Source organism: Pseudomonas sp. BF-B-30, assembly GCF_019956305.1.
Classification (GTDB): Bacteria; Pseudomonadota; Gammaproteobacteria; order Pseudomonadales; family Pseudomonadaceae; genus Aquipseudomonas; species Aquipseudomonas jessenii.
Genome location: NZ_JAHBDG010000011.1, coordinates 1 through 115,343 on the forward strand (window position 1 = coordinate 1; position 115,343 = coordinate 115,343).

At 56.5% G+C, this 115,343-nt stretch carries 95 protein-coding genes and 3 pseudogenes (1 of these 98 running past the window's edge); 45 read left to right on the forward strand and 53 right to left on the reverse strand.

Going from position 1 to position 115,343, the window contains the following annotated elements:
* From KGB29_RS06550 to KGB29_RS06575, 6 genes and pseudogenes are all read right to left on the reverse strand, one after another.
* Nucleotides 1–260: pseudogene (locus KGB29_RS06550) on the reverse strand (hypothetical protein); the annotation flags it as partial.
* The gene (locus KGB29_RS06555) at nucleotides 257–1,066 is read right to left on the reverse strand and encodes an SDR family oxidoreductase (protein ID WP_150813188.1); all 810 of its coding nucleotides are present in this window, start codon (nucleotides 1,064–1,066) and stop codon (nucleotides 257–259) included. The gene KGB29_RS06555 and the pseudogene KGB29_RS06550, both read right to left, overlap by 4 nt.
* Entirely contained in the window at nucleotides 1,053–1,727 is a 675-nt protein-coding gene (locus KGB29_RS06560; RefSeq protein WP_090455124.1) for a TenA family transcriptional regulator, read from the reverse strand. The genes KGB29_RS06555 and KGB29_RS06560 overlap by 14 nt, the downstream gene beginning before the upstream one ends.
* Nucleotides 1,724–3,205 (reverse strand): AMP-binding protein, encoded by a 1,482-nt coding sequence (locus KGB29_RS06565; RefSeq protein WP_150813189.1) that lies wholly within the window; start codon nucleotides 3,203–3,205, stop codon nucleotides 1,724–1,726. Before KGB29_RS06565 ends, KGB29_RS06560 begins: the two co-directional genes overlap by 4 nt.
* Nucleotides 3,195–3,872 (reverse strand): thermostable hemolysin, encoded by a 678-nt coding sequence (locus tag KGB29_RS06570; RefSeq protein WP_150813190.1) that lies wholly within the window; start codon nucleotides 3,870–3,872, stop codon nucleotides 3,195–3,197. Before KGB29_RS06570 ends, KGB29_RS06565 begins: the two co-directional genes overlap by 11 nt.
* Nucleotides 3,873–4,077: 205 nt before the next feature.
* A pseudogene (locus KGB29_RS06575) lies at nucleotides 4,078–4,269 on the reverse strand (LysR substrate-binding domain-containing protein); the annotation flags it as partial.
* Between the two features lie 386 nt (nucleotides 4,270–4,655).
* Here KGB29_RS06575 and KGB29_RS06580 point away from each other — a divergent pair.
* Nucleotides 4,656–7,580: a multicopper oxidase domain-containing protein gene (locus KGB29_RS06580; protein ID WP_223616258.1), complete on the forward strand. Its 2,925-nt coding sequence runs from the start codon at nucleotides 4,656–4,658 to the stop codon at nucleotides 7,578–7,580.
* A gap of 268 nt (nucleotides 7,581–7,848) precedes the next feature.
* On the opposite strand, the gene KGB29_RS06585 is transcribed toward KGB29_RS06580, so the two are convergent.
* The 8 genes from KGB29_RS06585 to KGB29_RS06620 all read right to left on the reverse strand — a co-directional run bounded on the left by KGB29_RS06585 (nucleotide 7,849) and on the right by KGB29_RS06620 (nucleotide 14,954).
* Entirely contained in the window at nucleotides 7,849–9,354 is a 1,506-nt protein-coding gene (locus tag KGB29_RS06585) for a multiheme c-type cytochrome (RefSeq protein ID WP_057714892.1), read from the reverse strand.
* Nucleotides 9,355–9,765: 411 nt separating this feature from the next.
* Complete coding sequence (locus KGB29_RS06590; RefSeq protein WP_057714893.1) at nucleotides 9,766–10,224, reverse strand: MarR family winged helix-turn-helix transcriptional regulator; 459 nt, start codon at nucleotides 10,222–10,224, stop codon at nucleotides 9,766–9,768.
* A gap of 127 nt (nucleotides 10,225–10,351) precedes the next feature.
* Nucleotides 10,352–10,804, reverse strand: coding sequence for an Ohr family peroxiredoxin (locus tag KGB29_RS06595; protein ID WP_057714894.1), 453 nt, complete (start codon nucleotides 10,802–10,804; stop codon nucleotides 10,352–10,354).
* Between the two features lie 78 nt (nucleotides 10,805–10,882).
* Nucleotides 10,883–11,323, reverse strand: a complete 441-nt coding sequence (locus tag KGB29_RS06600; protein ID WP_150813192.1) for an Ohr family peroxiredoxin — start codon at nucleotides 11,321–11,323, stop codon at nucleotides 10,883–10,885.
* 271 nt (nucleotides 11,324–11,594) lie between these two features.
* The gene (locus KGB29_RS06605) at nucleotides 11,595–11,801 is read right to left on the reverse strand and encodes a hypothetical protein (protein ID WP_150813193.1); all 207 of its coding nucleotides are present in this window, start codon (nucleotides 11,799–11,801) and stop codon (nucleotides 11,595–11,597) included.
* 118 nt (nucleotides 11,802–11,919) lie between these two features.
* Nucleotides 11,920–12,540, reverse strand: a complete 621-nt coding sequence (locus KGB29_RS06610; protein ID WP_150813255.1) for a hypothetical protein — start codon at nucleotides 12,538–12,540, stop codon at nucleotides 11,920–11,922.
* A 650-nt stretch (nucleotides 12,541–13,190) separates the two neighbouring features.
* A complete protein-coding gene (locus KGB29_RS06615; protein WP_305734407.1) occupies nucleotides 13,191–13,886 on the reverse strand; it encodes a tRNA (adenine(22)-N(1))-methyltransferase in 696 nt (231 codons plus the stop codon).
* 111 nt (nucleotides 13,887–13,997) lie between these two features.
* Nucleotides 13,998–14,954: a threonine dehydratase gene (locus KGB29_RS06620; protein WP_150813194.1), complete on the reverse strand. Its 957-nt coding sequence runs from the start codon at nucleotides 14,952–14,954 to the stop codon at nucleotides 13,998–14,000.
* A gap of 96 nt (nucleotides 14,955–15,050) precedes the next feature.
* On the opposite strand from KGB29_RS06620, the gene KGB29_RS06625 reads away from it, so the two are divergent.
* Together KGB29_RS06625 and KGB29_RS06630 are read left to right on the forward strand one after the other, a co-directional pair.
* Nucleotides 15,051–15,929, forward strand: a complete 879-nt coding sequence (locus KGB29_RS06625) for a helix-turn-helix transcriptional regulator (RefSeq protein WP_223508009.1) — start codon at nucleotides 15,051–15,053, stop codon at nucleotides 15,927–15,929.
* 119 nt (nucleotides 15,930–16,048) lie between these two features.
* Nucleotides 16,049–16,663 (forward strand): DUF4157 domain-containing protein, encoded by a 615-nt coding sequence (locus KGB29_RS06630; RefSeq protein ID WP_371319466.1) that lies wholly within the window; start codon nucleotides 16,049–16,051, stop codon nucleotides 16,661–16,663.
* Between the two features lie 51 nt (nucleotides 16,664–16,714).
* Here the strand turns inward: KGB29_RS06630 and KGB29_RS06635 are convergent, their stop codons facing one another.
* A complete protein-coding gene (locus KGB29_RS06635) occupies nucleotides 16,715–17,671 on the reverse strand; it encodes an AraC family transcriptional regulator (RefSeq protein ID WP_057714899.1) in 957 nt (318 codons plus the stop codon).
* A gap of 198 nt (nucleotides 17,672–17,869) precedes the next feature.
* Here KGB29_RS06635 and KGB29_RS06640 point away from each other — a divergent pair, with 198 nt between their 5' ends.
* A complete protein-coding gene (locus KGB29_RS06640) occupies nucleotides 17,870–18,823 on the forward strand; it encodes a diiron oxygenase (RefSeq protein ID WP_150813195.1) in 954 nt (317 codons plus the stop codon).
* A 78-nt stretch (nucleotides 18,824–18,901) separates the two neighbouring features.
* Nucleotides 18,902–19,324, forward strand: a complete 423-nt coding sequence (locus KGB29_RS06645) for an MAPEG family protein (protein WP_057716609.1) — start codon at nucleotides 18,902–18,904, stop codon at nucleotides 19,322–19,324.
* Nucleotides 19,325–19,335: 11 nt separating this feature from the next.
* On the opposite strand, the gene KGB29_RS06650 is transcribed toward KGB29_RS06645, so the two are convergent.
* The gene (locus KGB29_RS06650; RefSeq protein ID WP_057714901.1) at nucleotides 19,336–19,728 is read right to left on the reverse strand and encodes a GFA family protein; all 393 of its coding nucleotides are present in this window, start codon (nucleotides 19,726–19,728) and stop codon (nucleotides 19,336–19,338) included.
* A 333-nt stretch (nucleotides 19,729–20,061) separates the two neighbouring features.
* Between KGB29_RS06650 and KGB29_RS06655 the strand changes: the two genes are divergently transcribed.
* The 8 genes from KGB29_RS06655 (at nucleotide 20,062) to KGB29_RS06690 (ending at nucleotide 27,835) form a co-directional block, all read left to right on the forward strand.
* Complete coding sequence (locus KGB29_RS06655; RefSeq protein ID WP_057714902.1) at nucleotides 20,062–20,742, forward strand: DUF3313 domain-containing protein; 681 nt, start codon at nucleotides 20,062–20,064, stop codon at nucleotides 20,740–20,742.
* Between the two features lie 159 nt (nucleotides 20,743–20,901).
* The gene (locus KGB29_RS06660) at nucleotides 20,902–21,363 is read left to right on the forward strand and encodes a hypothetical protein (protein WP_150813256.1); all 462 of its coding nucleotides are present in this window, start codon (nucleotides 20,902–20,904) and stop codon (nucleotides 21,361–21,363) included.
* A gap of 622 nt (nucleotides 21,364–21,985) precedes the next feature.
* Nucleotides 21,986–22,807, forward strand: coding sequence for a transcriptional regulator (locus KGB29_RS06665; protein WP_150813196.1), 822 nt, complete (start codon nucleotides 21,986–21,988; stop codon nucleotides 22,805–22,807).
* Nucleotides 22,804–23,286 carry a hypothetical protein gene (locus KGB29_RS06670; RefSeq protein WP_057714905.1) on the forward strand — a complete coding sequence of 161 codons (483 nt, stop codon included), beginning with the start codon at nucleotides 22,804–22,806 and terminating at the stop codon, nucleotides 23,284–23,286. The genes KGB29_RS06665 and KGB29_RS06670 overlap by 4 nt, the downstream gene beginning before the upstream one ends.
* 645 nt (nucleotides 23,287–23,931) lie before the next feature.
* A complete protein-coding gene (locus KGB29_RS06675) occupies nucleotides 23,932–24,264 on the forward strand; it encodes a hypothetical protein (RefSeq protein ID WP_150813197.1) in 333 nt (110 codons plus the stop codon).
* 127 nt (nucleotides 24,265–24,391) lie between these two features.
* Complete coding sequence (locus KGB29_RS06680) at nucleotides 24,392–25,378, forward strand: helix-turn-helix domain-containing protein (protein ID WP_150813198.1); 987 nt, start codon at nucleotides 24,392–24,394, stop codon at nucleotides 25,376–25,378.
* A gap of 290 nt (nucleotides 25,379–25,668) precedes the next feature.
* Entirely contained in the window at nucleotides 25,669–27,264 is a 1,596-nt protein-coding gene (locus KGB29_RS06685) for an EAL domain-containing protein (RefSeq protein WP_150813199.1), read from the forward strand.
* Nucleotides 27,265–27,334: 70 nt separating this feature from the next.
* On the forward strand, nucleotides 27,335–27,835 hold the full coding sequence (locus tag KGB29_RS06690) for an outer membrane beta-barrel protein (RefSeq protein WP_057714909.1): 501 nt from the start codon (nucleotides 27,335–27,337) through the stop codon (nucleotides 27,833–27,835).
* Between the two features lie 86 nt (nucleotides 27,836–27,921).
* Here KGB29_RS06690 and KGB29_RS06695 read toward each other — a convergent pair whose 3' ends face one another.
* The 20 genes from KGB29_RS06695 to KGB29_RS06790 form a co-directional block, all read right to left on the reverse strand.
* Nucleotides 27,922–29,538 (reverse strand): mechanosensitive ion channel family protein, encoded by a 1,617-nt coding sequence (locus tag KGB29_RS06695; RefSeq protein WP_150813200.1) that lies wholly within the window; start codon nucleotides 29,536–29,538, stop codon nucleotides 27,922–27,924.
* 288 nt (nucleotides 29,539–29,826) lie between these two features.
* On the reverse strand, nucleotides 29,827–30,282 hold the full coding sequence (locus KGB29_RS06700) for a YMGG-like glycine zipper-containing protein (RefSeq protein WP_150813201.1): 456 nt from the start codon (nucleotides 30,280–30,282) through the stop codon (nucleotides 29,827–29,829).
* A gap of 767 nt (nucleotides 30,283–31,049) precedes the next feature.
* A complete protein-coding gene (locus KGB29_RS06705; RefSeq protein ID WP_057714912.1) occupies nucleotides 31,050–31,760 on the reverse strand; it encodes an NAD(P)H-dependent oxidoreductase in 711 nt (236 codons plus the stop codon).
* Nucleotides 31,761–31,769: 9 nt separating this feature from the next.
* Complete coding sequence (locus KGB29_RS06710; RefSeq protein WP_150813202.1) at nucleotides 31,770–33,416, reverse strand: ABC transporter ATP-binding protein; 1,647 nt, start codon at nucleotides 33,414–33,416, stop codon at nucleotides 31,770–31,772.
* A 2-nt stretch (nucleotides 33,417–33,418) separates the two neighbouring features.
* A complete protein-coding gene (locus KGB29_RS06715; protein WP_057714914.1) occupies nucleotides 33,419–34,246 on the reverse strand; it encodes an ABC transporter permease in 828 nt (275 codons plus the stop codon).
* A gap of 3 nt (nucleotides 34,247–34,249) precedes the next feature.
* Nucleotides 34,250–35,209, reverse strand: a complete 960-nt coding sequence (locus tag KGB29_RS06720; protein ID WP_057714915.1) for an ABC transporter permease — start codon at nucleotides 35,207–35,209, stop codon at nucleotides 34,250–34,252.
* Nucleotides 35,210–35,378: 169 nt separating this feature from the next.
* Nucleotides 35,379–36,980 carry an ABC transporter substrate-binding protein gene (locus KGB29_RS06725; protein WP_150813203.1) on the reverse strand — a complete coding sequence of 534 codons (1,602 nt, stop codon included), beginning with the start codon at nucleotides 36,978–36,980 and terminating at the stop codon, nucleotides 35,379–35,381.
* A 99-nt stretch (nucleotides 36,981–37,079) separates the two neighbouring features.
* Nucleotides 37,080–38,495, reverse strand: a complete 1,416-nt coding sequence (locus tag KGB29_RS06730) for an aldehyde dehydrogenase family protein (RefSeq protein ID WP_150813204.1) — start codon at nucleotides 38,493–38,495, stop codon at nucleotides 37,080–37,082.
* Nucleotides 38,488–39,678: a pyridoxal phosphate-dependent aminotransferase gene (locus tag KGB29_RS06735; protein WP_150813205.1), complete on the reverse strand. Its 1,191-nt coding sequence runs from the start codon at nucleotides 39,676–39,678 to the stop codon at nucleotides 38,488–38,490. Before KGB29_RS06735 ends, KGB29_RS06730 begins: the two co-directional genes overlap by 8 nt.
* 24 nt (nucleotides 39,679–39,702) lie before the next feature.
* Nucleotides 39,703–41,310, reverse strand: coding sequence for a 5-guanidino-2-oxopentanoate decarboxylase (locus KGB29_RS06740; RefSeq protein WP_150813206.1), 1,608 nt, complete (start codon nucleotides 41,308–41,310; stop codon nucleotides 39,703–39,705).
* Between the two features lie 10 nt (nucleotides 41,311–41,320).
* Complete coding sequence (locus KGB29_RS06745) at nucleotides 41,321–43,420, reverse strand: acetate--CoA ligase family protein (RefSeq protein ID WP_223616259.1); 2,100 nt, start codon at nucleotides 43,418–43,420, stop codon at nucleotides 41,321–41,323.
* A gap of 18 nt (nucleotides 43,421–43,438) precedes the next feature.
* Nucleotides 43,439–44,599: an acyl-CoA dehydrogenase family protein gene (locus KGB29_RS06750; protein ID WP_008021395.1), complete on the reverse strand. Its 1,161-nt coding sequence runs from the start codon at nucleotides 44,597–44,599 to the stop codon at nucleotides 43,439–43,441.
* Between the two features lie 40 nt (nucleotides 44,600–44,639).
* The gene (locus tag KGB29_RS06755; protein WP_150813208.1) at nucleotides 44,640–45,431 is read right to left on the reverse strand and encodes an enoyl-CoA hydratase/isomerase family protein; all 792 of its coding nucleotides are present in this window, start codon (nucleotides 45,429–45,431) and stop codon (nucleotides 44,640–44,642) included.
* A 356-nt stretch (nucleotides 45,432–45,787) separates the two neighbouring features.
* Entirely contained in the window at nucleotides 45,788–47,224 is a 1,437-nt protein-coding gene (locus tag KGB29_RS06760; RefSeq protein ID WP_150813210.1) for an amino acid permease, read from the reverse strand.
* A 208-nt stretch (nucleotides 47,225–47,432) separates the two neighbouring features.
* A complete protein-coding gene (locus KGB29_RS06765) occupies nucleotides 47,433–49,688 on the reverse strand; it encodes an ATP-binding protein (protein ID WP_150813211.1) in 2,256 nt (751 codons plus the stop codon).
* Entirely contained in the window at nucleotides 49,685–50,458 is a 774-nt protein-coding gene (locus tag KGB29_RS06770) for a substrate-binding periplasmic protein (RefSeq protein WP_150813212.1), read from the reverse strand. Before KGB29_RS06770 ends, KGB29_RS06765 begins: the two co-directional genes overlap by 4 nt.
* Before the next feature lie 5 nt (nucleotides 50,459–50,463).
* Nucleotides 50,464–51,180, reverse strand: a complete 717-nt coding sequence (locus KGB29_RS06775) for a response regulator (protein WP_150813213.1) — start codon at nucleotides 51,178–51,180, stop codon at nucleotides 50,464–50,466.
* A 92-nt stretch (nucleotides 51,181–51,272) separates the two neighbouring features.
* A complete protein-coding gene (locus KGB29_RS06780) occupies nucleotides 51,273–51,920 on the reverse strand; it encodes a TetR family transcriptional regulator C-terminal domain-containing protein (RefSeq protein ID WP_007981565.1) in 648 nt (215 codons plus the stop codon).
* Between the two features lie 240 nt (nucleotides 51,921–52,160).
* Nucleotides 52,161–52,949, reverse strand: coding sequence for a class II aldolase/adducin family protein (locus tag KGB29_RS06785; RefSeq protein WP_150813214.1), 789 nt, complete (start codon nucleotides 52,947–52,949; stop codon nucleotides 52,161–52,163).
* 75 nt (nucleotides 52,950–53,024) lie between these two features.
* Entirely contained in the window at nucleotides 53,025–54,074 is a 1,050-nt protein-coding gene (locus tag KGB29_RS06790; protein WP_057714928.1) for an ABC transporter substrate-binding protein, read from the reverse strand.
* A 314-nt stretch (nucleotides 54,075–54,388) separates the two neighbouring features.
* On the opposite strand from KGB29_RS06790, the gene KGB29_RS06795 reads away from it, so the two are divergent.
* Both KGB29_RS06795 and KGB29_RS06800 read left to right on the forward strand, forming a co-directional pair.
* Nucleotides 54,389–56,350, forward strand: a complete 1,962-nt coding sequence (locus KGB29_RS06795; protein ID WP_150813215.1) for an FAD-dependent oxidoreductase — start codon at nucleotides 54,389–54,391, stop codon at nucleotides 56,348–56,350.
* 178 nt (nucleotides 56,351–56,528) lie between these two features.
* Nucleotides 56,529–57,125, forward strand: coding sequence for a cupin domain-containing protein (locus KGB29_RS06800; protein WP_090455087.1), 597 nt, complete (start codon nucleotides 56,529–56,531; stop codon nucleotides 57,123–57,125).
* Here the strand turns inward: KGB29_RS06800 and KGB29_RS06805 are convergent.
* Complete coding sequence (locus KGB29_RS06805; protein ID WP_057714931.1) at nucleotides 57,122–58,054, reverse strand: helix-turn-helix domain-containing protein; 933 nt, start codon at nucleotides 58,052–58,054, stop codon at nucleotides 57,122–57,124. The genes KGB29_RS06800 and KGB29_RS06805 overlap by 4 nt on opposite strands.
* Nucleotides 58,055–58,216: 162 nt before the next feature.
* Between KGB29_RS06805 and KGB29_RS06810 the strand changes: the two genes are divergently transcribed.
* From KGB29_RS06810 to KGB29_RS06830, 5 genes are all read left to right on the forward strand, one after another.
* Nucleotides 58,217–59,575: a glutamine synthetase family protein gene (locus KGB29_RS06810; protein WP_150813217.1), complete on the forward strand. Its 1,359-nt coding sequence runs from the start codon at nucleotides 58,217–58,219 to the stop codon at nucleotides 59,573–59,575.
* A gap of 337 nt (nucleotides 59,576–59,912) precedes the next feature.
* The gene (locus tag KGB29_RS06815; RefSeq protein WP_223616260.1) at nucleotides 59,913–62,000 is read left to right on the forward strand and encodes a hypothetical protein; all 2,088 of its coding nucleotides are present in this window, start codon (nucleotides 59,913–59,915) and stop codon (nucleotides 61,998–62,000) included.
* A 1-nt stretch (nucleotide 62,001) separates the two neighbouring features.
* Nucleotides 62,002–64,179 (forward strand): hypothetical protein, encoded by a 2,178-nt coding sequence (locus KGB29_RS06820; protein WP_223616261.1) that lies wholly within the window; start codon nucleotides 62,002–62,004, stop codon nucleotides 64,177–64,179.
* Nucleotides 64,157–64,717 carry a hypothetical protein gene (locus KGB29_RS06825; RefSeq protein WP_223616262.1) on the forward strand — a complete coding sequence of 187 codons (561 nt, stop codon included), beginning with the start codon at nucleotides 64,157–64,159 and terminating at the stop codon, nucleotides 64,715–64,717. The genes KGB29_RS06820 and KGB29_RS06825 overlap by 23 nt, the downstream gene beginning before the upstream one ends.
* On the forward strand, nucleotides 64,707–66,194 hold the full coding sequence (locus tag KGB29_RS06830) for a hypothetical protein (RefSeq protein ID WP_223616263.1): 1,488 nt from the start codon (nucleotides 64,707–64,709) through the stop codon (nucleotides 66,192–66,194). The genes KGB29_RS06825 and KGB29_RS06830 overlap by 11 nt, the downstream gene beginning before the upstream one ends.
* A gap of 523 nt (nucleotides 66,195–66,717) precedes the next feature.
* On the opposite strand, the gene KGB29_RS06835 is transcribed toward KGB29_RS06830, so the two are convergent.
* The 4 genes from KGB29_RS06835 to KGB29_RS06850 form a co-directional block, all read right to left on the reverse strand.
* Nucleotides 66,718–68,010: an NAD(P)/FAD-dependent oxidoreductase gene (locus KGB29_RS06835; protein ID WP_223616264.1), complete on the reverse strand. Its 1,293-nt coding sequence runs from the start codon at nucleotides 68,008–68,010 to the stop codon at nucleotides 66,718–66,720.
* Nucleotides 68,011–68,019: 9 nt separating this feature from the next.
* Entirely contained in the window at nucleotides 68,020–69,108 is a 1,089-nt protein-coding gene (locus KGB29_RS06840) for a polyamine ABC transporter substrate-binding protein (protein ID WP_223616265.1), read from the reverse strand.
* 782 nt (nucleotides 69,109–69,890) lie between these two features.
* Entirely contained in the window at nucleotides 69,891–71,150 is a 1,260-nt protein-coding gene (locus KGB29_RS06845) for a DUF4427 domain-containing protein (RefSeq protein WP_223616266.1), read from the reverse strand.
* A gap of 327 nt (nucleotides 71,151–71,477) precedes the next feature.
* Complete coding sequence (locus KGB29_RS06850) at nucleotides 71,478–71,696, reverse strand: toll/interleukin-1 receptor domain-containing protein (protein ID WP_223616267.1); 219 nt, start codon at nucleotides 71,694–71,696, stop codon at nucleotides 71,478–71,480.
* 312 nt (nucleotides 71,697–72,008) lie between these two features.
* Here KGB29_RS06850 and KGB29_RS06855 point away from each other — a divergent pair, with 312 nt between their 5' ends.
* Both KGB29_RS06855 and KGB29_RS06860 read left to right on the forward strand, forming a co-directional pair.
* Nucleotides 72,009–75,971 (forward strand): DUF4365 domain-containing protein, encoded by a 3,963-nt coding sequence (locus KGB29_RS06855; RefSeq protein ID WP_223616268.1) that lies wholly within the window; start codon nucleotides 72,009–72,011, stop codon nucleotides 75,969–75,971.
* Nucleotides 75,972–76,178: 207 nt separating this feature from the next.
* Nucleotides 76,179–77,306 carry a DUF3800 domain-containing protein gene (locus KGB29_RS06860; protein ID WP_223616269.1) on the forward strand — a complete coding sequence of 376 codons (1,128 nt, stop codon included), beginning with the start codon at nucleotides 76,179–76,181 and terminating at the stop codon, nucleotides 77,304–77,306.
* 308 nt (nucleotides 77,307–77,614) lie between these two features.
* On the opposite strand, the gene KGB29_RS06865 is transcribed toward KGB29_RS06860, so the two are convergent.
* On the reverse strand, nucleotides 77,615–78,265 hold the full coding sequence (locus KGB29_RS06865) for a hypothetical protein (protein ID WP_223616270.1): 651 nt from the start codon (nucleotides 78,263–78,265) through the stop codon (nucleotides 77,615–77,617).
* 368 nt (nucleotides 78,266–78,633) lie between these two features.
* On the opposite strand from KGB29_RS06865, the gene KGB29_RS06870 reads away from it, so the two are divergent.
* The 8 genes from KGB29_RS06870 (at nucleotide 78,634) to KGB29_RS06905 (ending at nucleotide 85,839) form a co-directional block, all read left to right on the forward strand.
* On the forward strand, nucleotides 78,634–80,265 hold the full coding sequence (locus KGB29_RS06870) for a dsDNA nuclease domain-containing protein (protein ID WP_223616271.1): 1,632 nt from the start codon (nucleotides 78,634–78,636) through the stop codon (nucleotides 80,263–80,265).
* Nucleotides 80,266–80,366: 101 nt separating this feature from the next.
* Nucleotides 80,367–82,508 (forward strand): DEAD/DEAH box helicase, encoded by a 2,142-nt coding sequence (locus KGB29_RS06875; RefSeq protein WP_223616272.1) that lies wholly within the window; start codon nucleotides 80,367–80,369, stop codon nucleotides 82,506–82,508.
* An 88-nt stretch (nucleotides 82,509–82,596) separates the two neighbouring features.
* Nucleotides 82,597–82,932, forward strand: a complete 336-nt coding sequence (locus tag KGB29_RS06880; protein ID WP_223616273.1) for a hypothetical protein — start codon at nucleotides 82,597–82,599, stop codon at nucleotides 82,930–82,932.
* 248 nt (nucleotides 82,933–83,180) lie between these two features.
* Nucleotides 83,181–83,636, forward strand: a complete 456-nt coding sequence (locus KGB29_RS06885) for a VOC family protein (RefSeq protein ID WP_223616274.1) — start codon at nucleotides 83,181–83,183, stop codon at nucleotides 83,634–83,636.
* Nucleotides 83,637–83,702: 66 nt separating this feature from the next.
* Nucleotides 83,703–84,671: an endonuclease gene (locus KGB29_RS06890; protein WP_223616275.1), complete on the forward strand. Its 969-nt coding sequence runs from the start codon at nucleotides 83,703–83,705 to the stop codon at nucleotides 84,669–84,671.
* Nucleotides 84,672–84,863: 192 nt separating this feature from the next.
* Nucleotides 84,864–85,145 (forward strand): hypothetical protein, encoded by a 282-nt coding sequence (locus tag KGB29_RS06895; protein WP_223616276.1) that lies wholly within the window; start codon nucleotides 84,864–84,866, stop codon nucleotides 85,143–85,145.
* Between the two features lie 80 nt (nucleotides 85,146–85,225).
* Nucleotides 85,226–85,438: an AbrB/MazE/SpoVT family DNA-binding domain-containing protein gene (locus tag KGB29_RS06900; RefSeq protein WP_223616277.1), complete on the forward strand. Its 213-nt coding sequence runs from the start codon at nucleotides 85,226–85,228 to the stop codon at nucleotides 85,436–85,438.
* Nucleotides 85,435–85,839, forward strand: a complete 405-nt coding sequence (locus KGB29_RS06905) for a hypothetical protein (RefSeq protein ID WP_223616278.1) — start codon at nucleotides 85,435–85,437, stop codon at nucleotides 85,837–85,839. Before KGB29_RS06900 ends, KGB29_RS06905 begins: the two co-directional genes overlap by 4 nt.
* An 84-nt stretch (nucleotides 85,840–85,923) precedes the next feature.
* Here the strand turns inward: KGB29_RS06905 and KGB29_RS06910 are convergent, their stop codons facing one another.
* Together KGB29_RS06910 and KGB29_RS06915 are read right to left on the reverse strand one after the other, a co-directional pair.
* The gene (locus tag KGB29_RS06910; RefSeq protein ID WP_223616279.1) at nucleotides 85,924–86,385 is read right to left on the reverse strand and encodes an antitoxin Xre-like helix-turn-helix domain-containing protein; all 462 of its coding nucleotides are present in this window, start codon (nucleotides 86,383–86,385) and stop codon (nucleotides 85,924–85,926) included.
* An 870-nt stretch (nucleotides 86,386–87,255) separates the two neighbouring features.
* On the reverse strand, nucleotides 87,256–87,624 hold the full coding sequence (locus KGB29_RS06915) for a hypothetical protein (RefSeq protein ID WP_223616280.1): 369 nt from the start codon (nucleotides 87,622–87,624) through the stop codon (nucleotides 87,256–87,258).
* A gap of 201 nt (nucleotides 87,625–87,825) precedes the next feature.
* On the opposite strand from KGB29_RS06915, the gene KGB29_RS06920 reads away from it, so the two are divergent.
* Together KGB29_RS06920 and KGB29_RS06925 are read left to right on the forward strand one after the other, a co-directional pair.
* On the forward strand, nucleotides 87,826–89,397 hold the full coding sequence (locus KGB29_RS06920) for a hypothetical protein (RefSeq protein WP_223616281.1): 1,572 nt from the start codon (nucleotides 87,826–87,828) through the stop codon (nucleotides 89,395–89,397).
* A gap of 445 nt (nucleotides 89,398–89,842) precedes the next feature.
* Complete coding sequence (locus KGB29_RS06925; RefSeq protein WP_223616282.1) at nucleotides 89,843–90,733, forward strand: hypothetical protein; 891 nt, start codon at nucleotides 89,843–89,845, stop codon at nucleotides 90,731–90,733.
* A gap of 167 nt (nucleotides 90,734–90,900) precedes the next feature.
* On the opposite strand, the gene KGB29_RS06930 is transcribed toward KGB29_RS06925, so the two are convergent.
* Nucleotides 90,901–91,524 carry a hypothetical protein gene (locus KGB29_RS06930; RefSeq protein ID WP_223616283.1) on the reverse strand — a complete coding sequence of 208 codons (624 nt, stop codon included), beginning with the start codon at nucleotides 91,522–91,524 and terminating at the stop codon, nucleotides 90,901–90,903.
* 222 nt (nucleotides 91,525–91,746) lie between these two features.
* On the opposite strand from KGB29_RS06930, the gene KGB29_RS28715 reads away from it, so the two are divergent.
* Both KGB29_RS28715 and KGB29_RS06935 read left to right on the forward strand, forming a co-directional pair.
* A complete protein-coding gene (locus KGB29_RS28715) occupies nucleotides 91,747–91,950 on the forward strand; it encodes a hypothetical protein (RefSeq protein WP_317851344.1) in 204 nt (67 codons plus the stop codon).
* A 251-nt stretch (nucleotides 91,951–92,201) separates the two neighbouring features.
* On the forward strand, nucleotides 92,202–92,411 hold the full coding sequence (locus tag KGB29_RS06935) for a hypothetical protein (RefSeq protein WP_223616284.1): 210 nt from the start codon (nucleotides 92,202–92,204) through the stop codon (nucleotides 92,409–92,411).
* Nucleotides 92,412–93,166: 755 nt separating this feature from the next.
* Here the strand turns inward: KGB29_RS06935 and KGB29_RS06940 are convergent.
* From KGB29_RS06940 to glnT, 5 genes are all read right to left on the reverse strand, one after another.
* A complete protein-coding gene (locus tag KGB29_RS06940; RefSeq protein WP_223616285.1) occupies nucleotides 93,167–94,495 on the reverse strand; it encodes an ammonium transporter in 1,329 nt (442 codons plus the stop codon).
* A 201-nt stretch (nucleotides 94,496–94,696) separates the two neighbouring features.
* On the reverse strand, nucleotides 94,697–96,031 hold the full coding sequence (locus KGB29_RS06945; RefSeq protein ID WP_223616286.1) for an FMN-binding glutamate synthase family protein: 1,335 nt from the start codon (nucleotides 96,029–96,031) through the stop codon (nucleotides 94,697–94,699).
* 15 nt (nucleotides 96,032–96,046) lie between these two features.
* Nucleotides 96,047–96,730, reverse strand: a complete 684-nt coding sequence (locus tag KGB29_RS06950; RefSeq protein WP_223616287.1) for a protein glxC — start codon at nucleotides 96,728–96,730, stop codon at nucleotides 96,047–96,049.
* 11 nt (nucleotides 96,731–96,741) lie between these two features.
* Nucleotides 96,742–97,647 carry a class II glutamine amidotransferase gene (locus KGB29_RS06955; protein ID WP_223616288.1) on the reverse strand — a complete coding sequence of 302 codons (906 nt, stop codon included), beginning with the start codon at nucleotides 97,645–97,647 and terminating at the stop codon, nucleotides 96,742–96,744.
* A 72-nt stretch (nucleotides 97,648–97,719) separates the two neighbouring features.
* Complete coding sequence (gene glnT, locus KGB29_RS06960; protein WP_223616289.1) at nucleotides 97,720–99,054, reverse strand: type III glutamate--ammonia ligase; 1,335 nt, start codon at nucleotides 99,052–99,054, stop codon at nucleotides 97,720–97,722.
* Nucleotides 99,055–99,289: 235 nt separating this feature from the next.
* Between glnT and KGB29_RS06965 the strand changes: the two genes are divergently transcribed.
* The 9 genes from KGB29_RS06965 (at nucleotide 99,290) to KGB29_RS07005 (ending at nucleotide 109,730) form a co-directional block, all read left to right on the forward strand.
* Nucleotides 99,290–99,895 carry a helix-turn-helix domain-containing protein gene (locus KGB29_RS06965; protein WP_223616290.1) on the forward strand — a complete coding sequence of 202 codons (606 nt, stop codon included), beginning with the start codon at nucleotides 99,290–99,292 and terminating at the stop codon, nucleotides 99,893–99,895.
* 308 nt (nucleotides 99,896–100,203) lie between these two features.
* Nucleotides 100,204–101,070, forward strand: a complete 867-nt coding sequence (gene purU / locus KGB29_RS06970) for a formyltetrahydrofolate deformylase (RefSeq protein WP_223616291.1) — start codon at nucleotides 100,204–100,206, stop codon at nucleotides 101,068–101,070.
* Entirely contained in the window at nucleotides 101,067–101,972 is a 906-nt protein-coding gene (gene folD / locus KGB29_RS06975) for a bifunctional methylenetetrahydrofolate dehydrogenase/methenyltetrahydrofolate cyclohydrolase FolD (protein WP_223616292.1), read from the forward strand. The genes purU and folD overlap by 4 nt, the downstream gene beginning before the upstream one ends.
* Nucleotides 101,954–103,195, forward strand: coding sequence for an FAD-dependent oxidoreductase (locus tag KGB29_RS06980; protein WP_223616293.1), 1,242 nt, complete (start codon nucleotides 101,954–101,956; stop codon nucleotides 103,193–103,195). The genes folD and KGB29_RS06980 overlap by 19 nt, the downstream gene beginning before the upstream one ends.
* 13 nt (nucleotides 103,196–103,208) lie before the next feature.
* Complete coding sequence (locus tag KGB29_RS06985) at nucleotides 103,209–103,514, forward strand: sarcosine oxidase subunit delta (RefSeq protein WP_223616294.1); 306 nt, start codon at nucleotides 103,209–103,211, stop codon at nucleotides 103,512–103,514.
* The gene (locus tag KGB29_RS06990; protein WP_223616295.1) at nucleotides 103,511–106,408 is read left to right on the forward strand and encodes a 2Fe-2S iron-sulfur cluster-binding protein; all 2,898 of its coding nucleotides are present in this window, start codon (nucleotides 103,511–103,513) and stop codon (nucleotides 106,406–106,408) included. Before KGB29_RS06985 ends, KGB29_RS06990 begins: the two co-directional genes overlap by 4 nt.
* Nucleotide 106,409: 1 nt before the next feature.
* The gene (locus tag KGB29_RS06995; protein ID WP_223616296.1) at nucleotides 106,410–107,000 is read left to right on the forward strand and encodes a sarcosine oxidase subunit gamma; all 591 of its coding nucleotides are present in this window, start codon (nucleotides 106,410–106,412) and stop codon (nucleotides 106,998–107,000) included.
* Between the two features lie 106 nt (nucleotides 107,001–107,106).
* Nucleotides 107,107–107,886 (forward strand): IclR family transcriptional regulator, encoded by a 780-nt coding sequence (locus tag KGB29_RS07000; protein ID WP_223616297.1) that lies wholly within the window; start codon nucleotides 107,107–107,109, stop codon nucleotides 107,884–107,886.
* 455 nt (nucleotides 107,887–108,341) lie between these two features.
* Nucleotides 108,342–109,730 (forward strand): aldehyde dehydrogenase family protein, encoded by a 1,389-nt coding sequence (locus tag KGB29_RS07005; protein ID WP_223616298.1) that lies wholly within the window; start codon nucleotides 108,342–108,344, stop codon nucleotides 109,728–109,730.
* A 166-nt stretch (nucleotides 109,731–109,896) separates the two neighbouring features.
* On the opposite strand, the gene KGB29_RS28820 is transcribed toward KGB29_RS07005, so the two are convergent.
* Nucleotides 109,897–110,010, reverse strand: coding sequence for a hypothetical protein (locus tag KGB29_RS28820; protein ID WP_411740510.1), 114 nt, complete (start codon nucleotides 110,008–110,010; stop codon nucleotides 109,897–109,899).
* A 146-nt stretch (nucleotides 110,011–110,156) separates the two neighbouring features.
* Between KGB29_RS28820 and KGB29_RS07010 the strand changes: the two genes are divergently transcribed.
* Both KGB29_RS07010 and KGB29_RS07015 read left to right on the forward strand, forming a co-directional pair.
* On the forward strand, nucleotides 110,157–113,603 hold the full coding sequence (locus KGB29_RS07010) for an adenylate/guanylate cyclase domain-containing protein (RefSeq protein ID WP_223616299.1): 3,447 nt from the start codon (nucleotides 110,157–110,159) through the stop codon (nucleotides 113,601–113,603).
* Nucleotides 113,604–113,720: 117 nt separating this feature from the next.
* On the forward strand, nucleotides 113,721–114,770 hold the full coding sequence (locus KGB29_RS07015) for a patatin-like phospholipase family protein (protein WP_223616300.1): 1,050 nt from the start codon (nucleotides 113,721–113,723) through the stop codon (nucleotides 114,768–114,770).
* A gap of 174 nt (nucleotides 114,771–114,944) precedes the next feature.
* On the opposite strand, the pseudogene KGB29_RS07020 reads toward KGB29_RS07015, so the two are convergent.
* Together KGB29_RS07020 and KGB29_RS07025 are read right to left on the reverse strand one after the other, a co-directional pair.
* Nucleotides 114,945–115,193: pseudogene (locus KGB29_RS07020) on the reverse strand (histone-like nucleoid-structuring protein, MvaT/MvaU family); the annotation flags it as partial.
* Nucleotides 115,194–115,306: 113 nt separating this feature from the next.
* Nucleotides 115,307–115,343 carry the end of a hydroxypyruvate isomerase family protein gene (locus KGB29_RS07025; RefSeq protein WP_223616301.1) on the reverse strand. The gene runs 728 nt beyond the window's last position, so only the last 37 of its 765 coding nucleotides appear in the window; its start codon lies off the right edge, out of view — the gene reads right to left on this strand; its stop codon occupies nucleotides 115,307–115,309.

A 115,343-nucleotide genomic window follows, 5' to 3' on the forward strand; every position in this document is an offset into this window, starting at 1 on the left:
CCCTGTGCGCCCGCCCAGCTACTGGTGACGATGCCAGACCAGATCCAGGCCTCAGCCACCGTTGGGCGCTCCTGCTTGAAACTCGAAGCCTGAGCGGCCAGCTTTTCAAAAGCCGCGGTCCGTTGCCCCTCGGGCAACTCGTATTGAATGTGCGCCCAGCTTTGCTGGATACCGTTGAGGCGCTGCTGGTCGGCGGGGTCCAGCGCCCAGACGCTCTGGCTCATTGCGCCAAGCAGTAGGCAAGCGATGATCTTTCTCATGGTTTGACATTCTCCTGGTCGGGTTTCTGGCTCAGGCGGCGGATCAGGGGCAATTGTTTGCGCAACCCACGGTCCACCAGATGGGGCAAAAAGCTGTTCAGGCGTACAAAAAAACGTTCGGGCCAGCCCAGGTACAAGTCGCGACGGTCACCGGCAATGGCGTGAATCACTGCGGCCGCCACGGCTTGCGGATCGTCGACATTGGTCTTGAGCGCATCATTCAGCGCCTGGGCCGCCGGGCTGTTCATGCTGGTACGGGTCGCTCGCGGGGCGACGTAAAGCACACTGACCCGAGTGTCGGCCAGCTCCCGGCGCAGGGCCTCAGAGAACCCGCGCAGGGCAAACTTGGTGGCGCAGTAACTGGCGTAGCCGGGGTAGCCGATGGAGCCATAGGTCGAGCCGACGTTTACCACCATGGCACTGGCGGCTTGCTTTAGCTGCGGCAACAAAAGTTTTGTCAGGCACATGGGCGCACTGATGTTCACCGCGAGCATCGAATTGATCTCGCTGTCGTCCAGCTGTTCGAGCATGGCGAAATGATTGACCCCGGCGGCATTGATCAGCAGGTTGATGCCACCGATGCCCTGGGCCTGCGCCAACACCTGACGGCGGTCGGAGAGCAACGTCAGGTCCGCACGGACCCAACTCAGGTTACCGGGATAACGCTCAAGCAGCGGCACCAACGGTTCCCGATGCCGAGCCACGGCCAGCACCTGGGCACCACTGGCGCACAGTGCGGTGGCAATGGCCAGGCCGATGCCGCCGCTGGCACCGGTCAACACGACGCGAGCTTCAGACAGGCGCATGCAGATTCTCCCCGTTACGCGGCAAGCCACGAAACATATCGGTGTAGAGCCGGTACACCACTTTGGAGGCGTGAATGACGGCGGCCTGGTCGCCCGGGTCATCCAGACGGTTCATCAGTCGACGGTAGGTCTGCATATGTTCGATATCCAGTGAGCCGTGGGAACTGAGGTAGCTGAAGGCGCTTTCCGGCAAGTCCAGGCGCCGGCGAATGCTGCCGGCGGCGTGTGTGGCCAAGGCGATGCTCGTGCCTTCAAGTACGTTGACCATGCCGAACAGACCCACCGGATTGTCCCTGGCAATCAGATCGTAAAGGAAGCTGACCATCAATTCGATCGGCAATGACGGGCGTCCATCCCGTACAGCGGCTCTGTCACCGCCGCAGGCTTCAATATCATTGAGTACCCATTGTTCGTGGCCGTATTCGTCCTCGATGTATTCACATACCGCTTCGCGCAGCCATTCCAGACGTGATGCCAACCGCGCACCACAGGCCATCATCAACGGCACGGTATGGCGCACGTGGTAATAGGCCTGAGCCAGAAAGGCCCGGTAACTTTCCAGGCTGACGTCGCCCTCCAGCGCATCACGGATGATCGGCAGGTTGAACAACTCAATGCGTTCTTGCTCAGTGGCTTTTTGCAACGTGTCAAAAAAACTCATGGTGCGGATTCCTCGGAAAATGCAGATTCGCTCAATTGCCCCCGGTAGCGTTCGACGATGGCGTCACGGCGGGGCCGGCCATTGGCGGTGAGCAAGCCGTTGGTGGCAGTGAAGGGTTGGTCGAGCCGGCTCCAGTGGTGGACCTGGGCGTACTCGGGCAAAGCCTCGTTGGCCTGGGCCACGGCGGCGGCCAGTTGTTCGTCGGTGCAGTCCGGGCGATGGGGCCAGAGCAGTGCATGGTTATGGGGCATGGCCTCGCCATAGACGAAGGCCTGGGCGACAGGCCCGCGCTGGGTCAATTCGGCTTCCACCCACTCGGGGTTCACGTTGCGCCCGAAACTGGTGACGAACTGATGTTTCTTGCGTCCCTTGAGGTAGAGAAAACCCTCGGCGTCGAACTCGCCGAGATCACCGCTGGGCCACCACTGGGCGGTGTGCGGTGCCTCTCCCAGATAGCCCAGCAAGGTTGAACCCTTGATCAGCACTTCGCCGTCCTCCGCCAGGCGAATCTCCACATGGGGCAATGGCCGTCCGACACTGCCGGGGCGCCGTGCTTGCGGGCGATTGAGGCACACGACCGACGCGCACTCCGACAGCCCGTAACCTTCATAGACGGGTATGCGCACGCGTTGGGCACGATGCAGTAGATCCTCGCTGACCCGGGCACCACCCACGGCGGTGAAACGCAGGTGCTGTGGGTCGAAAGCCTTTTGCTCGGCAGCGTTGACCAGCATCAGCAACAACTGCGGTACCAGAACCAGACTCTGGGGCGATCGGCTGGCCAGGCAACTCAACAATGTCGGCACATCCACACCGCTGGCGCCTTCAATTCCCAGGGTTTTCGGGTCGGGCAGGCTCAAGGTAGCGCCGGCATACAGTGCGGCGTAACAACCGATGTTCTCCAGCAAAATGGCCAGCGGCAGCAGCGCCATGTGGTGTTGCGGATCGGTGGGCTTGCTGGCCAGGTGCAACTCGTGAGCGACCCGCAGAATGCTGTCGGCACTCAAGCACACGCCCTTGGGTGTACCTGTGGTGCCCGAGGTGAAGGTCAACTTGGCAGTGCCTTCAAGCATCCGGTTCGGGCCATTGAACGTGCGGTGCCAGAACTCGCCGCACTTCTGATACCCGGTCGCCAGCAGTTCGTCGTGCAATTGCGGCTCGGCAATGACGAGCTCGGCCTGGCTTTGCTCCAGGCAATGCCTGCGTTGCGCCGGACTGAAAAAAGGCGGCAAGGCTACACAGGTCAAACCCTCGAACAACGCGGCCAGGTCCCAAAGCAGAGCTTCGACGCCATTGTCCAGCGCTAGGGCGACCACCCTGACCCGTTCATCGCGCAGGCGCTGCTGGCGAAAAATGACCTCGGCATACAGCGTGGCGTAGTCCAGCTTCAGATGATCGCCCCACAACGCAATGGCGTTGGTTTTTTGCTCAGCATGATTACGCAGGGTCTGTTTGAAACGCTCCATTTCAGGCGACATGGCAGGCCCCTTCAATAGAGGTCGGCAAGCCCAGGCGACTGAACAGGCCAATGTTGCGCAAATGAATGAAACCGGAGCGAACATTGCCGAAATGAACCCACGGTTTGCTTTCGTAGTAACTGCCCCAGGCGTGGCGGTCCTCGCCCAGACGCGCCGGGTCGGCAGCACACAGGGTCACGGGCTTCAAGCCAAGGCGGTGAAAGCTATTGACCAGCCCCAGGTTCCCGGTGAAGGCAACCCATTCCAGCCCCCCCATGGCCAGCAGGTAGGTCATCGCGATGATGCTCATCCGTGCGCTGCCGGTGTCGCTGGCAGCCAGATTGCCTACCTCTACGATGGCTGAGCGGCTTACGGTCTGGTCGGCCGCGGCACTGATCAGCGGATCGATCGCATCGTCCAGGTAACCTTCCAGGAACAGCGGTCCGCTGCGCGCCAGACGCACGCCAATCACCGCGCAAAGCGCGCCGGACGCCTCGCTCATGCCAAACAGCTCCGGCATGAAGTGGCGAATATCGGCACCGTGGGCCTTACGAAAGCGTTGCTGGATAAAGGCTTCGAAGGCGCTTCGTTGCGGAGCGTCCGGCAAGGCCCTGACGAGATACATCTGCTGCGCTTCGGTCAGGCCAAAGTGCAGCGGCAACTGAACGTTCCAGTTGAAATCGGACATTGAAAACATCTCCCCCGGATCAATTGGGGAGAAGTATCAAAGGCATTTCTTAACGAAGTCTGAAGGTGAAAAAACGATTGTCGCCTTGGGTAACAGTCCGTGATGACATGCCATGGCCTGCTTCAGGAACGGACTTAGGCCAACAAATACGGGGTTTAACCGGAGCCCCCGACTGGCTGGCCACAGTTACTCATGGCGCGGACGCTTATGCGCCTTCCAGTTGATCGCGCAAAAACTCGATGAACCGCTGGGTTTTCGCCGGCAACAGGCGCGTCTCGGTCAGCGCATACACTGAAACCGAAGTGGCGTGCCATTGAGGCAAGACCTTAAGCAGCTTTCCATTGATCAGGTCTTGCTCAGCGATGCCCTCAGGCAGCAAAACGATACCCAGGTCCAGTGGTCAGTATCCCTGCCCTCACGCACTAGTCACTTCTGCCAACAGCGGCCGCCGATGAAGTCGGGACGAATGAAAGCAGCCGGTCATCGATACATTCAGAAAACAGCCACTTCTCCTGGCCCAGACGCCCCGCACAATCGCACCCTTTATTGGGGGATATTCCCCGTCATCGGGGTATTCATCCTGGCTGCTCATACGCCAGTTTGAAGCCCGCGGACAAGGGGAGCGTGGCGTAGAGCCATTAGTCACCTCCTGTCACTTTCGGCGGGAAATTTGCATCGTTCCCATCCCGGCTCGAAATCAAACGTTTCGCCAGCCGGGCCAGGAGCCGTGGCTCGTTGCTCATCTATTGCCACGCTCCGAGGAACCCGTCAGAGGTGTTTGCGATGAAACAGGACACCGGAAGGTTGAATCCTAGTCTTTTGTCCAAAACCAGGCTGGCGCTGAGTATCTCTGCTGCCGCGATCATGTTGGGGCTGGGCTTGTCCCAGACCCAGGCAGTCCCCCTCGACAACACCGATCCCCCGCCTCCTACCGACCCATCGGCGTTCACCAATCCGCCCGCCGACCCCAATGCCGCATTGAGGGACTTGCTCAAGCAGCCTCCCGCAAACGTCGGCGCCTTCGACTTACCCAATGGTGTGGCCGGTAACCGCCAGACCCCCTTGGTCGACAATGTGCTGCCACCCGATCTGCAACCCAGCTTCAATATCCCCACCAACGGTAATGCCAGCCCGGTGTTCGGGGTTCAACCGTTCACACAGAAGCTTGAGCTTTTCGAGGACTTCGGCTCGAACAAACTGGATGCGGCCGACCCTCCATCACCTGTTCCGTTTCCGGTTCCGACGCTGGGGCCCGCACCGGCGCAGGATCCCTTGAAGGTGGCGCGTAGCGGCCCGTCGCCGGCTGCGCTGGATGCCTTTCTCAGGCAGCCAGCTTTGACGCCCTTCCCGACAGAGTTCTCCAATGTACTGGACCGCAACCCGTGGAAGGCGCAGATCGAGGATTTCCTCAATCGCCGAGTCGATTCGCCCGCAGAAGGCCGGCCACCGGGAAAAGGTTGGTCGCACCAGCGTTTCAATGAGTTTTTCCCGCGCAACGCCTTCAAGACTGTGCAAGCAGGCGCGCACGTCAACAGCGGCTTACGAGATCGTATGCAACGGCATAACTACGCCGTGGGGGAATTTGCGCCAGGCGGGCTCTATCACAACACCAGCGGCAACCCGGCCAACGAGGGCACAACCAAGGGCATACAAGTGCAATTTCACGACAACTTCCCTGTCCAGGACCATAATGCGCTGTGGACATTCGACGGCACCTTTCCGCCCAAACTGCTGCAAGTACGCTATGGCCAGGCGATGCTGATGCGTCATTACGATGCCTTGCCCATTGACCCATCGGCCAACCGGGGCTTTGGCCTGCACACCATCTCCACCCACGAGCATAACGGCCACTCGCCCGCGGAAAGCGATGGCTTTGCCAACGCGTTCTTCTTCCCGGGCCAGTACTACGACTACCGTTGGCCGATCCAGTTGGCCGGTTACGACAGCATCAATACCAGCGCTCAGGATCCGCGTGCGGCGTTCCCGTGCGACCCCGGTGAAAAGCTTTTCGTCAACGACGCCAACCCCGGCTTCAAGACTTGCGACCGCGGCACCATCAAGATCCGTGGCGACTGGCGCGAAACCATGAGCACCCACTGGTTCCACGACCACATGCTCGATTTCACCGCGCAGAATGTCTACAAGGGCAATGCCACGATGATGAACTACTACAGCGCCGTGGATCGTGGCAACGAGTCGGTCGACGACGGGGTCAACCTGCGCCTGCCCAGCGGTTCGGGGCTGGGGTGGGGTAACCGCGACTATGACGTCAACCTGACGATCGCCGACAAGGCCTGGGACAAGGCCGGCCAGTTGTGGTTCAACCCCTTCAATACCGACGGTTTTCTCGGTGATCAGGTCCTGACCAACTGGGAGTACAAGCCCTTCCTGGACGTGCGTGCCCGCCGCTACCGTTTGCGCATTCTCAACGGATCGGTTTCTCGCTACTTCAAGCTGGCGTTGGTGCGTCAGGTCAATGGTAATGGTGGCGAGTTTCCTGGCCCGAAAAGCTCCGGGGTTTCATACAACCGGGTGCCGTTCCACATGATTGCCAACGACGGCAATATCATGGAGCACGCGGTGCCGTTCGATGGCAGCCTGGACCTCGATGGCGACGGCGACACACAGGACCACAATGCCATTTTGCCGATACAGGGCATTGCCGAACGCTATGACATCGTCGTCGACTTCGCGAAAAACGGCATCAAGCCAGGCGACAGGATTTTCTTCGTCAACATCGAGGAGCATGAAAACGGCAAGCGTCCCGAACGTGACATTCCATTGGCGGATGTACTCTCCGGGAAGTACCTGCCCGTTGTCAGGCAAACCAGCCACGGGCCACAGTGGGTCAACGGTGACCCGGGCGTGGGCGTGTTCATGCAACTGAACGTCCAGCCTTACACCGGCCAGGATGTCAGCATGAATCCGGTCGACTTCGAGCCCGCCAAGCCTGGCAAGCCCGAGGGCAAGTTCATGATCCCCCTGCCCTTGCACCGTGATGACCCTGCCGATATCGCCCGGCTTGCCCAGGCGCGGCACCGCACCTTTATCTTTGGCCGCTCCAACGGCACGGATTTCAAGCCCTGGACAATCAAGACCGATGGCGGCGAAGGTTTCAACATGGACCCGCGCCGGATTTCAGCCGCGCCACAACTGGCCACTGGCCCGACACCGGCAGGGTTCAAGGGTGAAGGCACGCTGGAAATCTGGAAGATCGAAAACGGCGGCAACGGCTGGAGTCACCCGGTGCATGTGCACTTCGAGGAAGGGATCATTCTCACTCGAGGTGGCAAGACTCCACCCGAATGGGAAAAAGGGGCGCGCAAAGATATCTACAATATAGGTCGTCATCCTGAGAGCCTCGACAATGTCGAAATGGCCATCCGCATCCGTGAGTTTGCCGGTACCTACATGGAGCACTGCCACAACACACAGCATGAGGACACGTCGATGCTGCTGCGCTGGGACTCTGAGCACCCGGGCCAGTTCCAATTGATGCCCACTCCATTGCCAAGCTGGGACGGCGTGAGATTCGTGGCCTCGGTTGCGTTACCGACATTCCGTACGGGAGATGGTGTGGGGCCACAGGTCGAGGTCGACAATAACCAGGAAGATGGCAGCGGTAGCGGTAGCAGCGGCAGCGGTAGTAGCGGCAGCAGTAGCGGTAGCGGTAGTAGCGGCAGCGGTGTTAGCGGAGGCAAAGGCTAGCGTCGTCTCTGCTCAACTACCTGAGCAATGCGGTGAAGTTGACCGAGCGTGGGCACATCCTGGTTAAGGTGTGCCTGCGTCAGGCCCGCTTGAAAGTCGACGGTGTGGACATGGTTGGCAGACTCCGACGGGTACTGGGCCGGCACAGTCTGCATGTTGATTTGCTGCACAGTTACCAGCCCCACAAGAGCCACTTGCTACAACGCGAGTTACTGGATGCAGTAGCTGTCCGTGACGCGATACCTGTTCGACGATGGTAATGACATGTTCATTCTTTGTAGTAAGCGCTAGCGTCGTCGAGTTTCAACTTCGCGGGTACCACTCGCTTCGCCGTATCGGATCCGGTCGACAGGGGTACGCTCTGCGTGACATTGGCCATCCGGGTGATTTCCACCTGCAGCTTATCCTTGCCGAGCAGGTAGTCGGCCAGCTTCTGGGAAAACGGCCAGTAGTTCAGATCGGCTGTCAGGGTCAGCGGTCCGACGGCGTCGGCCGGCACCAGGAAGGAGAACTCCCCGATATTGTAGCCCTTGGGCAGAATGCGATTGTCCGAGAGTATCTGCGTGGCATTCCAGACCTCGACGTCCAACGGATTGCCGTTCTTGTCGCCTATGTGCACTTTGAAATTTCGCGTGTTGACTTCAGTCTTGCCGTCCTTGATCGAACCCAGGCGATAGAGCTCGCGACCACTGGCATCCTGCACCCGAAAATCGATCCACATCTCCCGCCCCTCGGGAAAGCCGGTTGGCAGCTTGTGCCCTGCGCCGACGTTGGTCACTTTGACGGCTACCGAGGCGTATTGTCCGGGAATGATGGCGGCCGGCAGTTGCTGGAACGTTATTTGCGCCGCGCGCGCGAGCATGTCGCGTGCGCGTTGCGCGCCCTCCTCCTGACCAAGGTGCTTGAGCATCGTCGCGTTGGCTCCGCTGAACCAATGCGAGGCGACCTCCTTACGGTCCGGCCCCATGATCGCGGCCTTGCCCGCAAAGCCCGGCATGTGGCAACTCTGGCAGGTCACATTGTTAAGGCTGTAGGTGCTCTCCTGCCATTCGTCATAAGTGCGCTCCACCGCCACGCTGCTGAACGGGTGCGTGACGTTGTGGCAGGTGCCGCAAAAGTCCGAGCGCGTGTGCAGAGCGGAATACACGGTGTCGTGATAAGGCGAAACGGCATCCTTGCGCGGGCCGAACTTGGTCGGTTTGCCGTGCGCTCGCGGGCTCAGAACATAGGCGCCGTTATCGAGGCCCGTGCGGGCACTGATGTTGTGGCAGGTGTCGCAATCGACCCCGGGCATCGGATGATTCTTCGCACTGTCTTCAATCGAGGAGCGGTTGACTTGCGAAGTGATCTGCCCGGTGGTGAGACCGATCGGGGTATGGCAGCCGGTGCAGAAGTTATCGACCTTGCCCTCGGTGGCCGCACTCGCACGCTTGAGCAAGGCCCGATAGATGGGCTCATCCCAGGCCTGGGACATCATCGACGAGCGCCACTGCCTGTAGATCTCCGTATGGCAAGCGCCACAGACCTGGGCATTGTCGAAGTCCTTCACATTCAAGACCAGGTTGCCGGTGGTATTGGCCCGATGCGGAAAGAACGGCATCGCGCCAATCACATGCATGAGCCTGGAGCGTGCCGGCTCCAGCCACTTCTCATTGTTTTGATTGTCATCGCCCTGAAGTTCGTCAGCCGCCACCAGCGTTACCGTCAGCAGGCAGGTTAGAAAGCACAACCGGTGCAGTGCTACCTGCGCACACGTATGTCTGGAGTGGCTCATAAGCATTTCCCCTGGACGGTTGCAGAGGATGACTGCAGTACTTCTATTGAGTAAGCCCGGTATTGAGAAGCCAGGGCTACTTCGTGATGCAAACCGATGGCTACAGGCAATCACTCAATGGAGTACTGACAGCTCCACAGCATCCCGGCCCTGCACCTTGCATGAACGGGACAAGCTCACTCAGCAATTACTCTGCCAGCGTTGTATAAAATAGGCGCGGTGACCTGAAAGATCCGCAAACATTGGCCAGCGATTGAAGTAACCGGTTAATGAACATGCGAATACCGCTGAGCAATAGCCCCCATTAGTGGGGGGCTCACTCCGAATCGGGGGGTGTCAGACGGGAGGGCCAGGGTTTCTCTGCGGGGTGCGCCTCGCAAATCCGGGGCCACTCACTTTACTCGATACGACTTACTCTCTGTCCTTGGTCGATCGAATGAGATTGCCCCGTAACTTCACAATGGCCTTCTGCATCTGCACGAAGTCGTCGGGATCAAGACCGGTTTGCGGGAAGCCGTCTTCGGTGAGACCTTCGCGCAGTTTTCGCCCCTCTTTGGTCAGACTGATCCGCACCTGGCGTTCGTCTTCCGGGTCGCGCTGGCGCATTAAATAACCCATCGCTTCCAACTTCTTCAGGATCGGCGTGAGGGTATTGGATTCGAGAAACAGCTTTTCGCCGAGGCTGCCAACGGTCTGGTTGTCTTCCTCCCACAGCGCAACGAGGGTGATGTATTGCGTATAGGTCAGGCCGAGCCGTTCGAGCATCGGCTTGTAGGCCTTGCCGAAGGCCAGGTTGGTGGAATAGACCGCAAAACACAGGAAGTCGGTGAGTTTGAGATCCAGGGCGGATGTCTTGTCGGTGTTTTTCATGGGCGTTCTCCTGGCTCAATCTTGCGAGACCGAAACTATACGTCGTACGCGATGGTATCGGAAGTGCGTATAAACGCCGACGGCCAGCTCACCGGGGAAATCCCCAGTGAGCTGGCCGTGCAGTGGGTTAAGCCGTCAGGACGTTGATGTCGACATCAATGTTGCCGCGTGTGGCCTTGGAGTAAGGGCAGATCGCATCGGCGTTGTGGGCCAACTCGGTCGCCACCCCCTGGTCCAGCCCCGGCACCCGCAAGGTCAGTCGGGCCTGGAGGAAGTAAGCCGCGCCGGTCTGGCCCAGGTCCACTTCAATGTCGACGGCGGTGTCGGTCGGCAGTGTCACCTTCATCTGTTGGGCGGCCAGCCCCACCGCTGCGATGTAGCAGGCCGACCACGCTCCGGCGAACAGTTGCTCGGCTTTCGGGTGCGGCTGGACGGCGGTGAGCACGTGTGCCGGTGTATCGCTGCCGGGGGACGACAGCACGATATCGAGGTTGCCGTTATGACCGCGCGAGGTGTTGCCCGCGCTGTTATGAGTGGTGTGGGTTTTGCCGCTGGCCAGTACTTTTTCGATCTTGCTCATGATGATTCCCTCAGGATTACAGTGAGTTATGTTCGTGCGCGCTTTTATCGCATGCGATGTTAGTGACGCATCCAGGCATCACGCCGTAATCACGTTCAGGGCAACGTCGATATTGCCGCGTGTGGCTTTGGAGTAAGGGCAGATGGAGTCGGCAATGTGCGCCAGTTCGGTCGCGACATCGTGTGCCAGCCCTGGCACTCGCAGGGTCAGTCGGGCCTGAAGGAAATAGGCCAGACCAGTCTGGCCCAGGTCCACTTCGATGTCGACGGCCATATCCGTCGGCAACACGATATTGCGCTCCTGGGCCACCAGCCCCACTGCCGCGGTGTAGCAGGCAGACCAGGCACCGGCAAACAGTTGCTCGGCTTTCGGGTGCGGCTGTGTAGCGGTAAAGACGTGGGCCGGCTGGGCGGAACCCGGTGACGACAGTTCGATATCGAGGTTGCCGTTGTGACCGCCGACACCGCTGTGGGTGGTGTGGGTTTTGCCGGTTGCCAGTACTTTTTCGATCTTGCTCATGGGGACTTCCTCAGGACTTGATATTTCGTGCGATTATATCGCATGCGATATCAGTGATATTTAAAAAGACAACGTTCATCAATTGGCGTGTGCAATGATCCAGTTGTTGCCGTTTTGGCCATGGGAAGCGTGAGCGGTTGAGATAAACATTGTGCGGCGGCTTCCGGTGTTCATGGCTGAGTCTCCAAACGGCAGGGGGTGTCATTACTTTTAATCGCTACCGATTAGATCGTATGCGATGGATGAATATTCAACCAAAGCCCCAATGATGTCAAAGTTTATTTTGTGCCTTGCCGATGAGCGGTAGACGCGAGATCAACCTCGCTACCCTCTCCCTTGCGGAAAGGATGATGGGCTTCTCACCGTCCGGCCCTCCGGAGCCCCCGGTTACGCACATCGGATCGCTTTCACCCATGACGATCAACGCTTTGGCGCTGAAGTGAAATGGACGTTTTTCACTCGAAAAAAAACCGGCCATTCGAGCCGGTTCTTTGATTTCCTGAGACCCACACACAAAAAACCCCCTCACAAGGAGGGGGTCTGATGTTTGAAAGGTTCAGACAGGTTCACCCGTCTTTTCCTGGAGCCTCGTCAGTTCAGCGCAGCGCAGGAATACCCGCAAACAACCACGAAGTTTCTTGAACCGGAGTTGCTTCGTTGCGCTTACGCGCCCACTGGGTCAGCGCCACCATCATCGCAAAGCCGAGCACGATCAACACCGGATAGGCCATCAGCAACTCGGTGAGCGAATACTTCCAGGCCAGCGGTCGACCGACACCGAGCATGGCGGCATACAACCAGGACACGCCCGACAGTGCGCCAGAGAACAGGGCAAACATTCGCACATTGATCTGTAGATCAAGCAGCGAACCGGCCTTCAGCATTGCCGGCAATACATAGCGGTGCAACAACATGCCGTTGAACGTCAGCAACAATACAATAATAACTTTTGCTTGAAGTTTCGGATTGGCAAAATAGGTCATGCCTTTTTCAAGGTAATCAATACCTATAATCGCAGCTCCGGTGAACCACAAGAAGATCAACGCATTGGAAACAGACTTCTGAAGACTGGCCATATGTTCATTATCGTGCCCCGACGACACGCGACCTTTCAATAAGTCCTTTACCATTGCCGCGTCGCTGGCAAACACCAGGCCAATAGCTACGCAGCAAGCCAACAGGTGAACGTACACAACGCCTAAACGCAAAAACTCCATGGATTCTTTCTGGCCGATCAGGCCGATAATTGTACTAATATCCAAGATTACATCTCCACTTATTGCGGCAGTGCAAATTGACCATGCCCCAGGCATGCGAATTAATTAATTAATTGCGCCTGCACGATCAAGTTCGCATTGATTGAATCAACTAAATAATTTGGTATTACAAGAGAGAGCGACTCGCCCAGCAAGTCAGTGATGACGACATACTATCACTCCAGGTCTCAGGTAAAAAAAATCCCCATGCGCATTCCATTCAATGCAGATGAGGTATACGTCCATTTTATTAGTGAGTGCAGCGCGAACTATCAAAGGATCCGCCTGCCGGTAAATCAGAGCGAAGCATATCAAAATCGTTCACTTTTTGAGCAGTACGCTCGACAAACGGTACTAAATTCAACACCTGGAGGTACCTGTTTTCCTGGCTGAAACCTGCATAGCTACGGTGCTGAATCGATTCTCTTAGCATACCGAAAAAAAACCCGCTATTGCGCTGAACTTTCGTCGCCAGCCCCGACCAATGGCGAAAATTGCCTACTGGTCACCGGCAAATTCGAGTCGCCTGAAGGGGCCGTCGACGCGTCTCGCTCGACTCAGCCACACCCACGCTGAATCGAGGTTCTTTTTGGGCGGTGCCCCAGGCTTGCTCAAGCCAGCAATTGGGTGATCCACCGGGCCTGCCGAGCGATGTCCTGCACCGTCTCCTCGGGCACGGCCTGCTGCGCCAGGGCAAAGTGGCTCAGGGTCTTCTGTTTCTGGCGCAACTTGCGCTGCCACTTGACCAGGAACGCCGGGCTGCGGGTCTGCATCTGCAACGGGCCAAAGTACAGCTCCTGGGCGGTGTAGATCACCGGCCCTGCGCGTTCGGCGACGATGATTTCGTAGTCGAAACGATTTTCCCGCAGCACTTCTTCGCAGAGGATGCGATAGCCATTGTCCATCAGCCATTGGCGCAGTGGCTGCTCGCCGCCATTGGGCTGCAGGATCAGGCGCTCCTGACCGCTCAGGTACGCCTTGCCACTGTCGAGGATGTCACGGATGGTTTCGCCGCCCATGCCGCAGATGCTGACCGCTGTAATTCCGTCTCCCGGCTCGATCGCCGCCAGGCCGTTGGCCAGGCGCACGGTGACTTGCGAGTCCAGGCCGTTCTCGCGCACGGTGCGGTTGGCCGCGTGGAACGGCGTCAAGGCCACCTCGCCGGCCACTGCCGCCGCGATGGCGCCACGGCGCATCAAGGCCACCGGCAGGTAGCCGTGATCCGAGCCGATATCGGCCAGGCGCGCACCGGCTGGCACATAGGCGGCAACGCGCTCCAGGCGCATGGACAATGTCTGTTCGTTCAACTGCGGCCCCTTTTCACCACTAACGTCCGGCGACTTGGGCCGGATCGGGGCGTGATTCTGTCGAGCAATGCCGTGCATTTCAAATTTATGTGACCAGGGTCATGGCCCTTTTCACGCAATCACTTGCGCATACACCGATCTGTCGACGTTGCCACCGGAGAGAATCACCCCCACCCTTCTTCCCGACATGGCTTCACGCTCCGAGATAAGCGCTGCCAACGCCGACGCACCGGCCCCTTCGGCAAGGTTATGGGTATCGGTGTAATACACGCGCATGGCTTCGGCGATCTGGTCATCGCTGACCGATACGATCCGCGCAGCACCTGCCGCGTAGACGGCAAAGGCTTCAGGAATCGGCTTGCGCACGGCAAGGCCGTCGGCAAAGGTGTTGGCCGAGGCGGTTTCGCAGATTGCGCCAGCGTCAAACGATAACTGTGCAGCCGCCGCCTGCGTGGAAACCACGCCAACCACTTCGGTTTCCAGACCCAGCGCATCGCGGGCGGCGATCACCCCGCAAATCCCCGATCCACAGCCAATCGGTACATAAACGGTATCCAGGTCCGGTGCTGCGTTGAACAGCTCCAGCGCATAAGTGGCGACGCCTTTGACCAGCTCGGTGTGAAACGGCGGAACCAGGAACAGGTCATGCGCGTGGGCCAGGCGGGCCGCCTCTTCACGGGCATCATCGAAATCGCGGCCATACTCGACCACTTCAGCGCCAAAGCCGCGCATGGCGTTGTTCTTTTCTACCGAGTTACCTTCCGGCACGACGATCAACGCCTGCAAACCCAGTGTGCGAGCCGCCAGTGCCAAGCTCTGGCCATGGTTGCCGCGGGTAGCGCTGACAATGCCCTTCGCGCCCGGGTGCTCGCGCTTGAGCCAGTGCATGAACGTGATACCGCCGCGCACTTTGAAGGCACCGGTAGGCGTGTGATTTTCGTGCTTGACCCACACCGTGCAACCCAACCGCTGAGCCAGCAAGGGCCAAGGGTACTGGGCTGTGGCGGGCATGACCTGGTAAACGTGGCGAGCGGCCTGTTCGATATCGTCGCGAGTCAGTGTGTGCATGAGAGGTCCCCCTGAGGTTTTGCCCAGTCTGAACAACGGCGCAGTACTCCGGCTTTCAAAAAACTGACCTGACTTTTGTCCCCCCTCTTCACTACTATGGTGTCCATGAGTCATCGAAATCGCCCGCCGCCACCACGCTTGTCCGAACCGGTCCGTCGTATCGAGGCCGGCCCTTGGGCGATCGAATTGCTCCCCGGCTGCGCCTACGCGACCCGCTATGTCGCGACCCAGGCGGGAATCGGCTTCGCCTTCGACAGCCAGCGAGGCCTGCACGCCATCGGCAGCGACCGAATACGCCCCTTCGATGCCGTGCCCAACGGCCTGGCGTTCGTCCCCGCCGGGTGTGACGTGTTGTCCGAATCCCCCCAGGGCGGCGAATACTTGCGGGTGATTCGCACCGATGGCATGGCGTTGATGGGGGATCGTGCCTTCAACAATCGCATCGACCGGCAGGCCACCGCTCTCGCGTGGCGTATGCGCGCCGCGCTGTTGCTGTCCTCTGTGGAGGACGATTGGGAGGCCTGGGCACTGGCATTGTCCGAACGGGCGACCGGTAGCGAAGCGGTGTCGACAACACCCCATGGCTCGATAACCGGCAGCCGGATGCGCTTGCTCGATGAGTTCATCGATGCAGGCCTCGAAGACCCGTTGAGCGTGCCGGCGATGGCGGGCCTGCTTGGATTGTCCGAAGGGTATTTCATGCGGGCCTTCAAAAACGCCACCGGCAAAAGCCCGCACAGCTACCTGATCGACCGACGCCTCGCCAAGGCCCGTGCCCTGATGCGCGATTCGACCGCCACCCTGACGGAAATCGCCTACGCCTGCGGTTTCAATTCCCAGGCGCACATGGCGACCACCTTCAAGCAACGCCTTGGAGTGAGTCCGGCGCAGTTGCGTCAGTCTTTGGGGTTAGAGCAGATTGAAAGCGAATCCCACGCCAAAGCTGACCTGCTCGGCGTGGCCAAAAGAAACTGAGGAACCCAGGGAATCGAACGGTGTCGCAGCGGTCCAACACGCGGCAGCACAATGGGCGCGAGACGCCCAACGTATTGCCTGCCGACCGCCTTTGCCCATGGGAGGACCCATTGCCAGCTATTTTTTTGCGTCAAGTTTTCCGGTTAGCGATCGTGCTCTTTTGCGCTGGCACCTCGTCCTCGGTTTTCGCCTGCCCGGCCGGGCAGTATCAGGTCTGCATGGTCGCTTGTTTTTGTGCTCCAGGTTCCGAAGAGGAAGCTGGAACGATCTTCGACGACATGAACCAGATGGCGGCCTCTGGATTGCAGAACTGGATTGTGCAATCGCGCAACACCGCGGCAACCGGCGATATCCAGCCAATCCCGCTGAATATCCGGGCCCAGCTCGAACCCTACTATGACATTCAAGTGCTCGATTCGGTTCGCTACAAGGTAGGCGATGATGTGGAGCTGAACGCCGCACACACCATGCTGCAGAATCCCGATGTACGTGCGGTCACCCTTATCGACATCATCGTCTTTCGAAATCCCGAAGATGCACTTAACGATGTCGCGCTGTGGGCGCATGAGTTGAAGCACGTGCAGCAGTACCAGCAATGGGGCGATCGCGAGTTCGCCACTCGTTATACCCGTGATTACGAAGCCGTCGAGGCGCCTGCCTACGAGATTCAAGCCCAGGTAGCCAGAGCGCTACGAACCAGCCAGGCTCGGGCAGAATCGCCTCGATATCCTTGAGCAAGGGTCAAGCCTGGTCAGGTAACCATGAAGAGGTGGTACCGCCCCTTCTCATGCGGATTGTCTGCGCCAGGTGCCGGGGGATGTGCCGAATTGGCGTTTGAATGCGCGACTGAACGCGGCTTCGGAGTCGTAGCCAACGGCAAAGCCGATTTGCGCCACATTGCCGCGACCTTCGCGCAACTGTTGAGCCGCCACGTGCATGCGCCACAGCGTCAGGTATTGCATCGGTGGCTGTCCGACCAACGCCGTGAAGCGCTCGGCGAACACCGAGCGCGACATGCCCACCTCAAGCGCCAGGGCTTCTGCCGTCCAGCCTTCGGTTGGACGGGCATGCAATAGCGCCAGTGCGCGCCCGATATGCGGATCCCGCAACCCCGCCAGCCACCCACGCCGCTCAGCGGGAAGGCTGGCGACATACTGGCCGACGGCTTCGACGAATAGCAGCTCCGATAGCTTGGCGATGACCGTTGTCGAGCCGACGCGGCCCGCCGCGATTTCACTGACAGCAAAACGAAAGGAGCTTTCGATCCAGGTGCCCGAAGCCGTCGCGCGCAAATCCAGTTTCAATAAGGAAGGCAACGACGAAAGCAACGGACTGAAGGGTGTTTCTGAACCGAGGAATCCGCACAGCAACTGCGTGGCCTCGCCGCCCCCGCCGTACTTGATCCGTGATATGCCGCCGACTTCTGGCGGCTGGATGACTTCTCTGGCCGGCATGGGCGCAATGCTCAGGTCGCTGCCAAAAGAATGTGCGTCGTTGCGAGGAAGCAAAACGAGTTCGCCTGCCCCTACCTCGATGGCGGCGCCACCGTCGATTTGAATTTGCATGCGCCCCGCGGCGACAAAGTGCGACGCAATGATGTGTCGAGGTGCCACCAGGAACGGCTTGCAATCATCTGCCGAGATTCTGCCGTTGATGCACCAGGGCGCAGTGAGCTCCGCCTCGAGGAAGACCCCTCCAGACAGCCGAATCACACGCAACACATCAGAAAGCGCATCCAACACTTGACCGCCCTCCTTTCCGGAGTCCGGAGCAGGTTTTCAGGCGCACCGGTCATTCACCGCCTGAACTGCGACGCCTAGATTAGCACCAACGCGGAATCAGCGATCGAAACTGCCCCAGAGGCTTCACCCAGGGTCATTGGCTCCGACGTCAACCGAAATTGCCCCATTCCAACGCCACCAGGGCAGCAGGAGATCCATATGAACAGCGTCGTTACCCTACCCGGTTCAGCGTCAGGCAACACCGCCCGTTATGCGCAAATGGTCAGGTCATCGAAAAAGTCCGAATGGCAGATCGATCGCGATCTGCTCCAGGACCGCAGTTTCGACTTCTCGCGCAAATTTCTCCCCGACGGACTGTCGCAGGTCGACCGACTGACCTTTCTCGATACGGCCCAGGCGCGCCTGCTCAGTCAGATCCAGGGCCGGACCTATGCGTACATCTTTGGCCTGGTCGAGCGTTTTATCAGTGCCAAGATGCTCGATCAGGGTCGGGCCCATGTATTTGACAATCAACTGGCCCTTGAAGCGCTGGTGCGTTTTTCCAACGACGAGATCAAGCACCAGGAGTTGTTTCGGCGCATGGAGACGATGATGAGTTCGAAATTGCCAGCGGGATATCGTCAGGTTGCCGATCCAAACGAGGTGGCGCGCGCGGTACTGGCGGCCAGTACCTGGTCGGTGCTGGCGCTGACCTGTCACATCGAGCTGTTTGTTCAGGCGCACTACGTGCAAAGCATCGCCCCGCGCGAGGAGCTGTGCCCGTTGTTCAAGGATGTCTTCAAATTCCACTGGAAGGATGAAAGCCGGCACGTCGTACTCGATGAACTGGAATGGCAGGACGAGCACGCGAAACTCTCGTCGACCGAGCACGACCAGGCAGTGAATGACCTGATTGCGCTGGTAGCGGCCGTCGACGCGATCCTGCAGGCACAATCGGCAGCCGATGCAGACTACTTCATCAGTCATGCTTCACGATCGTTCAGTGTCGATGAGACCGCGCAAATCAAGACCTGCGTGCTGAGCGCCTACCGCTGGCAATACATTATCTCGGGCGTACGGCATCCACACTTCGGTCGACTGCTGACGCAGATGACAACGCCGGCACAGATGTCCAGGATTCAGACCGCTCTGGCCCCCGTCATGAGCAATTGACCGACAGCGCGCGACTGACTGCTCGTCGGTCGTGCTGCGGGACGACGTGCTGATAATGAACCATCGAGGATGGCGGCCATGACGATACCGATGTGGATGCTGCTTGGGTTTGCGACCTGGACCTTGCTGCTATTGATGGCAACCGTCGGGGTTTATCGCTGGGTCGCAATCCTGTTCTCGAGTGTTCCGATCGCCTCTTTCCGAAGCGATCGGCTCGAAGGCGAAGATTGGTATCGCCGCGGGACAAGGGCCCACGCCAACTGTGTGGAAAACCTGCCTGTGTTTGGTGTCATCGTGTTCGTGATTACAGCCCTTGATGTCAACGGCGCCGCAGTGAACTACTTGTCCACACTCGTCCTGATCGCTCGCGTGTGCCAGTCATTGGTTCACGTCTCCCATGAGCAAACCAATGCGTTCGTGGCAGTTCGGTTTGCCTTCTTTAGCGTTCAGTTGGTGTGTTTTCTCGCGCTCATTGTCATAGCCGCTTGTTATGGCATATGAATAGGTGCCCGCTAATCCTCAAATCGCCCCGTGCCGTCTCGATCGCGCTCGTAGTGTCGGGTGAGTGCAAACGCCGGCAACCAGGCCTCGCGCCGCACAGTCCAGCTCTCGTAGGTTGGCGTCAACTGGTCAGGGGCATCCAGAGATCCAAGGTTCACCTCGACTTCGTCTGCGCTGCGTGAGAACACCGACGAACCGCACTGCGGACAGAAGTGCCGCCCGGCGTAGTCACGCGTTTCGCCCTCGATTGTCACGGCATCCTGATGAAATATCGCGGATGCGTGGAACAGCGCCCCATGGTGCTTGCGGCAGTCGAGACAGTGACAAACACCAACCCGGAACGGGCGCCCCGACGCGACAAGACGCACTTTGCCGCACAAACAACCGCCGGTGAATCGGTCCATGCGGTGCCTCCTTCAGGCCGTCCGAAACGGCGTATCAGCGTGGGAACAGGAACGTCACGGCGATGCCAAAACCGGCGTTGCAAAGGGTTAGCGTAGGCAACTGTGATCGATGTGCAATTTGTCCTGACCGTGTGTTTAACAGTTTTTGAGAGTTATTGATTCGGATTATCCCGCCGCTACGGGCAGCATTCGGCCCGCATTGACCGGCGTGCAAGCACCTGCTTTGCGTAACCGACTGGCAAATACCAGTGCCTGAAAACAAGGCGCCCGGACCAATGCCCGGGGCCAGGTCGGAACCCGAATGACAACTTTCATCACTTGAGAACCAAACATATGGGCATGTCGAATAAATGGATTGCGGGTATTGCTTTGAGCTGTGTATTTCAGGTCGGCTGCGTCTCGCAAGTCGCGCAGCAAGAGCAATACTCGGGCTTCCTGGGCAATTACCAGGGCCTGGAGGAGCAAACTACGCCGAGTGAGCAGAAAGTATTGCGCTGGGTATCGCCAGGGTTCGATCCACGCGCGTATTCCACAGTGGTGTTCAGGCAGATGGAACTGTATCCATCGCCGCAGCCGACCGCGCGCGTCAGCCTGAAAACCCTGCAAGACCTGCAATTGATGGCCAGCAACAGCGTCAAGACCGCCTTTGCCCGCCGCTATGCGATCGTCCCTTATCCACAGTTGGCGCCAACCAATTCACGGTCGCTGATCCTGCAGGCGGCGATCACTCACGTCAGCGCCAACAACGAAGGTATGCACTGGTATGAAGTCGTACCAATCGGGGCCATTGTCGGGGCGACACAAGCAGCCACCGGGCACCGGGACCAGACCGCCGAGATGTACATCGAAGCCAACCTGATCGACGCCAAAACCGGTTTGCCCGTAGCGAAGATCGTGCGCAAGGTGTTCGGCGAGACCATCAAGAATGCCAAGCAGCCGATTGTTGCCAATGACTTCAAGGTTGCACTCAAAGGCATGTCAGACGATATGCAGGCCCTGCTCCTCAAGCATTGACGTTCAAGCAAACCCCATCGCAAGCGTGAAAGTGCCTGCCGTCCACCGGCATTGGATGGCATCGCGAGCAGACCGGCATGGGGTTTCAACGTGGCGCCACGCCGCGTTTTCCCTCTGACAAACCGTTAGCCGTGCCGACGCCTGACGCGAGACTCGATGATGAAAATTCTGGCCCATACCCTGGCGATCCTGATGCTGTTGATGAGCACCAGCGCCCTGGCGGCAACCGTGATTCCCCTCAAAGGTCAGACCTCCCAGACCATCCAGCAGGACACCAGTGCCTGCCAATCCCAGGCCAACGCGCAGCATCCGGTACAAAGCACCGTGCCCTCCGGTGGTCGGGTCAAGGGCGCCGCAACCGCCGCGGTAGCCGGTGCGACGGCGGCGGAAGTTCGGGGCCGCCAACATGAAAACGTCTATGACCAGATCGACGACGATACCCGCCAAGACTATCGCCAGAACCACGCACGCAGTGCCGCGGCTGCCGGCGTCGTCGTGGGGGGCGCCAGGCAACGTCAGGCGCGCCGGGAGAATCTGAGTGAGAGCGAACAAAGCATCACCGCCAACAACTCCGTCTACAGCAGCTGCCTGCAACAACGTGGCTACGATGTTTTGCCTTGATCGATGACGACAACGGCGTGAAGAACCAAAAAAAGCCCCGGGCCCTTCATGAAAGGACTCGGGGCAAAGTCGTAGAACGAGAGGTGAGGATCGTTGACGCCGCGACAAACAAACCGTGAACACGCAACGTTCCTCGAGATCCATTTAAATCGGTAACGTCCCTGGTTAAAAGCTAATAAGAATCAAAAATAATCTTTCACAAGCCAAGTGCACAAGAACACCATCATTGATTTGTATCCTGATAGTTCAGGCTGATACAGAAACCTGGCGCAACAGCGAGGTTAGTTCATTGAGGTGTGGCCGCGCCCCCCCCCTCCTGCCCGAGCTTGCAGTTTTCGGATAGCGCAGTTAATCCATTCCAAGCATTATTCATGGTGTCCAAATCGAAAACCATGGGTCATCCAGCGATGCTTTTCCTTTGTATGATTGAACGGATACCTCTGACAGACAGGGCTGTTTGCCGAACTGCACGCCTCTGAAACGAGCCAATCCAGCATCGTAAATGCAACACACAGTGCACCTTCCGCTGGGCCCTCATCTTCGTTCACTTCCCAGACCAGAATGTACCGAGCCAAATCCGGCCCCTATACTCAGGCCAGCACCGCCTGAACGGAAGATTTCTATGAGCTACACCTTCAAATTGAAAAATGGCGCCGTCGCGGTATTCGACCCGGACAGCGCCATGCTTTCCATTACAACACCCCATGGAGATGTACAGAATTCCACGCTAGGTAGAGCTGAGTCGCGCCTGTTGGACCTGCTGCTCATGGAGCCAGGTGTCACTAAAAGCCGCGATGAAATCATCGACTACACCTGGAATGACCGCGTGGTTGCCTCCGGCAGTTTGAATCAAACGGTTTTCTCACTACGCAATATTCTCAATGACAGCCGGGATCACGAGATCTTGATGACTGTTCCTCGACGAGGATATTGCTTCAACCGGCAATGTGTCGTCGATGCACAAGCAGATGTACCGGCACCCCGGGAGGAAACAACGCAGCCCCCCGCCCCCATCGCTGAGCAACTACCACCGGCTGGTAGTGATGGGCTGCTTGCACCCTCAGGTAAAACCAATGAATCCGCGCGCATTACAAAAGCCCAGCTGATCGCTTATATCGTTACGCTGGCAGTCGTTGCCTTTACTGTTTTTCAATTCGACTTCGACGCGCCAAAAATTGAAATTTCCAGTGCCGACAAGAATGGACTGGTCATACACGCCGTGGGCAGTGATCTTGCCGAGGCGCAAGCGCTGATGGAGTTGTCGGCCAAACAAACCGAACAGCTGCCACCAAACCTGAAGGGCCAGGTCTGGATCAACCTGTATAAAGCCAATTATTCCGTTTCGTGCATCCGCCAGGATCTAAGCACTGCAAATCTACAATTGAACAGCAGCGAAAGGGACCTCGCCTTGATGATTCGTCAATGTCTGGAAGTCACTTTATGAAATTTGAAATTTCGCAAGCGGTTCACTGGCCTCTTATAGGCTTGATCAATGCACTGTGCATTTTCTCTTTCGTTTACTCACCTTCGCACTACATGGAAAATATCAGTTACCAGACAAAATCCCGACAATGGCTGGAAGATCTCAACCAACTCAACACCGAAGAGTACCTCACTATCGGGCATGGCAGGCTCACGGGGACCACGCTGGAAAGCCTGAATGGGAAAATCCGCAACGCGACCATCTCAGCGAACATAATCGGAGAAACCAATAAACACGTCGAGATCAAAGTCAGCAACATCAAGCTCAGCCAGGATAATGAACTTTTTGCCATTGAAAAGACCCCTGACTTGTTCTTTAGACGTCAATACGTCTTGCAAGAAGGCGCCATTCTAAACTACGAGTTGATCCCGACCCAGGATAAAAACGCGGTGTGTTTTTACATCCATGAACTTGGCCGTTTGCGCTGCATGAACCATTAATCGGCCTCCCGAACGGGCTCGACACCCGCCTGGCAAAGGTTCACATCAAAGAATTTCAAACAAAAATAATACTTATTGATTTGAATCAAACGTCTCCCCCGCCAAAAATCCCTCCTCGATAATCCTTGGAATCGAGCCCGCTTGATTCTCGTCCGGGACAATGCCCTACAGGGGGAATCAAGTGAACGCCATGCATTACCTGCGAGCCCATAAATCGCCGACTTTCAGATTCCTGGGGGTCTTGTTTCTGTCTGCCATTCCACTTTATTCGTTGGCACACGACGAGCACTCCGTCGAAAGCACGACCATTGAGTATTATGAAGTTGAAACAAGCCCGGATGACAGCCAGAAACTATCGCATCTGAAAATACACAGTGAGAATGAGTATCATACAGACGAGCAGAGCAGTGATTCTACTCTCCCCGCCCCACCACAAAGTGACACAGGCATGAGCTACGCCAGTTCGCTCATACTTCTATGAGGGGCAGGCAAATGCTGACTGGCCTCTTCTGACGACCTGACAAATATGAGTTATTGACTTTGGCAGGCACCATCGAAGTGAGATTATTTGCAGCCCAAGTCGTGGCAGAGATGCAGCTGACATTCTGCGCTGCCTGAATAAACTGTTAATAAGGAATCGCCTCGATGCTACTGAAAAACTTCGTCACCGTGTCGTTTGGTTTATTGCTTTCTCTCAAGGCCATGGCCGACGACAAGGGCGTCTACAGTGCCAAGTTGACGAGTATCGAAACCAACAAAAAGGCCCCAACTACTGTGAAAACTGGCTATCAGGTAAAAAACGGTTATCGTATTGACGACTTTTACGCCTTTACAGCAGCAGCCATTGACCCAATGAAACCCCAATCGCAGATCTTCAGTTCGAAAATCGATCCGCGCAACGTTCAACACATGGACGACTCACCGTTGGACAGCAAGTACGCATTTTCGGCGGAACTGGAACTGATCCGGGGAATCTGACAACCCGTTCAAAGCCAATGGCAATGGGGTCGATCTCACCGACAGCAAGAACGCCCAATCGCGAATCTTCTCCATGACTGCCCGTCAGGCTTGACCCTTATCATTTAACAGATGAGCCTTCAATTTCATGAGTATCGCACCGCCCGACGAGATCTTTCATTTGTCTTCTGCCTTGCCGAGCCAACTGAATAGAACAATAGGCAAATGGGAAATGAGCCTTATTCCGACCGAGCATGAAGCGCGCATTCGGCAACACAAACTCTTTCACAGTCCGCAACTGCAGTGCAGTCGCCTTGAGTTCGACTCATCCGTGACGCTGGTCAGTTCTGTCCCTGCCGGATTCGTGACATTCGCCATCTCCCAGGCACCGATTGGCCGCCCCGTCGTAAACAATCAAAAACTACGGCCTGACGAAGTCATCGTACTGCACAGTGATGAATCGGTGCAGTACACCTGCGAACCGAATGAAACACTTTTCACCATCACCACGACACTGGAAAACTATGAGCGGTGCCGCCAACATCACTCTGTCATAGATATCCTTGCAAACAGAACACAACACAGTTTCCAGGCTGAAAACTTTCAATTCATACAATCGGCCATTCAAGCCATCAGCGCGTGCTGTGTCGACATCAACGACGCTGCTTCAGCACAGCGCAGCGAAACAGAAGGTTCGACGATTGAAAGTGCGGTACTCGCTTCTCTGTTGCAATCGTTGACGCCCGCTGGCCGCTTCATCCGCAAAGTCCCGACAAGAAGAAAGGTGGCGATACAAGCCATACAGTACATCCATGAAAACACAAAAAAAACGCTCACTATAAAATCGCTGGTAAGGCAACTGGAAACCACCACTCGCACTTTGCATTTTGGCTTTATTGAAACGTTCGGGATATCGCCAATCGCTTATATCAGAAACTTGAGGCTCGCAAGCGCCCGTCGCGACCTGATCAATAAAACGTGGCCTACCGTCACAGAAACCGCGATGTTTTGGAACTTTCACCATCTGGGCCGGTTTTCCAAGGCGTATCAGCTGGCTTACGGAGAGACGCCGTCGGAAACGGCCAAGCGCAACTCGGCCAGGCCAAGGAACACGACCTCATCTGTTTACAACTAGGTCGTCGGGGAGAGAAATTATCGTTAACAGGCGTTTATCAAAGCCGCAAAAATGATGATTAATGATTTTCCTTGATTAACCACAAGTTTCCACAATTGCTTATTTGCCTACTCAAGGAGATAAGCATGCATCATCGAATAAACACACTGCCACTCAAGCAGAAAATCGCACTGTGTATTACCGTCTATGCCAGCGGCATCTTGTTGGCTTGGGTAATTGACTGGTACTGAAGTCGCTTAATTCGTGACGACAGAAAGCACAGTGAATTAATGATACCTCGGAGCTTTTCGATGGTTGCCGCATATAAAGCGTTACTTGGAAGGCACGCAGTCACTGTATGTCTGATTGCTGCAGCAGGTTGGGCCGCATGGTTCTGTGCTGGAGGGCTGGCGGATCAATTCGTTGCACGGAAGTTGAATAACGTTTATGCCGATCTGCGTGCTGCTCAAGTGGAGCCCAATGCGCAGATCGACAAAGTACTGGAAACCCTCGGCGATCTCGATCGCTCGGGTCAGGAATGCTCCATAGAGCAATACTCACAACTGGCTGACCTGGTCAAAAACCTGCGATTTGTTGATCAAGCGGCAATCCAGTTGCCCAATGGCAAGATCTGTTCCTCCTACGGACAAGCACCTCCCTCGATACTGGCCGATAGCGACAAGCGCAAGTTTTCCGTTGGAAAGCGAACCTACTGGGTGGATGCTGGCCACACGGTTTCTGCGGACTCCGATTTTATCATTGTGTCGGAACAGTCAACCTACGTCTGGGCAAACAAGAAGCTCCTGCTCGACAACTTGAAGTTTCCCAGGGACCTGCAACTGGACCTCATCGGCCCCGGCGGCGCAGTGCCCATTGCCTCTACGGGCCACAAACCGCTGGCGATGCAGAAACCGTTCCACCTGGAAGAACTGGTTACCTCTGCAGACAAGGTCCTCATCGCCTTTGCCGGCAACCGAAATGAACTGATCTCGGTCATTTCTCTTCCGTTGAGCTACCTGACGAGTCTCAAATTCAAATTATTCATTGGCCTTGTGTGCGTGTTCGCAGCGCTGTTTTTGCTCGCATGGTGTGTCAAACGGCATTACACCTCTACCGCCGTACGGCTTCGCAATGCCCTGAAAGCCAACAGGCTGGATGTTCACTACCAGCCTATCGTCAACCTGACGACGGGCTATCTGGTGGGCGCTGAATCACTTTCTCGCTGGAACGACAACGGCACCCAAGTGCCTGCGGATGTTTTCATTGCGGTGGCGGAAAAATCCGACTTGATCCGCATACTTACGCGTTCGGTGATTCGACAAGTGGCGGAGGATTACAGCACCTACCTTTGGGCGTGCAAGGACTTCTACATTACGGTCAATCTTTGCGCTCAGGATATTCAGGACCCAAGTTTTCCAGACTATGTGGCCAGCGTACTGGCAACCTACAACATGCCAGTGTCCGCCATGGCTTTTGAAATCACCGAAAGGACCCTGATCGATCAGAAGCCAGCCGCCCTGCAATTGCGACGGCTTCGTGCGTGCGGACATCGCATTGCCGTGGACGACTTCGGTATCGGCTATTCCAACCTCTCGCTCCTCGATTCAGTGCCTTTCGACATTCTGAAATTAGATCGCTCATTCATCGCCGACGACAAGATCGCGGCCAAGGATGCCTTGTGGCGCCATATTGCCCAGTTGGCCAGGTCGCTGAGACTCAAGGTCGTGGCCGAAGGTGTCGAGACTCAGGAGCAACTGCCGCATCTGGTCTCGGAGGGGGTTCTATTGGCGCAAGGCTGGTTGTTCTCCAAAGCGCTGCCAATTCAAGCATTGGCAAGACGCTACTTTCAATGTCCGGAAAACATCCCGCCTTACGACTCAAAAATATCAATCAATGATTTTTATTAACCCTTCATGGCCCCTCAAATGCTCGCCGAACCCTAACACCAGACAAACCTGAACAAGGACTCCACCACCCATGCTACTTCGAAACCTTGGCTTCGCTTCACTGCTATCGCTGCTGTCTTTTCAGGCGCTCGCTGATGACAAAGGTTTATATCTTGGAGCTGGCGTAAGCAGCATACAGACCGACGAATCCAGATTGGACGACGACGACACCAGCTACAAGGTTTATGCCGGGTATCGCGTCAATAGCTACCTGGCCTTCGAGGGGGCCTACGTCGACCTGGGTCAATTCAAGGACAAGAATGTCGATTTCGATGGTAAATCGGCTCAGGCTGCCGCCCATGTCGGCTTTCCGCTGGGCGATCGGTTGCGGGTATTCGGCAGTGTCGGTGCTCACGCCTGGGACGCCGACGGCAATGCCACCGACGACGATACCGGGGTTGACCTGACCTATGGTGTCGGCGTCGAGTTCGATGTCTTTCGCAACATCGGCCTGCGCGCTGAATACGAAGTTCTGGAGGTCGGAGAGATCGACCTGAATCAGACGACTGCATCCGCCTATATGCTTTTCTGACACCGCTACAACTGAGCGGCCTCCCCCGGGTCGCTCATCGCACTCTGCACAATGTTCGTCTTCGCCCTACCTACCCCACCCTGCCATTACTTCAACGTCTCCTTCGATTCCTGCGCAGGTGCCATGTACCACTTGTCCCTGGGCACCCATTTCTCCTGTGGCGGATCGCCCAGATAGTGCGGCGACATGATCTGCACACCGTACTCGTTGAACACGTCCTGGATGTTGGCGTGCAGCATGCTTAACAGCACGGCGCGCGGTCGAGGCTGGCTGGGTATGGCCTGGGCCACCAGCCGGTATTCCGGGTAGAAGTCCGACAATGCCGTCTGGAACACCTGCGGCGGTGGGGTTTCGAGGACGCCGGGCGTGCGTCTGGCGGCTTCCAGCAACATCCCTTCGACCTGCCGCCAGGGGGTGTCATAACCGATGGTGACTACGGTATCGACCACATAACCGGGGCCTTGTACGACCCGTGAGTAGTTCTTGGTGACCGTGCCGGTGATCATCGAGTTGGGCAGGGTCAGCACTTCGCCCAGGCCGGTACGAATGCTCGTGGTGAACATGCCTAGTTCAGTGACCGTCCCTTCGTGCTCGCCAATGCGCACGAACTCACCGGGACGCAGGGTTCGGGTGTACGTCAGGATCAATCCGGCCGCCGCCTGCCCGACGACGCTGGAAGCACCCAGGGAGATCATCAGGCCGACCAGCACCGACAAGCCTTTGAACGCATCGGTACCGGCACCCGGCAAGTAGGGATAAGCCATGGCCAGGGCAAACAACCAGATCGCCAGCGAAGTCAGGCGCTGAGTCGGTTTCAGGGTTTCGTGGTTCAGCCAGTTGAAGGTGCCGGGCGTGGCCATGCGCCGCAGTATCCGGCGAGAGAACGCTGTCGCGCCACGGGCAATGAAAAAGATCGCCAGCGCCACGCCGAGCCCGGGGATGGCCCCTAGAATCCCTTGCAGCAAATAGTCGGCGACTTCCAGCAGATAGTTGTTAAGGCTTTCACCCCAAGGCCGGGTATAGGGAAACCGCGACAGGACAAACCCCAACCACTCGTAAGAGAGCAGCAGCACGATGACCCAGCGCAGCAATTCCAGTACGCGGCTGACCAATGGATAAAGGAAGTTGGCATCGATCAGCGGAACCTTTCCGACTTTCAGCGCCTGGGTGTGCCGATGCATCAGTTCAGGCAGTTTCTGCAGCACTCTGCGCCGCAGGTACGACATGCCGAACAGCAGCGCGATGTAAATGCCGGTGGCCAGCAACGCGGCGACGACGGAACGCAGGATCAACTGCAGGCTACGGGCTTCCCGGGTTTCAGCCACGACCTGGCGCAGCCTGTCGGCCGCGGCTTCGGCGGCCAGTTGCACCGAGTCGAATTCGGTCTCGTCGACATCTGTGGGCGAAACGATAAAAGCACGGCGAGACCCCAGCAGCACCATGTAGCTTTTCATGATCGGGTCGAGGGTGACATTGAGGTCGTCGGCCTCATCCAGCGCCTCACCGATCACCGCTTTCGCCCGTTTGACCCGCGAGGCCGGGGCTTCACCGAGGATGGTCGCGCGAAACACCATGATGCTGCGGTTGGCCACTTTCAATTCAACGGGAGCATCGACCACTTTCGGTGCGTCTTCGGCCCACAGTTGCACCGACCAAAACATCCCGAAAACAGTAAACATTACAGCGAGCAGCCTGCTCCGCATGTGTCAGATCCTTACGTCACGAAATTCAAATCCAGAGTACGTATCGCAGCGTAGTTCACCGATGAACGGTTGTCAGATTGGAGCTACAGACCGTTTCCTTATCCGTCTGTTTTCTTGAAACAGCGAGCTCAAGCCCCGGACATTGTGCTCTTGACCGAATTCTCGAAACACTGAAGATCCCTCTGGAAGCGAGCCTGTTCGCGATAGCGGTGGGTCAGACACCTGGATGTCGAATGTGCCGCCGCCATCGCGAGCAAGCTCGCTCCCACAATGTGTTCCATACCTGATTCAAGGATTGACCTGATAACCCTTGCCCTGCAAACAGCTGGTGTAAGCCGTCGTGGTGTTCGCCTGGGTGGTTTTCGATTGCTCCCGGCGTTCCTGGCGCTGACGTGAAGCACCGACCACGGCGCCGGCCGCCGCCGTCTCCTTGGCGCGGTTCTGGCGATAGTCCTGTTTCCTGTCATCGTCGACACGATCATAAGCTTCGTCATGCTGATTGCCCCGCACCTGGGCCCCGACCGCGCCGGCGGCGGCCCCGGCAGCAGCACCCTTGATCCTCCCGCCGGAAGGCGTGGAAGCCGTCGAGGCGCTCTGGCTGGTGGCGATGCTGTTGCATTCGTTGATGTCGGCCTGGGTTTGTTGCGAACTTTGCCCTTTCATCGGCACCACCGATTGCGCCCAACCCGGGGCACTCAAAATCGACAATGCGATACATAGGCTGACCGGTGAAAATCGTTTCATGATGACCTCCGACAGGCTTGCCACATCGGGCAAGCCTTTGGGTCGACTGGCGGGCGGCAAGCGGCGCCATGCGTCGCCTGCCGATCGGGTGGAGCAACTGAAAAGTGTAGTTCAACGGCCCCGCACAGAAGGACTTCCGAACAAGCGGTGGACGTTGTGCAGGAGCGAGCCTGCTCGCGATTGCGGTGTATCAGGCACATAAATGTCGAATGTACGGCCGATATCGCGAGCAGGCTCGCTCCTGCAGGTCTATTGGTGAACTGCGGATGTGCGGTTACTCAGCCGGATCGAGCCGATCCAGTGCCCGATTCACTGCCAATACCAAACGAGGGGTGGTGGCCATACGCAGGTTGGTAGACCGGCCCAGGAACCCGGCGCATCCGAAGACGCCCTACGCATGACCACCATTAAGCAGAGACAAAATACTCTGCAAAGCGTGGTGCTCTGCGCCTGGATAACCGGGCTAGCAAACCCCATCGCTGTTGTTTTCCAGCGACCGGCAAACGATAGAACCCGGCTCCAAGACGCACAAACCGGCGGGTTCTGGCGTAGCTGTAGGCAATGACGCAAGCCGTCGTAGCTTGCTGGAAGTAACGCTGACAGCCGTTAAACAGATCCGGAACAGCAGGCTGCAGAATACCTGGCACACACCAAAAACCTGTGGGAGCGAGCTTGCTCGCGATGGCGGTGGCTCAGTCAACATGGATGTTGAAGCTGATGTCCTCATCGCGAGCAAGCTCGCTCCCACAGGGGGTATGTGGTGTTGGTCAGGCATTGGTTGTCAGCGGATAGAGCTTGTCATCAAACTCCGCCAACTTCGGAAACACCAGCGGCTGATCATCGCTCAGATGCTGCAGTCGCTGCCCGTAATCCACCAGAAACTGCTGGCGCGCCTCGTCACTGATGTACGGCACATGCCAGGCCACGAACGGCTCCAGCACATCAAAACCAACATAAGCCAGGGTGCCACGCAGGATCGGCCGCAGCATGTCCTCCAGCGGACCGTGAATCGCACCTTCGCCGAACATGTGCTCACGCCCGCCCAGGGTCACGGTCACCAGCGCTTTCTTGCCGGCCAGGCCGCCCTGATCGTAAAAACGCTTGCCGCCATAGCAGATGCCCGACACCAGCACCCGGTCGATCCAGCCCTTGAGCATGGCCGGGGTGGAGAACCAGAAGATCGGGAAGTTGAGGATCAGCAGGTCGGCCCACAGCAGTTTGTCCAGCTCAGCCTGGATGTCCGCCGCCAGCGACTGGCTCTTCACGCCCAGGCGTTGTTCCAGGGCATAGACCAGGTATTCGGGGTTTTCCCGATTCGAGAAGTCCGCGTCGCTGGCCACCGGGTTCCAGTTCATTTTGTACAGGTCGCTGACCTGCACTTCGTGGCCCTGGGCTTCAAGCGTGGCGACAGCCTGGTCCCGCAGGGCGGCGGTGAAGGATTGTGGCTCCGGGTGAGCGTGGACGATCAGTACTTTCATGGTGGTTCCTTAGACTTGTTCCAGCGTATCGGTTGAAGGTGTGGAAGCGCGCGTGGCCAGCAACCGGTCGAGCCAGTCGGGGTCCATTTGCGGTTCGGAAGAAAACAGCAGCCCGGTGTAGTCCTGGTGCGGCGGGGTGAAGATCTGGCTGCGCGAGCCGTGGTCCACCACCCTGCCCCGTTGCATCACCAATACCTCATCGGCGATCGCCCGCACAGTAGCAACATCATGGGTGATGAACAGATAGCCGACACCCAGTTGCTGCTGGATGCGGTTGAGCAATTTCAGTACGCCTTCAGCCACCAGTTGGTCGAGGGCCGAGGTCACTTCATCGCAGATGATCAGTTGCGGCTCGGCCGCCAGGGCCCTGGCGATGCAGATGCGTTGCTTCTGCCCGCCGGACAGCTCCCGGGGCTGACGATCCATGAAGGTCGCAGGGTCGAGTTCGATCATCTCCAGCAGTTCGGCAACCCGGGCGCGCATGGCTTTACCCTTGAGGCCCAGATAAAACGTCAGCGGCCGGCCGATAATGTCGACGATGCGCTGGCGCGGATTCAGCGCGGTGTCGGGGATCTGGTAGATCATCTGGATGCGCCGCAGTTGCTCCTTGCTGCGTTGGCGAAAGTCTGCCGGCAAGGGTTCGCCGTCGTACAGCACCTGGCCGTAGGTCGGTGGCAGCAAACCGGTGATCAACCGCGCGGTGGAGCTTTTGCCACTGCCAGACTCACCGATCACCGCCAGGGTCTGACCACGGTAGAGCTTGAGGGAAACGTCGTGCAGCACCGGTTGCTGGCCATAATTGGCGCAACTGTTGCGCAGTTCCAGCAGCGGTTGTTCCTGCTGCGGACAGGCCTTGGGTTCGGTGCGGAAACTGCGCACCGCCCACAGCGACTTGGTGTAGTCCTCCTGCGGGTCACCGAGCATCTGCCGGGTTTCGGCTTCTTCCACCAGCTTGCCGTGGCGCAGCACCATGATGCGGTCGGCCATCTGCGCCACCACCGCCAGGTCGTGGCTGATGTAGATCGCCGCGCTGCCATAGGTCGCGACCGCGTCACGAATGGCTGCCAGCACCTCGATCTGGGTGGTGACGTCCAGCGCGGTGGTCGGTTCGTCGAAGATGATCAGGTCCGGATGGCAGGCCATCGCCATGGCGGTCATGACCCGCTGCAACTGGCCGCCGGAGACCTGATGCGGATAGCGCTGGCCGATGGTTTCGGGATTGGGCAAGCGCAGCACCCGGTACAACTCCACCGCCTCGCGCATGGCCTGCTCGCGGCTCATGCCGCCGTTTTTCACAGCGGTTTCGACGTGCTGGTCGATCAGGCGATGGGCCGGGTTGAACGAGGCTGCCGCGCTCTGTGCCACATAGGCAATACGCAGCCCCCGCAGTTTACGCAGGGCTTCAGGCTTGGCGTTGAGCAAGTCGATACCGTCGAAGTGCACCGAGCCGCCGGTGATCCGGCAGCCGTCGCGGGTGTAGCCCATGGCCGACAGGCCGAGGGTCGACTTGCCCGCGCCGGACTCGCCGATCAGGCCCAGCACCTCGCCCCGTTGCAGGGTCAGGTCGATGCCCTTGATCAGCGGATGCCAGGCATCTTCGTAATGGCCTTCGATGTGCAGGTTGCGGATTTCCAGCAAAGGTTTTGAGGTCGTCATGTTCAGCATTCCTTGAGGCCGCTGGATTTGTGCAGCATCCAGTCGACGACGAAATTGACGCTGACTGTGATCAAGGCCACGGCCAGGGCGGGCAGCAACGGGCTGATGTCGCCAAAGGTGATCAGCACCGCGTTGTCGCGCACCATGCTGCCCCAGTCGGCGGTGGGCGGCTGGATGCCCAGGCCGAGGAACGACAGCGCACTGATGAACAGGAACACGAAGCAGAAACGCAGGCCGAACTCGGCAATCAGCGGTGCCGCCGCGTTCGGCAACACCTCGCGGGTCACCAGCCACCACAGGCCTTCACCGCGCAGGCGTGCGGCTTCGACGAAATCCTGCACCACCACGTTCATCGCCACAGCACGAGACAGCCGAAACACCCGGGTCGCATCCAGTAGCGCAATCACCAGCACCAGCGACGTCGCCGTGGTGCCGACCACGCTGAGGATCAGCAAGGCGAAGATCAGTTGCGGAATGGCCATCAGGATGTCCACCACCCGGGACAATCCCTGGTCGACCCAACCGCCCTTGATCGCTGCGATCAGGCCGCTCAAGCCACCGAGCAGGAACGCCAGGACGGTGGTGAGGAAGGCAATGCCCAGGGTGTTGCGCGCGCCATAGACCAGGCGGCTGAACATGTCACGCCCCAGGTTATCGGTGCCCAACAGGAACTGCCCGCCCCAGGGGGCGAAGCCCTCGCCCACCACCTGGGTTTCGCCGAACGGTGCCAATACCGGCGCGAACACCGCCACCAGCACGTACAGCAGGATCATCAACAAACCGAACTTGGCGCTCAGGGGCGCCTGCCACACTTGTTTTAACAGGCTCATGGTCTACCCCTTCGGATGCATCAGGCGTGGGTTGCTGGCAATCGACAGCACATCGGCACTGGTGTTGAGCAGGATGTAGGTCGCGGCGAAGATCAGGCTGCAGGCCTGCACCACCGGGATGTCACGCTTGGCCACCGAGTCCACCAGCAACTGGCCGAGCCCCGGATAGACAAACACCACTTCGACCACCACCACGCCAACCACCAGGTACGCGAGGTTCAGCGCCACCACGTTGACGATGGGGGCCAGGGCATTGGGCAAGGCGTGACGGAAGATGATCCGCGACTGGCTGATGCCCTTGAGCCGGGCCATTTCGATGTAGGGGCTGGCCAGCAGGTTGATCAAGGATGCGCGGGTCATGCGCATCATCTGCGCGATGACCACCAGGCTCAGGGTCGCCACCGGCAACACCGAACGCTCCAGTACCGTGCCCAACGAGGCGTCCGGCGCCAGGTTGGAAATGCTAGGAAACCAGTTGAGCTTCACCGCGAACACCAGGATCAGGATGTAGGCGACGAAAAACTCGGGGAACGACACCGCGCTCAGCGCCGAGGTGTTGAGCAAACGGTCGAACCAGCTGTTGCGGTACAGCGCCGCGAGCATCCCCAGCAGCAAAGCCAGCGGCACCGACACCAGCGCTGCCAGCAATGCGAGGCTGAAGGTGTTGCCCAAACGCGTACCCACCAGTTCGGCGATCGGCCGCTGGTTGGCCAGCGACACACCGAGATCACCGTGCAGCAACTGCCAGATCCAGTGGCCAAAGCGGGACAATGGCGGCAGGTCCAGCCCCAGTTGCGCGCGGTAGGCGGCCACGGTTTCCGGAGTGGCCGACTGGCCCAGCATGGCCTGGGCGATATCGCCCGGGAGCATGCCGACGGCGAGGAAAATGATCACTGAGACGGCGAACAGCGAGAGCAGGCCTAGCGCCAGACGCTGTCCCAACAGCTTGAAAATACTTCTCATCGTGCAGTTCCTTGAAATTGGCACGCCTTTGAAGACTGCGATTTCCCCTGTGGGAGCGGGCTTGCTCGCGAAGAGGTTCTGTCAGCTGACATATGTGGCGACTGACACACCGCTTTCGCGAGCAAGCCCGCTCCCACAGTTGATCGTCATTGTTTGATCGATCCCGGCATCACGCCTGCCACCACCGCTCGATCACCCGCAGGCCATCCAGCTCGCCATAGGGCGCGGTCTGTGCGCCGTGAGCAACCTTGTTCGAGCGCGCCGCCACCGAACTGGCGAACAACGGCACGATCGCCCCGCCCTCGTCCCGGCACAGCGTCTGCATTTCGTTGTACATCTCGCGGCGCAGCGGGTCGTTCATTTCGCCGCGAGCGGCGTTGAGCAGTTGATTGAAGCGCGGGTTGTCCCAGTGGGTTTCGTTCCACGCCGCGCCCTTGGCGTAACCGATGCTGAACATGCGGTCGGCGGTCAGGCTGCTGTACCAGAACGAAGTGGTGAACGGTTGCTTCATCCACACGTTGGAGAAGAAGCCGTCCGCCGGTTCGCGCACCACGTCGATGTCGATCCCGGCGGCGCGAGCCTGTTCCTTGAACAGCACCGAAGCATCCACGGCGCCGGTATAGGCAGCGTCGGAGGCTTGCAGGCGAACTTTGAGCGAATCCAGACCGGCCTTTTTCAGGTAGAAGCGCGACTTGTCCGGGTCGTAGGTGCGCTGCTCCAGCGCAGTGTTGATGAAGCGGCTGCCAGGCTGGATCGGATGGTCGTTACCCACCAGGCCATAGCCATGCAGCACCGAAGCCAGCAGGGTTTCGCGGTTGATCGCATGCTTCATCGCCAGGCGCACGTCGTTGTTCTGAAACACCTGACTGTCGGTGAGCATCGGGAAGGTGTAGTGCTGGGCGCCTTTGGTTTCTTCGATGACCAGATTCGGGTTGCGCTTGAGCAGCGCGACGGTTTTCAGGTCGACCTTGTTGATCACATCCACTTGCCCGGTGACCAGCGCATTGACCCGCGCCGCGCCGTCGGCAATGGCAATCAGCTCGGCACTGGCGAAGTGTGCCCGGCCCGGTTTCCAGTAATCGGGGCTGCGTTCCAGGGTCATGCGCACGCCCGGCTCGAAGTCCTTGAGGCGATAGCCACCGGTGCCGGCGCCGGCCTGCCAGTCCGCCGCGCCATCCTTGCTCGGCATGATCGCCAGGTGGTAATCGGCGACCACATACGAGAAGTCGGCGTTGCCCGAGTGCAGTTCGAACACCACGCTGTCGCTGCCGTTGGCGCTGACCTTGGCCACGTCACCCAGCACGGTCTTGGCCGCCGAGGTGGATTTCTCGCCGAGGTGGTGCTGGATCGAAGCGACCACGTCGTCGGCGGTCAGGGTCTTGCCGTTGTGGAAGGTCACGCCCTGACGGATTTTGAAGGTCCAGATGCGCGCGTCCGGGGTCGAGATCCAGCTTTGCGCCAGTTCGGGGATCGCGGTGCCGTCGACGGCAATTTCGGTCAGGGTGTTATAGACCGCCGAGAAACCGACGAAGGTGAAGGTGTCCGCCCAGGAGCCCGGATCCTTAGAGTCCGTGGTGCTGCCTCCGGCCAGGCCCAGACGCAGTACGCCGCCGGGTTTTGGCGTGGCGTCTTCGGCGAAGGCACCGAACGGCAGGCCCATGGAGAACGCCCCGGCCACCGCTGCGGCAGCGGCGCTGTACTTGAGGAAGTCTCTACGCGGAAAACTGAATTCATGGTTCGCTTGAGTAATCTTGTTTTTGTTATCGCTCATTGCATTGCCCCTGATCAAAAAGCTAATGAATTACCGGTTCAAAACCACGCAAGACACCGGGCCATGGCCCGGTGCATACAACGTTTGAATCGCCAACCGTCACACCTGGATCGCCTTCACTTCGACGAACTCGTTCAGCCCCTCCTCACCCCATTCGCGACCGTTACCCGACTGTTTGTAGCCACCGAACGGCGCCTGATAATTGAACGCCGCACCGTTGAGGAAGCACTGACCGGCGCGCAGCTGACGCCCCAGTTGCAAGGCACGCTCGGCACTGCCAGCCCAGACGCCGCTGGACAGGCCGAACGGCGAGTCGTTGGCGATCTGGATCGCTTGCGCCTCATCGGCGTAGGGAATCAGGCACAGCACCGGGCCGAAGATTTCTTCCTGGGCAATGCGCATGCGGTTGTCGACATCGGCGAACAGTGTCGGGCTGACATAGAACCCGCGCTCGAACGTCGATGGCGTGTCACCGCCGCACAGCAGTCGTGCGCCTTCCTGTTGGCCGACCTTGATGTAATCGAGCACGGTGCGTTTTTGCCCGGCCGAACACATCGGGCCGAGGAAGCTTTGCGGGTCGAGGGGATCGCCCATGCGCAGACTCAACGTTTCCGCCAGCGCCAGTTCCACGGCTTCGGCGTAACGGCTGGCCGGCAGCAGCATGCGGGTCAGCGCGGTGCAGGTCTGGCCGGAGTTGATCATCACGTCCTGCACGCCGTAGCGCACCGCCGCTGCCAGGTCGGCATCCTCGGCGATCAGCAACGGCGACTTGCCGCCCAGTTCCAGGCACACGCGCTTGACTGAAGGTGCCGCCGCTTGCGCGACCCGCACCCCGGCACCGGTGGAGCCGGTAAACGACACCATGTCCACGTCCGGGTGTTTGGCCAGCGCTTCGCCGACTTTCGAGCCCGGACCGCTGACCAGGTTGAACACCCCGGCAGGCAGGCCGATGTCCTCGATCATCTGCGCCAGCAGGAAGGCATGCAGCGGGGTTTCCTGACTCGGCTTGACCACCACCGTGCAACCGGCGGCCAGCGCCGGGGCCAGTTTGCCGATCAACTGGTGCAGCGGGTAATTCCACGGATTGATGAACGCGCAGACACCCACGGCCTCGCGGATCACCAGCGAGTTGCCGACTTCGCGCACCTCGTCCATGAGATGCGCCAGTTCGACGTACTGCTCAAGGCCAGTGATCGGCCCGTCGACCTGCACCGAGCGGCACCATTGCACCGGCATGCCCAGTTCCGTTGTGATGACCGCGGCCATCTCATCGGCACGATTGCGCAGTTGATCGGCCAGTGCACGGATATAACCGGCACGCACGCTGGACGGCGTGCGCGACCATGAAGCGAAGGCCCGGCGAGACGACGCCACGGCGTTTTCAACATCGAGTTCATCACCCAGCGGAACGCTGCCGCAGACTTCCTCGGTGGCCGGGTTGATCACCTCGGCGATGCCCCGCCCCGACGGGGTTTGCCAGCGGCCATCAATGAACAGTGTCTTGTGATTAAGCATGAACCTGGGCCTCCATCAATTCCTGGGCACAACGGGCAATGCGCTGGCAGGCATCGCGCAGCGGTTCGGCACCGACCACCAGACCGAGGCGAATGTGCCCCGCCGCGCTCGGACCAAAGGCCTCGCCCGCCAGGACCGACACGCCGTGGCGATCCAGCAACCGGTCGGCAAACGCCTGGGCGCTGAGCCCGGTCTGGCGGATATCGAGCATCACGAACATCCCGCCATCGGGTTTCAACGCCCGCACGCCGGGGCAATCGGCCAGGCTGTCGCACACCAGATCGCGACGCTGGCGATAGGCTTCGCGCATGGCTTCGAGTTCCGGCAGGTTGCTTTCCAGGGCCACCACGGCGGCGTCCTGAATGAAATCCGGCGAGCCGTAGAGCATGCACAACGCGAGGTTTTCCAGGTGCGCGGCCAAAGATGGCGGCGCCACCACCCAGCCGACGCGCCAACCGGTCATGGCGTGGGATTTCGACAGACTGTTGAGGGTCGCGGTGCGCTCGGCCATGCCCGGCAGACTCGCCGGGCTGACGTGTTCGCCTTCGAACAGCAGTTCGCTGTAGACCTCATCGGAAATCAGCCACAGGTCATGGCCGATGCACAACTCAGCCAAGGCGGCCCAGGTGCTGCGCGGCAGGCTCGCGCCCGACGGGTTGTGCGGGCTGTTCAGTGCCAGTGCCCGGGTGCGTGGCGTGATGCGCGCGGCGACATCTTCGGGCAACACGCGAAAGCCGTTTTCCGAGCGTACGGGCACCGGCACCACCACGGCACCGCAAGCACCGAATACCGCTTCGTAGGTGACGTACATGGGCTCGGCGACGATCACTTCGTCACCCGGATTGAGTACGCATTGGGCCACGCTGAACAGCGCACATTGCGCCCCGGCCAGTACGGTGACCTGATCGGCCGAAACGCTTTGGCCGCTGCGTTGTTGATGACGCCTGGCAATGGCCTCGCGCAGGGCACGCTTGCCGCGCACCTCGGCATAGTGCGTGTTGCCGTTCAGCAGGCTGTCGATCGCACCCTGCACGATGGGCTGTGGCGTGTCGAAATCCGGATCGCCCACGGACAACAGCAGAATGTCTTCGCCTTGCTCGCGCAGTGCCAAGGCCCGGTAGTGAATGTCCCACGCGGCGGCGCCGTCACCGGCGATACGTTGAGTCAGATCGGAAAAGCGCATGGCTTCATCCCCTTAAAATGCAGATCAATGCGCACAGGCATGCTTGAGTTCGATCAGGGTCACGCCGTTGCGCTTGAAGCCATGGCGCAAGTCGGTCTGCAACTCGGCGAGGCTTTGCGGCTGGGTCACGGTGCAGCCGAAGGCACGCGCAAGGGCGGCGAAATCCGGGTTGCGCGGCAATACGCCGATGGGCTCGATGTCCAGGCCGAGCATGTCGTCGCGGATCTGCCCCAGCGCATCGTTGTTCCACAGCAGCACCACCAGCGGGCTGTCCAGTTCTTCCACGGCGGTGGCCAGTTCCTGGGCGGTGTAGAGGAAACCACCGTCGCCCACCAGCACCAGCCCAGGCCGCTGCGGCGCACCGAATTTGGCGCCGATCCCGGCCGGCAGGCCATATCCCAAGGTGCCGTAGCCGGTCGGGTGCAACCAACTGCGAATGGCGAGGCTGTCGAAGGCATAGTTGCCGGTATAGGCCAGTTGGGTCATGTCGGTGCTGATGAAAGCGTTTTCCGGCAGCTCCGCCGCAATGCGATCCAGGATCGACTGATGAATCGATTGCAACGGGCCATGGCTGGCCTTGACCGCTTTACGCAGTGCGGCGACCGAGGCAATCGCAGCGCTGGCCTCGCGCACGTCGGTTGGCAGGCGCTCAAGCAAGCCACTGAGGGTTTGTTGCGCATCGCCATGCAACGCCACCGCGCAGGGGTAGAAGTCGTTGAATTTGCGTGGGTCGATGTCGACGCGCAGCAGTTCGCCATTGAGTGGCAGGCGTACGCGCCAGAAGTCGGTGTCGGCCATTTCGGTGCCGACCGCCAGCACCACGTCGGCCTCGGCGATCAGGTTCCAGCCCGGCTCCACACACAGGGATGAGCCGGCGTTGAGCGGCGCGTCCGGCGGCAGCAGGCCTTTACCGGCGACGCTGGTGAACAGTGGCGCGGTCAGCCGGGTGCTGATTTCTTGCAGTTCAGAGGTGGCATTGAGGGCGCCACCACCGGCGATGATCATCGGCCGCTTGGCAGCCTTGAGTTTGGCCACGGCTTGATCAATTGCGGTGGTCGACGCCGGGCCACGCCCCGGACGACGCACTACCTCATTGCTCCAGTCACGGGCAATCGGCGCCGACAACACATCCAGCGGCACTGAGATGTGCACCGGGCGCGGGCGTTCGCTGTCGAACACCGCGTAGGCACGGGCGATCAGTTCCGGCAGGTCTTCGGCAGTCAGTGCCACGGCCGAGAACGCAGTGATCGGCGCGGTCATTGCGCGCTGGTCCTGGCACTCGTGCAGGCTGCCCCAGCCCTTGCCCAGGCTGGCGCTGTGGTTGACGCTGGAAATCACCAGCATCGGAATCGAGTCGGCGTAGGCCTGGCCGATGCCGGTGGCGGCGTTGGTCACGCCGGGGCCGGTGATGACGAAGCACACGCCGGGTTTGCCGCTGACCCGGGCGTAGCCGTCGGCCATGAAACTGGCGCCCTGCTCATGACGAGTCAGCACATGACGGATGCCGCTGCCGGGCAAGCCGCGATACAGCTCCAGGGTGTGTACGCCGGGAATGCCGAACACGGTATCGACGCCGTAGTTGGCCAACAGGCGCACCAGGGCCTGGCCACCGGTCAATGTTTTGCTTTGCATGTTCATGTCCTCACTCGTGGCCGAGGCGAATCAACGCATCGACCGCAGTCGTGCCTTGGGCACTGACCAACAATGGGTTCACATCGAGTTCCAGCAACTGCGCGGCGTTTTCGCAGGCGTAATCGGCCACGGCGCGGATCGCGGCCACCAGGGTGTCGAGATCTGCGGACTCACGACCACGGAAACCTTGCAGTAGCGGTGCGCTGCGCAGACTGAGCAAGGCATTGCGGATCGCGCCGTCGGTGGTCGGCAGCAACAGACTGCGACTGTCCTTGAGCAACTCCACCAGAATGCCGCCGGCACCGATCACCAGGGCGAGGCCGAAATCGTTTTCGCGCTTGATGCCGACAATCAGCTCAGTCAGTGGCGGCTTGGCCATGGGTTCGAGCAACAGCTGATCGAACACGACGCCCGGGGCGTAAGCGGCAATGCTGGTGCGCATCTTCTCCAGTGCAGCGCTCAATGCCGCGCCGTCCTTGAGGTTCAGCGCCACGGCACCGGCCTCGGTCTTGTGTGGCAGTTGAGCGCTGACCGCTTTGAGTACCAGCGGATAGCCCAGGGTTTCTGCTGCCTTCAGGGCCTTGTCCGGCGTGGTCAATACGCCGTTGGGCGTCGGCAGGCCAAAGGCTTTTAACGCCTGTTTGGAATCCCATTCATTGAGCAAGCGTCCCTCGCCTTCCAGCGCCTGCGGGCACAACGGTACCAGCGCCGATTCCCCCAGCGCCAGCAAGGCATGGCGATTGCGCTGATAACCGGCGATGCGGCCCCACGCGGCCAACCCGTCTTCAACGCCCTGCAAGGCTGCGACGCCTTGGGCGTGCAGACGTTCACGGGCATGGGCCGGCAGCAATTCAGGGAAGGCCGAGGTGACAAAGCCGGTCTTGCCGTGACGTTGCAGTGCCGCGCAGTACAACTCCAGCAGCAGGTCGCATTCCTTGCGCTCGCCGGTGAACTCCGACGGATAGTCGAGCACCAGCATCGCCGCGTCGGCTTCGGTGCGCAGCGCGCTGTCGAGCATGCGGTTCAAGGCTTCGCCGTCACCCCAGATCGCCGTGGTGAAATCCAGCGGGTTGACCAGGTTGGCATAGGTCGGCAGCACTTGCGCGAGTTCGCCGACCTGCCCTTGATCGAGTTTCGGCAGGCCCAGGCCGTTGCGTTCGGCGTAGTCGGCAATCAGCCCGGCGTCGCCACCGGAACAGGCCAACGCAATCAGGCTGTTGCCCGCCGGCAGATTGCCGCAGGCCGCGGCTTTGAGGGTTTCGACAAAACTCACCGGGCCGCTGACGCGAATCACCCCGAGACGGTCGAACAGCGCGTCATACAGCGCATCGGAGCCGGACAGCGAACTGGTGTGAGTCAAGGCCAGTTCGGCACCGATCTGCGACACGCCGGTTTTCAGGGCGATGATCGGAATGCCCTTCTCCAGTGCCTTGTGCGCAGCGCGGGCAAAACCCGGCACATTCTTCAGGCCTTCCAGATGCAGGCCGATGGCGGTGACCCGAGTTTCGTCGAGCAACACGTCCATCAGTTCAGCCACGCCCAGTTGCGCCTGATTGCCCACCGAGGCCATGTAGGCCACCGGCAGCGAGCGGTCGCTCATGGACAGGTTGTAGGCGAAGTTGCCGCTCTGGGTCAGCACCGCCACGCCCTTCTCGACTGCCTTGCCGCCGTGGGCCACCGGCCACAGAGCGGAGCTGTGCAGGTAGTCGAGCAGGCCGTAGCAGTTGGGGCCGAGCAAGGCCATGTCGCCAGCGGCCTTGAGCAGTTGCTGTTGCAGGGCCTGGCCTTCGGCACCGGTCTCGGCGAAGCCGGAGGCGTAGCAGATCGCGCCGCCTGCGCCGATGGCGGCCAGTTCGGCCACGCAAGTCAGGGTCAACTCACGGTTGGTCGCAATAAATACCGCGTCCGGGCCGCAAGGCAGCTCGGCAACGCTGCGCACGCAAGGAACGCCTTCGAGGCTGTCGTGCTGCGGATTGACCAGCCACATTTGCCCTTGGTAGCCGCCTTCGGCACAGCGCTTGAGGGCGCGGGCCATGCTGCGGCCGCCGACGAACGCCACGTGTTGCGGCGCGAGCATGCGTTTGAGGTTGTCACGAATGGTTTGGGACATGGGAGTTCTCCGGGCCGATCAGCGCAGCAGCGGCCGCAGCAGCTCGCGGGAAATGATGTGGCGCTGGATTTCCGAAGTGCCTTCCCAGATCCGTTCGATCCGCGCGTTACGCCAGATGCGCTCCACCGGACCTTCGTCCATCAGGCCCATGCCGCCGAAGATCTGCACCGCTTCGTCGGCGGTACGGCCGAGCACTTCACTGGCGAACAGTTTGGCCATGCCGGCCTCGCCATCGGTCATGGTGCCCTGGTCCATTTTCCAGGCGGTGTGCAGGGTCAGCAGTTCCGCGGCGCGGATTTGCGTGGCCATGTCCGCCAGCTTGAAAGACACGCCTTGATAGGTGCCGATCGGCTGGCCGAATTGCTTGCGGTCCGCCGCCCATTGCAAGGACACGTCCAGTGCGCGCTGGGCCTGACCGACACAGTTGGCCGCGACCATCACCCGGCCGGCGGTCAGCCAGGCGTTGGCAACGTCCCAGCCCTTGCCGACTTCGCCCAGCACTTTGCTGGCCGGCACGCGGCAATCGTCGAAGAACATTTCGAAGGTGTGATAGCCGCGGTTGCTCACGCACTTCGGCCCACGGCGGATGGTCATGCCCGGGGTGTTGCGGTCGACCAGGAACGAAGTCACGGCGTTGCGCTTCTTGCCGTTGTGTTCGTAGGTGTCGGTGACGGCGAAGACGATGGCGAAATCGGCGTGGCCGGCGTGGCTGATGAAGTGCTTGCTGCCGTTGAGAATGAAGTCGTCGCCTTCACGCACCGCGCGGGTCTTGATCGCATTGGCATCGGAGCCGGCACCCGGTTCGGTCAAGGCGAAGCAGTCGATTTTTTCGCCCTGGATACACGGCAACAGGTAGTCGTTGATCTGTTCGCCCTTGCAAGCCATGAGGATTTTCGACGGCCGTGCGACAAACACGTGCAGCGCCCAGGACACCTTGGACAGCTCGCGCTCGATCAGCGCCTGGGACAGGTAATCCAGGCCACCGCCACCCACTTCTTCGGGCATGTTGAAGGCGTAGAAACCTGCCGCGATGGCCTTGCCGCGAATCTGCGCTGCCAGTTCCGGGGAAACCTCGTCGGCGCGGTCGACTTGCTCTTCATAGGGCAGCAGTTCCTTCTCGACGAAGCTGCGTACCGAGTCCACCAACATTTCTTGTTCTTGGGTCAGTTGGAAATTCATGGTGCTACCTGTTGTTCGTGTTCTGGGAGATGGAGAGGTATCAACGACCGATGAAGCGTGCCGGGCGTTTTTCCATGGCGGCGCGCAGGGCTTCGTTGCCGTCTTCGCTGCGACCACACAACAGGCCGGCGGCCAGTTCGGCCTGCAGTTGTTCGGCCAGGCTGCGTTCGGCGCCTTCACGCATGAGTTTCTTCGTCTGGGCGAAGGCAAAGGTCGGGCCAGCGGCCAGGCGTGCGGCCAGTTCGCTGGTAACCGTCAGCAATTGATCGTCGGCACAGACATCGCCGACCAGACCGGCGTCGAGGGCCCGGTCGGCGCCCCACAATTCGTCCAGGAACAGCAGACGCTTGGCCTGTTCGCTGCCGATCAGGCGCGGCAAGTGCCAACTGGCGCCGGCGTCCGGCGAGTACGCCATGCTGGTGTAGCCGGCCTTGAAGCGTGCCGATTGCCCGGCGATGCGCAGGTCGCAGCACAGGGTCAGGTCCATCCCGGCGCCGACGGCGGTGCCGTTGATGGCGGCGATGGTCGGTTTTTCCAGGCTGTGCAGGCGGGTCATCAAGGCGTGGGCGGTTTCGGTCCAGCCGTAGGTTTCCAACGCCCCCCGGGCTTCGGCATCGGCCCATTCATCAAGGTCCGCGCCGGCGCAGAAACTGCGGCCGCTACCGGTGAGCACCACCACGCGCACCGCTGGATCGGCGTTGAAACCGTCGAGCAAGCCGTGCAGGTTTTTCAGCGTCGGAATATCCAGCGCATTGCGCTGGGCCGTGCGATTGAGGGTGATCCAGGCAACGCCTGCTTCGACCTGACTGAGCAGCGACGATTGAGTGGTCATGGGAATCCTCGAATTATTGTGTTTGGTCTGAGGTGATGCGACTTGAGGCCATACTAAACGAGTGTTCAGTAAGGCGGCAATTGGGAAGGAAATGGGCTGTAACAAGCCGCCACTGTCGCCAAGTCATTGGTTTTATTAGGTATTATTCGGATTGCGAGGGATGTGCCGATGGTGCTGTTACAACTTCGAACAACTGATCACAGAGGACTAAGTCGCAGATCGACTGCCCACCACAAAACCAATGTGGGAGCGGGCTTGCTCGCGAAGGCGGCATCACATTCAACATCTCTGTCGACTGATCTACCGCTTTCGCGAGCAAGCCCGCTCCCACAGAGGGATGTGCTTGCTTCAAGGAATCAGGCAGTCGGCAAGCTCGGCGCCAATACCCCCTGACGCTTGCGATGGATCAGGAAGTACGCGCCATAGCACAGCGCAATGAATCCAAAGCCCCAATACAGCGACGGACGCTGGGTTTCATCCAGGGCCAGGAACACGAACAGCGAGCAGCACAATGTGATGCACATCAGCGGCAGCACCGGGAACCACGGCGCGCGGTATTTCAGGTCGCTGAGTTTGCCGCCGTCACGCAAATACGCCTTGCGGAACTTGTACTGCGCCAGCGCGATGACAATCCAGGTCACGGTGCCGGACATGCCGCTCACCGCCATCAACACCATGAACAAGGTGTCGGCGGCGACGAAGCTGGTCATCAGCGACACCAACGCGAAGCACAAAGTGATGCTCAAGGCACGCAGCGGCACGCCACGCTTGCTCAAGGGCGACAGGCTTTTGGGCGCCATGCCGGTTTTCGACATTGCCCACAGGATGCGCGTCGAGGCATACAGGCCGGAGTTGCCCACCGACAGGATCGCGGTAAGGATCACGAAGTTCATCAGGTCCGCCGCATAGGGAATGCCGACCATGTCGAACACCTGCACGAACGGGCTTTCCATCAGACCGGCCTGCTGCCACGGCACGATGGCCGACAGCACGATGATCGCCAGCACGTAGAAGATCAGCACGCGGAACACCACGTTGCGCACGGCGCGGGGAATGCTTTTTTCCGGCTGGTCGGTTTCACCGGCGGCCACGCCCATGATCTCGCAACCCTGGAACGCGTAGACCACGGTCATCATCACCGCGAACACGGCTGACAGGCCGTTGGGGAACAGCGAATCGCCGATCAGGTTGGTCGCCATCGGCGCCGGTGCGCCGCTGCTCAGGGGCATCACGCCGAAGATCACCAGCACACCGACCACGATGAAACCGAGAATCGCCGCAACCTTGATCCCCGAAAACCAGTATTCGGCTTCACCAAAGGCGCGGGTCGCCATGGCATTGATACCGAACAGCACCACCACGAACAGCGCCGACCAGTACCAGATTGGCACCTCCGGGAACCAACGGGTCATCAGCATGCCGGCGGCGGTGAACTCCAGACCCACGGTGGTGGCCCAGCTCATCCAGTACACCCAGCCGATCATGAACCCGGTGGCCGGGCCGATGTATTTTGTGGCGTGGGTCTGGAACGAACCGGACACCGGCATCTGCACCGACAGTTCCCCCAGGCAGACCATCACCAGGTACATCAGGAAACCCGCGACCAGGTAAGCCAGGATCGCCCCCACCGGGCCGCCCTGGTTGATGGTCACGCCAGAGCCCATGAACAACCCGGTGCCGATGACGCCGCCCAACGACAGCATGAAAATGTGCCGGCTCTTGAGGGCCCGGGTCAGCTGGATGCCTTTATGATCAGTGCTGCGATCAGTGCTGCGATCAGTGTTTTCGTTCATGTCGGCACCTCAGCAGTCAGAGAGGTGCGCAGCGCGCGACAGGACGTCACGGCGCAGGGACGGATCAGCTTTACGGCAATTCATTATTATTATCTCCAATAAGCTTCGAAGACCGCGCTGCGGCGGTTGCGTCGATTATTGGAAAGCCATGTAAGTTCGCGTTGACCGTAAAGATCGAAGTTGTACAAAGTCGTAACAAACCTGTACGTCAGCTCTGCAACAGGCCTTTGAGGGTATCGAGCGAATGCTGCAATTGCTCATCGAGCGTGAGGCTCATGCGGCGGATCGCCGATTCATCGTTTGCCAGCGCCAAGGTCTCCAGCGCCCTTAACGTGCTGGCCAAGCCCCGAAAACCCAGGGAATCGCAGCTACCGGCCAAGCGGTGAGCCAGTTGCGCGACCTCTGTGCAGTCATCGGCGGCCATGGCTTCATTCAGCGCGTCGCGGTGCTGCAGGATCGAGTCACGCAGAACCGCCAGCAGACCCTGAACCTTTTGCGCACCGAGCAGGCTGCGATGGGTCTGTAACAGCGGCCAGTCCATTGCCTCATCGCTGAGCAGCGATTCGGCCACAGGCACATGCCCTTCCAGCACCTGGCGCAGGTTTTCCAGTTTCAGGGGCTTGGCCAGGACACCGTCCATGCCGGCCTCCAGATAACCGCGCACCAGTGCCGGTTGCACGCTGGCGGTCAGGGCGAAAATGCGGGTATGGCGGTTCGGCCCGTCGCTGTGGCGGATCTGGCGGCATAACTCGACACCACTAATGCCCGGCAGATGCACATCCAGCAGCATCAGGTCGAACACCTGCGCCGCGCAGTGTTGCAGCGCCTGATCCGCTTCTTCGGCGAGCCACACCCGGTGGCCGTCCCGTTGCAGCAAGCCCTGGACCACTTCGCGGTTGAGCGCCACGTCTTCGACCACCAAGATGTTCAGTGCCGGCCCCGCCGCCCGAACCGGCGGGGCCTCAGCCACGCCGCTGGCCGGCTGCAAGGGCAACTCGAACCAGAAGCAACTGCCGCGCCCCTCTTCACTGTCCACGCCGATGCAACCCCCCATCTGCTCCACCAGGTGTTTGCAGATCGCCAACCCCAACCCCGTGCCCCCAAAACGTTGCGCGACTTCTTCGCTGGCCTGGGTGAAACGCTCGAAAATCTTTTCCTGCATCTGCGGGGCAATGCCGATGCCGTCGTCCGTGACACTGACCCGCAGCCGCTGCCCTGTTTGTTCGCCGGTTTCGCTGAGCAGCGCCACCTCGACGCTGACTTCGCCGCCTTCGGTGAACTTGATCGCGTTGGCCAGCAGGTTGCTCAGCACTTGGCGCAGGAACTGCTCGGCGCCGTGGTGATGCTCGGCAATCCGCCGGTCGACGCGGCAACTGAGGATCGTGTCGTTGTTCAGCGCTCGCGGTTCCAACAGAGTCAGTACTTCGTCGAGCAACTGGCGCAGCGAGAAATCCACCGGTTCGGGATGGCTGACGCCCTCCTCCAGCTTGGCGAAATACAGCACTTCGTTGAGGATTGTCAGCAAGCCTTCGCCGGCCTTGTGCAAGGCATCCAGGCGTTTGCCGTCCTGGGCATCCAGCCGAGCGCCGCGCAGCAATTCGGCCATGCCGAGAATGCCATTGAGGGGTGTGCGCAGTTCGTGGCTCATGGTCGCCAGGAACCGCGACTTGGCAAGGTTGGCCGCTTCCGCTTCGTCCTTGGCGCGCATCAGGCTGGCGGTGCGGCGCTCGACCATTTTCAGCAGCTCGTCACGGTTGTCCTGCAAGGCCAGCCGATCGGTTTCCCGGCGCTCGATGTCCCGCAGGATCGCCCGGCGCATGTCGTCCAGCGCATGGGCCACGGTGTCGATTTCGTCACTGCCGCGGCGCTTGTCCAGGTGCAAGGGTTCCTGCCATTCACCGGCGGCGATACGCCGGGCAAACTCGGCCATGACTTTCAGGTGTCGGGTCACCAGTCGATAAAACAAGCCCGACAGGGCAACGGCCAGACCGCAGAGAAACACCGCCATCCACAACAGGCTGGTCAAACCGGTGGCGTAGAGTCGCTGGTACACCGCCCCCAGATCGGTGCTGACTTCCAGTTCACCCAAGTTGCGTAAAGGGCCGGACGGCGGCTGATAGTCCAGGGCAAAGCGCTCGATGCGCAGCGGTCCCGCAGGGGCCGGATTGCCCTGTACCAGGTCGAAATCGGCGCTGGTCAAGTGCACCCGCGCGACGTCGGAGAAGTCCACCAGCCCGCGCAACTGCACATTCAACTGCTCCTGGTTCAAGTCCCAGAGGCTGCGTTCCAGGCTGGCCAGGTACCCGGCGCGGATCAGTTCCATGCGCGAATCGATGTCGCGCATTTCCCGTCGATACTCGATATACAGTTGCACACTGCTGGCCAGCACGGTGAAGCACAGGCTGAACAACAGAATGAACAGCAACAGGCGTCGCAACAGTCCACCGGGACGGGCGCGAATCATTGCGCATCCGCCGGCAGGTTGATCATGTCGCGGTAGGTCACTTCGCTTTCGTTGAGCCAGCGCTCGATGTCACCGGCATCGATCATGCGCTGCAACTGCGCATTGATCTCGGGCATGCGAGTGGCCAAGGGCGAGCGCCGCGACACGGCAACCCGCAGGTAGTCCACGTTCAACGCCTTGGGCAAGGCGACGATGTCCTGGCCGCCGGGCAGGTTTTCCACGTACAGCTGGCCGGTGCGCCGCTCCTGAGTGATGAAGTCGATGCGCCCGCGAATCAGCTTGCCGAAGTTCTGGTGGCTGTCGGAAACCCATTCGATATTGTTGTTGCGCGCAACCATGCGATCGAACTCCACGCCGTAGCTCTCACCGAACAACAGGCCACCGCGGTAACGGGCCAGGTCGTCCAGTTGTTCGAATTTCACCGGATGCTGGCGGTTGACGAACAACGCCACTTCTTCACGCAATACCGGCACCGTCGAGAACAGCATGCTCTGCTCCCGTTGCGCGGTGCTGTAGGCCAGCACCACATCGACCCGACCTTCGGCGGCGTCCAGCAGGCAGCGTTTCCAGTTGCCCAGCACGACCATCTCGACTTCATACCCCAGTTGACCGAACAAGTGCTTCACCACGCTGGGCGCCAGGCCGCGCACCTGCTTGCCATCACTCCAGGAGATCGGCGGGTACACCGGGTAATCGCAGTAACGCACCTTGTCCGCCGCGACGGCATGGCCGGCCACCAGTATCGCCAGCAGGCAAAGCCATCGCGCCATCAACTTCAGGCCGCCACGCTGGCGGTGAACAGGTAACCGGCGCCGTGAATGGTAATGATCAACTGGGGTTCGGCCGGATCGTCATGCAACTTGCGGCGCAGGCGCCCGACCAGCACGTCGATGGAACGGTCGTTGGGCACCCATTCGCGGTTGCGGATCTGGTCCATCAATTGATCGCGGCTGAGGGTGTGGCCGCTGTTGCGCAGGAACACGCTGAGCAACTGGTATTCGCCGTGGGTCAGCAGGGTTTCGCTGCCGGAAGGATCGATCAGGCGACGACGGTCGGTGTCCAGCGCCCAGTCGGCAAACTGCTTGACCGGTTTGGCCGCCGCGATGGCGGGCGCTGGCGTTTGCGCATGACGTACCCGGCGAATCAGGTTTTTCGCCCGGGACACCAGCTCCCTTGGATTGAGGGGTTTGATCACGTAGTCATCGGCGCCGCATTCGAGGCCGACGATGCGGTCGATTTCATCGTTGCGCCCGGTGATCAGGATGATCCCGACCTCCGAACGTACCCGCAACTCGCGGGTCAGGGTCAGGCCGTCCTTGCCCGGCAGGCGGATGTCGAGCATCACCAGGTCGACGCTCTGGCTGGCCAGGAAGGTTTCCGCCAGTTCCGCCGTGGCGGCGCAATGGACGTCGTAACCTTCCTGGGACAGGTAGGCGTGCAGCACATCGCGAATCAGCGGATCGTCATCGACGATCAATACCCGAGGAGTCATCGCTTGGTGTCCGGCATAGGCCCGAGGGCCAGTTTCTTATTAGAGTGTTTTCCTGCGTCGGCGCCAGAGAGTATCGATTGCTGAACGACTGATCAACAGTCGCTCGTCTGCACGCAGAAGCGCTGTCGTCCGCCGGCCTGCAAACCATCGACCCAGGCCTCGCAAATCTGGATGCCCTGCTCCGGGGTGAAGGTGCCGGGGTTCAGCCCGGACTCCAGCCACAAGCCGTCGAGCAAGGCGCTGAGGCTGATGGCGGCGAGGTCGGCATCGAAGTTTTCCCAGCCTTCCTCCTGGGCCAGTTCCGCCAGCACCTTGCGCAGGATGCCGCGATACTCGCCATAGGAATGATCGTGGGCCTGGTTGATGGCCTCGGCGGTTTTCACTGCGCCCCAGAACGCCAGCCACGCATCGATCAGTTGCGGATCGAGCAGCTCGGCGGAGAACGATCCGCGAAAAAACGCCGACAAGCGTTCCCGGGCATTCGGCGCGGCTTGCTCCATGGCGTCACGCAGCAAGGTCATGACCCGCCCGGTGATCGCCATATAAGCCTCGGCCACCAGTTCATCCTTGCCGGAATAGTGATGGCTGATCAGCCCCACCGAGACCCCGGCCTCGGCGGAAATCTTGCGGATCGACGCGCCCTGGAAGCCATGACGCTTGAGGCACACCAGCGTCGCCTCGATCAGGTTGGCTTTACGCAACTCCGGTTCCATGCGGGAAAAACGGGCTTCCTGATTCATGGGCGACACGCTCCTTGGTTCAATCGTTTAGGCCCGCGCGGGGTAGCGGCGGGCTGAACGAATGTACAGCAAGAGCGGGCTATTTCTCCAGTCAGTTGCCACTCTGCTAGAACGTGGCGCCTGCTTCGCGAGCAAGCCCGCTCCCACAGGGTTTTGTGTTGGTCACAGATTTTGCGTACCCCCCCCTGTGGGAGCGGGCTTGCTCGCGAAGGGGCCAGCTCAAACAACACAGAACCCGGATCAGTCGCGGTAACCCGGCGCCACTCGATCCAGCATTCTCAACAACGCAGCCCAGGCCAGTTGCATGGCATCCGGATCAGCCAGCTGACCCTCCTCCAACGGCCGCCCCGGATCATTGAACTGCCGCTCGGTATGCGCGCAGACCTCGTCCGACGGCAGTACAACCTCACCGGCGGCCTGGGCGGCCAACTGGATTTCACAGGCCTTTTCCAGGTAGTACATGCGCAGGAACGCCTGGCTCACCGTCTCACCGACGGTCAGCAAACCATGGTTGCGCAGCATCAGTACCGATTTGTCGCCCAGGTCCGCCACCAGCCTTTTTTGCTCGCTCAAATCCAGCGCCACGCCCTCGTAGTCGTGGTAGGCAACACGGCCATAGAACTCCATGGAAATCTGGTTCACCGGCAACAGCCCGCACTTCAACGCCGCCACCGCGCAACCGGATTTGGTGTGGGTGTGCAGCACGCATTGCGCATCTTCGCGGGCGCCATGAATAGCGCTGTGGATCACGAAGCCAGCCGGATTGACCGGGTACGGCGACGGTTCCACAGCGTGGCCATCAAGGTTGATCTTCACCAGATTGGACGCGGTGATTTCATCGAACATCAACCCGTAAGGGTTGATCAGAAAGTGATGCTCCGGCCCCGGAATGCGCACCGAGATGTGGGTGAAGATCAAATCGGTCATGCGAAAGTGCGCAACCAGGCGGTAACAGGCCGCCAGTTCCTCACGCAGGCGCTGCTCTGTGGCGCTGCGTTCGGGTGCCAGGTGGGTGGCGATGTTGTTCATTCTTGTGGTTCTCCAGGCTGATCGGCTGGGGCAGACAGTAAGGCTGGACGCTCGGACACGTCCAGCCATCGGCAGTTATTTACTGGCCCAGGCGTTGAAGCGCTCTTCGAGCTCTTCGCCATGATCGACCCAGAAACCGACGTTCATCGACAGTGCGCCCTTGAGGTTCTGCGGCGCGGTGGGCACCCATTGCGCCAGTTTGTCGTCCAGCCGTGCGGCGGCCTGGGTATTGGTCGGGCCGTAGGGGATCTGTTGCACGTAGTTGACCTGGGCGTCCGGTTGATTGGCGAAGGCAATGAATCGCTTGGCCTGATCCACATGTTTGGACCCTTTGATGATCGCCCAGTAATCCATGCCGTACAGGCTGCCGGGCCAGACCAGACCCAGGTGGCTGCCTTTCTGCGCGGCGTCGGCGATGCGCCCGCTGTAGGTCGAGGTCATTACCACATCGCCGGCGGTCAGCCATTGCGGCGGTTGCGCGCCCGCCTCCCACCACTGGATGTAAGGCTTGAGTTCAGTGAGTTTGGCGAATGCCCGGTCCACGCCCTGCGGGGTGCTGAGTACCTTGTAGACGTCTTCGGTCTTGACCCCGTCCGCCAGCAAGGCGAATTCGAGGTTGTACACCGCGCGTTTACGCAGCCCACGCTTGCCGGGGGTTTTCTTCACGTCCCAAAAGTCTGCCCACGAGGTCGGGGCCTGGGCCAGTTTGTCGGTGTCGTAGGCAATGGCCACGCTCCACACCAGCGCAGCGGAGCCGCATTCCTGTGCCGCTTCGGGGATCAACTGGTCGGCATGGCCCAGGCGGGTCCAGTCCAGGCGCTCGTACATGCCTTCCTCGCAACCGCGCATCAGGTCCGGGCCTTCGATCTGCACTACGTCCCAGTCGACGTTGCCGGTATCGACCATCACTTTGATTTTGGCCATTTCGCCGTTGTATTCGCTCTGGATCACTTTGCTTTGATCCACGGCGGCGAAGGGTTGAAAGAACGCCACGTCCTGGGCTTTTTGTCCGGCTCCGCCGTATCCGACCACCACCATGTCCGATGCTGCCTGAGCGCTGCCCAGGCCCATGGCCACGGACAACACCAAAGGATAAAAACCGTGCTTTAGCGTGTGCGATTTCATCAGTGGTTCCTCTTGCAGGTGCCACGGGACCCAAGGCCCGCGCAGCCCTTTTTTATTGTTGTGAGGTTTGGCCCTGGAGCGGGCTCGATACGAAACTACTGCAAGGCATAGTAAAAAAACAAGTTGATTTTTTACTGAAGGTAAATTTCTATAGATAAAAATAACAACACCGAAAACCTTATGCCTCTGTAGGAGCGAGCTTGCTCGCGATGGACCTGAGGGCGACGCGTTCATCCGGACAACACGCGTTATCGTTAACGACCATCGCGAGCAAGCTCGCTCCTACAGGTCAGCCTGCCAGGAGTACCCGCCACATGACGACCTCGACACCCGCCTTCGCGCACCTGTTCGAACCCCTGGAGATCCGTGGCAAGCGCCTGAAGAACCGCATCATGTCCAGTGGTCACGACAGCTCGATGCCCACCGACAACCTGGTCAATGAACAATTGATCGCCTATCACCGGGCACGGGCCGAAGGCGGAGCCGGGCTGATCGTGCTGCAAGTGGCCGGGGTACATGACAGTGCGCGCTACACCTCCCACGTGCTGATGGCCACCGACGATGCGTGCATCGAGGGCTACCGCAAACTGGCGCAAACCTGCCATGCCCACGGCACCCTGGTGTTGTCCCAGGTGTTCCATCCGGGGCGGGAGATCATGGAGTCCAGCGATGGCCTGCTGGCGGTGGCCTACTCCGCATCGTCGGTGCCCAACGAACGTTTCCGGGTGATGCCCCGCGCGCTGGACCAGGCAATGATCGACGAGATCGTCGCCGGTTATGCCGCTGCCGCCCGCCGCCTGCATCAGGCAGGCATTGATGGCGTCGAGGTCGTGGCCAGCCACGGTTACCTGCCGGCACAGTTCATCAATCCGCGGGTCAACCGGCGTACCGATGGCTACAACGGTGAGCTGGACCAGCGTTTGCGTTTTCTGCGCGAGGTCATCGCCGCCGTGCGCGCGGCGACCGACCAGCAGTTCATCATCGGCCTGCGCATTTCCGCCGACGAGCGCGACCCGGAAGGCCTGACCGAGGACGAATCCCTGGCCGCCGTGCAGTCACTGCAAGCGCAGCTCGATTACGTGCATATCGTCGCCGGCACCTCGGCTTCCCTTGGCGGCGCGGTGCATATCGTGCCGCCCATGGCGATCGAAGCCGCGTACCTGGCCAGGGAAGCCGGGACGTTCAAGGCCAGTTTGAACATTCCGTTGTTCGTCACCGGGCGCATCAACCAACCCCAGGAAGCCGAGCTGATCCTGGCTCGTGGCCAGGCCGATGTGTGCGGCATGACCCGGGCACTGATCTGCGATCCGCAAATGCCCAATAAGACCGACACCGGCCGCGTCGAAGACGTGCGGGCGTGCATTGCCTGCAATCAGGCGTGCATCGGCCACTTCCACAAGGGCTTGCCGATTTCCTGTATCCAGCACCCGGAAACCGGTCGCGAACTGATCTTCGGCGAACGGCGACAAGCGCCACAGCGCAAACGCATCATGATCGCCGGCGGTGGCCCGGCCGGGATGAAAGCCGCCACCGTCGCAGCCCAGCGCGGCCATGAGGTGACGTTGTACGAATCCAGTTCGCAACTGGGCGGTCAGGTGCTGCTCGCGCAATTGCTGCCCCGGCGCAGCGAGTTCGGCGGTGCCAGCACCAACCTGCAGCGGGAAATGGAACTGGCCGGCGTGCGCGTAGTGCGCAATACCCGAGTCGACCGGGCACTGGTGGAGCAGGAAAAACCGGACATGGTGATCGTCGCTACCGGTGCCGAGCCCTACTGGCCACCCTTCGAGCGCGGTGGTGAGTTGCAGGTGGTGGACGCCTGGCAGGTATTGCGCGATGAAGTACGGATCGGCCGTTCGGTGGTGGTGGTCGACTGGCGCTGCGACTGGATCGGCCCCGGCATCGCCGAACGCCTGGTTCGCGCCGGGCACCAGGTACAGCTTGCGGTCAACGGCACCCATTGCGGGGAAAACCTGCCGCTGTACGTGCGCGATCAACTGGCCGGCGAGCTGCATAAACTGGGGGTGCCGATCACGCCGTACGCGCGGCTGTATGGCTGCGATGACAACACGGTCTACCTGCAACACACCGCCAGTGGCGAACCGATGCTGATGGAGAACATCGACACCCTGGTGCTGTGCCAGGGGCATCAGCCGGTCGATACCCTGGGCGCGGAGTTGCAAGGGCTGGTGGAGTTTCGCCGGATCGGCGACTGCCTGGCGCCGCGCACCGCCGAAGAAGCGATTTATGAAGGCCTTAAAGTCGCGTGGGAGCTTTAAGGCTGTTTATACTCCGGGGCTTAGACGGCTAACACCAACCCTGTAGGAGCGAGCTCTGCTCGCGATGGACCCGAGAACACCGCTGGGTGTCAGGCTTCCAGCGTTATTGTTGGCGACCATCGCGAGCAAGCTCGCTCCTACAGGGATTTGTGCCACTCCTCCCGGTTCGGATTTGACCATGAGCAACAGCAGCACCACACAGCCCGCACCCGGCAACGCCGAACCGCATTTTCTCGGCACGCGCATTCGCGGCCTGCGCAAGCGTCGGGGCATGACCCTGACAGAACTGGCGCAACAGAGCGAACTCACCGCCGGCTACATCAGCCAGCTGGAACGCAACCTCGCCTACCCGTCGATTCCGGCGCTGTTCAACATTGCCCGCAGCCTCGGCGTCACCATCCAGTGGTTCTTCGCCAGTGAAGCGGTCACCGCGCCCGAAGACGATGGCATCGTGGTGCGCAAGAACAGCCGCCTGAACGTGCATTACGAAGACGGCATCGTCGACCAGTTGCTGACACCGCAAGCCAACCGCCAACTGGAAATGCTCCACTCGCGTTTCCCGCCCGGCACCTACAGCCAGCAAAGCTACAGCCACGACGGTGAAGAAGCCGGCTACTTGCTCTCGGGGAGTTTCGAGTTGTGGGTGGGCGAGCGCCATTTCCAGCTCAATGAAGGTGACAGCTTCAGCTTTTCCAGCCAGGAACCGCACCGCTATGGCAACCCTGGCGATGTCGATGCGGTGGTGATCTGGGTGATTACACCGCCGACGTTCTAACGTCGGCCGCGACCAGGGGACGGCGTGACACTCGCACGCTTGAGGGTGTCGCTCGGCAATTCCTTGAACAGCGCACGATAGCTGCTGGAAAACCGCCCCAGATGCCAGAACGACCAACGCATCGCCACTTCAGCCACGGTGGTTTGCGTCGGCGTGCGACTCAGCAATTCGCGGTGGGCGCTGTTGAGTCGGCGCAGGCGCAGCCACTGGGTCGGCGACATGCCGGTGTAGGTCTTGAACGCATGCTGCAACTGACGCAGTGAAAACCCCGCGATCTGGGACAATTCCAGCAGATTGAGATGTTCTTCCGGGGTGTCCGCGGCCCATTCCCCTACCCGTTTCATGATCGAGCGCTCCCCGGCCCGACGCTGCAAGGCGCCCTGGTCGAGGCCGACACACGCGTTGTCGAGGATGAACAGGCAATCTTCCAGCAGTTGCTGGGTCAGCGCTTCGCGGCTCGGTGGATCGAAGGTCTGCGACAGCCGCGTCAAGGTTCCGCTGAGCCAACGGCAAAACAGCGCGTTCTGCTGGGCGTTGAGCGGTGCCATGAACAACCCTTCAAGCCTGGCGATGTCCAGGCTGTGGCGCTTTACAAACTCCGGCCCGAACACCACGGCGATTTCCTGGTAGTTCTCCGGGGTGATCCAGATGTTGCGGCTTTCGCCATTCAACACGTACAGCGCGTTGTCACCGCGATCGAAACAGAACGATAACGAACCCTGGGGCGCGCTGAAATTCTGCTCGACCCGGGTGTTCATCGACTCTTCGTAAATCTCCACGCCCTGCAGATCCAGATAACGCACCCGACCCGCGAAGTGCCCCGGCGACATCTGCTGGTATTGCTGCACCCAGCCCGGCGTGGCGCGGATTTGCTCGGCGACATCGGCGGTGTTGAACGCTTGGACCTGGAGGGAACTGGAACCTGTCATGGGGCGACCTTACGCACTCTTTTGGTGCGTTTTGTGCTGCTTAAAGTGGATAGATGGAACCGCAAGGCTCGCACAAGATAGTCGTCAACGCGCTACAGGGGAAGTGTCCGGCGGATGAAACCGGTCTCTCCTGGCGTTAATAAAACCAATAACGAGGTCTTTATGAATGTCCCTTTCGATCAGCTGTTCACTTGGCTGAAAGATCACAAGATTACCGAAGTCGAGTGCGTCGTCAGCGATCTGACCGGCATTGCACGCGGCAAAATTGCACCGACCAACAAGTTCCTGCATGAGCGAGGCATGCGCCTGCCGGAAAGTGTCCTTCTGCAAACGGTAACCGGGGACTTTGTCGACGACGACATCTACTACGACCTGCTCGACCCGGCCGATATCGACATGGTCTGCAAGCCGGACGCCGACGCCGTCTACGTGGTGCCATGGGCCATCGAGCCGACCGCCATCGTGATCCACGACACCTTCGACAAGTTCGGCAACCCGATCGAACTGTCGCCGCGCAATGTGTTGAAAAAAGTCCTGCAGTTGTACACCGATAAAGGCTGGCGGCCGATTGTCGCGCCGGAAATGGAGTTTTACCTGACCCAGCGCTGCGAAGACCCGGACCTGCCGCTCAAGGCGCCGATGGGCCGTTCGGGCCGCGCCGAAAGCGGTCGTCAGTCGTTCTCCATCGACGCGGCCAACGAATTCGACCCGCTGTTCGAAGACGTCTACGACTGGTGCGAACTGCAAGGTCTGGACCTCGACACGCTGATCCACGAAGACGGCCCGGCGCAGATGGAAATCAACTTCCGTCATGGCAACGCCCTGGACCTGGCCGACCAGATCACCGTGTTCAAGCGCACCATGCGTGAAGCGGCGCTCAAGCACAACGTGGCGGCAACCTTCATGGCCAAGCCGGTCGGCGACGAGCCTGGCAGCGCCATGCACCTTCACCAGAGCGTGGTGGACATTGCCACCGGCCAGCCGATCTTCGCCGATGCCGATGGCAACATGAGCGAGCTGTTCCTGCATCACATTGGCGGCCTGCAGAAGTACATCCCGAAAGTGCTGCCGATGTTCGCGCCGAACGTCAACTCCTTCCGCCGCTTCCTGCCGGACACCTCGGCACCGGTGAACGTCGAGTGGGGCGAAGAAAACCGCACTGTCGGCCTGCGCGTGCCGACCTCCAGCCCCGACGCCATGCGTGTCGAGAACCGCCTGCCGGGCGCTGACGCCAACCCGTACCTGGCCATCGCCGCCAGCCTGCTGTGCGGTTACCTGGGCATGGTCGAACGCATCGAGCCAAGCGCTGCGGTACAGGGCCGCGCCTATGAGCGCCGCAACCTGCGACTGCCGATCACCATCGAGGACGCCCTGACCCAGATGGAAGAGTGCGACACCATTGGCCGTTACCTGGGCAGCAAGTTCGTGCGGGGCTATGTCGCGGTCAAACGCGCCGAGCACGAGAACTTCAAACGGGTGATCAGCTCCTGGGAGCGTGAGTTCCTGATGCTCAGCGTCTAAAAACCTCGCTCCCACAGGAGGCACGTGAATACCAAGCAAATCACCTGAAGAATCCAATAATTCCAAGAAGGTATCGATATGCGTCTATTGAAATCCATGGTCCCGGCCGCACTCGCGGTCTTGTTCAGCGCCGTTGCCCAGGCTCAGCCACAGGTCAGCGTATGTTGTTTTCTAGACACCCAAAAAGCTAAAACGCATTTTATTAATTAATATCAGTATCTTACATTGATTAATGACATAGCCATTTGACACCTGTTGACTGTCTACTATTCTGAGATGATCCCGCCTCCAAGGCCGCGATCACATGCTTAGACATAGGGTTGTAAGCCCAAGTAAGGTGCACTTCGAATCCCCTGACCGAGACAAAATAGACGGCTGGCGTTACACGTCCGCCAGAATCCCGCCTGGTGTCCCTCAACGCTTTCTTAAAGCAATCATCGAAGCTGTCGAAAAACTGGGCGGACGCCTCGCATGCGAGTCCGTGCCAAAACTTGCTGCAGCGATGAGTGAGATTCTTGCGTTTCTCACGAGGAATGATGTGTTTGTTGATTCGAGTTTGAGTTGGGACGACATTCTCTATCTCCATCTCTTTGAGAAACTTCGGGACAAAAAAATCAAGCATCGAACAAGGGTTATGCAATGGCAGACCATTGAAAAAATATACATAGAGCTTGCACGTTTCAATGCAATTCCTTTTGACGCCATTGTTCCTTCGGGCACAGTTAGGAGTGGATGCGCAGAAGATGCACTGGCACCAATTGGACATAAACGCAAAGATGTAGATGTTCCAATAACCATGGCAGATTTGCTTCCAAAACACGCCTTGATAGCTCAAGGACTTGAGCTTGATGATGATGAGTTTATAGAAAAACTAATAAACAGGCTCCAAAATGGAGTTGACGTACAAATAGAGCTTTTGACAGACTATTGGAATAAGGTTATTAGCTGCTGGCAGATCGGTAAATCTCTTCTTTCGAAGGTTTCGACCTCCGCACTAGAAGATCGACTGGCTAACAAAGATTTTCATAAGGATGGACAACATATTGCTCACCCCGCTGCACCCGACGGAATGGCGTGGTTCCTTCGTGGAGTTCAGCATTACGCGCTCACCACTTACGAACTCGATAAACTCAACTTCAATCAGCTTTGCAAGCTGCCCTTCTTTAAAGATTTGTTTGAAATAGAAGGCATCGAAAATTCGATCCTTCAACAATTAAATGATGTTTCGGGGGTATCAGCGCCACCAGCATGTAGGGCCAACAGACAACCCACCGAGCTTATATCCCGCCTGCTTGGGCTTCTGTCAAAACGGGACTGTGCTGCAGCATGCTGCATTTTGACACTTGAAAACCCATCATTCAATGCCGATTCAATCGCGAACGCAGACCTATATACTCAAAACGGCAAGCTCTACATAAAAGCTCAAACAATACATCAGAGACTCATCTTTAGTATTAGCAAGCCAAGAGCAAGAACGCGTAAAGTTTCCGTACTTTCACCGCTTAGTGCTCGTATAATAATGAATGTCGTCCAAGCGACATCGGACATCCGAGAGCGTCAGAAATTCTTTCACAAACGGAACTGGCGCAAACTTTTTTTGATTTCGACTCGGAAGCAGATCGGCTCTATTTCACGTCCGTCTTCAATCATATCCACCGGTAACGGAATTACGCTACATTCGCTTTTTGAAGCTCGACTCAAACAAGTTGAGATTGACCAGTTTAGCTTCAACTTAAGCACGATGAGATCGACCCAGGCCATTTTGTGCTTCCTGAAACACGGCAGCATAAAAATGGTCGCCGACTTGCTTAATAATTCTGTTCAGGTGGTTAAAAAGCATTACATTCCGCTCTGGATGATGATCTATTGGGGCAATCGAATCCTCCGAACAATCCAACAAAAAATCATAGTTGTATCTACAGAGGGAAGCGCTTGGCAACTTGAAGCCAGTGACTTTCTCGACGCTGCTTCGCTGCGGAAATTCATCACCAAAATCCTCCGTGATCTCAAAAACGGGGACGCATTCAGCGAAATGATTCGCGAGCGACTCGGGAAGTATTCATCCGAACCTTTAGACCAACCCTACCGAGAAACGGAACTTCTGATCCTGACGGGCGTCAAGGAGCTCGCCTTCCTCTATGCATACTCCGATGTAGTACAGGCTAGTAACATCAAGCCGGTTACATCCGACGATAGCGAGCTTTCTGATGAGCAGATTCGTTCGGTTGTAGAACTTTTTCGTCAATGCGATCGGATTCTTGATGACGAGTTAACTGATGCAGACTATGCGGTGCTTGCCAAGGTTTCGGGAGATTCACTGATGCAGTTTCAGCGAATACATGTTGCAGCAACTAATAGTGCTGAAACACTGAAGCCAATCTTCCGAGAAAAGCTCCCGAACATTGAACAGCGTGGAGATTCTTGAAATGGCCGGACGTCGAGGTTCTCGAAAATGCTATCCAGCAGATGATCATATAGAGATTCTTATTTCGCAGGCAAAATCGGATATAGATTTGCGTAAAGGCAATAGATCTTTGTATCACACGCCTTGGCTTTTGAATGGAGGACTTGGAAGTCCAGAATGGACGTCGCTGGAGCCTAACAACGATCACACTCTTAAGCATAGTTTTGATCGTAGCTTGGCGGACGGATCAAATCTTCTAGATGAACAAAATAATCTTTTGCTTGAAGCTATTCAAAAGTCGGCAATCTTAGCTAGAAATGGTGTCACCACCGAAGGTCACATGACACCAAAGCGATGGAACGCGGGGTTATTAATTACAATAAATTTTTCGAGCTGGGTGACTATGAATCGTAGTAGGTTTCAACCTGAGCTCTATGGTTTTGCACAAGTAACCTTCGATGATTACGACGCGTTTCTCGGCGAGTTTGCTCGCGGGGGCTGGACAGAGGCACTCAAATGCCGCGAGCGGATCATATCTCACTTCCACAGTAGAATTGAATATTCAGAGTCTATTGAGTCAATTCTTGCAAGCCCCGAAAACCTTGACGTGCAGTTCGTCAGAAAGGTTTGCGACTGGTTAGCTGAAAACAATTTATATTCCATGGACGGAAACAAACCTGCTTGCGTATCAAGAACATATTTGAACCTACATGTTGGTTTGCCTGGCACTGCAGGCAACAAGGAGCTTACCGCTTTCCTGCGTCAATTCGAGCCTCATATTCAAGGAGATTTTTTGACCGCCTCTGTGCAGCGAGGCCTTCCCTCTCACAAATCAGAGATTCTTTCATCAAATAGCATGATCGAAGGGGGCGTAAATCAACGTAGCTTCACCGAGTTAAATTCCGCCCTCAACGACCTATTCAAATGCCAGCCTCATCTCCCAGGACTAATTCCGGAAATAAGCTACGGCCGAAAGGAGGCATTGTCGAAATATGGAAATCTCCTAGAAAGAGGGAATCATACAAGGCTAATTCCACTCACCATTGGCATGCATGCCCTGAACCTGGCATCCAGGTGGGTTCTCGAGTTTGGCCCCGCCCTTGTAGAGGCAACGACTTACTATGCCGAACGCTTTAATGAAATTCCAGAGACGGGAACAGACCCCTGTAAAAAACGGAACGACATCTTCAGCTGCACTGTTGAAAGCTGGTCATATTACGACCACGAAAAAAAACGCGACTGTAGATTGGTAGACGCGTTTAACATCACCAGCTTATCAAGCAGGAGTTATTATGTATGCAGTCCATCCTCAACTGACTTCTATCGATGCCTCAAGTCACTCATTGGTGCCTGTGTTGTAGTGATTGGGCTTTTGAAGCCTATGAGGGATCAGGAAATTCTAAATTTACCTCGCGACTGCCTTAGCTATTCTCTTAATGGAGGAAGCGAATTGACCCATGAGCAACTGAAGGCCGGTTTGTTCGGCATAAATCCGGTTATTACACGGGCGATACCTAGTTTGACTGCTCGCGCGATCCAACTATTACAAGTCCTAGGGTCAAATCTTAAGGTCATTTACCAAGACGATGCGGAGCACAGTGATTTACTATTCTACTTTCCGACGAGAGGCCTAAAAAGACCTAAAACAGCAGCAGGTCTTCGAGATCGAATCAACGACTGTCTAGATGAATTTTGCAACATGATCGAAATTCCATTAGACAAAGAAGGACGCCGGTGGTACATCAGAATCCATGAAATGCGAAAATTTTTTATCCTGGTGTCTCATCGACACGGCGGTGAAAAGCTCTCTCAACTGCTGAGATATCAAGCGGGTCATAAAGATAAAAACCACCTTGATAATTATATCGCACCAGAGGCATCAGATGACGACTACGTCAGATATGAGTCCGAATGCATCGACGACAAAATCATTGCCTTGGAGAGCGGACACCTATCACCAGAAAATAACGATGGCCTTGTCGCGCTGTATAAAGCGGCATGCAAGGCTCTCAAGGTGACCAGCATATCGTCCATACCGCCCGACGAAGCCGTTAGAGTCCTCTCAAACATGCGCACCCGAGGCGACTATACTGTTAACACTTACTCTGTCACTCTCGATATCTTTGATGGAAAAATCGAGACGATAGATTTCGCGATTAAATTTGGCGAAAAATCAGATGCGAAATTCAACAAAAACTAATGTCGAACAACGTATTGACTGGCTGAGCGGTGTAGCATCGCGACGAATCAAAATCCCCAAACAGGTTTATCGTTCCCTGCTTAATCTCAGAGAATTCTGCAAGTTAACAATCGCCAATAGCTTCGATCAAATATCATACAACACTCTTAAACAATCGTCCTCAGCCCTATTTCCTCGTGATAATCCTCTCATCCGCGAGAATGGCTGGACAACACTCAAAGACTTACTTGAGCAGGCAAGACGCGTGTGCGCTCCCGACCCCACGCCATCACCTAAAGACCCGCTACCTCCAGCTAAAGAGATCCTGGATCGGACACTGCTTGATGCCCATATTTGCTCCATGGCCTATATTGAGCTTTATAATTTCCTGAAGATGCTGAGCAGACAAGATATTCCACCCGGCATGAAAAAGACTATTGATCGTCAACTTGAGATTACAACCGCCAGGTTCAAACTTATTATTTCACACTCAGACAATTTCGCGCCACCTAATAAACCGCTGAGAGCTGTTGCCACTGGTGAGCACAATGAAAGTTGAACTCTATACTGAGTATCCTATAGCGGCTTTGCCGCTAGGCGTTGTACTCAAAGGCGAAGATAAATACGCCGGCTTGTCGAGAACTGTTAGAAACTTAGTACTCATGCGATGGCCAGATGGTCGCCCCTGCCATCTTGTCAATCAATGGTTGATGCAAAAGGCTTTAAGTACCGAGGCTCAAGATACGGTCAAGGTTTATGCGGCCCAATTGACGCATACAGTACGTTACTGTTACGAAAGCAAAATTGATTTCTTTGATTTCACAGATGATCATTTCTATAGGTTTTCTACAAAACTAGAGGTAGTAAAGAAGAGCAACAGTTCACACAGTGAAGAGTTTATCGGTGGCAACCACGTTAGAGCCATCCAACAGAGAACCCTGCATTTCTTGCTCTGGATAGCAACTAAGCATCCAGAACTATCCGCAAGCCCCCTAATAGGTGAAAGTGAAGCATGCCAAGTTGTTATTGAATATAGAGTCAATCCACGCAATGGCCACAGAGAAATTTACCATCGATACCTCAAACCGCCAGAACCGGACAAGGACGACAAAAACGTAATCACTGAGGAAATGATTAGAAAACTGCTAGATTCTATATTTATCGCGCACGACATTGAGAATCTGCCAGTAAAATCTCGCACTAAATTGGTCGCCGACCCAGTATTATTCACTGCCACGAACAACTACTTATATGAAAGAAGGATTTTCACGATCAGGATGATGAAGCTAACTGGACTACGCCCGGAGGAACTGCTTGAAATACCATTGAACTTAAATGACGATGTTCAGAAATCCCGATACATTGCCATACCAACAAAAAAACAGGGCTTCCCACCTCCCATTCGAAAATTCAACATTAGTATCCAGGCAGCCTTGAATTTTAGTAGATATTTACACCATCGCGAAGACTACCTAGAATTATTAATCCAGCGAAAAATTATTTCAACCCCACCCAGCAGCATTCTAGTTGGAGAGCGCGGCAAACCCATCAAAAAGTCAAGCATAACCAAGGAGTTTAGTCGGCTATGCAAATCTGCAGCATTTGGCGAAGTCAGATGTTGTCTTTCCATGTTTCGCCATCGTTTCATCACTAGAGAAATGCACGGCTTGTTATTGGAGCGCTTCGAACTGGATCCAGAACTCAAAGTCCAATGGACAGATGCGCTTCGCGAGGATATTTGCAGCAAAGTCAAATCAAAGACTGGCCATCGGCAATCAAAATCTCTTTACCACTACTTCCACGAAGAATACCGAATGATTACCAAAGATAAAGAGCGGGGTACTAATCTCAATATCTTAGATGAACTTTCGGACAACCAAGATCTCGTGATTGAGTTGAAGTACCTAACTCGACTTCGGCATGACCCTGAAGCTGCCGCCCTTGTCGACAGGATACAAAATGATATCGATTCTCTTTACAAAAAGCTTTATGGCGGCGAAGTTGTTGAGGTAATTGGCGATGATGACCTGGTCTAATTTTGTTACCCTGCGCACACAAATCAAACCATGATTGGAGTGCCTGTTCCCCTCTTGGGGCCAGGCTGACGTGAACCGAGCCTTTGGCGGAGTCTCGGGCCTACGGGCTCTCCTCTCTAGCGTATGTGCGCTTCGCTTGCTATTAATGCGACTGCAATTGATAACCCAAACCCATCTAGCCCCCCACCTACCTTCACCGAAGCTAGTGCGGAGCGTCTCATTGGTCAAACAAATGACAACATCATGTGGCTCATTGAGAAAGCGCGGCCGTGCCAGATCGGCTACTTGGTTGGGGAACACCTTTGTTGCCATCTTCTGGGCACAGAGGCAGCGCTAAATTATGTTGAAAGCTTTCTCGAAGTAACCCAGCGGGAAATCTCTCATTGTATGGGCGTTAGCAGGAAGAGCAAGCAAAGCAGGCATCCATTTGAGATGTCCACCGACGTGCGAGCAGAAGGCGGTAAACTTCACGTTGCCCTTACCGACCGAACGCCATTTGGTTCTCACCTTTGGTTCAACCCGTTCAGCCTAGGGTCTCGCGCAACCTGTGCCAAAGCATGCCCAACGCAAGTAGTGGCGAGCGTAAAGCCTTACCACCAGGGAAAGTGATGTGGGGCACCGCTTTGAACACTTCAAAGCCTTTAGTGGAATCATGCGAGATCACCTCTGCCAGTAATTTAGCAGTCCAGTGGGTCACGTTTAAGCCATGGCCCGAGTAGCCTTGTGCGTAGAAAACATTAGGATGCTCCTGCAAACAACCTACTTGGGGGAAGCGATTTGAAGTAATCCCAATCATCCCTCCCCACTCATAGTCAATGTGCACATTGCTTAGCTGGGGGAACACTTTCAGCATTTTAGGACGCATGTAAGCAGAGATATCCTTCGGGTCGCGACCGGTGTAATGACAAGCCCCTCCAAACAATAGCCGCCTGTCAGCAGTCAACCGGTAATAATCCAATCCAACTTTCTGATCGCACATCGCCATGTTCTGGGGAATGATACTCTGTGCAACCTCCTCTGACAGCTTCTCTGTTGTTATTATATAACTTCCAGCTGGCAGTACTTTACCGCTTAACTGTGGCTCTAGCTCATCTAGATAGGCATTGCAGCCTAGAACTAGGGTATCTGCCCTCACTTGCCCTTGTGCAGTATTTACGATCACAGACTTGCCATGTTTAATGTGCAAGACAGGACTATTCTCAAAAATAGCCACGCCTAATTTACTTGCCGCTCTTGCTTCACCCTGAACTAGATCTAAAGGATGCAAGTGCCCTGACCCCATATCAACCATCGCGCCTGCGTAAATCTTGCTACCGACTATTTCACCAAGCTGCTCAGGATGAACAATGCGGGTTTCATGCTTGTAACCGAGATCCTGAAGGTCTTTTCGCTCTGCTTCAAAGGCTTCGAACTGCGACCTAGTGTTCGCAAGGTCGCAAAACCCCCACCGCAGGTCGCACTCGATTTCGTATTGCTGAATCCGACGAGCAACGAGGGCAACTGAATCCAAACCTGACTGTTTCAAGTATCGTACGCCTTCATCTCCGACATAGCGTGAGAATCCCGAGACGTCATGACCAATACCCCGGATTAACTGTCCGCCGTTACGCCCGCTAGCTCCCCATCCAATTTGTCTCCCCTCAAGCAAGATCACAGACAGCCCACGCTCGGCCAGCTCCAGGGCGGTGTTGACACCGGTCAACCCCCCGCCAATGATGCATACGTTGACGGAATGATTGCCTTCAAGGGGCGGATAGCATGTTTGCTTACGTGCCGTAGCTGCGTAATACGATGGTGCGTGTTGATTAGCCGACATGAGTTAAACCTATCGATTAGACTTGATTTTTGTCCACGAACGAGTCATATCGCGCATAATTTTTGGACTTGGCGTAGTAGAAATATAAAGCTTATCTAGTACATCCTGAGGCGGATAGATTTCCTCATTACTTACTACAGCTTTATCCATAAATTGTTTGGCATCAATGTTAGCATTGGCATAGCCGATTTCATCGCTAACCTTCGCAATCACCTGGGGATCCATCAGGTAATTTATGAAAGCGTAAGCCTGATCCGGATTGCTTGAATCCTTTGGAACAGCAAGCAAATCAAACCAAATGTTCGCCCCCTCTTTCGGGATAGAGTAAGCGATCTTCACGCCATTATTGGCCTCCTGCGCGCGTGCCGCAGCTTGAAACACATCGCCAGAGTATCCAAACGCGACACAGATATTTCCGTTAGCCAGGTCAGAAATATACTTAGAAGAATGGAAGTAAGTAATGCTCGGCCGCAGCTCCATAAGGCGTGCCTCTGCCTTTGCATAGTCAGCAGGGTTTTCACTGCGCGGATCCATGCCGAGATAATTCAGCATGGCGGGGAAAAGCTCATCCGGCGAGTCCATGAACGCCACCCCGCATTGCTTTAGCTTTTCTAGATTCTTGGGTTCAAACAATACTGCCCAAGAGTCGACCTTATCCACTCCCAATGCTGCCTTGACTTTCTCTACGTTGTACCCGATACCGTTCGTACCCCACAGATATGGGACGGCATACTTGTTACCAGGGTCATTCTGTTCAAGTCGCTGAAGCAGTTTTGGGTCAACATGCTTCCAATTTGGAATTTTACTTCGATCTAGCTCGAGGAAGGCCCCCGCCTTAGCTTGACGAGCAAGAAAGTGGTTAGATGGAACTACAACGTCGTAGCCGGTACGCCCTGCGAGCAGCTTGCCTTCCAGAGTTTCATTTGAGTCAAAGACATCATACACAGGCGCGATGCCGGTGCTTGCTTGAAAGTCCGCGAGTGTGGTGCTGCCAATATAGTCCGTCCAATTGTAAATACTTACAGTGGGCTTCGCTTGCAGGCCGCTACTGAATGCTAGTGCTAGCGTGGAGGAAATCAGAAAACTGAATTTACGCATGACAACTCCTTCTTAGACTTATATTGTCGGCAGCTTTGATTTTTAAAAATTGAGGAGCAAAAACTTGCTCATCCTTTAGCTGATTGAAGGGGCCCCTCCGCAGCTATTGGCTCTGGGCTATCTTGGACTGAATGGCCGCCGGCGATCTATCCACTTTCTCGCGAGCTTCACGCACCATATTGGTGCGCATCATCTTGAAATCAGCATGATGGCCATACTCACGACAAGGTATTGCGGCACACTCAAAAAGGTCTTTTACCGAGACAGCATTATTTCTGGTGACAGGCTCTGGCATTCCCCATTTGTGAGCGTCAGCGGCTAATTTCATTACCAGAGGTGGCCGGATTTAGCGCGAGTAGCTACCAGGAAGTTGACCAGCTACTCGGAGAGTTTGTTGCCTGTTATCCCAGCGCGGCTTGGGCATCATGGAGTGAATACGATGCAAGACAGCTCGAGCATGATGCTAGATTGGTTGCCTGTCCTTTCCTGCCAGGTGTGCCGTATCTCAACGCGAGGAGATGGCATATAGGAGGGCCAACAGCCGACTATGTGTTGTGCGTGCCAAGCCTGGCGCCAACGTCTCGGCCCCGTGGGCTTCAATGATCATGCCTGCGCTTGCCAGCGTGTGAGAGCTCGAGATAAGTGATGCGGGCTTCTACCTGGTAAGGCTATGAAGACTATACGGTCAACGTCAGGCTACGATTGCCGCCCTGACGTGAGACACCACCGGGCTCCAGGGCTTGACTCTCCCATATCTCGACGTCTCAGCGCCCCTTCAACCTTCAACCTTCATCATCCTCACCCGCATCATCTTGCTCGTCAGTGATTCGATATAATCCGCTCCAAGGCCGGCCGCAATAGGATGGCATGTCATCGGGTTGCCAGGAGTTACGTACGCTGTAATAGCTGCACACGACGCCATGCTCCTCCTGCAACTGTTGGCATAGAACTTTAACGATATTCTCCCGCTCCCTCAGATCTCGATGGCGATCCAGCTCCACCAATTTTCCGAGGTATCGCCCCAACTTATTGACTACAACTCGACCTGCGCTCAATAACGCCCTTACATAGGGGTGGGTGTTGTCTTCGAAATACACCCAGCAGCCACCACTTTCCCGTAATCTGGATTTCGAGGTCGACTGTTCGAGATTAAGTACTCGCCCGGAAAAATCTTTCAAGGCGGCGGCTGCAGCCTCATCTGAAATAACCATGCACGACTTAAAGTCGAAGCTAGCTGTACTGACCGCTGCACTGATCTCTGCTTCAGTTAGCCCGCTCAAGCTCGCCGGCAGCCGATCACAGACTAGAAGGTGGTCGAAATGGCTTTGCGAAACGAGCCCTTGGTCTACCAGGGATAAAATGTCGTATTGAAGCCGAAGAGCGTCCGCTTCAGTGGATACGATCACCCCTATTCCTGACCATTTCTCATGAGCCAAATCCAACCCTGGGATCGAGTTCCCTTCAAATCCTTCCGCCTCGATTTTGGCGACCGCACGGCGATAATTTCCGGTATAGGGCCATCGCCATTCCAGCTGGGAGGGCTGGTCTTTGAAGAGACCTAGCTGATCCTCGATGTATCGGAACGTCTTGCGAACAACTTCATCCTCCGTCACGAACCTTGGAGCACTCTCCTGCTGCAAAAAGGCTCGCAAATCGCCTCCTCGAATGACCTGCTCCGCGCCCGCTAGCTCCGCTGACCGAGTAGGAAAAGTGATGGCGTACTGAGTTACGTGTTCGTTGCTTGCTGATAATCCATCTCTGACCGCAATCAGGTCAGCCAAATTGAAATCAGAAAAGCACACAGCAGGCTGTTCACCATGGATTGTTTCGCTTCCTTCCCTAATGCCAAAGGTTACCCACACGTGGTGAAAACGTATTGCCACCCTAAGAAGAAAGCGCGCTGGCCAATATCCTTCTTCCACGTAGCAGCTTGTCGAAAAATAATCCGGCATGAATTCAGGGCATGAATCGGTAGATGAATCGACATCCCGGAAATAATGAGCGATTCGAGAAATGTTTTTATTGCCGACTTCATCTTTCATCATTTCTCCACATATGGATAAGAACTCGCTCATGCTACGGAAGAGCATTCAATCAGGACTGATTAAGTTCTGCTTACGATGAAAATAACCTAGACCACCCTCCGAGCAAGATCAAGTCTCAACGCACGAAAAAGACAAAAAAACCACCCCTTCATCACCACAATAATACACATATATTGACACATCATTAAAGCATTGGAAGAAAGATATACAGCAGCAACTTTTAAGCCAAACCTTACTTAATACAAATATCACCAAATCAAACATTGCATGATAGCTTAGGAGTTTGCAGATACAGTCTTGCGAAAATACCAATCAAGCTTTCCGTTAGCACCATAAACATTCATCAGGGCTCACCAACAGCAAGATGATTTCGTCGGTGTTGATGTGCTCATCGATGGCAGCATCGATCTCCTGGCCGGCATTGATTCTTCGATCATGCCAGGTCTCGATAACGCCTTGACGTTTGAGCATGGAAAGCTGTTTTTCGAGCTGATCTCGCAACGCCTCGTCAGCATGACAATAAGAGAAGAATACGTTTGGCAAGGTTATGACTCCATGCAGGTTGGCCGACTCGATCTTACGACCCAACTGGATTTGAGTTCAAACGACTTGATGCCAAAGCGCTGACGCAACTCAGCAGGCGTCTACAACAGGTTGTCCCACGGGGGGATGTCAAATGAGGGGGCGGGAGCCTATCCGTAAGATCGACATGAAAAAAAATGATGATCTGGCGACCTGCGACGAGGTCAATGCTGCTCGCTGTATACTCTCTCAGAAAGCGCATCCCCCTTTTGGCGGCGGGAACAAATTCTACAAGCTTTCAGAACCTCCTTCAGACAATGCAGAGGAAGCATTATGCCAGTTGACGGGCCTTTACCTGGGACGGGAGATCAGCACGATATCAATGCCGATGCAACACGTTGCCTCATGGCTCGTCACCCTAAAGACTGGCGATTGCAAAGTTTGGAGGGAACTGACGATTACGGCTATGACTTTCAAGTCCAAACCACGCCTAATCAACAGGCGACAGATATTTTTCGCATCCAACTAAAGGGTACTCGTTCCCCAAACATTACGGCGGACGGGGAATACATTTCGGTAACATTGAAGGCAACGACTGTTCGCTATTACGAGCGAGCGGTTGAACCCGTGCTCTTGGTGATCTGCGACCTTTCGGCTGATGACGACCCTGTTGATTGTCCGCTTCACTATGTATGGGTCAGAGATGAACTACTTCGCATCAAGGTAAATGAGCTGCCTGCCGAGCAGAAGTTCGTCACACTCCGAGCGTCCAGGAAGAACCGTTTGAAGGCATCAACGGATCTCTCCGAGGACATTCGCTACCAGAATGAGCTGTCCCGTGCGGGGCATACCCTTAGCCTACGTGCGGAACAAACACACCCTGGGATGCAAGCAGACGACCGCCTAACCTTGATTCAGGGCGTGGTACAAGGGGTAGCCGCCAGAGGCTCCGCGTTGATGGACGCACTTGCAGGTTCCACAGAAGAGTATTGGGTCAACCCTGCACGCGGTACGCTCGCTTGGAACCTGACCCAAGCAAGGGCTGACCTGCGGGTAAACGCTTTGCAGCGGGCACTCATCCAGCTCGACGAGGCAGAGTCCAAGCTGAAAAACTCTAATGAGCTTGAACTGGCAGAGTATTGGTGTCTGCGCGGTAATTGGCAGGTTGAAACTTGCGATAATCAAGCGGCGATCTCTGCTTACCAGAAAGCGTATCAGGCAAAAGCTTCACCCAAATACCGTGCCGCATGGGTGGAAGCCGAAATACGCATCAGATTCGAAAGCGATAAAGCTTCACTTCCAGAGCTGCACGATCTGCTTGAGGGGGATGACCCTGTAATTGTCGCGACTCGTTCGCGGCTGTATGCGATTCAAGGGAGTTACGAACTTGCGCTTGAGATTGCTGCCCCCCTTCCAGAGCCTCAGAGATCATTCGTCAGAGCTTTTGCACATTGGTTGTCAGGTGAGCCGGCAAATACACTGACGGACTGCGAGGCAGGCCTTGCGGCTTGCGATGCATCTCATGAACTCCGTCAACTATTGCTGCTGCTCAGGGCCCGTGCAAAATTTTCTCTAGCGGTCGCCACCGCCAGCACAGACAGGAATGACTTCATCCCGCCAGCAGGACTACCTGGTGTAGACCTGCAAAAACTTGAGGATGCTTGGTCTGCGATTACCGATGCCGTAGCGTCCCTGAAAGCCGCCGGCTGGGATTCGAATATTGAGCAGATCGCAGACATATGGGCGGCTACTGCCTCGGCACTTGGCAAGCAAGAATCGATACTCCCAGACCTGATTGATGCTACGCGGACACGCCCTGGCTTACCCAATATCCACGAGGCGCTGAGGGCTATCGCGGGCCAGTTGTCGAATTTCAGTCTCGCTTTAGTAGCAAACAATCACCTGCCTGAATCACCAGACAAACAGATCTGGAACACGCTCCTGCTCTATGAGACCGGAAAATTCAGGGCATGCTGCCAAAGCTTTAGCTCGTACATCGACTCCCTGGATCGTAGCCATCCGTTGTTTGGGCCAGCCGCAATCGCCGCCTCCCTTTCCGCTCACAAGTCAGTTCAGCCTGCCCTCGTGAAACAGTGGATGGAGGTGCTCGAATCACATCCCGACCTGAAAGACCAGGCCGCACTCGCGCGGTTCTACCTCGCACTGGAGATCAGCAGTCTGGCGAAGGATGAGGCGCTGAAGTCTCTGCTCATGAGCTATGAAGAGCTGGATCGGCCTCTGAGCCTAGCGCTCACCCTCTTTCACGAGGTTAACCCCACCGATCCGGAACATGCACTGAATTGCGTGCGTCTCTCCGAGCAGATCACTGAACATCTGTTGCTCTCTCCAACAATGGCGGCTCGCTTGGGGCTGGCATTGGTGACCCTCCAAGATTGGCCAGGGCTTCTGGAGCTGTGTCGAAGCAACAGAGTTCGAGTAGAGCCTGGAGATCGTATGGCAGCTTTCGAGGCGCTGGCACTTGATCACCTGGGCGAAACAGAAAAAGCCCGCGATCGATTGCTTAGGATCGTAGCCACCGGATCCGATGATCAACTGGCTCTGAATACTTACGTGACCATCGCCACTCGATGTGGTTATGTCGATGACGCTGTCGAGGCAGCCGAAAAGGCTCTTGAAACTGCAAAGTCCAGACAGGATCAGCTCGAATGCGTAAAGCTGCTGTTCACGCTGATTCAATTCGCCGATCCGACGAGCAATAGGCTCATTGAACTCGCCCTTCGGGCCGGTGACCTGGTAGATCAGAACATAGAGAGCCAGGAAGGCGCCTACTTGATGATGCACCTGAGTTCCTCGCTGGGAGGAGAAACTGACCTAGACCTCGCCAGTGATCGAGAACAATTCCGCGCACGCGCTGACGCATTTTTCAAAAATTTCCCCAATTCTCGGATGCTCAGGAGAGGAGAAATTCGAGATGGCTCCTCTGACACGGAATTGATTGAAAGCTTGAAGGCGTTAACTGGTCTAACCCCCGATCGAGAGGCGTTCCAGAAACGGCTCGAATACGCCTTGCAGCAAGGATTCAAAACCATTCCTTTCTCATGGCGCCCGCGACTTGTTCTTTCCTCGATCTGCGATGTCGTGCACCTCTGGGAAACTGCCAAGGTGTCGAGCCGTGATGATCGACAGTTCCATCTCTCAATGCTAACCGAGCTTGGCTGGCAGCCACCCGGTGCAGATGCCCTACGGCAACGCGTGCCTTTGCTGGATTGGACGGCGCTGTTAGTCCTCTACGACTTGGAGTTGATCGAAGCAGTAGTCACTTTCTTTGGCACAATTGCGGTCTCTAAAACCACCATGGAGGAGCTCGCAGAGTTTACAAATCCTCTGTTCGGAAGCCCGTTGCGAGGTAAATGCTTGGGCCTACAAAAAGCCTTGAGGTCTCACCTCGCTTCGATTCTACAGCCGTCACCATCAGAAGGAATGAGCCAGGCGTCGACCCCAGCATCAATTGGCCGAAGCAATGCTCAAATTGCGGAGATATGCGCTACAGATCCCGAACGGTTCAGGCTCTACTCTGATGACTATGCGTTCCGAGTTTTTTGCGCCGGTGAGTCCGAAGTCGATGGAGTCTGCACGCTCGATATCTTGGCCGCCCTAGTAGAGGTTGGGGTGCTCACCCCTATTGAGAAAGCTCGGAAAATTGCCCAGCTTTGTGAATGGCGAGTCGGTGTAGTCGTACAGCTACCTGATATTTTGCTGTTGCTCCCTCCAGCGCTCCAATCGGCAAGAACAGTACGCCAAGGTGTAGAAATCCTTGATGCCGAGCATGGGTTTGTCTCTGTGATTTCGGCACTATGGGACTATCGCTCTCCATTTGAACAAACCCTAGGGCATGCCGCAGCGGTGCTTCGCACTCTCATAGAAGAGAAATTACTTTCAGACATCGGCCTAGCAGCGCTGCTGCGGCAGTGGTATGTCAAAGCAGCCATGAAGAAGGATGCTCCTCCGCATGGCCTTGAAACGATCACTCTGCTGATCCTCACTGCCGCACTGATGGGGGACTTGCCAAAACCTTCCGCGAATAGAGCCTGGAGGGTCTACCTGTTGCTTGTAGAGGCCCATCACGGCCCCAGGATGGACGAACACCTTGAGAGGGAAGCTATCAGGCTTTTGGGGGCACAGTGTGCCAAATTAGAGGCTATTGAGCCTGGAGAGGGTCTGCGAATCTACTCCGCTATTAACGAGAGCTTAACGCGGGGTACGGTCGACCAGTCTGAATTCTCTTCAGCGTATATAGCGGCGCGGATAGCTTCGCAACGTCCAACGGGCAGGTGATGACTCGGCGACGAGTGAGATCTCAAATACTCGTCCGCCATCAACACCCCTGAGTCGACGTCGTTGGTATGACTACCTTGCCGCCAGAATTGAGGAATCCCCAAACCATTAGGTAACCACCAATGCAGGTGTGGAATTTTTCTCCTGCATGCGCCCATCATGCGCTGCTGTCACCGGCCGTCGACATCCCCACATAAGGAACATGAAATGTCGCAAAAAATCTACTTCGATGAGTCAGGCTTTACCGGAAACAACCTGCTACACCCCAAGCAAAATTACTTTGCTTACGCCTCGGTTGCTACTGACGACGACGAGGCAAGAGCGTTGGTTGAGAAACTCACCAAAAAGTACAACATTCAAGGTGGCGAGCTCAAAGGCGCAAATCTGGTGAAATTTTCGAAGGGCAGGAAGGTCATTACGGAGGTACTGGATGCTTTCGATGGCCGAATCAAAATTTCCATCTCTGACAAGAAATTTGCCCTCGCTGGGAAATTTCATGAGTATATTTTTGAACCCTGCTACTCCAGCATCAATTCCATTTTCTATGGGATAGGTTTCCACCGCTTCATCGCAAACGTTCTCTATATGGAGTTCACCGCCCGAGGCGCGGGCGCGGAAGAGCTTTTTTCTGAGTTCGAAAGCCTGATGCGGGAAGGCACGGGGCAAAACCTCGAAACCATTTTCTCCTCCTCAGCAGTCGCGGAGCATTCCGATACCATCAGGCTGATTCGTGAGTTTGCCCAAGTCCGTCACCAGGATATCCGGAGCGAACTGGAGTCTTTGACTGACGGTGAAACGGGCAAGTGGGTGCTCGATCTAACCAACACAGCCCTCTATACCCTTTTGGCAAACTGGGGAAGCGAGCATGATGTGCTTACGGCAGTGTGTGATCACTCAAAGCCGCTGCGGCACAACCAAGAGCTCTTCAATGCGATGGTCGGCAACACCAAAAAGCTTACATCTGATTTTGGGGGCGAGGAGCATCCCATCACATTCAATCTGTCGGGCCCAATAGAGTTCGCGTCCTCGCATGATACCCACGGTATCCAGATCGCTGATGCCATAGCCGCAGCGGCCGTATACGTTTTTTCGGGAGCACGAGATGAGGCCTCTGACCGTTGGCGACACATTATCGTCCGCCAAGCACACTACGGCAGCGTCGTACCGGACATGGACGAACTCAGACTCGGGTCTCAGCGCCCCCAGCTCAATACCCTTGTGCTACATCAACTGCATCAGCGTGCGATGAAAGGACTCAGTCTTACGGAGGGAATGCCGGAGGCAATTGCAAACATGGGGCGCAGCTTGAGATTTTCACCGTACTCTGCGGCATAGACATCTTAAGGAGGACAAGAAACTGAATAGCAGAGAGTGCAGTGTGCGCCCCTTAATGAAGCTGGGCGCCTACCTGAAATTTGTTGGAACATGGAGCGATATACTGCCCCTAGGACGTGAATTGGACAGAGGCGAGGCGTGATGCAGACAATCCGGCATTCGCCTCCCCTTTTTATAGGCGGTGAATACTGCCTCTCGCACAAAATTACTGGCTAGGAGTATTTGCCTTCAGCTCCATGACATCGAGCGATGAGATCCGTCCGTTATGGTCAGAATTAACGATGTTTCGGTTTCTAGGTTACTCCCGTCTAATCATCCTCCAGCCAGGCAGCTAGTTTTTCTACCTCTCCGATTGCCCTTTCTAGCGTCTCGCGTGTCACATGAACAGTGGGCTCGATCATCCAGCTCCCCCCTAGGCACTCCATCAGCTCTGTCTCGTACTCATTCACAAAAAGAGGGCTTGGGTGCTTACGAAGCGCTTTTACGGTGTGGTTAGCGCGAATGGACGTTATACAACTGACGTGCTGACTAGAGTTCCTTGCCAATACAACTTGCTCCAAGATAGAGAAATCTACGGGGCATTGGCTCCAGTCAACGCCGTGATGCGCGAAGCAGGTACGGTAACCACGAAGGAATCCTTTGCTGAACCGATCTGGGCCAAACTCTTTCACGCAATCCAGGCCAGCGTTCTTTTCGTGAGTAACAAAAAAAATCTTCAGGGTCTCAGACAACATGGACACGGCGGTTTGACCAATTACCTCCAATCCAGTCTGAGCACGAAGCCATTCTTCTGTGAATGCTGGTTCACCGGTCGCCATCTCCGGATCGAAGTCTGGTTCCTCAAATGGTTTTTCTCCTGCCTCTATTTTCCGCATCGTTTCAACGAATGGGGCCGAGGCCTCATCAAAAAAGTGCCTTATAAAGGCAGTGCGCTGATTCAGGAAAAAACCGATATCCATGCTTTACCCGCCTTCCAGATTAATAGTTTCCAGGCTTTAGATTAGCCCTTTGCCTAACCCTCAGTAGTGTCAATGCCTGCGTTCATCCTTTGAGGGCCCTGCTTACACGTCCGACTGAAGCGTGGGCAAGCCTAGGGCTGCCCGTTGGTGAGCAATCTGTCACGGTGAAGCGGTCAACTTCTGATCCTGAAGGATGCGCACGTTTTGTCCAGAAGTTTGCCCAATGATCCAGAAGTAGGGATAGTCGGCCAATTGCCATTAGTGGTAGCTTGAACGGATTTACAGGCACCGCTCCCCTCTCGCCTCTCCTGCTAGAGCTCGTGCGGCCGTCTGATTTCGAGCAATATTTCTTGCGATACAGGGATGTCATGGTGCGAATTTCTAGCCCGTCCAACAAAGGTGGGCCTGCGGCAAGGCAAGGCTTCAAGTATCAAGACCACGTAGCCGTCACCTTCATTTTCAAGATGCTCCGCGATAGCACCTACTCCCAGGTGGAATGCGAGACAGCGGACGATATCGTCGCTGTGTTCCACTGTTCAGGGGAGCGCGTCAACGAGTACATCCAGGTCAAGACGACCGAAGGTGACAACAAGTGGAATTGGCAGGAGGTAATCGCGCTAGACGGTATCAAGGCCGATTCTTCCCTGCTGCACAAATCACTGAAATGCGATGTGCGCCCGGGCCCTGCCCGCTTCCGAATTGTGACCAAGCGCGACGTCGCAAAAATTCTTGAAGGCTTCAAAACAGAGCTGGATAAGCGGGTTCTGCCTGACACCACTACTACCCGAGGCAAGGCACTGCTAAAGGTGTTTAAGACGTTCGTCTCCTCCCAAAAACGAGATTTCTCCTACTGGGCAAAAAATTGTGTCTGGCAGGTATACGGTGATGTCGAGGCGCTGGAAGCGGTCAATATCAAGGCTCTGTCCCAGCTTGCGGAAGGGCTTGGAAATCGGCCCAACTTCACCCAGCTGCAGGCAATTTACGACGAATTCCTGGAGATGGCCGACAAGGCTGCCACGGCCAGCGTGAAGACTGCTGCTGCATCAAAGATCATTTTTCGCGAGCCCACGCTGGCTCACTTGAAGAAGCTATTAGACGAGGCTGATGACAAGTCAACGGCCACATCCAAACCCTACAAAAAGCGCCCGGATCCATTCTTGGTCGAGTTTCACGCCAGCACGACGGAGGGCTTGTTGCATTCATTTTCTGGCTTTGACGTGCGCTATGCGCTGAGGAAATGGCGGCACGAAAACTTCGCAAAGCATCTCATCGAATGGCTACCCGAGTTTTCCCTCAAGGCCAGCGAGATCGTGAACATCCTTGCGCACAACGCCGAAGCAATTCTCGCCCGGTCAATCAGTGCCTTCAGCGACAGTGAACTCCCGCGCGATAGGCTCATCGCGGAACTGATTCTCCATGCCATCCTGCGCAGCCGCCAAAACAGCGAACCTGTAGCGTGCAAAGTTTTCTACAAATCCGCCGGCAAGCTATCGGAGTTTGGTAACGCTCATATCGTTCAGATACCTGGCCAGGATGATCAGTTATGGCTAGGCCTTGCTCGCCTGATCGAAGCAAACGACATGGATGCAACGCTGGAAGATATCTGCGAAGTCCTTGACGAAACGATTTCAGAGACGGTGCTGTCGGCAGAACGCGAAATCATCATTTCTCTGCGCGAACCTTTACATCACCAGCCAAAAGCAGATGCCTTCAACCAAGCCCTGCATCACAACTCGCCGGTCGATGACATGCTGAATGTCCTCTGCTTTCCCATCCTGTTGACCTACGACAGTGATGCGCTCTCATCAGGCTGGCTCGCCGACTACATAAACAATCTCAAGACAGAGATCGAGACCCATTTCAGTACGTTCACCACGCAGCTCCCGGAGAACATCAAGCAGGTCAAGGTAATGGTCTTTCTGGTGCCAATGGAGAGCGTTGAGCAACTGACTAAGGCCTTCAATGCTCGCTGTGAAAAGCTGGAAGAGTTGCAGGCGTGAACTGATACGCGCTCTTCGGTTTTTACAGCGGAAGGTACATGAGGGTGAAGGTATCCCGAACTGGTCACCCAGTCTCGGAGATCTCAAGGAACGATGCGGTCATGAACTACGAAACGATCAAGAACAAGCTGGCGAAACTCGGTGATGATGGTGCATCGACGATCGATGTGCTGCTCGCCATCAACACCATCGTCAACAGAAGCAACTCTGAGTGGGAAGGCCGCGACCTGGTGATCCGAGCACTCGACAAATTCGGCTGCTTCGACTCAGTCGAACAATCGCTCCTGCTCAACATGGTAAGAGCCGTCGGCCTCTTCCCCTACATCACGCCTCACCTCAGCAACATGGCGCTTTCCGACCGCTTGGCCTACGAGGCTCACAGGGTTGAAGGTGTGGAACAGGGCATGGTGTTTCATCATCTGCAGGCCCACGTTTTCAGCTTGATCATGCAAGGCCGAAACGTAGTACTCAGCGCTTCTACAAGCGTCGGAAAGAGCCTCGTCATCGACGCTGTACTGGCACAGCGGCGATTCAAAAAGGTGGTTGTGATCGTTCCGACCATTGCGCTGATCGACGAAACCCGTCGTCGCTTGGTCAAGCGCTTCAAGGACTTCAACCTGATCACGCATCCCAGCCAGGAAGCAGTGCCTGACACAACCAACGTCTACCTCCTCACACAGGAGCGAGTCATCCAGCGTCCTGACCTTGCTGATGTGGAGTTCTTCGTTCTGGATGAATTCTACAAAATCGACTTGGCGAACGACACGGACGAAAGCACCCGAGCCATTGATCTGAGCTTGGCCTTCCACAAGCTCGCCAAGACTGGTGCTCAGTTCTACATGCTCGGGCCGCACATCCAGAAGATCTCTGGCTTGGATGGTTACGAGTACCACTTCATCCCGTCCGACTACAGCACCGTCGCGGTCGACATCCAGAATTTCAATCTGGGTATGCGCTCGGAGGAACGGAAGGAAAAACTGCTGGAGCTGGTCACGACTCTGGACTCCCCTACCCTGATTTACTGTCAGGCACCACCTAGTGCCAACAGAGTCGCAGAGTATCTGATCCAGGAAGCTGGACTGACCCCAGTGCCGGAGTTACAGGAAATCGCCGCCTGGATCTCCAAGCATTACCACCCAGAATGGAACGTTGCCAAGGCGATCTCACTGGGCATCGGGATTCACCATGGTGGAGTGCCCCGCGCACTGCAACAGTACATCGTCAAGCTATTCAACGAGGGAGTCATCAAGCGAATCATCTGTACCTCAACGATGATCGAAGGCGTCAACACGTCGGCAGAGAACGTAATCATCTATGACCGCCGACTGAACACCTCGACGTTCGACTACTTCACCTATAAGAACATTTCCGGTCGCGCTGGACGCATGAACAAGTACTTCATTGGCAAGGTATTCATGCTCGAAGCGCCGCCCCTTGAGCAAGGCCTCACAGTCGAATACCCCATCGGCCATCAAGACGAGAGCTCCCCGATGGGGCTGCTGATGCAACTGGAAAACGAGTACCTGACGGACATCTCGCGGGGGCGACTCCAGGAAGCGTATGCCAACCCTATTCTGTCACCGGCAACCCTGATCGAAAACCGGCACATTTCTATTGAACGGCAAGTCGAGGTGGCCGAAACCATCATCCGAGACCTGCCCGACAGCCGAAAATTGCTGGGCTGGAAAGGTATTCCTGAGCCCTACCAGCTCAACTACCTGTGTGACCTAGTTTATAGCCTTGAAGGCAATAATCTGATGGACTATTTGATATCGTCTAGTTCGCAGCTGGCCTGGCACATCAATGAACTCCGAAACCAGAAAAACCTGCCCGCTTACCTAAAAGACGCGGTGGCCAATCGGCGCAGCGATGACACCGCGAGCGAAGCCATAAACCTGCGCCTGAAATTTATCAGGAACATGGTGTGCTTCCGATTGCCTCGGGACATCATGGCGGTCAACAAGATTCAAGCCGACGTGTTGGGCAAAAAAGGGATCGAACCGGGTGATTTCAGCTTCTTTGCTGAGCAGCTTGAAAACATGTTCCTCGATCCTCTACTCACTGCCCTAGACGAATACGGGATCCCCACTCAGATCTCGACGCAGATCAAAAGCCTGATCCTACCGTCGGAACACCTGAACGACTTGCTGGCGAAACTCCGGGCATTGGCTCCACGAGTGGAGCGCCTTCAGCTGACCGGCTTTGAAAAGAACTTGATGGGTTGGGCCGTTGCCGAAATGTAATGGCAGTCCGCGCTGTGTGCTGAACCAACTGCACGGTGAGAGATTCGATTTTTTGCATCGTGCCGGATAACAACTGTGAGGAACGACAATGCCCAACCCACTGGTCATCAAAGGTCAGCATTTTTCAACTCAGATTGAAGCGGAGCGCTTCTTTTATGGTCTGCGCGACAGGAACCTCGCGAGTGGTGGAGATATCATGGACTCCGCCGTATTCGATCTGCTCGAAGACCTGTACATTAGGTATTGTGAAGCCACCAACTGGAAAATTCCGGGCAATCCTGTAGCTTTTTACGCTCGCAACATCATTCGTGAAAGCGGCCCAAAGGGTGGCACAACCCAGGGGGTTGTCGCCAAATTCAGTGATGGCAGCGAACAGGAGTTTTCCGTTAAGAAAGCCGTTAAGGCAGTGGCAGCTTCATCATGATCTGCTGAGCATTCAGCAGCATTGATGCTTCTCCGACCACTACAAAAACAAAGCCCCGGAGGTTCGCGGCTCCAGGGCTTCTATTTTCGCCTCCATCCCTTAATGGTTTGACGAACGTAGCCAAGACATTACCAGCGTCGCTTTGGTATTTCACTACGACTTTGGATAAAGGTGTTCGATCAGCGAAGCATCGAGTAAAACGAGATGTCGTGTTTACCATGGACGCCGTTTCAACAGGTGGGCTGGAAATGGATCTGAAATTCAGTCACGTAGATGTACTGGTCGAGAATCTCGACGAAGCCTGTGCTTACTACGCGCAGATACTTAACGCTAGGATCTCCAAAACGCTCCTCTGGGAACGAGGTGGTCTGCATGTGCGCTACGCGATTGCGCTGGTGGGCCAAGAGCGTTTCATGTTGGTACAGCCGTTCGCGGGGAACCTGAAAGAGCTATTGGATACGTTGGGTGAAGGGATGATTTACCGCCACTGTTACTCGACACCGGACATCGAGAAAGCCTATGACGAATTGATGGCCGCAGGTGTTCAGCCAGAAGACGAAAATGGAAAGCCATTGGCTCGTGCGAACCTGCAATCCCCGTCTGGGGCACGCATCATTTGGTTGCCCAAACGCTTCGGGCACTTCTCTATTGAGATACTGGAGGACAAGGCGCTGGAGGCATTTATCGAGGCTGCGTTTTCCTAAGAAATTCTGCAGCGGGCGTGTGCGTCATGAGTACAATGCGCGCCCTTAATTGGCTAGTGCTTTCCAATGAAAAAACTGCTTTCCGTAGTAGCGCTGCTGACCTTCTCAGTAATCCCCCCCGCCTTCTCAAGCCCTCCATCGACCTTTTCCGAAGCCAAGGTCATCGCCAAGCAAAAGATCTACCTCGACCAAGCGAACAGTGCCATGGGCGAGCTGTATTGCGGCTGCAAATGGACATGGGTAGGTAAGTCGGGTGGTCGGATTGATGCTGAATCTTGCGGCTATCAAACCAGAAAACAACAGAGCCGCGCGGAACGGACGGAATGGGAACACATCGTTCCCGCCTGGACATTCGGTAACCAACGCCAATGCTGGCAGAACGGTGGTCGAGAGAATTGCGTGGATGATGACCCCGTATTCCGAGCGATGGAAGCTGATCTGTTCAACCTCTACCCATCTGTTGGGGAGGTGAACGGCGACCGTAGTAATTTCAACTACGGCATGGCCTCCGGGATAGCGCCGCAGTACGGACAGTGCAAGACGCGAGTTGATTTTGAGCAACGTGCTGCGGAACCGCGTGACGAGGTCAAGGGGCTGGTCGCAAGAACAACCTTTTACATGTTCGACAGATACAAGCTGAGCATGTCACGTCAGCAGCAACAGCTACTGATGGCTTGGGACAAACAGTACCCGGTTTCGTCTTGGGAAAAAGAGCGCGACCGACGCATTGCAGCAATCATGGGGCACTCCAATCCATTTGTAACTGGCGAGCGTCGATGGTCGCAAGGATACAAGGCAGTTGGTGACGGGGTGGTTAGCGCCGTTCCTGTTAATCCTCCGCGCGCGCCAGCTCAGCCAACCCTAGCGAGCGCGAGCGGAGTAGGTTCGATCATTGGCAATCGGAAAAGCCAGGTCTACCACCTCTCGATGGGGTGCCCTGGTTATGGTCAGGTGTCTGCGAAAAACCAAGTAACTTTTGACTCTGAATCTGAGGCCCAGGCTGCGGGATATCGAAAGGCGGGCAACTGCAAATAGTTATATCTCGTTGAAACCCGGCCTTGCGAAACCGAGGCCGACACCCAACATTAGACTGAGATATGCCTCCTGTTTTTGCTATTTTCATACTTTATAAAGTCATTCACCGCAGGCGGTTGGAGCTAAAGCTCGGTCGCCCCATCTTTCATCATCCAATGAGCCAATCGCTGACTGCCAACTAGGAGTACCAAATTGCTTAACCGTCCTGACAAAGACGCGCTACGCGCGATGCTGGAATCGCAAGTTCAAGAAAAACTACAGCACGACCCGAATGCGGTAACGACTTATGCAGCCCAGCCTGTACCTGACCGAAAACCGTACACCAGCAAACCCACGGTTCAGGACAAGGCATTTCACAAAGAGCTCGAGCAGATGCGTGCAGACGCCGAAGCTGGAGTGATACATACGCCTAAGCGCGAGCCGGAGGACGGAGGCGCTCCTAGCCTTAAGCTTGATGATTATCCGGATTTGTAAAAGGTGTCGCCGAGCTTCTAAGGGGATTGAATGGCCTGCCGAACCAAAGGCAATGGAGACCACCCGTGAGAAAGCCACCTATGAGAATCGTGATCGAAGAATGGGATGGTGACGGTGCGATTCGAATTCCCGATGAGGCATTGCAAGAGTTGGAGCTTGATGTCGGCGACTCGTTGTATCTGATCGAGGAATTTGTCGGCAATGCGCGCTGCCTTGTCCTATCAAAAACGCCTCAGATTGCGGATCGAATAGACGAAATCACTGAGGCCTGGAATGGCGGACAACAACGATGATTGACACGAATCGTCTCTGGCAGCGCGAACGCAAACGGCGCTATGCATTATGGGATTTAGAAAGGCTGCATCCTGGCTCTGATCAAGCAATACAGCTCCTCGCGATTCTTGATGAAATTGAGCAGCTAGATCGTGACGACCCCATTGGCGATGCAGTCGCCATTTCGGTTGATAAGCTACGAGAATGCGTTCCAGAAACCGAGATCGAAGGAGTCAGCGGATCCCACTTCGTAGTCATGCTTGACGAGCACATACCAGAACCATGGAAAACTCGTTTCGAAGAAGCGAGTATCGGATCTACTCGATTGCGGCAAGGCTGTTATGCGAGAGATTGGCATCGCTTTTTACGACTATGGACAGCCGAGATGCAGCACCTAGCAGCGCATAGGGAGATGCGTTAGAACCTGATGGGGTATTCGTCAGCCTGAGGATTGTCAGAGGACGCCAGGATGATGGAACCCATCAAATAGTCCGCCTGCCGAGTCTCACACAAGAACTCCCCTCTCCAGCTGGCCGATAAGATCCAGGACAGCTTTCGTTTCCACCCTCGTCCTCAGCATGTCGATTGGACGCTTCGACCCGAGCCCTCGAACCGGCGAGCTCATCCATTCCGTTGCTGCGGTCTTATCGTTTTCGAAGAGAGAAAGGGCTTCGTCAAACAGAACTACCAATGCAACCAGGCGGTCGCTTTCTACGGTGTCGAACCGCCCTGCTTTCGCCCTACGGGCCATCGTTGTGGGAGACATGCAAATAGCTTTGGAGACAACCCCGCGCTGCACCTGCAAGAGGCTCGCTATCCGTTCAAGGTATTCGAAAGGCAGTCCTTCGCGAACCAGGTCATGAAGCATGGAGCCGCGTGACGGCAGCCCTAAGGTAATCCAAATGCTCTTTGGGATCTGGGGCCCTGGTTGGTATTCTTTGATCGATGACAGCACTTTCACCTCCATCTGAAAAACCTACCACCAAGCCGGGCCAGGTGGCCCGAACCAGCGACATCTCCAACCGTGCGGCAAACCTATAGGTTTATCCAAGTGTCGAGCCTACAAATTCAGGCTGGCAGCAGGTTTTCACCTCCAACCGTGCAATGAACTACAGGTTTACCCCAGCAAATTCTCCCCGCCGTAATCGTCGTTGTGGCACGTGCAGGAAATCCTGCTGCATCTGCAGCACGCTCGCTATCCGCTTGAGGAATTCGAAAGGTAACCGGGGCGAATGAAAAGCGCTTCAAGCACGGATGTATCCCGGTACAAGGCACCGGAATCCTGTGTACGCCGACCGGAGTTTGGTGAGCGTTTCCTGGCCGAAGCAGCCACCGGAATTTGGTGTACGGCCCGGGTTACGTGGCCTGCAGCCGACCGGAGTCGAATATCGGAGGTTTTATCTCCCGCCCTCCATCAGCAGCATCTCTGGCACCGGATCGACATAGGGCACCGGAATCCTGTGTACGCCGACCGGATTTGCTGAGCGTTTCCTGGCCGAAGCGACCACCGGAATTTGGTGAGTGGCCCGGTTTACGTGGCCCGCAGCCGGCCCGAGTCGAATACCGGAGGTTTTATCTCCCACCCGCCATCAGCAGCTTCTCTGGCACCGTTCGGTGTGCAATCGGCCTCGGCACCGGAATCCTGTGTACGCCGACCGCAATTTGCCGAGCGTTTCCTGGCCGAAGCAACCACCGGAATTTGGTGAGCGGCCCGGTTTACGTGGCCCGTAGCCGGCCCGAATCGAATATCGGGGGTTTTATCTCCCACCCTCCATCAGCACCATTCGCCTTCCATTCACCACTTAATGTGAGGGCCTCTAACGCAAAAGATTGTACGTTACTGGGTGGCTACACTCGAACCAGGAGATGGGCCTTCGCTGAAGGTGTAGTTGATGACGACATCATTTCTGATCAGGACATCCAGAGTTTTCTGAGTACCCGTTGTCGTAACCTTCATCGTCACGATATAGCTTTGCGCATGAGCTGAGCCGTTCGTGTATGTGTAGATCCACTTCTCGTCGGTTTCACTTACAGCACTTTTCGTGTAAGGCTCACCAAAGAGCGATTTCAGCTCCGTAGTTGTCGTCTTCCCCTTCTCTAACCTAGTCACATTTTCCGAGGAGAAGTCTCGGCCAGCGGTGTAGTGGGAAGTGGCGCAGCCCCCGAGGATGAAGCACATTCCAATTGCTACGATGAGCTTGTTCATGGTCGTCCTTGATGAAGTGAAAACTGGAGACTAACGTTCTCAGCACCAAAATGCCATTACGTAAAGGCAAGTTTTGACAGGTGGCAAGCACCCTTCGGGGTTGACGAAAGCGCCCGAAGTTACTTGGGCTTTTCCTAGGGGGTCAGGTCAAATTTTAATCGGTATAATCCACCTTATTGAGCATAGGGATGGATAGCACTGTTGGCCAAGAAGAACCGGGACGATTTCCTTCAATCTACTATCACAGTTATGCGTCAGCGAGCGGGCGAAGTTTGCTCAAACCCCGATTGCCTAGTACCTACCGCCGCTCCGTGCGGTAGTGACAAGGTCACGAGCATTGGCGTGGCGGCTCACATTCATGCCGCAGCACCAGGTGGAAAACGCTATCTCGCAGGAATGACTCGGGAAGAGCGGATACACATAGATAACGGTCTCTGGCTGTGCTCGAACTGTTCGATCATGATCGACAGAGACGTTGAACTGTTTCCCGCAGAACGGCTTTTTGAATGGAAGGTAGCCGCTGGTAATAGGGCCACTGAGGCACTGGGCAAAAGGCCTGAGCGCTCTGAGGATACGATAAGCAAGTTGATTGAGGCCCTGGATAACAGGCAACCTAAGCTCAACCTTGCACAGGCGATTGCTAAAGCCCACCGTGATCAGGAAGAGTTCCTTGAGCGGCTAGATCATCGCTTTGCTGTCACATCCCACCTTATCGACGGCAAGCCCTGCATCGAGATCAAGGCCAAGGAAACCGTAAACGTCCGACTCCAGGTAAGCACGACGCCAAACAAAGGGTACGCAGAGGGGTTCAGGAATCTTTTCGATCATGGTAAGAAGTTTGAGATTGATCTGCTAGATGCTTCCGTCCATGGATCTGATCTTCTCTCTCACCTTTTTACCGAAGACGCCAAGGTGGGTGGAAAGATGGTCTTTAGCCCGTCAACCCGCACTGCATCTGCCCGAATCGAACTCGTTGATCCGAAAACCAATCTGGTCGACCACGTGACAGTGGTGACGGGCGAGATTACTGCCGGCAAAAAGTCGATGCAGTTTGAGGGCAAAGCCTTTGAGGGTTTATTCACCGTTGGCTTCAATAAAAACCTTGTAGAGGATGGTTCGCCTCAAACCATCACCATGCATATCGACCTTGGCCAATGGGAGAAGCGACCACTGGCCTCCCTTCCGTACCTATCGAAGGTGGCAAAACTTTACCAACGCCTGGCAGACGGCTGGGAGCTCTCACTAATCATGGAGCACAAGGGCGACGTTATTTTCAGTGGCACAGGTGATTTCAAAGCCTGTGCAGATGACATTCAAGTACTCAACGCCTTCATGATTTACACAACGAGAGCACGCAGTGTTTCGATGCTGCTTCAAAAGCCAATCACATTCACCAAAGACATCACGTTCGACAGTCAGGAATTGACTAATCTCGAAGACATTCGCCGAATCCTAGAGAATCAAGGCCAGGTTCCAAGGGAAAATCTAACAAAGCCGATGATCGTCGATGTGATCTATGATGACAGCATCGATCAGTTTGAAATCTTGGGGGCAAACAGTCCAGGAACCTTGCGATTCATTGAAAGCGAACATGGGGCGGTTGCGGTTTTCGGTCAGGTAATCAGGCTGCCAAAAAGGGTTCTGCTTGTCGAAGGGTTTATTCCTCAGATCAAGCAGAAGAAGAGAAAGTGGAAGAACGGAGACTTCATCAAGCTGACCCTAAAGCCTATCGAAGGCTACGCTGTGACTAATCTCTACGATCAAGGTATTTGACAGAGTTGAAATCGGTGTAGGGTCAAGCTTTGCTTTGCGGATATCTGGCACCGTTCGGCGTGCAACAAACCAAACTATCGACATAGGGCACTGGAATCCTTTGTTCGCCGACCGGAATTTGGTGAGCGTTTCCTGGCCGAAGCGACCACCGGAATTTGGTGAGCGGCCCGGTTTACGTGGCCCGTAGCCGGCCCGAATCGAATATCGGGGGTTTTATCTCCCACCCTCCATCAGCAGCATCTCTGGCACCGGATCGAAATAGGGCACCGGAATTCTGTGTACGCCGACCGGAATTTGCTGAGCGTTTCCTGGCCGAAGCAACCACCGGAGTTTGGTGTGCGGCCCGGTTTACGTGGCCTGCAGCCGGCCCGAATCGAATATCGACCCAAACTCATCGGTGATGGCGGATGATGAATGAAACAATATCCTTTTATAGATATCTCAGATGACCGCTGATCAATGGCTTATTCCGTCCCTGCCCGAATCGATTCCTCCGTTGATACTGGCGAAAGCAGACGTGCTTGTAACGAAAACAGCTTTCCTTGCCGGCCTGCTCGCACCTGAAAGTGCAGCATGCTTGAGCAGACAGCTGAAGGTCTCTGACGCTGAGTACTCGAGGATCATCGACGGGTACAACACTGACCTGAAGGTGCTAGAAGACGCAACCAACTTGGCTAGCACGCAGTCCATATTGAGGGAAATCACCGAGCTTCGTCGACGTCTCATTGCGGCGCTAGCCCACCACCATCACCTAGTACAAACTCAACCGCTATCTGACGGTAATGGGGCTGTGGCGAGGTTGATCGTTCATATGCATTTCGCTCAGATCGGACTGCATCCGCACTTGTGGTCGCTGCCTCGTGGCATAGCTCGTAGACGGGAGGAGTATCAGGCTGCACTGGGCCTAACTGGTGGCACGCAAGGGAGACAACCTTCTGGTGGTTTCCAGCGAACAGACAAAGCCCTTCTCGGCTTCATCGCGTTCATGCTTGATGTCTGCCATGAAGAGGTCGACTACATGACTGCTGCCCTGAATCGCCGCAAGCTTCGTGAATCTGTTACGAATGCGTTCAACACAAACTCACGCTTAACAGAGGCCGGGATCAGAGCAGAAATTGCACCAGCTTTCCTGGCGCTGTTGATTCAGGGTGCGCTTCCTCGCTCTGAGTTCAATACCTTTACTGGGCTTCAGTCTGAAGCAGCAAGCAATCAAGTCGGCAGGTTGATCGACATCGGCCTGGTCGTGAGTCCGCCATCTGATCTCCTCACACTTGAGATCGCCTTACCAGACTGGTTTGTAAGGGAGCTTCTTCCGGATTTGCACGAGATTTGGTAGCTCTGATCGTCAAGATGCAGCTTGGCAGATACGACAGATGCTTCGGGCAGCATTGCCGTTCAGGGTTTACGTCGAGCCGGGCCATGAGGCCCGAAGCAGCGACATTTAGAAGTGCCTCGACTAGCCACACATCGTACCTGCAGTCCCCCACGGCCCCGTCCTAATAGCTAGTAGCATACGAGATGGCCGTCTTCGTCTAAATACGGAGCATACACCGTGGAGACAGTCGGTTGCTCGATCTGAGCCGCCAGATACCCAGCAACCCATAGCTGCTCCACAAGCCAGAACGCTTCCTCAAAGTTGAGCCGGAATGTCCTATCGTCAATGCCCAAGCATGGAAGATCGAGATCATCATCCAAAGCAATCACGAGCTTGTAATAGTCAGGCTCGCAGTGAGGAAATTCTGGGCGCCGAAAAGACCCTGATGCGCAGAACTCAAATCCTTTGTTCCTTGATTCATAAATTTGCAAGGAATCACGTTTAGTCGATAACGTTCGCGATTGGATCAATTGATACCAGGTAGCATAGGTTGCCAATCGCGATATAGATTCCGCACTACCTTCGCATATTCCGAGGTTCGAGTAGGTCAATAACATCTTCGCCAGACTTTTAGACACCTCAGCACACTGCTGCGCGGTGAAGCAATATTCGGAATCGTCAATGAGAAATGACACTTGGCCATCTATCACTTCGAGCGATGCCAAGTACGCTCCATCAGTACAACCGTGCCGCTTCATCGAGTGCTCGACCACAAAGACGACTTTGTTTTCATCAAAGTTCTTAACCGCCATGAATCATCCACCAAGCAAGATCACATAAATATGTAATCGGCTTGCTGCCGGTCAAACTTGAATAAAAACTAACAAATTCCAGCTCACTGAACAATCGCACCCACTATCGTTCATACTGCATTTAATATAATGCAAAAGATGAAAACTCGTTATTACAGTCTGTCGGTCTTCTCGCCCATGGAGCGTAGAGTTTTGAACGCTTGATCTCACCATCAACTAACGATTCAGGTAACGACTTATGCAGCCCAGCCTGTACCTGACCGAAAACCGTATACCAGCAAACCCACGGTTCAGGACAAGGCATTTCACAAAGAGCTCGAGCAGATGCGCGCAGATGCTGAAGCTGGACTGATTCATAAGCCAGAACGCGAGCCGGAGGACGATGGTGCTCCAAGCCTTAAGCTTGATGATTATCCGGATCTGTAAAACGTGCCACGGAGAAGCTACAGGCGAGAACGGCTTGCCGGCTCATAGCAATGGAGACCACACGTGAGACATTGAATGCTGAACATCCGAGGCAGTTGGGAATGCTCGCATCGCGTAGTACCCAACGAGCCGATACACATCTCAGCCCCTATTCTGAGCTTCCAGGATGAGTTCCCAATTTGGAAACAGTGACCCCTGAGCCAGGAGCTGCACCCGCCTGCTACGCTGACCTCTTCCACGGAGGAATCACAATGTCGAACGCAGACCTACTCCCTTCGCTACTCTTCAAAATCAATCAAAACCAGGTAGCCCTCGAAGCCGCAATCATGGAACTCACGCTTTGGGTCGAGCAGCGAGGGTCGGATGATATTGGAGACAATGTGCGCGGAGCACTGGCAACGATCAGCAAGAATGAAGAGTTCATCAACATGACGTTAGCGGTGCTGATGACGCCCGAGTGACAACTTCTTCATGTCAGACAGTTATCAGCCAAGAACAGGTGCACGAAACGTGGACTTTTTGGCCCCCTCGTCGACGTCCCGCCCATCGAACACAATCCCCATATCGCAGTAGTGAATCAATGACACATCGCTGGTATTCTCGCCGACAAGTTCGTCATTCATTAAGGGATGGAGGCGAAAATAGAAGCTCCGAAGCCGCGAACCTTCGGGGCTTTGCTTTTTATGTTTGGGGCTGCGCTGAGCAAATCGGTCATTCACAGCTCGGAAAACTCTTTCTCCCTCAAGCTCGCACTCGATTGACCAGGAACTGTGCCCAGCCATCCTCAGCTAGAGGAACAGCCTGAAGGGCAGACCTGCTCCCTTCCCTACTGTTCAAGATCAATCAAAATCAGTTAGCACTTGAAGCCGCGATCATGGAGCTGACGCTTTGGGTCGAACAACGCGGATCAGCAGAGATCGCCAGTAATATTCGAGGTGCTTTGGACACAATCAGCAAGAATGAATAGTTCATCAATATGACGCTAGCGTTGCTCATGGCGCCAGAGTGAGCAGGTCTCAAGTTAGGTTGGCTAGCCGGGCCTCGATGGCCCGAACGAGCGACTAGCCGCCCTCCTCTTATACAGCCTGTCGACGCATCCTCACAAAGGTAGCGGTCTATCCTGAATGACCTGCTCCATGACAAATGTTGAGGGCAGCTGCTGCACATTGGAACGTGGCTGTCTAAGTCACACAAGGTGACTTAGACACTCGAGCGATTATCGATAGTTGTAAGCGCTCTCATTATGCTCGGCCAAGTCCAGGCCCATCTCTTCGACATGCTCGTCTGCGCGCAAGCCAATCAACGCCTTGACCACTTTCAGAATGATCCAGCTGGCCGCGAAGCAATAGACCGTAGTGAACAACACGCCCTTGATTTGCGCGACCACCTGAACGCCCATGGTCACGCCTTCGACTAGACCGCCAAGCGACGGCACGCAAAACACGCCGGTCAATACAGCGCCGATCATGCCGCCGATGCCGTGCAGTCCAAACACATCGAGGCTGTCGTCATAGCCAAAGCGTTTCTTCAGCACCGTGACACTCAGGTAGCAAAACACGCCGCAGAACAAACCGATTGCCAGAGCACCACCGACACCGACGTATGCACACGCCGGCGTAATGCCGACCAGACCGGCCAAGGCACCACTGGCCAAACCCAGCGCACTCGGTTTGCCGACCCTGAACCACTCGGTGAACATCCAGCCGAGGATACCGGCACAGGCGCCCAGTTGAGTGTTCAGCATGACGATGCCCGACAGCCCATTCAACCCGCCACCAGAGCCAATATTGAAGCCAAACCAGCCGACCCAAAGCATTGCAGCGCCGACCATGGTCAGGCTGAGATTATGCGCGGGCATCGGCGCGTTTTCGTACCCTTTGCGCTTGCCCAGCATCAAGCATGCTGCCAATGCCGCGACACCAGCGTTGATGTGTACTGCGGTGCCGCCAGCGAAGTCCAGCACGCCCCAGTTATGCATCAAGGCCCCCGCCCCGCCCCAGACCATGTGCGCCACCGGCGCGTAAACCAGGGTGAACCAGATCGCCATGAACAGCAGTGCAGCGGAAAACTTCATGCGCTCGGCAAAGGCACCCGCAATCAGCGCAGGAGTGATGATTGCGAAGGTCATCTGGAAGGTCACAAACACGCCTTCGGGGATGTCGCCCACCAAGCTTTCTGGCGTCATGCCCGCGAGAAACGCACGACTCAAGCCGCCGACGAAGCTATTGAAGCTGACTTGGCCCTCAACCATGTTGGTGGTGTCGACCACCATGCTATAGCCATAGATCACCCACAACACTCCTACCAGCCCGGCGATACCGAAGCACTGAGTGAACAGCGACAACATGTTCTTGGCCCGCACCAGACCGCCATAAAACAGCGCAAGGCCCGGCAGACACATGAACAACACCAGTACCGCCGCCGTGACCATCCACGCGGTGCTGCCGGTATTGAGGGTTGGCGAATCGGCCGCATGGGCCAGAGGAATGCAGGCGCCGAGCGCCAGTAATGCGAGAAGAGATTTGCCGGGTAGACGGTTAACCATTGTCGAAGCTCCTGCGATGAATGGAAAAGTGTCTGGCAGAAAGCGAGGTAGAAGAGACGGGCCTTGGTGGCCTCTTGTTGTGTAATAAATAGAGCTGTCTTTGTGGGAGCGTACTCGCCCGCGATGGCGGCATGTCTGACAACACATGTGTTGCAGACAAATTTCTATCGCGGGCAAGTACGCGTTGAAGCGGTTATCGACTCAGTACTGCTGGCCTGGGATCCACGAGGTTCCTGCCAGTGGTACCCGAGCCATAGCTGCCGATTCCACGGTCAAGGCCACCAGATCCTCGGGATCGAGGTTGTGCAGGTGTGACTTGCCACAGGCGCGGGCCATGGTTTGCGCTTCCAACACCAATACACGCAAATAGTTGGCCAATCTGCGTCCACCCTCGACCGGATCAAGCCGTTTCGACAGCTCCGGATCCTGGGTAGTGATACCTGCCGGGTCACGGCCGTTCTGCCAGTCGTCATAGAAACCAGCGGCCGAACCGATTTTCTTCAGCTCCTCGTCCAGACGCGGATGGTTGTCGCCCAGGGCGATCAATGCCGCGGTACCGATTGCCACTGCATCAGCGCCAAGTGCCATGGCCTTGGCCACGTCAGCACCGTTGCGGATACCGCCGGAGACGATCAGTTGCACTTTGCGGTGCATGCCCATTTCCTGCAGCGCCTGCACCGCCTGTGGGATGGCTGGCAGAATCGGGATGCCGACGTGCTCGATGAACACTTCCTGGGTCGCCGCAGTACCACCCTGCATGCCATCGAGCACGATAACGTCAGCACCGGCTTTCACTGCCAGCTTGACGTCGTAGTACGGGCGGCTCGCGCCAATCTTCACGTAGATCGGTTTTTCCCAATCGGTGATTTCACGGATTTCAGCAATCTTGATCGCCAGGTCGTCCGGCCCTGTCCAGTCAGGGTGACGGCACGCAGAACGCTGATCGACGCCGATCGGCAAGGTTCGCATTCCAGCAACACGCTCGGTGACTTTCATGCCCAGCAGCATGCCGCCACCGCCGGGTTTGGCGCCCTGACCCAGAACGATTTCGATGGCATCGGCCTTGCGCAGATCGTCCGGATTCATGCCGTAACGTGACGGCAGGTATTGATAGACCAAATGCTGCGACTGACCACGTTCTTCCGGGGTCATGCCGCCGTCACCGGTGGTGGTGCTAGTACCAGCGATGGTCGCGCCACGGCCCAGGGCTTCCTTGGCGTTGGCGGACAGTGCGCCGAAGCTCATGCCGGCAATGGTTACTGGAATCTTCAGGTGAATCGGCTTCTTGGCGAAGCGGTTACCGAGAATCACGTCGGTGCCGCACTTCTCGCGGTAGCCTTCCAGTGGGTAGCGGGAAACGCTGGCGCCGAGCAGCAGCAGGTCATCGAAATGCGGCAGCTTGCGCTTGGTTCCGCCGCCGCGAATGTCGTAGATGCCGGTTTCGGCGGCACGCTGGATTTCCTGGATGGTCAGGCGATCAAAGGTGGCCGACTCACGCAGTACTGGAGGGGCTTTTGGATTAGTGGAATCGCTCATGTTCTTGCTCCTGGATCAGTACGCGGAGGCGTTATCGACTTTGAAGTTGTACAGCTGACGGGCCGAGCCGTAGCGCTTGAAGTCCGAGGATTTCTCGTTGAAGCCTGCACGGTTCAGCAGCTCCTGAAGCTCTTCCAGATGCTCGGCACGCATCTCTTTCTCGATGCAGTCCGAACCCAGTGATTCGACCTTGCCTTTGACGAAGATTTTGGTCTCGTACAGTGAGTCGCCCAGCGCATCGCCCGCGTCGCCACAGACAACCAGTCGCCCGGCCTGGCCCATGAAGCAGCTCATGTGACCGATGCTGCCGCCTACAACGATGTCGATGCCCTTCATGGAGATGCCGCAGCGCGCGCCGGCATCGCCTTCGATCACCAGCAAGCCGCCATGAGCGGTAGCTCCCGCTGCTTGCGAGGCGCTACCTTTGACCCGCACGTAGCCGGACATCATGTTCTCGGCGCAACCCACACCGACGTTGCCGTGCACGGTGACTGAGGCTTTTTGGTTCATACCGGCGCAGTAGTAACCGGCGTGTCCCTGAATATCCACGGACACCGCTTCGTTGACGCCAACTGCCAGGTTGTGAGCACCGTTGGGATGCATCACCACCCACTCGCGCTCTTCGAGATTTTTAACTTGATCGTGCAACGCCTGGTTGAGGTCGCGCACGGTGGAAGTGGAAAGATCGATAGTTTTCATGTGCGTGCTCCTTAAGCCGACTCGCGTTCCCAGATGTACATGGTGGCGGGAACGGGTTCCCAGACTTTGGCTTTCTCGATACCTGGCAGGCTCGACAGCGCTTGGTACTCCGAGGCCATGGCGACGTAGTCGTCGGTCTCGGCGAGGATCGCCGGCTTGCACGCGATTGGATCGCGGATCACCGCAAAACCGTTACGGGTGCCGATGGCGAAGGTAAAAAAACCATCCAGTGCTTCCAGCGAACTGTCCAACGCAGTCTTCAAGGAGTCGCCCTGCTGCAGGCGCCAAGCCAGGTAGCCGGCAGCCACTTCGGTGTCGTTTTCCGTATCGAAGTTGATTCCTTCGCGACGCAGTTCCTGACGCAGACGGAAGTGGTTCGACAGCGAGCCGTTGTGCACCAGGCACAGATCGGCGCCGGTGGAGAACGGGTGACTGCCTTCCATGGTCACGGCGCTTTCGGTAGCCATACGGGTGTGACCGATGATGTGGCTACCCTTCATGCTACCCAAGCCAAAACGCTCGGAGATCTCTTTGGGTAAACCCATGCCCTTGAGAATCTCGATGCTCTTGCCCGCGCTCATGATGCGCACGCTTGGGGCCAGTTCACCCAGCGCAGCACGCACCACAGACTCTTCTGCCTTGACCTTCAGCACCACGGCGCTGGCGTTCTGGAACCAGTCCAGCGACGCACCGAGCTTGCCTTCCAGCGCTGCAATCAGCGCCTTGAAGTCATAACCTTCGGTAGTTGCCTGCAAGGTCAACTTGACCCAGCCATCACCCACTTCATCACCGTAGATAGCAAAGCCGGCGCTATCCGGGCCACGATCGGTCATGGCTTCGAGCATTGGCTCAAAGAGCTTGCCGAGCTGGGATTCCAGCGCCGGATTTTTGAGGTAAAGCCCCACGATTCCACACATATTCATAACTCCTGGGCAGAAGATGCCCAACCCATTGGCTGGGCATCAGAAACAACGGGTTAAACGGGAGGGTTAGAAAAATTCGGTGTAGCGATTAACTTCCCAGTCCGAGACGTGGCGGCTGTACTCCACCCACTCCATGCGCTTGAGCTTGATAAACTCGCCGACAATTTCCTTGCCCATCACTTCGGCAAATAGGGGATCGGCTTCAAGCGCATCGCAGGCTTCCTTAAGTGACTGCGGCAAAGTTTTAATGCCTTTCGCCGCAATGGCTTCCAGTCCCAAGCTGTAAAGGTTTTCGTTGCAGATCTGATCGGGCATCAGCTGCCGTTCGATACCATCCAGGCCCGCAGCGATGATCGCGGCACTGACCAGGTACGGGTTACAGCCAGCGTCCGGAAGGCGAAATTCGAGACGGCCGTAAGGCACACGAACCATGGCTGAGCGGTTGTTTGCACCGAAGGCGATGAAAGCCGGCGCCCAAGTGGCGCCGGACAGCGAATTGCCGACTACCAGACGCTTATACGAGTTGACGGTTGGTGCAGCAAAGGCACAAAGCGCTGGGCCATGGGCGAGCAAACCTGCCGCAAAGTGATAAGCCAACTTCGACAAGCCCATACAGTTCTTGTCAGAGGCATCGAAGAACAGGTTTTTGCTCTCGGCGCTGGCAATAGAGAGATGGAAATGCATGCCGTTGCCTGCACGCTTTGGATCAGGTTTCGGCATGAACGAGCAGATCATGCCTAGATCATTAGCAATCTCACCGGCGGCCATGCGAAAGAAAGTGAAACGATCAGCCGACTCCATCGCATCGCTGTACGTGTAATTGATCTCGAACTGGCCGTTGGCATCTTCGTGGTCGATTTGATAAATGTCGAAACCCACGGGCTGCAATGCTTCAGTGAGTTTTTCAAGAAACACTCTGGAACGCGACAGACCTTTGTAGTCATAGCAAGGCTTGTCCAGGTTGTCGCTGGCGTCGACCAATTGCAGCTTGCCACTGGCATCCCGGCGCATCAGGTTGAACTCGGGCTCCAGACCAGTGTTAAGCGTCCAGCCTTTAGCTTTGAGCCGCTCTACTTGCAGCTGCAGGACGTAGCGACTGTCGTAAGGCCATGGTTCGCCATTGACGTGGCCAATGCAGACAATGCGACCGTAGCCTGGTTGCCATGGCACCGGAGTCAGCGTTGACAGATCGCCCTTGGCCATGAAGTCTGGGCCATGCGGCTCCATACCCATGCCACTGATGGCAAACCCGGCAAAGCCAGCACCAGCTTCTGCAACCATCGGCAGGCCTGAGATAGGTACCGACTTCGTTTTGGCGGAACCATGGATATCCACAAACTGCGCAAGCACATACTTGATACCGTGCTTTTCAATCAGACGCTGGGTCTCTGCTGGTAACATTTTGTCTCTGCTCCATATTCCGATGGGGAAACTTACTTTCCCAATAGGAATGCAAGCTGCTTGCCAAAGTCGGGAATCAAGATCATTTCTCCTTTGTTGGGAGATTTTCTTCTGTTTATATGGGAATATTCATTTCCCTATAGGAATATTGGCTCGGGCACCTTACACCGAGCTCTGCATTTCGCACATTCCCAGTGCGAAATATTTTTTATTGAGCGGAAACAGTGCACGAGTAATGAATATGCCAACCGAAACACAGCCAAAATTGAAGCTTGAGCAGTATTTGGGCATTGAGATCAAACGGCAGCGGCAGGCTCAGGATCTGAAACTCTCAGACGTCGCACGGATCGCAGGTATCAGCCAGGGCATGTTGAGCAAGATCGAAAACGCCCAGGTATCGACTAGCCTCGATAATCTGAGTCGCCTGTGCGATGTGCTGGGGATGCCGATGTCCAAGCTATTCAGCCAATACGACCAGCCAGGTAGCAGTGCCCTGCTGGTCAAGCGTGATGAAGGGCTGGAGGTGGTGCGCCGGGGAACAGAGAAAGGCCACACCTATCATCTGCTCAACCACACACGCGGGCCGAAGAAAAGCTTCGAGGCGTACATGGTCACCATGGACGACGCCAGCGAAGAATTCCCCACCTTCTCTCATCCAGGCACCGAGTTCCTGCACCTGCTGGAAGGCGAACTCGTGTATCGCCATGGCAATAAGCTGTATCACATGGAGGCGGGTGACAGCCTGACCTTCGACGGTGACATCCCTCACGGCCCGGAAGAATTGGTGAGAGTTCCGATCAAGCTGTTGTCGATCATGAACTATGGCGCGCAATCGGATTAACCCAAACTCCTAGATAGACCAACGGCAACGAACCACTTACAGCGTTGGCCTTCGGCACTTCACATCACGGCGTTTCCCACCTGCATCGCAGGTGAGGACGCCCGTATCCCCCGACGCCTCGACAAAAAATATTTCCTGTCAGTTAAAAAAGTTTCCAGATAGATCTGGACTCGACGAACGCTTTCACCTATAAATCCCCTGCAAGAATAACTATTTCCTAATGGGAATTTTTATTCACATGAGAAAAAGATTTTTACCCCTGAATTTCGCCCTTTAGTCAGCTGCCGCCATTTATCTGAGGAAACGTGATGCAACACGAAAAGAACCATTTCATTCTCAAGATCAGTTGTCCGGCGACCTCCGGTATCGTTGCGGCGGTAACCTCATACCTGGCAGGCAACGCTTGCTATATCGGTGAAATGGCGCAGTTCGACGACGAGTTCAGCGGCAAGTTCTTCATGCGTGCCGTGTTCCGTTTCAACGATGGCCATCAGGGCGATATCCAGCAGATCAAGGACGGCTTCATCGACGTTGCCCAGGCATTCGACATGAACTGGGAGCTGCACGACACCCGCGTACCCATGCGCGTACTACTGATGGTCAGCAAGTTCGACCACTGTCTGACTGACCTCCTGTACCGCTATCACAAGGGCGAGATGGACATGACGCTCACCGCCATTGTCTCCAACCACCTTGACCTGCGCCCAATGGCCGAGCGTGAAGGCATTCGCTTCATCTACCTGCCGGTGACCAAGGACACCAAGGCTCAACAGGAAGCCGCGCTGATGAAAGTGGTCGACGAAACCGGCACGGAGTTGGTTGTTCTCGCCCGCTATATGCAGATTCTGTCCGATGACCTGTGCAAACAGATTTCAGGTAGGGCCATCAACATTCACCACTCGTTCCTCCCTGGTTTCAAGGGCGCCAAGCCTTATCACCAGGCTTATGAACGTGGCGTGAAATTGATCGGCGCCACTGCCCACTATGTCACCAGCGATTTGGACGAAGGCCCAATCATCGAACAGGAAGTACAGCGTGTTGATCACGCGCATCTGCCAGAGGATCTGGTCGCTATTGGGCGCGACACCGAAACCGTGGCGCTATCTAAAGCGGTGAAATACCACCTGGAACACCGGGTATTCCTTAACAAGGACAGAACGGTGATTTTCCGATGAACACTTCCAAACTCATCGATGGCAAAGCGGCCGCCAATCGCGTCTTGACGCTGGTCAAAGCCGATGTGCAACGCCTTAAAGCCGACGGCATCGAACCTGCGTTGGCGGTGATTCTGGTGGGCCAGGATCCGGCCAGCCAGGTCTACGTTCGCAACAAAATTCTGCGCGCCGAAGAAGCCGGTATCCGCTCACTTGAATACCGCCTGAGTGCCGACACGACACAGGCACAGTTGCTCAAGCTGATCACCGAACTGAACAATGACGACAGCGTCAACGGCATCCTTCTGCAGTTGCCGCTACCGTCGCACATCGAAGAAACCCGAGCATTACAAGCCATCGCTCCGGGCAAGGATGTGGACGGTTTTCACAGCGAAAACGTCGGCGGCCTGAGCCAGGGTCGCAACGTTTTAACGCCTTGCACCCCAAGTGGCTGCATGCAGTTACTGGAAGATGTCTGCGGTGACCTCAGCGGTAAACATGCGGTAGTCATCGGCCGCTCGAACATCGTTGGTAAGCCCATGGCCGCTCTGCTGCTCAAGGCGCATTGCTCGGTAACAGTGGTGCATTCGCGCAGTGTTGACGCCAAAAACCTGTGCCGTCAGGCCGATATTGTCGTCGCCGCCGTTGGCCGTCCAAGAATGATCGATGCCAGCTGGCTCAAACCCGGCGCGGTGGTGATCGATGTCGGTATTAACCGCATTAACGAGGATGGCCAGAGCCGCCTGGTCGGTGATGTCGACTTTGACAGTGCCCTGCCCCTGGTCTCTGCCATCACTCCAGTGCCCGGCGGTGTCGGCCCGATGACCATCGCCTTTCTGATGAAAAACACGGTGACTGCTGCTGAACAGCAAGCCCATGCACAACGCAGCTCCTCGGAGGCCCCATGCCTTTCAATCTCCTGAAATACGGACTCAGCTCGGAGTATCCCGTCGAGGTGGATCTGCCTGCGCCGAAAGAGCTCAAGTCCTCCTATGACGTGGTGATCATCGGCGGTGGCGGTCATGGCCTCGCCACCGCCTACTACCTATCGAAGTACCACGGCATCACAAACATTGCGGTGCTGGAAAAGGGCTATCTGGGCGGCGGCAACACCGCGCGCAATACCGCCGTGATCCGCTCCAACTACCTGACCAGCGAAGGTGTGCGTTTCTACGCCGAGTCGGTGCGGATGTTCGAAAGCCTGTCCAACGAATTCGACTTCAACATCATGTACTCCCATCGCGGCCAACTGACCCTGGCGCACACCGATGCCACAGTCCGCTCGTTCCGTCAGCGCGCCGAGGTCAACAAACACTTCGGTGGTCGCACCGAGATGATCGATCGCCAGCAAATTCGTGAACTGGTACCGACCCTTAATCTCGATCCGGGTCACTTACCCGTGATCGCTGGTCTCTGGCACATCGACGGCGCTACTGCGCGACACGACGCCGTAGCCTGGGGATACGCCAAACAGGCGGCCAAGCGTGGTGTCGAGATTCATCAGCTCACCGAAGTGCAGGAACTGGTCATTGAGAACGGAACCATCACTGCGGTGAAAACCAATCGCGGCACCATCAAGTGCGGCTGTGCGGTGCAGGCTGTGGCGGGCATGAGTTCACAGCTGATGAAGAAGGCAGGAATTCGCTCACCTATTCAGACCTTCCCGCTGCAAGCCATGGTCACCCAGCCCTTTAAGCCCTTCCTCGACCCACTCGTGAGCTCTTCTGCCCTGCATTGCTACGTGCAACAGACCAGTCGTGGCGAAGTAGTGTTCGGCGGCGGCTCCGACCCCTACCCGCTGTTCAATACCCGCTCGACGCTGGATTTGAAAGAAAGCCTGCTGGCTCACGCTATCGAGATGTTCCCGTTTCTGGCCAACGCCAAACTGATGCGTCAATGGGCTGGGATCACAGACATGACCCCAGACTACAGTCCGATCATGGGCCTATCGCCAGTGAAGAATTACTACCTCGACGCGGGTTGGGGGACTTGGGGCTTCAAGGCCACACCGATCTGCGGCAAGACCATGGCCGAACTGGTGGCCAGCGGCGGCAAGGTGCCGGAGCTGATCAAACCGTTTGGTCTGGAGCGCTTTTCCACCTTCCAGCAAGTCAACGAAATGGGCGCGACAGCGGCCAGTCACTGACGGAGAGCGACGAATGAAAGTCATGACTTGCCCGCTCAACGGGCCGCGCAACATCAGTGAATTCACCTATGGCGGCGAGTTCAAGCAGATGCCTGATCCTCAGACCTGCACCGACACTGAGTGGGCCGACTACGTTTTCAATAGCGAAGACTCCCTAGGCGTCGTGCGTGAATGGTGGATGCACAATCCTTCCAGCTACTGGTTCCTGGCAGAGCGCCACACTGGCAGTGACGAAATACTTCGCACCCTTGATCCAAAGGAAGTGTTCAACGTCCGCGTCGACTTCCATGCCGCCACCGCCAAGGAGAGCGTCAAATGAGCCGTCTACCCGCACCCATGGGCCTGCTAATCGACCGTAATCAGCCGCTTAATTTCAGTTTCGACGGCAAGCCATATCAGGGTTTCGAGGGCGACAGTATCGCCAGCGCGCTGCTCGCCAATGGTCGGTTTCTACTGTCCCGCTCGTTCAAATACCACCGTCCTCGCGGCCCGCTGACCATGGCTGGACAAGACGCTAACACGCTGGTGCAGTTGCCGAGTGAGCCCAATGTACTCGCCGACACCTATTCGTTGGAAAGCGGCATAGAAGTTACCGGGCAAAATTTCAACGGCTCGCTGGATAATGACAAGGACGCTTACCTCGGTAAGTTTTCCAAATTCATGCCAGTGGGTTTTTACTACCGCTCATTCTATAAGCCTAAAGGCATGTGGAAGGTGTGGGAGCCGATCATCCGCAAGAAAGCCGGTTTGGGCGTACTTGACCTGAAATTCCAGCCCGAGTACTACGACAAAGCCTATCTATTTGCTGACCTGGCAGTGATTGGCGCAGGCCCGGCAGGTTTGCAGGCCGCACTGACCGCCGCCAATTCCGGGGCCAAGGTGCTACTGATCGAGCAACAGCAGGTGCTCGGTGGTTCACTGACCTATGCCCGCTTCGATCTGGAAGGAAGCCGCGCCGAAACCCTGCGCCATGAGCTGGTTAACGCCGTTGAGGGCCACGCCAATATTCATGTACTAAAAGAAGCCACCTGCAACGCCTGGTTCACAGACAACTACCTGCCCGTGATTCAGGGCAAACGCATGTACAAAGTCCGTGCGACCCAGTGCCTGATCGCCAGCGGCTCGTTCGATCAACCGGTAATCTTCCGTAACAACGACCTACCTGGTGTGATGCTGACCAGCGCCGCACAGCGCTTGATGAAGCTCTATGCAGTCAAACCGGGTAACCGAGCGGTGGTGCTGACCGGCAATGATGATGGATACCTTGCAGCGCTGGATTTGCATGAGCAGGGAGTTGAGGTTTCTGCATTGGTAGACATGCGCACCAACCCGGCCGATCGCGCGCTGCTGTTGGCTCTGGAGAAACGCGGAATCACCTGTCACCTCGGCAGCACCGTGTTCGAAGCCTTGCACGAAAAAGGCATGCGCCATGTCAGCGGCGCTGATATCCGCAAGATCACCGGCCAGGGCCAAGTGGCCAACAGCGGGTTCATTCTGGACTGCGACCTGCTGTGCATGTCCGGCGGCTACATGCCGGTCTATCAGTTGTTGTGTCAGGCAGGCGGCAAGCTGGCGTATGACGATCAACTGGCCGAATTCACCCTCAGCGGCCTGCCGAAAAACCTTGGCGTCACGGGCTCGGCGAACGGTTTTCACGCGCTGGACAACGTACTGGCGGACGCCACGCACCGCGCGGCCGAGATCGTCGTTGCACTGAACCTGCAACTGACTGCCAAGCCACTGCCGCTGCGCGCCGAAGCGCAGGTCAACTTCCCGTGGCCGATCTTCCCGCACCCCAAAGGCAAGGATTTCGTCGATTTCGATGAAGACCTGCAAGTGCGCGACATCATCAGCGCAACCAAAATTGGCTATCGAGACATTCAGCTGGTTAAACGTTATTCCACGGTGGGCATGGGGCCATCTCAAGGTCGTCACTCTGCATTACCGACCGCACGACTGGTAGCGTCTTCGACTCAACGTAGCGTCAGCGAAACCGGCGTCACCACCGCCCGACCACCGTTCGAAGCGGAAAAACTCGCTCATGTTGCCGGCCGCGCTTTCGATCCGTACCGGCAGACTCCGATGCACAGACGACACTTGGATGCCGGGGCCAAAATGATGCCTGCGGGAATCTGGCAACGTCCGGCGTATTACGGCAAGGCGAACGAACGCGACAAATGTATGCAGGCCGAAGCGCTGCACGTACGCAACAAGGTCGGCATCATCGACGTTTCGACCCTCGGAGGTCTGGATGTACGCGGCCCGGACGCCGCCGAACTGCTCAACCGTATGTACACCTTCACCTTTCTCAAGCAGCCAGTGGGCCGTTCGCGTTATGCCCTAATGACCAATGAACACGGTGTAGTGATTGACGACGGCGTTTGCGCACGCTTCGCCGAAAACCATTTTTACGTCACCGCCACCACAAGCGGCGTGGATCGCATCTATCAACAGATGCTCAAGTGGAATGCGCAGTGGCGGCTGAATGTCGACATCGCCAACGTCACGGCCGCCATCTCGGCGGTCAACGTAGCAGGGCCGGATTCACGCAAAGTGTTGGAGAAAGTCTGTACCGATCTGGATTTATCGGCGGAAGGATTCCCGTATCTGGGCGTGCACCAAGGTACGGTGGCTGGGATCAAGGCACGTCTAATGCGAGTAGGTTTTGTCGGTGAACTGGGCTATGAAATTCACGTCCCTGCCCGGCACGCGTTGAAGCTCTGGGACGCTTTGATGGAAGCTGGCAAGTCGTTCGACATACGCCCTTTCGGCGTCGAAACCCAGCGTCTACTGCGTCTTGAAAAGGGGCACGTGATCATTAGCCAGGACACCGATGGGATGACCCATCCGGCCGAGATCGACATGGGTTGGGCGGTCAGCCGGAACAAACCGTTCTTCGTGGGTCGTCGCTCGGTGGACATTCTCGAAGCCCAACCGCAGAAGCGCAAACTGGTCGGTTTTACACTGCCTAAGTCCAGTCCCCTGCCGCTGGAAGGTCATCTGGTGCTCAACGGCCCGGACATCAGTGGCAACGTAAGCTCCTGCGAGTATTCGCAATCCCTCGGCCAGATCATTGGCCTGGCTTACGCCGGCTTTAATCAAAGCTCCCCAGGACAGCAGATTCCGATCCGCGTCGAGAACGGCGTAATTGTGCATGCCACCGTGGTGAAACTGCCTTTCTTCGACCCTGAAAACAAGCGCCAGGAGCTCTGACATGTCCAGCCTCAATGCAGAAAATCATATCGGGCTGAGCCCATTGCAACAATGCGCCGTGGTCGACTTGACCGAAGTGCCCAGAGTCGGCTTTCGTGGCACGGACAGCGCAGCGTATTTGCTGGCACGAGGCTTCACTCTGCCGGACTCGCCAAATCGTGCAGTGACTCAGGCGGACGGAAGCCACGTCGCGCGGCTCTCGCAAACCGAATACCTAGTCTTGGGAAGTTTACTAGATCGCGGTGAGCGCATTGCCGACGAAGAAGCACGTTGGGAAATGGATCACAATGCCAACTACTTGCTACCTCGCGAGGACAGTCATGGCTGGCTGGTACTGAGCGGAGTCCACATCGCCGAGGTCATGGCCAAGCTTTGCGGTGTCGACCTCCGGCCGCAGGCGTTTGCGCCTGGCGCCGTGGCACAGACGTCAGCAGCGCGTATCAACGTGATTGTGATCAATCTGGGTTCGGTAGCTACACCAGTTTTTCAGATCCTCTTTGATCGCGCTTCTCTGGACTATTTCAAGGGAGCATTGATGGATGCCATGAGAGAGTTCGATGGAATGGTAGTAGGCATCGAAGCGTTGGTCTGAAACTCACCGTAGGCGAAAGCATAAATTGTTGAGCAGGAAAACCTGCTCAACAATTCGTCTTTCATCCGTCGAATTACTCTCGCTCTTATCTCAATCGGAGACCACGATGACCATTCTCGACACACCAGATAAGGAGGCTGACTACAGTGTGCCAGCTCTGGCTCGGGGGCTAAGTGTGTTAGGACTATTCAATGCAACGACGCGCAGTCTGAACATCCACGAAATATCTGAAAGACTGGGCGTCAGTACTTCGGCGGTATACCGGATATTATTCACGCTCATCAACACCGGCTACCTAAATAAGATAAACACACAATACGAACTAGGCGCACGAGTCATCAGTGACGGATTTAGCTACTTGGCTAACCGAGATATTGTCGAAGTGGCTATGCCGCACCTCAATCTGTTGCGAGACCGCACTTCTCTGTCTTGTCATCTGACTATTCGTGAGCAGACCGACAGTCTCTACGTTTATCGAGCGTTTGCTGCTCAACGCCTCTCTGTCAACATACCCATCGGGACGCGAATCGCTTGCCACTGCACAGCCATGGGAAGAATGTTACTAACTGCGCTGGATGATATTGAGTTAGCGGCGCTCTATCAACACATTAGGCTAGACGACTATCCCTCACCGGCGCCTCGAACTCTCCCTGAACTTCAGACCTTGATCTCAAATGACCGTCAGCGAGGCTGGGTGCTGCATCGATCAGATTACTCAACCGCAATTGCTACATCAATCAAAGACCATAAGGGGGTAGTAACCGCAGCGATCAACCTCTCAGGCCCCGATGCGGTGATGGATCCCCCTGGCGCTCAGGATCAATTCAAGAACTTGTTATTGACATGCAGTGCAGACATCAGCCGCGAACTGGGATATGTATCATAATTGACGATCAAAAATTTGCGTTGAATGGGCGAAACAAACGCGGTTGTTTTATTATCACGGAAAGTAATGAATGGTTGCCCACTTAGCTGTATTGGCGACATTCCACTTGCAGGTTGCGATGGCAGCAACAAGCTAGAGATTTAGACATCCATGCATTCCAAGCTGCTTCATGTCTTCTCGGACGAACAATGGAGGCTCAAGTGCAGCGGATGGCAGTGTCTCAACCAGTTCAGGTCAGACTGAATCAGACTACGCAAAACATTACAACCAAACTCATAACTTCGTACAAATCATTCGTCTACATTCATACAAATGTCTGATTGCATTCAACACGACAAATATCGATGCTGAAATTTATTAACTGTCAGAATCCCCTTCTCCAGTTCTGATACTTGCTCTTTAAGACCAGGGGATTTTGAATACATCTTCAAATCCAACCACTAGAGAGCACTACGATGAGTTTTGATAGTATGGGAGCAGCAGTTTCGCTCTGCCCGACCAGTGGCGAAGAAATTGGTCGTTATTCTTATCAAACGCCTGGCCAATTGGACGCAGCGTTGACACGCGTACAAAAAGGCTTTGATAAATGGAGTGTCGTTGACATCAACGTCCGAGTGACAGTTTTGTTGAATTTGGCAACAGAGTTACGAAAGCAAGCGAACTCTATGGCCATAATGGCCGCAAACGAAATGGGAAAACCTATCGCGCAAGGACGCGCAGAGATCGAAAAATGTGCAGCGCTCTGCGAATGGTATGCGGAGGAAGGCCCTAAAATGTTGGCGCCTGAGCCAACTCTGGTTGAAGACGGCAAAGCTTTCGTGATGTACCGGCCGTTAGGGGCTGTTCTCGCGGTGATGCCTTGGAATTTTCCTTTCTGGCAGATCATGAGGGGCGCTGTCCCAATCATATTGTCAGGAAACCCTTATGTACTTAAACACGCTCCAAATGTGATGGGATGTGCTTATTTGCTTCAAGACGCTTGGCAACAAGCAGGTGCGCCAATGGGCGTCTTCGAAGTCATCAACGTTCCTCCCGCTGGCGTATCTAAAGCCATCGAAGACCCTCGAATCGCAACAGTTGCTGTTACAGGCAGTGTAAGAGCCGGATCAGCAATTGCCTCTCAAGCAGGTGCTGCATTGAAAAAATGCGTACTGGAGTTAGGGGGATCTGATCCATTCATCGTGCTTGCCGATGCGGATATTGAGGAGGCGGTTAAAGCAGCGGTCGTTGGGCGCTTTCAGAACACAGGGCAAGTTTGCATTGCAGCAAAGCGTATTATTTTAGAAAAAAGCGTGGCGAAAAAATTTGAAAAGAAATTCGTCGCAGCAGTGTCGGCACTGAAGGTGGGAGCCCCCCTAGACGAGGCAACCTACATTGGCCCCATGGCCCGCTTCGATCTACGCCAGGAGCTACATGAACAAGTTCAGGCCACGTTAAAACAAGGGGCGAGACTGCTTCTGGGTGGTAACAAGAGTGCGCTGCCAGGAAATTACTACGAGCCGACTATACTTTCTGGCGTAACTTCTGAAATGACATCTTTTAAGGAGGAACTCTTTGGCCCAGTAGCGTCGCTGATTGTGGCGGATGATACTGAACACGCTCTGGAATTGGCTAACAACAGCGAGTTCGGCTTGTCAGGAAGTCTTTGGACAGCGGACACAGAAAATGCAAAGCACCTAGCATCCAGAATGGTCACTGGTGCTGTGTTCATCAACGGCTATTCAGCGTCGGATCCACGCGTTCCAATTGGAGGGGTCAAAAAAAGCGGATTTGGACGAGAGTTATCGCACTTTGGCATCCATGAGTTTTGTAATGCACAAACTGTTTGGCTAGATCGCCGATAAGCAATGCAGTCCGTCCTGACAAAATGTCCCTGTTTTTGACGTGAAGGTCGCGTCGCCCTAATCCTCGTCGGCTCACAAACCACTCTCTAGTCTTGAAGGAAAGCACCGGTAACTTGAATCAACAAAAATGGCCCTCGATGGGCCCTTTCTTGTACTCAAACCTAAATCACTTGGTCAGCCAGGACTCAACCGTGTCAGAGCCGCATTCGGCCTTCCACTCTTTCAGCGTCCAGTGATCACAGGTCTTTCTCCATAAGCGAATTTTACTTCTCGATACCACGATACAAACTATCTTTGATACAGAGGGTTAAAAGGCTGCCCAAACGTACCGGCCCAATGACTTCAGCTTGTCCTTTGCCGGTTTGGTGTCACGCTTCCCGTCTTTTGACTGGTCTTCTTGAACGACTGCAAAAGGGAAGAGATCGTATGCGCTGCGCAAACTGCGGATTCGAGAGTCCCTCCGAGGCCAGCTTCTGTGAAGCGTGCGGCGTCAAGTTGTCCCGCTGCTGTCCGCGCTGCGGCCACGAGGCGAGCCTTTCCGCCAAATTTTGCAGTGAATGCGGCGCGCCGCTGACCGATGCGCCTGCTGCACCATCACCGCGCGCCGAGCCTGTTTCAGAGCCCTCTCCAGATCCCATTCATTACACGCCCCACCACCTTGCCGAGCGCATCCGCGCCGAACAGGCGGCTATGGAAGCCCGTGGTGAGACCGCCGGTGAGCGTAAAACCATCACGGCACTTTTTGCCGACATGGCCGGTTCCACGGCGTTGATCCATGACCTCGATCCGGAAGAGGCCCACCGCCTGATCGAGCCCGTCGTCGCGCTGATGATGGAAGCCGTCCACCACTACGAAGGCTACGTGGCCAAGACACTGGGTGATGGCATACTCGCGCTGTTCGGCGCCCCCATCGCCCATGAGGATCATCCGCAGCGGGCGTTGTATGCGGCACTGCGCATGCAGCAGGCGATACATCGACATGGCGACCGCATTCGCCTGGAGAAAGGCATTCCGCTGCAAATCCGCGTCGGCATCCATACCGGAGAGGCGGTCGTGCGTTCGATCCGCACGGACAATCTGCACACCGATTACGATCCGGTCGGGAACACGATCCACATTGCATCCCGGATGGAAGGAATCGCCGCACCCTCGTCGATCCTGGTGAGCGAGCCCACCTACAAGCTGGCGGAGGGTTATTTCGAATTCAAGGCTCTGGGGGCCGCCCAAGTCAAAGGCATTCCCGATCCCCTCGTTGTGTACGAGGTGCAGGGGCTCGGCGCGTTGCGCACGCGTCTGCAACTGTCGGCACATCGTGGGCTAGCCCGGTTTGTCGGCCGCCAGGTCGAGCTCGACCATCTGCATCAGGCACTCGAACAGTCCAAAGCGGGCCACAGTAAGGTCGTCGCGGTGGTAGGCGAGGCCGGTGTCGGGAAGTCACGGCTGTTTCATGAGTTCAAGGAGCGCTCGCGGCGTGGCTGTCTGGTGCTGGAGACGTTCTCGGTGTCGCACGGCAAGGCCTTTGCCTATTTCCCGCTCATCGAGCTGCTGAACAACTATTTTCAGATTACCGCCCAGGACGACGAGCGCCGGTGCCGGGAAAAGGTTATGGGCAAGACCCTGACACTCGAGCGAAGCTTCGAGGATCTCGTGCCCTACCTGCTCTATCTGCTGGGTATCGGCGAACGCAGTTCAGTGCTCGCGGAAATGGATCCTCAGATCCGGCGCGATCGCACCTTCGACGCCATCACTCAACTGCTGGCGCGCGAGAGCCGCAATCAACCGATCGAGCTGCTGTTCGAGGATTTACAATGGCTGGACTGCGAGACCGAAGCATTCCTCGCATACTTCATCGATCGCTTGACGAGCACCCCGATCCTGCTCCTCGTGAACTACCGGCCCGAGTATCAGCCTGTGTGGACGCGCGCGGATCATTGCAGCCAACTGCGGCTCGAACCGCTGGGCCCAGCCGAAGCACAGGCACTGCTCACAACCCTGCTTGGGGACGATCCCTCCCTCGCCCCCCTCAAACAGCTCATCCTGGATAAGACGGAGGGCAACCCGTTCTTCATGGAGGAAGTGGTACAAACGCTGGTCGAGGAGAAATTGCTGCTGGGTAAACCCGGTCAATATCGGATCGAACAAACTCCGGCTGCACTGCATATCCCCACCACCGTGCAGGGTGTACTCGCCGCCCGTATCGACCGGCTCCCCGTGGCGGAGAAGGAATTGCTGCAGACCCTCGCTGTCATCGGCAAGGAGTTTCCGTTCAGTCTGATCCAGTGCATCTGTAATGGGCAGGATGCTCGGACGGACGACAAGTTGTGTAATCTGCTCGCCCGACTGGAGGCCGCGGAGTTCATTTACCAGCGGCCCGCATTTCCGGAGGTGGAATATTCGTTCAAACATGCGCTGACCCAGGAGATTGCAGGCCACTCGCTACTCACGGAGCGGCGCAGCGCGCTGCACGAACGCACGGCGCAGGCCATCGAGACACTGTTCCCCACCCGCATTGCCGATTACTGCAGCGAACTGGCGCACCACTATAGGCTGAGCGGCAATGTCCCGAAGGCTGTGGAATACCTGCACCGTACCGGGCAACAGGCCCTCCAGCATTCCGCCCAACTCGATGCCATGCGTCATCTTGAAGCGGCGCTTGAATTGCTCAAGCATTTGCCCGACACGCCCGCGCGTGCTCATCAGGAACTGACGCTACTACTCGCCCTGGGGCCGGCCTTGATGGCCGTGCGAGGCTATAGTGCACCCGAGGTAGCGACCACTTACACCCGCGCACTGGCGCTGTGCGCGCAAGTAGGCGACGACTCGCTTTTCCCTGCGCTGCTGGGGCTGTGGACTTACTACGAGTTGCGGGCGGAATACGCAACTGCATGCGAACTGGGTGAACGCTTGCTCAGTATTGCTCAAACTGCGCAGGATCCGGACTTGCTCGTGGAAGTCCATGCGGCACTCGGGGAGACATTGTTTTTCCAGGGTGATCTGCGCAATGCCCATGACCATCAGGAGCAGGCGCGTGCCCTCTACATCCCGGAGCGGCATCGCGCACATGCCATTACCTACGGCGTGGATCCGGGCTACGCCCTATCGTTTTCGGCCTGGAGCCTTTGGTACTTGGGTTTTCCTGATCAGGCAAGCACGCGCAGCCGGGATACCCTTGCTCTGGACAAGTTGTCCCACCCGATTAGCTTGGCCTTCACCCTCTCTGCTACATCGATGCTCGCGCAGTTTCGGCACGACGTACAACTCGCCGAAGAGTGTGCAGATGCCGCCATCAAGCTTTCTCTCGAACGAGGGTTTCCGTTTTATTTGGCATGGGGGAATATTCTTCAAGGTTGGGCTCGCGCCGAGCAGGGAAACATTGACGAAGGAATCGCTCAGATAACCCAAGGTATCGCCAATTACCAGGCAGCCGGAGCAGAATTTGGATGTACTTATTTTCTGGCCCTGCTGGCCGCAGCGCACGGGCGCGCCGGACAACCCCAGGCAGGATTGGACACCGTGGCCGATGCTCTGGCTATGGTGAACAGAATAGGCGAGCACTTTTACGAAGCAGAGCTGTACCGACTCAAGGGTGCTCTTACCCTGCAATGTCCGGGTGAAGACCCACAGGATTCTTCCGTGCGACAGGAAGCACAAACATGCTTTCACACGGCGATCTCGATCGCTCGACAACAAGGGGCAAAGTCCCTCGAGCTCCGCGCCACAGTCAGCCTTGCACAGCTATGGGCAACACAAGACAAGGAGGCGGCCAGACAAATGCTGGCCGACATATACAGTTTTTTCACAGAAGGCTTCGACAGCGTTGATCTGCTACAAGCCAAGGCGCTGCTCGATGCATGGGCATCAAACGGGGGATGAACGATCGATGACGCAGGGTGCTGAATGGGGCACCGGCGTGTCGGCGGCGAGCCCGTGACGAGGAGAGGCACCGCAACAAATTCTCGATTCGGCTCAGCACCGACGAGGAGATAAAGAATGACCACGAACAACGGCCAGCCTCAGGGCAGTAACGAGCGAAAGCCGGTCGCGCTGGCGTTACAGGGCGGCGGGATGCACGGTGCGTTCACCTGGGGCGTACTCGATCGATTGCTCGGAGACGGCAGGCTTGCCATTGAAGGGGTCAGCGCAACCAGTGCCGGCGCGATGAATGCAGCCGTGCTGGCCTATGGCATGCTCCAAGGTGGTGACGCCGGCGCACGCCAGGCGCTGCACGATTTCTGGTACGCCGTGGCGCAATCCGCCGAGCGTTATAACCCGTTGCGCTGGATGCCATGGCTGAAAGGGACGCACAGCTTCGGGCTGGACTATTCGCCCATGTATACGTTCGCGGACATGACGCTTCGTATCTTCTCGCCTTACCAGTTCAATCGCCGCAACTTAAGTCCATTGCGGGAGGTGCTGGAGAGTCAGATCGATTTCGCCGCCATACGAAAGCAATGCCCGTTCCACCTCTATCTGTGTGCGACCAATGTCGAGACGGGGAAGATACGCCTCTTCACCGGCGAGGACGTCTGCGCAGAAGCGGTGCTTGCTTCGGCCTGTGTGCCAACATTGTTCCAGGCGATCACGATCGACGGGCAGCACTACTGGGATGGCGGCTATATGGGCAACCCGGCTATTTTTCCGTTGATTTACCATTGCAACACGCGCGATGTGGTGATCGTCCACATCAACCCGCTCGTCCGCCCGGGTGTGCCCATTACCGCTGCCGACATTCTCAATCGCATCAGTGAAATCAGCTTCAACTCGTCGCTGATGCGTGAGCTGCGCACCATCGCTTTTGTCACCGACCTCATCCAACAAGGCAAGCTTGATCGCAACGAAATGAAGGAGGTGCTGATCCACTCGATTAAGTCCGATAAGGCGATGTGCGCGCTTAGCGTTTCCAGCAAGTACAATGCGGACTGGGACTTCCTTTGCGGACTACGCGACAACGGACGACGCGAGGCCGAGACGTGGCTCACGGAGAACTACCGGAATATTGGCGAACGGTCGAGTATCGACATCCGAAGGGAATTTCTATGAACGCCGCCATAGGGCAGAAAAGGTGACTGGCGTCGGCACGGACGCTCGCGCAATGAGTGCGGTGCACGCATGAGTGCCGCATGGTGTGACCGCCCACTACACTAACGCCAGATCCAATGTCCCTCACTCTTCTACACAAAAGGCCCCTTTGGGCCCTTTGTACTCAAACCAAACTTACTTGGTCAGCCAGGACTCGACGGTGTCGGAGCCGTACTGCGCTTTCCACTCTTTCAGCGTCTTGTGGTTGCCGCCTTTGGTTTGGACGACTTCGCCGGTGTGCGGATTTTTGTAGATATTCACCTGACATGGTTTACGTGTGCCGACATTGGATTCGGTGGCTGGAACACGACGACCAGATTGCGAATCAAGCAGGCTGATCACGTTTGGCAGGCTGTAACCGTACTCAGCAAGCAAAACGCGTAGCGTTTGGTGCTCATCGTCTTATTTCCAAATCGATGAGGAACAGCACAGTCAACCAACCTCTCTGTTGCGTATGGATGTTCACATTTGAACCAACAACCCGCTTTACTGGCTTCTTAAATCGCAAAAAAACGATCAAGCCAGCTCATACCT

Coding starts and splice junctions, on each gene's coding strand:
- KGB29_RS06555 (WP_150813188.1), bottom strand. CDS start 1,066: ATGCGCCTGTCTGAAGCTCGCGTCGTGTTGACCGGTGCCAGCGGCGGC.
- KGB29_RS06560 (WP_090455124.1), bottom strand. CDS start 1,727: ATGAGTTTTTTTGACACGTTGCAAAAAGCCACTGAGCAAGAACGCATT.
- KGB29_RS06565 (WP_150813189.1), bottom strand. CDS start 3,205: ATGTCGCCTGAAATGGAGCGTTTCAAACAGACCCTGCGTAATCATGCT.
- KGB29_RS06570 (WP_150813190.1), bottom strand. CDS start 3,872: ATGTCCGATTTCAACTGGAACGTTCAGTTGCCGCTGCACTTTGGCCTG.
- KGB29_RS06580 (WP_223616258.1), top strand. CDS start 4,656: ATGAAACAGGACACCGGAAGGTTGAATCCTAGTCTTTTGTCCAAAACC.
- KGB29_RS06585 (WP_057714892.1), bottom strand. CDS start 9,354: ATGAGCCACTCCAGACATACGTGTGCGCAGGTAGCACTGCACCGGTTG.
- KGB29_RS06590 (WP_057714893.1), bottom strand. CDS start 10,224: ATGAAAAACACCGACAAGACATCCGCCCTGGATCTCAAACTCACCGAC.
- KGB29_RS06595 (WP_057714894.1), bottom strand. CDS start 10,804: ATGAGCAAGATCGAAAAAGTACTGGCCAGCGGCAAAACCCACACCACT.
- KGB29_RS06600 (WP_150813192.1), bottom strand. CDS start 11,323: ATGAGCAAGATCGAAAAAGTACTGGCAACCGGCAAAACCCACACCACC.
- KGB29_RS06605 (WP_150813193.1), bottom strand. CDS start 11,801: ATGGCCGGTTTTTTTTCGAGTGAAAAACGTCCATTTCACTTCAGCGCC.
- KGB29_RS06610 (WP_150813255.1), bottom strand. CDS start 12,540: ATGGAGTTTTTGCGTTTAGGCGTTGTGTACGTTCACCTGTTGGCTTGC.
- KGB29_RS06620 (WP_150813194.1), bottom strand. CDS start 14,954: ATGCACACACTGACTCGCGACGATATCGAACAGGCCGCTCGCCACGTT.
- KGB29_RS06625 (WP_223508009.1), top strand. CDS start 15,051: ATGGTGTCCATGAGTCATCGAAATCGCCCGCCGCCACCACGCTTGTCC.
- KGB29_RS06640 (WP_150813195.1), top strand. CDS start 17,870: ATGAACAGCGTCGTTACCCTACCCGGTTCAGCGTCAGGCAACACCGCC.
- KGB29_RS06645 (WP_057716609.1), top strand. CDS start 18,902: ATGACGATACCGATGTGGATGCTGCTTGGGTTTGCGACCTGGACCTTG.
- KGB29_RS06650 (WP_057714901.1), bottom strand. CDS start 19,728: ATGGACCGATTCACCGGCGGTTGTTTGTGCGGCAAAGTGCGTCTTGTC.
- KGB29_RS06655 (WP_057714902.1), top strand. CDS start 20,062: ATGGGCATGTCGAATAAATGGATTGCGGGTATTGCTTTGAGCTGTGTA.
- KGB29_RS06660 (WP_150813256.1), top strand. CDS start 20,902: ATGAAAATTCTGGCCCATACCCTGGCGATCCTGATGCTGTTGATGAGC.
- KGB29_RS06665 (WP_150813196.1), top strand. CDS start 21,986: ATGAGCTACACCTTCAAATTGAAAAATGGCGCCGTCGCGGTATTCGAC.
- KGB29_RS06670 (WP_057714905.1), top strand. CDS start 22,804: ATGAAATTTGAAATTTCGCAAGCGGTTCACTGGCCTCTTATAGGCTTG.
- KGB29_RS06675 (WP_150813197.1), top strand. CDS start 23,932: ATGCTACTGAAAAACTTCGTCACCGTGTCGTTTGGTTTATTGCTTTCT.
- KGB29_RS06680 (WP_150813198.1), top strand. CDS start 24,392: ATGAGTATCGCACCGCCCGACGAGATCTTTCATTTGTCTTCTGCCTTG.
- KGB29_RS06685 (WP_150813199.1), top strand. CDS start 25,669: ATGGTTGCCGCATATAAAGCGTTACTTGGAAGGCACGCAGTCACTGTA.
- KGB29_RS06690 (WP_057714909.1), top strand. CDS start 27,335: ATGCTACTTCGAAACCTTGGCTTCGCTTCACTGCTATCGCTGCTGTCT.
- KGB29_RS06695 (WP_150813200.1), bottom strand. CDS start 29,538: ATGCGGAGCAGGCTGCTCGCTGTAATGTTTACTGTTTTCGGGATGTTT.
- KGB29_RS06700 (WP_150813201.1), bottom strand. CDS start 30,282: ATGAAACGATTTTCACCGGTCAGCCTATGTATCGCATTGTCGATTTTG.
- KGB29_RS06705 (WP_057714912.1), bottom strand. CDS start 31,760: ATGAAAGTACTGATCGTCCACGCTCACCCGGAGCCACAATCCTTCACC.
- KGB29_RS06710 (WP_150813202.1), bottom strand. CDS start 33,416: ATGACGACCTCAAAACCTTTGCTGGAAATCCGCAACCTGCACATCGAA.
- KGB29_RS06715 (WP_057714914.1), bottom strand. CDS start 34,246: ATGAGCCTGTTAAAACAAGTGTGGCAGGCGCCCCTGAGCGCCAAGTTC.
- KGB29_RS06720 (WP_057714915.1), bottom strand. CDS start 35,209: ATGAGAAGTATTTTCAAGCTGTTGGGACAGCGTCTGGCGCTAGGCCTG.
- KGB29_RS06725 (WP_150813203.1), bottom strand. CDS start 36,980: ATGAGCGATAACAAAAACAAGATTACTCAAGCGAACCATGAATTCAGT.
- KGB29_RS06730 (WP_150813204.1), bottom strand. CDS start 38,495: ATGCTTAATCACAAGACACTGTTCATTGATGGCCGCTGGCAAACCCCG.
- KGB29_RS06735 (WP_150813205.1), bottom strand. CDS start 39,678: ATGCGCTTTTCCGATCTGACTCAACGTATCGCCGGTGACGGCGCCGCC.
- KGB29_RS06740 (WP_150813206.1), bottom strand. CDS start 41,310: ATGCAAAGCAAAACATTGACCGGTGGCCAGGCCCTGGTGCGCCTGTTG.
- KGB29_RS06745 (WP_223616259.1), bottom strand. CDS start 43,420: ATGTCCCAAACCATTCGTGACAACCTCAAACGCATGCTCGCGCCGCAA.
- KGB29_RS06750 (WP_008021395.1), bottom strand. CDS start 44,599: ATGAATTTCCAACTGACCCAAGAACAAGAAATGTTGGTGGACTCGGTA.
- KGB29_RS06755 (WP_150813208.1), bottom strand. CDS start 45,431: ATGACCACTCAATCGTCGCTGCTCAGTCAGGTCGAAGCAGGCGTTGCC.
- KGB29_RS06760 (WP_150813210.1), bottom strand. CDS start 47,224: ATGAACGAAAACACTGATCGCAGCACTGATCGCAGCACTGATCATAAA.
- KGB29_RS06765 (WP_150813211.1), bottom strand. CDS start 49,688: ATGATTCGCGCCCGTCCCGGTGGACTGTTGCGACGCCTGTTGCTGTTC.
- KGB29_RS06770 (WP_150813212.1), bottom strand. CDS start 50,458: ATGGCGCGATGGCTTTGCCTGCTGGCGATACTGGTGGCCGGCCATGCC.
- KGB29_RS06775 (WP_150813213.1), bottom strand. CDS start 51,180: ATGACTCCTCGGGTATTGATCGTCGATGACGATCCGCTGATTCGCGAT.
- KGB29_RS06780 (WP_007981565.1), bottom strand. CDS start 51,920: ATGAATCAGGAAGCCCGTTTTTCCCGCATGGAACCGGAGTTGCGTAAA.
- KGB29_RS06785 (WP_150813214.1), bottom strand. CDS start 52,949: ATGAACAACATCGCCACCCACCTGGCACCCGAACGCAGCGCCACAGAG.
- KGB29_RS06790 (WP_057714928.1), bottom strand. CDS start 54,074: ATGAAATCGCACACGCTAAAGCACGGTTTTTATCCTTTGGTGTTGTCC.
- KGB29_RS06795 (WP_150813215.1), top strand. CDS start 54,389: ATGACGACCTCGACACCCGCCTTCGCGCACCTGTTCGAACCCCTGGAG.
- KGB29_RS06800 (WP_090455087.1), top strand. CDS start 56,529: ATGAGCAACAGCAGCACCACACAGCCCGCACCCGGCAACGCCGAACCG.
- KGB29_RS06805 (WP_057714931.1), bottom strand. CDS start 58,054: ATGACAGGTTCCAGTTCCCTCCAGGTCCAAGCGTTCAACACCGCCGAT.
- KGB29_RS06810 (WP_150813217.1), top strand. CDS start 58,217: ATGAATGTCCCTTTCGATCAGCTGTTCACTTGGCTGAAAGATCACAAG.
- KGB29_RS06820 (WP_223616261.1), top strand. CDS start 62,002: ATGGCCGGACGTCGAGGTTCTCGAAAATGCTATCCAGCAGATGATCAT.
- KGB29_RS06825 (WP_223616262.1), top strand. CDS start 64,157: ATGCGAAATTCAACAAAAACTAATGTCGAACAACGTATTGACTGGCTG.
- KGB29_RS06830 (WP_223616263.1), top strand. CDS start 64,707: ATGAAAGTTGAACTCTATACTGAGTATCCTATAGCGGCTTTGCCGCTA.
- KGB29_RS06835 (WP_223616264.1), bottom strand. CDS start 68,010: ATGTCGGCTAATCAACACGCACCATCGTATTACGCAGCTACGGCACGT.
- KGB29_RS06840 (WP_223616265.1), bottom strand. CDS start 69,108: ATGCGTAAATTCAGTTTTCTGATTTCCTCCACGCTAGCACTAGCATTC.
- KGB29_RS06845 (WP_223616266.1), bottom strand. CDS start 71,150: ATGAAAGATGAAGTCGGCAATAAAAACATTTCTCGAATCGCTCATTAT.
- KGB29_RS06855 (WP_223616268.1), top strand. CDS start 72,009: ATGCCAGTTGACGGGCCTTTACCTGGGACGGGAGATCAGCACGATATC.
- KGB29_RS06860 (WP_223616269.1), top strand. CDS start 76,179: ATGTCGCAAAAAATCTACTTCGATGAGTCAGGCTTTACCGGAAACAAC.
- KGB29_RS06865 (WP_223616270.1), bottom strand. CDS start 78,265: ATGGATATCGGTTTTTTCCTGAATCAGCGCACTGCCTTTATAAGGCAC.
- KGB29_RS06870 (WP_223616271.1), top strand. CDS start 78,634: ATGGTGCGAATTTCTAGCCCGTCCAACAAAGGTGGGCCTGCGGCAAGG.
- KGB29_RS06875 (WP_223616272.1), top strand. CDS start 80,367: ATGAACTACGAAACGATCAAGAACAAGCTGGCGAAACTCGGTGATGAT.
- KGB29_RS06880 (WP_223616273.1), top strand. CDS start 82,597: ATGCCCAACCCACTGGTCATCAAAGGTCAGCATTTTTCAACTCAGATT.
- KGB29_RS06885 (WP_223616274.1), top strand. CDS start 83,181: ATGGATCTGAAATTCAGTCACGTAGATGTACTGGTCGAGAATCTCGAC.
- KGB29_RS06890 (WP_223616275.1), top strand. CDS start 83,703: ATGAAAAAACTGCTTTCCGTAGTAGCGCTGCTGACCTTCTCAGTAATC.
- KGB29_RS06900 (WP_223616277.1), top strand. CDS start 85,226: ATGAGAATCGTGATCGAAGAATGGGATGGTGACGGTGCGATTCGAATT.
- KGB29_RS06905 (WP_223616278.1), top strand. CDS start 85,435: ATGATTGACACGAATCGTCTCTGGCAGCGCGAACGCAAACGGCGCTAT.
- KGB29_RS06910 (WP_223616279.1), bottom strand. CDS start 86,385: ATGGAGGTGAAAGTGCTGTCATCGATCAAAGAATACCAACCAGGGCCC.
- KGB29_RS06915 (WP_223616280.1), bottom strand. CDS start 87,624: ATGAACAAGCTCATCGTAGCAATTGGAATGTGCTTCATCCTCGGGGGC.
- KGB29_RS06925 (WP_223616282.1), top strand. CDS start 89,843: ATGACCGCTGATCAATGGCTTATTCCGTCCCTGCCCGAATCGATTCCT.
- KGB29_RS06930 (WP_223616283.1), bottom strand. CDS start 91,524: ATGGCGGTTAAGAACTTTGATGAAAACAAAGTCGTCTTTGTGGTCGAG.
- KGB29_RS06935 (WP_223616284.1), top strand. CDS start 92,202: ATGTCGAACGCAGACCTACTCCCTTCGCTACTCTTCAAAATCAATCAA.
- KGB29_RS06940 (WP_223616285.1), bottom strand. CDS start 94,495: ATGGTTAACCGTCTACCCGGCAAATCTCTTCTCGCATTACTGGCGCTC.
- KGB29_RS06945 (WP_223616286.1), bottom strand. CDS start 96,031: ATGAGCGATTCCACTAATCCAAAAGCCCCTCCAGTACTGCGTGAGTCG.
- KGB29_RS06950 (WP_223616287.1), bottom strand. CDS start 96,730: ATGAAAACTATCGATCTTTCCACTTCCACCGTGCGCGACCTCAACCAG.
- KGB29_RS06955 (WP_223616288.1), bottom strand. CDS start 97,647: ATGTGTGGAATCGTGGGGCTTTACCTCAAAAATCCGGCGCTGGAATCC.
- glnT (WP_223616289.1), bottom strand. CDS start 99,054: ATGTTACCAGCAGAGACCCAGCGTCTGATTGAAAAGCACGGTATCAAG.
- KGB29_RS06965 (WP_223616290.1), top strand. CDS start 99,290: ATGAATATGCCAACCGAAACACAGCCAAAATTGAAGCTTGAGCAGTAT.
- purU (WP_223616291.1), top strand. CDS start 100,204: ATGCAACACGAAAAGAACCATTTCATTCTCAAGATCAGTTGTCCGGCG.
- folD (WP_223616292.1), top strand. CDS start 101,067: ATGAACACTTCCAAACTCATCGATGGCAAAGCGGCCGCCAATCGCGTC.
- KGB29_RS06980 (WP_223616293.1), top strand. CDS start 101,954: ATGCCTTTCAATCTCCTGAAATACGGACTCAGCTCGGAGTATCCCGTC.
- KGB29_RS06985 (WP_223616294.1), top strand. CDS start 103,209: ATGAAAGTCATGACTTGCCCGCTCAACGGGCCGCGCAACATCAGTGAA.
- KGB29_RS06990 (WP_223616295.1), top strand. CDS start 103,511: ATGAGCCGTCTACCCGCACCCATGGGCCTGCTAATCGACCGTAATCAG.
- KGB29_RS06995 (WP_223616296.1), top strand. CDS start 106,410: ATGTCCAGCCTCAATGCAGAAAATCATATCGGGCTGAGCCCATTGCAA.
- KGB29_RS07000 (WP_223616297.1), top strand. CDS start 107,107: ATGACCATTCTCGACACACCAGATAAGGAGGCTGACTACAGTGTGCCA.
- KGB29_RS07005 (WP_223616298.1), top strand. CDS start 108,342: ATGAGTTTTGATAGTATGGGAGCAGCAGTTTCGCTCTGCCCGACCAGT.
- KGB29_RS07010 (WP_223616299.1), top strand. CDS start 110,157: ATGCGCTGCGCAAACTGCGGATTCGAGAGTCCCTCCGAGGCCAGCTTC.
- KGB29_RS07015 (WP_223616300.1), top strand. CDS start 113,721: ATGACCACGAACAACGGCCAGCCTCAGGGCAGTAACGAGCGAAAGCCG.